Here is a 114,269-nt window from a genome sequence, read left to right on the forward strand (position 1 = left end):
ACGGGCGTGGTCCTGACCAAGCTGGACGGCACCGCCAAGGGCGGCATCGTGTTCCACGTGCAGGAAGAGCTCGGCGTACCGGTGAAGCTCGTCGGCCTCGGCGAGGGCGCCGACGACCTGGCGCCGTTCGAGCCGGAGGCATTTGTCGACGCGCTGCTGTAGAAGATTCACCGCTCTGAAATCGAGCTTCAGAGAACGTGAATTCGCGGTCGGCGATTCTTCGAAGGGCCTGAGAACCCGCTGAGGCACGACCTGCGCTGTTACCCGCAGGAAATATAAACCGGCGAGTGGTTCACATTCTCGAAACGTCTGAGCACCACGGATGAAACCGACTGCCGACAGTCTCTTTGCAGGCGCCGAGCCGTCGGCGCACTCTGAGGAGGTTTCTACAGTGGTTTTGGCACTGCCAGACGACGCTTTCGCAGTTCCAGATGCCGGCAATACAGCGTGGATGCTCGCCAGTGCGTCGATGGTTCTGTTGATGACGCCGGCATTGGCCTTCTTTTACGGGGGGCTGTCGCGGGGCAAGTCGGTTCTGAACATGATGATGATGTCCTTCGGCTCGATCGCGACCGTCAGTGTCGTGTACGTGCTGTGGGGCTTCTCGATGGCTTTCGGTAATGGCATCACAGGCGACGACGACATCTGGGGCGTCTTCTCGAACCCGTTCGCGCTCTTCGGGTCCAATCAGTTGATGGAGACCAAAGAGGTGACCAAGGGTGGCGAGGCGGTCGAGCAGGTCGTCACCGGCGGGCTCACGATCCCGTCGACGGTGTTCCTCGCATTCCAGCTGACCTTCGCGGTCATCACGGTCGCACTCATCTCGGGCTCGCTCGCCGAGCGTGTGAAGTTCTCGACGTGGCTGGTGTTCTCGGTCGTCTGGGCGACGATCGTGTACTTCCCGCTGTCGCACATGGTCTGGGGTGGCGGCATCATGTCCGGCGCCGAGAACGGCTTCGCCTCATGGATGTTCGGCACCACCGACGGCGCAGCGACTGTGGCGCCGATCGACTTCGCCGGCGGCACCGTGGTCCACATCAACGCCGGTATGGCAGGCCTCGTGCTCGCCGTGATCATCGGTTCCCGTGCCGGATTCGGCAAGACCGCGTACCGGCCGCACAACATCCCGTTCGTGATGCTCGGTGCGGCCCTCCTGTGGTTCGGATGGTTCGGATTCAACGCCGGATCGGAACTCGCCGCCGACATGGTCGCAGGCAAGGTGTGGATCAACACGACTGCGGCAACCGCCGCCGCGATGATCGGCTGGCTGGCCGTGGAGTGGATTCGCGATCGGCACCCCACCTCGGTCGGTGCGGCATCGGGAATCGTCGCAGGTCTGGTCGCTATCACGCCGGCCTGTGGGGCGCTGACCCCGGTCGGATCGATGATCCTGGGTGTCGTCGCCGGAATCCTGTCCGCGCTCGCCATCAGCCTGAAGAACAAGTTCGGCTACGACGACTCGCTCGACGTCGTCGGTGTGCACCTCGTCTCGGGTCTCTGGGGCACGATCGGCATCGGTCTGCTGGCCGAGGAGACCGGTCTGTTCTACGGACACGACTACAAGCAGCTCGTCGTGCAGATCGTCATCGCACTCTTCGCCCTGGTGTTCACCGGTGTCCTCACCGCGATCATCGCGCTGGTCCTCAAGCCGCTGGGCTGGAAGGTCAGCCAGGAAGACGAGCACAACGGCATCGACGAGGCGGAACATGCGGAGACGGCATATGAACTCGCATGAATCCCTGCACTTTCGCTACTACGCTGATTCTTGTGGAGAGGGATAACTCATGAAGCTGATCACCGCAATCGTGAAACCGTTCACGCTTGAGGACGTCAAAGCAGGTTTGGAGCAGGCCGGAATCCTGGGTATGACCGTCAGTGAGGTCCAGGGCTACGGACGGCAGAAGGGCCACACCGAGGTGTACCGAGGCGCCGAGTACTCGGTGGACTTCGTACCCAAGGTCCGCGTCGAGGTCGTCGTCGACGACGCGGCGGTGGACAAGGTCGTGGACGTCATCGTGGAGGCGGCACGCACCGGCAAGATCGGTGACGGAAAGGTGTGGGTGTCGCCGGTGGAGTCGGTCGTTCGCGTCCGCACCGGTGAGCGCGGCGCCGACGCGCTGTAAGCCGGGCCGATGCCCTTTCTCAACCCATCTCACGGCCCCGCGTCTGATGATTCAGGCGCGGGGCCGCGTCCTGCACGTCCGATTCCCGAGACACCCGTGGCCGCAACCGATCTCGCTGCCACCCGCCGCCAGCTCCTGGAGTCGGGCAAGAGCGGGAAGCTCGACGCCCCGGGCCTTCGGCAGGTGCTCGTCGACCTTCACGAATTCTGGCTGACGTCCAAGGGCGTCGAACTCGGGATACGACCCGACAGTGGGTACTCGATCATCGCGGTCGGCGGCCTCGGACGCGGCGAACTGTTGCCGTTCTCCGATCTCGATCTCATCCTGTTGCACGACGACATGCCACCGGACGAGGTCGCCGAGGTGGCCGACGGCCTGTGGTACCCGTTGTGGGACGCCAACATTCCGCTCGATCACAGCGTGCGCACGGTCCCGCAGGCACTCCAGGTCGCCACCGAGGACGTCAGTGCCGCACTCGGATTGCTCGAGGCGCGGCACATCGTCGGTGACGAGGATCTGTCCACCTTGCTGATCGGCGGTATCCGCCAGCAGTGGCGCACCGACATCCGTGATCGGTTCCCCGCAGTCGTCGCGCATGCGCAGGATCGCTGGCGTCGCGCCGGTGACATCGCGCATCGCGCCGAGCCGGACCTGAAGAACGGTCGCGGCGGTCTGCGTGACGTCCAGCTGCTCGGTGCGCTGGCCATCGCGCAACTCACCGACGGGATGGCGAGCCTGCGGCCGGACTCGCCGGGTGCAGGCCCACAGGTCGCCTACGGCCGACTGCTGGACATCCGTACCGAATTGCATCGGATCGCCGGTCGTCCCCGGGAGCAGGTCCGCGCACAGGACGCCGACGAGATCGGTGCGGCCCTGCGGATCGGCGACCGTTTCGACCTGGCACGGGTCATCAGCGATTCGGCCCGCACCATCAGCTATTCCATCGATGTCGGCCTGCGGACCGCGGGTAATGCGTTGCCGCGCCGGGGTCTCGCGAAACTGCGCCGATCGCCGATCCGCCGCCCGCTGGATGAGGGCGTGGTGGAGCACAACGGGGAGATCGTGTTGGCGCGCAACGCGATTCCCAGTAAGGACCCGGGGCTCATCCTGCGGGTGGCGTCGGCATCGGCGCGCACAGGTCTGCCGATCAGTGCGTCGACCCTCAGCCGTCTGGCCGACTACGCCCCCGAACTCAGGGAACCGTGGCCCGCCGAGGCCCTCAGCGATCTTCTCGTGCTGTTGGGGTCGGGCCATCACATGGTCGACCCCATCGAGGCCCTCGACCGGACCGGGCTGTGGGGGCGGCTGTTGCCGGAGTGGGGTGCGGTTCGTGACCTGCCGCCACGTGATGCCATCCACACATGGACCGTCGACCGTCACCTGGTGGAGACGGCGGCACATGCCGGGTCGATGACCACGCGGGTGTCGCGTCCGGACCTGTTGGTGCTCGGTGCGTTGATCCATGATCTCGGAAAGGGACGGGGTGCCGATCACAGCATCGTGGGCGCGGACCTGGCCATCCAGGTGGGCAATCGTTTCGGGCTCTGGCCGCAGGATGTGACTCTCCTGTCGGAGATGGTCCGGCATCATCTCCTCCTGCCGAGTGTGGCGACCCGCCGCGACCTCGACGACCCGGCGACCGCGGAATCGGTGGCCACGACCCTCGGCCACAACAGGACGCTGCTCGAGCTGCTCGCGACGCTCGCCGAGGCGGACTCGCTCGCGACGGGACCCGGGGTGTGGGGCGAGTGGAAGGCCTCATTGATCAACGACCTCGTGCGGCGTGCGCTCCGATTGATCGACGGGGGCGAGCCGGCCAGACCGGAGTCGTTGTCGCCGGAGCAGATCGCGTTGGCGGAGGCCGGCGGGTTCGCGGTGGTCATGTCGCCTGCCGACGGCCCGCACACCTTCCGGGTGACGATGGTCGCCCCGGACCAGCCCGGCCTGCTGTCCAAGATGGCCGGCGTGCTGGCGCTCAACGGTCTTCGATCGCACTCGGCGACGGTCCAGGGTCACGGGGGCAGTGCGGTGAACTCGTTCGTCGTGGTCCCGCTCTTCGGCAGCCCGCCCGAGGGCGGGCTGATGCGCCAGCAGCTGATGGCCGCGATCGACGGCAAGATCGACGTGCTGGCCCGGCTCGACGCACGGGAGGCCGAATCGCCGATCCCGACGATCGGGTCGGTGTCGGCGACACCCGGGGTGTCGGCGGGAACGGGCGCCTCGGCGGGCAGCACCGACCCGGCGGTCGATGGTGCGGGCCACCCGAAGACCGCCGTGCCCGCTCTGTTCGCGGTCGCACCGCCCCGCGTCATCTGGATCGATCTCGATGCTGCCGACTCACCCGCCGATCCCGGCGACGTCCTGATGGAGTTGCGGACCGATGACCGCATCGGTCTGTTGAGCCGTGTCAGCGCGGTGATCGAACGGCACGGCGCACAGGTGCGCTGGGCCAAGGTCGCCACCCTGGGCAGCACCGTCGTCGACACGTTCTGCCTACGTCTCGACGACGACACCGCGTCGGGCAGGACACGCCTGGCCGACGACGTCATCGCGGTGTGTCCGCCGCCGCAACCGCGTGCCGAAGGCGATGACGGCGACGGCCCGCAGCATCATGGCGGGACCGCGCGGTCGGGGGTGCCGATCAGCTGAGCGGCACCCGCCGGACGGACACGACGACCACACGACCACGCGCCGGTGAACCATTCCGACACCGGAGGTGATCGGGCCGGGGCACGAGCATGGAAGACTAGAGGCATGTTCGATTCGCTTTCCGATCGGTTGGCCGATGCCCTGAAGGATCTTCGCGGTAAGGGCCGGTTGTCCGATGCCGACATCGACCGCACCTGCCGTGAGATACGGCTGGCGTTGCTCGAGGCCGACGTCTCCCTGCCCGTGGTCCGTGGCTTCATCGCCAAGGTCAAGGAGCGCGCCAAGGGCGCCGAGGTGTCCGGTGCGTTGAACCCTGCCCAGCAGGTCGTCAAGATCGTCAACGACGAGCTCGTCGGGATCCTGGGTGGCGAGACGCGTCGGATCACGTTCGCGAAGAACCCGCCGACGGTGATCATGCTGGCGGGCCTGCAGGGTGCCGGTAAGACCACCCTGGCGGGCAAGCTCGGTCACTGGCTGCAGAAGCAGGGCCACACACCGCTGCTGGTGGCCTGCGACCTGCAGCGTCCCGGCGCGGTCTCGCAGCTGCAGATCGTCGGTGAGCGTGCCGGGGTCAAGGTCTTCGCGCCGCATCCCGGGACCAGCATCGGCGGCGAGGGCCAGCTGGGTGTCACAGCGGGCGATCCGGTGTCGGTGGCGCGCAGTGGCGTGGCCGAGGCGGCCGCCCAGCACCACGACGTCGTGGTGATCGACACCGCGGGTCGCCTGGGTATCGACCAGGAGCTCATGAAGCAGGCATCGGACATCCGTGATGCCACCGAACCGGATGAGGTCCTGTTCGTCGTCGACGCGATGATCGGTCAGGACGCGGTGTCCACCGCCGAGGCCTTCCAGGACGGAGTCGGGTTCACCGGCGTCGTGCTCACCAAACTGGACGGCGATGCCCGTGGTGGTGCGGCGCTCTCGGTGCGTGAGGTCACCGGACGTCCCATCATGTTCGCGTCGTCTGGCGAGAAGCTCGACGATTTCGACGTCTTCCACCCGGACCGGATGGCCAGTCGGATTCTCGGGATGGGCGACGTGCTGTCGCTCATCGAACAGGCCGAACAGCATTGGGACACCCAGCAGGCCGAGGCGGCGGCGGCGAAGATCACCCAGGGGGAATTGACCCTCGAGGACTTCCTCGAGCAGATGCTGATGATCCGCAAGATGGGTCCGATCGGCAACATCCTGGGCATGTTGCCCGGCGCAGGCCAGATGAAGGATGCGTTGTCGCAGGTCGACGACAAGCAGCTCGACCGCGTGCAGGCGATCATCCGCGGGATGACGCCTGCGGAGAGAGACAACCCGAAGATCATCAACGCGTCGCGCAGGCTGCGTATCGCCAACGGCTCGGGTGTCGCGGTCAGCGAGGTCAATCAGCTCGTCGACCGGTTCTACGACGCCCGCAAGATGATGTCGCAGATGTCCGGCCGGATGGGTATGGGCGGCGGGGGACGCAAGACCAACCGTAAGAAGGGCAAGGGCAAGAAGGGCAAGGGCCGCGGGCCCACGCCACCGAAGGCCGCGCGTGCCGGTTTCCCCGGCATGGGCGGTATGCCCGGGATGCCTGCCGGTTTCCCCGACCTGTCCAACATGCCTGCGGGCCTCGACGAGCTGCCACCGGGGCTCGAAGGCCTCGACGTCAGCCAATTCCAGCCCAAGAAGAAGAAGTAGCCGCGGTGGCCGGACCGATGGGAATCGGGTCGGCGCCCGCCGACGACGTGCGGCACTACCGTGGGCGAGACCCGTTCAGTGACGAACAGATCGACCTCTGGGTGGTCGGTGACACCATCACCCGCGAGCCGGTGGCATCCGCGCGCACCGTCCTCGACGGCGGCTGGATCATCCCGGGCCTGGTGGACGCGCACAACCACGTCGGGATCGCGCCGGGGCTCGGCGTCACCATCGACCGGGCGCGCGAGTATGCGAAGGCAGATGCGCGCGCAGGCACATTGCTGATCCGCGAGGTGGGGTCGCCACTGGACACCCACCCGCTCGACGACGACCCGGCCTGCCCGCGCTTCATCCGGTCGGGCAAGCACATCGCGCGCCCGAAACGCTATCTGCGGGATTACGGCGTCGACCTGGAGAATCCGGACGAGCTCGCCGACGAGGTGACCAGGCAGGCGCGCGATGGCGACGGCTGGGTGAAGATCGTGGGCGATTGGATCGACCGTGAGGTGGGGGATCTCGCGCCGCTGTGGACGCGGCGACAACTCGATGCGGCAGTGGCCGCCGCGCACGCGGAGGGAGCGCGGATCACCGCCCACGTCTTCGGCTCCGATGCGCTGCCCGACCTCATCGGCGCCGGAGTCGACTGCATCGAACACGGCACCGGACTGACGGCGGATCTCGTCGACGAGATGGTCGAACGGTCGATCTCGTTGGTGCCCACCCTGATCCAGGTGGAGAACTTCCCGGGTATCGCCGATGGCGCGGATCGGTTCCCGACCTATCAGGCGAACATGCGCAAGCTCTACCAGAATGCGGAGGCCGTGTTCGCGACCGCCCGTGAGGCGGGGATCACGATGTTCGCCGGCACCGATGCGGGTGGGTTCGTGGAGCACGGGCGGATCGTCGACGAGATCGTGGCGATGGCCGCGGTCGGCTTCGGGGCGGAGGGTGCGTTGCGGGCCGCCAGCGTCGCGCCGCGGGAGTGGCTCGGTGCAGGCGTCCTCGGCGAGGGCGATCGTGCCGACTTCATCGTCCTCGACGACGACCCACGTGAAGACCTGACGACCCTGCGCCGACCGCGATCGATTGTTTGCTCCGGGCTAACCGTTTCCTGATCTCATCGAGCACAAAACCCCAGCTCGCGTCCGTGGCTGTGACGCATTCGTGTGAGGTACTCCACGTTCGTCCAACTGGTACCGCTAACTTACTGGCTGGTAATGTAACGTCCGCGTTGCATGGGTTCGCGGGCGCGGAGACATCGCCGACTTCACCCCGAGGCAGGTCAGGGGAGGGCCGCCACGGGAGATATCGGTGAGTCGGGGTCTTCGCGGTCGGCACGCGACATGTGGTTACCTTCAGCGGGGTGGGTAACCACATGTCGAACCCCGTGCGCGACCTCGTGGAGGTCGACGCCGCAGCGTCGATTCGACGCGGTTTTTGCTCCGGCAGTCCGGTCTGGCAGAATGGCACGCTGGTTCGTCGGACCCGGTTACGCACCGACCGACGGTCACACCACAACAGATCGCAAAACCGGGTCCGTCACCGGACGGGCCGCTGAATTGCGCAGTGACCACTCGAGGAAGAAACATGGCTGTCAAGATCAAACTCACGCGTCTCGGCAAGATTCGCAACCCGCAGTACCGCATCGTCGTCGCTGATTCTCGGACCCGCCGCAACGGCCGGGTGATCGAGACCATCGGCAAGTACCACCCGAAGGAAGAGCCGAGCCTGATCGAGGTCGATTCGGACCGCGCGCAGTACTGGCTGGGCGTCGGCGCACAGCCGACCGAGCCCGTCGCGGCCATCCTGAAGGTCACCGGTGACTGGCAGAAGTACAAGGGCCTCCCGGGCGCCGAGGGCACCCTGAAGACCAAGGAGCCGAAGCCGTCGAAGCTCGACCTCTTCAACGCCGCGTTGGCCGCCGCCGACAGCGGACCGGCCGCCGAGGCCACCACCCCGAAGAAGAAGGCTGCCAAGAAGGCCGACGACGAGACCTCCGCCGACGCCGCCGCGACCACCGGTGACGACAAGGCCGACGCGTGACCGCAGTCGTCGCTGACGCGGTCGAGCACCTCGTCCGTGGCATCGTCGCGAACCCGGACGATGTCCGTGTCGAGATGATCACCGGCCGTCGTGGCCGGCTTGTCGAGGTGCACGTCAACCCCGAGGATCTCGGCAAGGTGATCGGTCGCAACGGCCGCACCGCGACCGCACTGCGTACCCTCGTCACCGGCATCGGTGGCCGCGGTATGCGCGTGGACATCGTCGACACCGATCGCTGAGCGAGAACGATTCCGCGATGGATCTCGTGGTCGGCCGTGTGGCCAAATCTCACGGTGTTCGCGGTGAAGTCGTCGTCGATATCCGCACCGACGATCCGGAGTCGCGATTCGCTCCCGGCACCGACCTGCGAGGCCGACTGCCTCGCGGCGGCGGGGAGAAGACATTCACGGTGACAGCCGCCCGGCAGCATGCCGGGCGGCTGTTGCTGTCCCTGGATGAGGTGGCCGACCGGTCGGCGGCAGATGCTCTGCGCGGCACGCTGTTTCTGATCGACAGCACCGATGTCGACTCGGGTGATGACCCCGACGAATTCTACGATCACGAACTCGAGGGTCTGCCGGTCTCGACGATCGACGGCAGGGAGGTCGGCAGGGTCGCATCCGTGCTGCACCTGCCCGGCGGGGAGATCCTCGCCGTCACGACCCCGGAGGGCGCCGAGGTGCTGATCCCGTTCGTCCGCGAGATCGTGCCGACCGTGACCTCCGATCTGATCGAGATAGATCCCCCCGACGGTCTGCTCGACCCCGAGGCGTGACGATGCGCATCGACGTCGTCTCGATCTTTCCCGAGTATCTCGACCCGTTGCGGTTTGCCCTGCTGGGCAAGGCGATCGACGCGGGCCGCATCAGCGTCGACGTGCATGACCTGCGTACGTGGACCCATGACGTGCATCGCAGCGTCGACGACTCGCCGTACGGTGGTGGGCCCGGGATGGTCATGAAGCCCGAGGTGTGGGGACCGTGTCTGGACGAGGTGTGTCCTGACGACGCGCTGCTCGTCGTCCCGACCCCCGCGGGCGTGCCGTTCACCCAGGAGACCGCACAGCGCTGGAGCGCGGAAGATCATCTGGTGTTCGCGTGTGGGCGATACGAGGGAATCGACCAGCGCGTCTTCGACGACGCGGCGCGTCGCGTACGGGTCGAGGAGGTCTCCCTCGGCGACTTCGTGCTCATCGGGGGCGAGGTCGCGACGATGGCGATGATCGAGGCCACTGTCCGGCTGATCGATGGCGTACTCGGCAATCCCCAGTCGCACCAAGAGGATTCGTTCTCCGACGGGCTGCTCGAGGGTCCGAGCTACACGCGGCCGGTGTCGTGGCGCGGCCTCGACGTGCCCCCGGTGCTGCTCAGCGGCGACCATGCGAAGGTGGCGGCGTGGCGGCACGAGCAGTCGCTGGCGCGGACGGCTGCGCGCAGACCGGACCTGCTGCCTCGCGGATCTCATGACGAGAGTGCCGAGTGACCAAGCGGTCGGCCCGACCCGTTGCCTGCCGTCCGGTGTGACGCTCGAATCTCGCGTGAGCGGCCGCTAGGATTGCTCGACCGGGAGGGGGTCGGATGATGGCGGACCGATGGGCGGCGATGCTCGAAGAGCTGTCTCGTCAGCGGTCGGAGTTGACCCGGGTCGGAGAGGCGATGGCCGGGCTGACCGCTCACGCTGTCAGCACCGATCGCCTGGTGTCGGTCACCGTCGACGCCCGTGGGTTGCTGCACGATCTGACGATCGATCCCCGCGCCATGCGTCGTTACCGGGCCGACCAGCTCTCGGCGCAGATCACCGCGCTCGTCGCCGAGGCAGATCAGCGGTTACATGACCAGCGGAACCAGATCTACACCGCGGCCGTCCAACCATCACCGGACTATTCAGATATCCGATTGGGTGAGGGCGCAAGCCCGCGACGGGCGGGGGACACGAATGACTGACACATCGTTTCCCGGCGAGCATGGCCGTCCATCGCCGGGCGCCGGGCGACTCGATGTCGACGTCGACTCGTTGACCCGGCTCACCGCCCGCCTCGCGGCCGTGGACACCCGGTTCGGGTGGCTTGCCGTCGAGGTGACCGACGCGCTCGCCGAGGCCGATGCCGCGATCGGCGTCGATGATGCCGCACGCGCATTTCGCACTGGATTCGCCGGCCTCACCACCGACCTCGCGGGAGCGTCGGCCGGGGTGGCGCGAGCATTGGCAGATCATCAGATGCTGATCGCCCGCGGCGTGCGTGACATCGGCGGCGCAGACGACGAGGCAGGTCTGCGGTTGAAGTCGGGCGACCGATGACCACGGGGCCGACGCCGATGAGCGTGCCGCCCGAGATCCGTGCCCTGGCCGAGCAATTGGCTCCCGGCACGTGGCCGAGTGCCGACGTCCGCGGACTGCGAGCGGCGGCCGCCCGCTGCCGTGATCTGGCGTCGCGCGCGGCCGACCTGGCCGTGGAGGTTGTTGCGGCGCATCGTGACCATGTGATCGGTGCCGGTGCCTTCCACGACGGGGTCGTCGAGGGCGGGCGCGCGCTGACCGGCTCTCCGGACACGGGATTCGGGCGGCTGATCGGGCGGCTCGAGTCGACTGCGAAGACGCTGGACAGTTACGCGGATGCCGCGGCGACCACGCACAACGAGATGGCCGTGATCGCGTCGCTCGCCGACCGGGAGCGACTGCGATCGGACCTGCTCGCGACGCTGGGGGACGACTCCGCGCGCGTTGTCACCGCCGGTGGCGGCCGGATGGCACTGACGGCGGCCGGCGAGGACTACACCGACGCGGCCGGGGGCGCCGGCCACCGACACCACGACGACCAGGCACAGCCCGCCGCGACCAGCGGCATGCTGCCGTTCTCGGCGATGAGTGGACTGGCCGCGGGAGCCGGCGCGCTGGCCGCCTCACACGCCGGGACGGTGAGTCCCGACCCGGCGGAACTCAGCGGTCCCGACACTAACTGGCTGCAACGGCGGGCCGCCCAGCTGCAGTCGGGACTGCCGTCGTCGGTGGCGGGCTGGGTCCGGATGGCCGTGGGTATCGGCGTGTCCGCCGACGGATCCCGTGCGGTGGTGATCGGCACCAGCGACCCGTATCCCTATCTGCGCGAAGGGATCACGCTCAGCGCCGGCGAGATCATCGCCGGCAACGGCCGGGCAGCCGAACTCGCCGTCGTCGACCACATGACCGCATCCGGGATCAGCCTGCAGGCGATCGCATCGGCGACGCCGATGGCACCGGGGACCCTTGCCGCACTCGCCGGAACCGATGCCGAGTTGTTCGCGCCGGACGAGCACGGATCTCACGACGGACTTCCGTCGCTCTCCCACGAGCCGGGGAGTGATCACCCATGAGCGGCCGGGTCACGCGACTACCCGAGGACGTCGCCGAACTGGTGGACCGCGTGCCCGACAGTGATCTCGCCCCGTGCATGTACTTTCTGGCGATCACGGTGTTGTCGGGTGTCGACGTCGCCGACAGCGCGGAACTCGCCACCGCGCTGACGGAGTTGCGGGAACGCGGATCCGTATCGGCGGGACACCGGTTGGAGGTGGGCAGCCGCCTCGCGCAGTTGGAACAACGCGCGTTCATCGCGGGTCGTCGTGGTGACGACGAGGCGCGCGATCGAGCCTTCTTCCAGGCGCGCGCCGTGAACTGTCTGGTCCACGTGGTCGGGGCGGGTTCTGGGGCCGTCATCGCCCGGGAGCCGAGGGACCGGCTGCGAGAGGCCGCCTACGAGGCTGCGATCGCGTTCCGCGGGACGCCGGCGGTGGTGAGCGTCCTCAATCGCTACGCCGGGTGAACTGCGGCATTAACCTTGGCGTGTGCACCACTGGCTCTCGCATCGGGCCGCCGATTGGATGTCACACGACATCATCGAGCGGGGGCGATTGCCCCTGCTGGTGTTCTTCCTGGGATTGATCGTCGGATTCGTGGTGATCCGCATCAGCGTGCGATTGATCAGGGCCGACGTCGGCTGGTGGTTCTCCAACGTCACAGCCGGCGACACGCACGTCCACCACGTGGTGTTCGGGGTGGTCCTGACGCTGTTGTCCGGGCTCGGGTTGATCGCGTTCGCGCTCAGTGGTGATCAGGCCGCGATGTCCGTCCTGGCCGGGCTGTTCGGCGTCGGGGCCGCGCTCATCCTCGACGAGTTCGCGCTGATCTTCTACCTGCGCGACGTCTACTGGTCGCAAGAGGGTCGGACGTCGGTGGATGCGGTCTTCATCGCCCTCGCGGCCACCGGCATGATCCTGCTCGGATTCCGGCCTCTCGACCTCTACTTCGATGCTCTCCACGATCTGCGGATCGGACGGACGTTCGTGGTCGACCTGATCGCCGCGGTGCTGAACCTGGTGTTGGCTGCGATCGTCGTGTTGAAGGGCAAAGTGTGGACGGGCGTGATCGGGGTGTTCGCGTGGCCTCTGCTGATCGTCGGGGTGATCCGGCTGGCACGTCCGACCTCGCCGTGGGCGCGCTGGCGATATCTGTCGCGACCGAGGAAGCTGGAACGGGCGATCGAGCGTGAGCGGAAGCTCCGACGGCCGTTCGTGCGGGTGAAGATCTTCGTCCAGGATCTGGTTGCCGGCCGGCCCGACGTTCTGCCGCACGTCCGGGTCGCCACCGAGGATCGGCTCGATCGCGTGGTGCACCCGGCGCCACCACCACCGGCGATTTCGCCGCAGCGGGGTCTGTCTGGCACAATAGTCGGGTTGCCTGGCGATGATGTCCCACCTGCGGGACGTGGTCCCGGGACGCACCTTGACTCGGAGCACGAACCGGTCGAACCTCACACATGATCACCCGCGGGTCGGGGGGTCGAGTGCGGGCCGCCAGGTTCCTCTGTTCACGCGAACCGCCAGATTGGACCCACCACGATGAACACCCTCGACTTTCTCGACAAGCAGTCGCTGCGCGACGACATCCCCAAGTTCGGACCCGGCGACACCCTCGACGTCCACGTCAAGGTCATCGAGGGCTCGAAGGAGCGCGTCCAGGTGTTCAAGGGCGTCGTGATCCGTCGCCAGGGCGGTGGCGTGCGCGAGACCTTCACCGTGCGCAAGGTGTCCTTCGGCGTCGGCGTGGAGCGCACCTTCCCGGTGCACAGCCCGAACATCGCCAAGATCGACGTGGTCACCCGCGGTGACGTGCGTCGCGCGAAGCTCTACTACCTGCGCGATCTGCGCGGCAAGGCAGCCAAGATCAAGGAAAAGCGCTGACGCGTCTACCCTGACGACGTGGCTGACACACACTCCACGGGTGGGGAATCCGAACACGCTGCCGATCGCTCGTCCTCCGATGCGGGGGACTACGGCTGGGACCGTGACGGCGACCACCCCGACGAGCGCCCATGGCGCACCAAGAGTGACAAACCCGAGAAGCGTGGCTCGCTACTTCGTGAAGCAGTCATCATCATCGGCTGCGTGCTGCTGCTGACGTGGTTGTTGCAGACCTTCATCGGACGTCAGTACGTCATTCCGTCCGAATCGATGGAGCAGACCCTGCACGGTTGTGCCGGCTGCACCAACGACCGCATCGTCATCGACAAGCTGTCGTATCGCTTCGGCGACCCCAGCCCCGGTGACGTGGTGGTGTTCAAGGCTCCCAGCGAGTCATGGGACGGTGCGTGGCTCTCGCCCCGCTCCGAGAACCCGGTCGTGCACGGACTGCAGGATGGTCTGTCATGGTTCGGTTTCGCGCCGCCGGACGAGAACGATCTGGTGAAGCGCGTGATCGCCACCGGCGGGCAGACCGTGGAATGCAAGAACGCCGAGAACGTCGGGGTGAAGGTCAACGGCAAGCCGTTGACAGAGCCGTACGTCGACAAGCAGTTGCAGGCCGACGACGTCGCGGCCGGCAACGAGATGGCAGCGGGCCCCAACGGTCAGCCGAACTCCTGCTACGGACCCGACTTCGGTCCGGTCAAGGTGCCCGACGGCAACGTGTGGGTGATGGGGGACAACCGCGCCAATTCGGCGGATTCCCGGTTCCACATGGAGGACGAGTTCCACGGCACGGTGCCGGAGAGCGACATCCGAGGCAAGGTCCGATTCATCATCTATCCCTTCTCGCGGATCGGTGGTGTGTCCTCGCACAATCCCCAGTCATGACACCGGGGATAGCGCCGGTGTGGGGAGGTGAACTGTGAGCCGTTGGCCGCCGCGATTCCCGATTCGTCGGGCCGCAAGCCTGCGCACCTTCGAGTTCGCCCTGCATCGCAACGGGCTCGGTCCGGTCGCAGGCGTCGACGAAGCAGGTCGGGGAGCGTGCGCAGGACCGCTGGTGGTCGCCGCGTGCGTCCTCAAGCCCACGCAGATCGCCTCGCTCGCCGACCTCGACGACTCCAAGCGTCTGACCGAGGCGGTACGCGAGTCCCTGTACAAGGCGGTGACGAAGTACTCGTTGAGCTGGAGTGCCGTGATCATCGACGCTGATGAGATCGACCGGATCGGCATCCACGTCGCGAACATCGAAGGGATGCGTCGCGCGGTTGCCGGCCTCGACGTCACCCCCGGATACGTGCTGTCGGACGGATTCGTGGTGCCAGGGCTGACAGTGCCGTCGCTACCGGTGATCGGTGGCGATGGTGCCGCCGCCTGCATCGCCGCCGCCAGCATCATCGCCAAGGTGACCCGGGACCGGATCATGGTCGCGATGGACGCCGACCTCCCCGGTTACGATTTCGCCGTTCACAAGGGCTACAGCACGGCCCATCACATGGCTTGCATCGATCGTCACGGACCGTCGGTGCAGCACCGTATGTCCTACCGGAATGTCGCCGCGCGGGTGACGTCCGGCCCCCACCCGACCACGATAGGCTTGTCGAATGAGTGCTGAGGATCTCGAGAAGTACGAAACCGAGATGGAACTCTCCCTGTACCGCGAGTACAAGGACATTGTCGGTCAGTTCACCTACGTGGTGGAGACCGAACGGCGCTTCTACCTCGCCAACGCAGTGGAGATGGTCCCCCGCAACACCGACGGCGAGATCTACTTCGAGCTGCGCATGTCCGACGCCTGGGTCTGGGACATGTACCGACCCGCGCGCTTCGTCAAACAGGTCCGGGTCATCACGTTCAAGGACGTCAACATCGAGGAGCTCGAGAAGCCGGAACTCCGGCTCCCGGACGAGCCCTGATCTACCCCGCCCGCCCGCGTCCGCGATTATTGCTACGGATTCATTTGCGGGCGTGGTTATTTGGGGATTTTGTCGATCGTGGCTGTAACCATATCGATCGCATAGCCGCAGATCTCTGACACGGGGAGGCTTGGGCTCAGAGCGTAGTCGGCAAGGGTGATCACTCCGCTTCCTCCGGACTGAACATAGGTTGTGCAGCTTCCGGAATTGTCACTTGCCACACCGACATCACGTCCTTCGATATTCCTATCAGGTAGCCAGGTTGAGCCCACATGATTTTGCTGCTTGTACCAGGAAAGGCCATCTGAGTCGACGACCGTCTGCGAGATCGCAAGATATTCGGAACGGGGCGGCGAGTAACTCCAAGTGCATCCACGCAATGACTGTCCGTCTACTGTCGCCGCGTCCTTTACGCTGCCGGGATCGATACCTATGCGTGAGAGGCTATTCGGATCTGTCGTGCAAGGTTCATGGGACGTTCCATCATTTGAGCTGTTCCATCGCTGTGCGAAGTGATTGTTAAAGGGCAATGAAACGCCATTGTCGTCAGTCTGCCGTGGGCCAGTCGGCGTGCTGGAGATGGCAGGGCTTGATTGCTGCGTTGGGCTGCCGCTGATTTGTCCGGAGCAACCGGTGGCAAGTGAGGCCGCCAACATCAAAATGAATATGGCCGCATTGCGCAACGTCGGAACAGGGCCGTTAGTTTTCAAAGTCTTGGGTTAATTGAGAATCTGCATTGTGGATTGATTCGGCCGCAGCGAGACGTGTAGCGGCGAGAGTCTCCAATTCGGAAATATGTTCGGCAAGCTGTGTACGCCAGCCGCTTTCGACAATCGATGTGCGGAGCGCGTTATAAAGATTGAGACCTTCCACGCAGTCACGACCGAAATAGTTTGAATCTACGATCGTCATTAGCCTGTGTCGGCAGTCGGCGAGTTCTCGCGCTGCTGCCTTCGCTGCGTCAGCCCGCCGAGTCCAAGCAACGTCATCGGACACCACAGGGGGAGCGCCAATCATTCGCCCCACCTCCCCGCCCATCGACGTCCCATCCCCACCGCTCATACAGTCCTCCCCACAGAACGTTCGACGTCGCATGCGCCGCAGCGGTTCCACCCTGGCGATCCACACCCGCAGGTCTCGCGCCCGCAGACACAGAAGTCACAAGTAGGATAACCAACCGTTGGACATCGATGGTGGCGACCGGTGGAACGCGATTGTGTAGCAATAATCCGCATTTGGCGCGGATTTGCTACGGATTCATTTGAGGGCATGGTTATTTAGGGATTTTGTCGATGGTGGCGCGGGTGAGATCGATGGCGTGGCCGCAGATCTCTTTCTGCGGCAGACTCGGCAAGAGACCGTATCCGGCTCCCGTGACCACGCCTGCTGTTCCTGACTGTACGTAAGTTATGCAGCCGCCCGACTTGTCGCTGGCAATCCCCACTGTTCGGCCGCTAATCGTAATGTCGGGAAGCCAATTTGATCCGACGCGATTTTGCACTTTGTACCACGCAAGACTTTCAGAGTTCCCGACTATCTGATATGCGCTTAGGTATTCGGATGCCGGCGGCGAATAGTGCCAATTGCATCCACGTAGAGTCTGCCCATTTACAGTGGCGGCGTCCTCAATTTTTCGAGGATCGATTCCTACGCGAATCAAGCTTTCTTCGTCGGCGTTGCAAGGCTCATATTCAGTGCCACTATTTGCCGAATTCCACCGATCAGGAAAATTATTGTGAAATGGCAGCGCTTTTCCGGCGTCATCCATCTGCCTTACTTCTTGTGGCGGAGCGGAGGAGTCTGGGTGCGAGGACGGTCTGCCGTCTACCTCACTACTGCAGCCGGTCAGTGAAAGGAGCGAAAAGCCAGCGACCCACGCGACCGCTACCACCGGGTTGCAACGGATCCAGCGACTAGTTTTGGAATTCAAGCCGACCTTCTTGTTCATCCCGGTTTCTGATCGCATCAGAGGCAGCATCGCAGTTCGCGGCCAAGGTGTTTAGCTCGTTGACTTGGTGAACGAGTTGTGTGCTCCATCCACTGTCGACTATGGCGCACCTCAAAGCTTCAAAGAGCGCCAAGCCTTCAACGCAATCGCGGCCAAAGTAGTTCATGCCGATTATGCGGGTAATTGTCATCCTGCAGTCGTCCAGCTCTCGTGCGGCCGCGCGAGCTGCAGAAGCACGCTTGGCCCACGCCGTGTCATCAGACGCAAGTCGGATCGAACTGTCGGCGGGAGCGCCAACCATTCCCCCCACCTCCCCGCCCATCGACGTCCCATCCCCACCGCTCATACAGTCCTCCCCACAGAACGTTCGACGTCGCATGCGCCGCAGCGGTTCCATCCTGGCGATCCACACCCGCAGGTCTCGCGCCCGCAGACACAGAAGTCACAAGTAGGATAACCAACCGTTGGACATCGATGGTGGCGACCGGTGGAAGGCGCAGACCGAGGGGGATCCGTGGCGGACGACGGCAGGAACGCGGGCTCGGCCGCGGCATCTGGCGGTGGATCGACCGACTGGCGGCTCGCGATCCAACAGATGTTGAGCCGAATCGCATCAATGGAGCCGGGCTCGGCCGGGGAGGATGCTCTCGCGCTGGAACAGGCCATCGACGCCGCTATCAAAGCGACAGAGCGTCTGAAAGACTTCGGTCAGGATGGTCTCGAAGGTCACGCCGCACAGGGAAGCGCCGAACGAGCATCTCGACTCGCGACCGACATAACTTCCGGAGCGAAGTCCGTCTCGGGGGGAGTAGGTGCCTTGGCGACGGCGCAGGGAATCATGGCTGCCGCCAAGGTGCAGGTGCCATTCCTTCAGCAGATGCAGAAGGAGATGGAAGAAAAGCCCGAGGACGCCGCGGAGATCATGACGCGCGCGGCATCTCTCATGACGAGTCTCTACAACGGGCCGATGAGCTCCGCAGCGGGTCAAGCTCCTGACCCGATCGTGAATCCGTCAGTGGGTTCTGCCCTGATCGCCGGGTCGACCGTAAGCTCCGTCGGTGGCTCAGGTGATGGCAGTGGAAACAGTGGTGGCGGCAGCACCCATACCACCGCAGGCGGATCATCTGACCTCGGGGAGTACGGCAACAAGAATGCAGTGACCGGCGCAGCGACGCCGACCGATGCGGGTCCGGCTGCAAGTGCACCGTCGTCGAACACCAATTCCTCTGGCGACAAACCCCTGTCACTGGGCGATGACGCCTCGAGCGGCGGCGCTGGTGCCGATGATCCCGATGACCTCAGCCGAGGCGGCCTCGGGAGCGCGAACGGTTCGGGCAGTTCGACCGTCCCGTCAGGAATGATGCCCGCCATGGGCGCCGGGGCAACGGCGGGCTCGGGCGGGAAGGTCGGCGGCGGGGGTACGGGCGCAGGCTCGGGCGGGAGTGGAGGCGCGAACGCGGCATCGGCGATGTCGCGAAGGCTGTCGGGAGCGTTGCCCGCAGCGTCGCCGTCGACTACGCCTGCGAACTCCACGACCCCTGTGGGCGCCGGCCCGGGGCGCACAGGTGGGCCGATGGGCGGTGCACCCCACGGAGGGCGCGCGCGTGGATCCGACGACCGCAGTCACAAACCGGCGCACTACCTCCACACCCAGGAGAACGGGGCACAGATCGTCGGCAGCCTGCCACTGGTCGGGCCGCCGGTGATCGGGGACTGGGCGCCCCCGCAGGCGCCGGCCGCAGCCGAGGCGCGCGCGAAACAATCAGACGAAGCCGATGGGACCGACACGGATCTCAAGCTCTGATCTGTGGGCGGGAACAGAAACGCAACCTGTCCACATTCTCTGAACCATCCACAGAACCGGACGATTTCGCTTGTGACGAACTGAACCGTCGTACGTTCCAGCGATGCTTAAGGCATGAGCGACAACACTTCCCGGCCGCAGCGGGCTGCCGAACCCCGACGTCCACGCAGCGCGGATATCGGCCGTCTCGGTGAAGATCTCGCCGCCGAACACGTGCAGAGTCTCGGGTGGACTGTGATCGAGCGTAACTGGCGCAACCGATTCGGCGAGCTGGACCTGATCGCCGCCGATGGCTCGGCACTGGTCGTCGTGGAGGTGAAGACGCGGGCCTCCCGGATCTTCGACGATCCGGCCGCGGCCGTCACCCCTCTCAAGCTCGCCCGGATGAGGCGGCTGATCCGCCACTGGCTGGCCGACCATCGCGACAGTTGGTGGAGCGAGATCCGGTTCGACGTGCTGTCGGTCCAACTCGACTCGAGGGACCCGACCGCAGTCGACCGAGCCGTGGTGCGTCACCATCGAGGCGTGTTCGCATGAGCGAGCCAGGTCTCGGCACCGGGCTCGGGCGCGTGCATTCGGTGGGACTCAACGCGTTTGTCGCGCGAGAGATCGAGATCCAGGCGAACGTCGGGCACGGACTGCCGGGTTTTGCGGTCACCGGTACGGTCGATGCGTCGCTGCGTGAGGCCCGCGACCGCGTCCGCGCGGCGATCTCGAACAGCACGCTCAAGTTCCCGGACATGAAGGTAACGGTCTCGCTCGCTCCGGCCGATCTCCCCAAGGCGGGCTCCTCGTTCGATCTCGGCATGGCATTGGCGATCCTCGCCGCGACCGAGCAAGTGACCACCACCCGGTTGCATCACACGGTGTTCCTCGGAGAACTCGGCCTCGACGGCGGGCTGCGGCCGGTGCGCGGAGTGCTCCCGGCCCTGAAGAGGGCCCGTGACTGCGGGTTCACCCATGCCGTGGTGCCGATTCCGAATGTCGCGGAGGCCGCTCTTGTTGCCGACCTCGACGTCGGTGGCGCACATACCTTGCGGGAGGTCGTCCGCTGGCTGGCGGGAGACCACGTGCTGGACACCGTCTCCGACTCCGACAGCGTTCCACCGCCACCCGAGGTCGCCGACATGGCTGACGTCGTCGGACAGTCCGAGGCGCGTCATGCCCTCGAGATCGCCGCTGCCGGCGCGCATCACGTCTTGATGACCGGACCGCCCGGCATCGGCAAGACGATGCTCGCGCGACGGCTGCCCGGCATCCTGCCTGCGCTGTGTCCCGAAGAATCTCTCGAGGTCACCGCCATCCACTCCATCGCCGGAACTTTGCGGGCCGGCCATCCACTCATCACCGAAGCGCCGTTCGTGGCCCCGCATCACACGACAACTGCGACGGCGCTGCTGGGCGGAGGTACCGGCTTCGCGCGACCCGGTGCGGTTTCTCGTGCGCACCGAGGAGTCCTGTTCCTCGACGAATGTGCCGAGATGGGGGCAAAGGTTCTTGATTCCTTGCGACAACCCCTGGAAGAAGGTGAGGTCCGTGTCTCTCGGCGAGATGGCGTGGCCACCTACCCCTCCCGTTTTCAGCTGATCATGGCCGCCAATCCCTGCCCGTGCGCACCTGCGCATGACATCGATTGCGTCTGTTCGGCTGTCGCGCGACGTCGATACCTCGGGAAGCTGTCTGGGCCGTTGATGGACCGCGTCGACATCCGGGTTCGTATGGATCCACCTGGGAACACCGCACTGATGAACTCGATCGAGGAGCCCAGCGCGGCAGTGCGCGAGCGTGTCTCGCAGGCTCGGGCCACCGCAATCGAACGATGGTCGGAACATGGCTGGCTGACCAATGCAGAAGTACCGGGCTCCGCGCTGCGGCAGCGATTTCGATTGTCACCCAAAGCTCTACGGCCGATCGAGCTCTTCCTTCGCGACGGACGCGTGACGGCTAGGGGAGCCGATCGCGCGATCCGCCTCGCGTGGACCCTGGCCGACCTGAAGCAGGGTACCGAGCCCGGCGAGACCGAGATCGCCGAGGCCTTGTTGTACCGGGACCGGAGAGGATACCGATGAGCCACCACCTCGACGACACCGAGCGTCGGGCCTGGGCGTATCTCGCCCGTGTCGCCGAACCGCCCTGCGCTGCAATCGAATCTCTGTGTGACGAGCTCGGCCCGGTCGAGGCGGCAGCCGCAGTGCGGTCGCGTTCGGTCCCGGCAGGCCATCCCTTGGTACTCGAGGCCACGGCCGCTCGCGCCGAGATCGACACCGCCGCAGAAGACCTGGAGATCGCCGAGCGCATCGGGGCCCGCCTGGTGACCCGCGACGACGCCGAATGGCCGGGCTGGCCGCTGATGTCGTTGAGTCAGTCGGACACGGCGGCCCGTGGCGGAGTGCCGCTGGCATTGTGGGTCCGTGGGCCCGGCCGCCTCGACGACTTGGCGACGACGGGTATCGCGCTGGTCGGCTCGCGTGCCGCGTCGGGCTATGGCGAGCAGGTCGCGTCGAGCCTGGCGTCCGGACTCGTCGCGGAGAACTGGACAGTGACCTCGGGCGGGGCATACGGGATCGACGGGGTCGCCCACCGCGGTGCCCTGGCTTCCGGTGGTTCGACGATGGCGGTCATGGCTTGTGGGATCGATCGCGACTATCCCGCCGGTCACGCACGATTGCTCGCAGAGATCGCCGACCGGGGCCTGGTCGTCTCCGAGTACCCACCGGGTACCACCGCTGCCAAGCATCGCTTCCTCACCCGGAATCGCCTGGTTGCCGCCATGTCTGCCGCCGTGGTGGTCGTGGAGGCGGGACGGCGGTCGGGCGCGGCGAACACTGCCGCGTGGGCACGGAAACTCGGCCGTCCGCTCGGCGCGGTACCAGGCCCCGTGACGTCGGCGACATCGATCGGATGTCACCAGATGATCGCCGACGACCTGGCAGTGCTCGTGACCGGCATCCGTTCGGTCATCGCGCTCGCCGCTCCCGACGGCGCAGTCGACAACGGCCGGGGCCGAACGCGGTCCACTGATCGCCTCACGGCAGACGAGCAGCGTGTGCACGATGCGTTGCCGGGTCGGGGATCGGTCACAATCGAGGAGATCTCGTTCTCCGCCGGGCTCGACATCCCGGACGTGCGATCCGCGCTCGCCCGGATGGATGTCAGTGGACACGTGGTGAATGACGCCGGAATGTGGCGACTGTCATGAGGAAAGCGACGGCGGCGGAACGACACCACGAACTCCGCGCCCACGGGCCGGACCGTCAGCGGGCGCCGCCCAGCACATGCCCCCCTGCGATGATCACAAGGTCGAGAAAGGTCTCGGTGTCCGCGACTAGTGTCGGTGTATGAGAATCCTGCTGGTCGGCGCAGGCGGTGTGGGCGATGCCATCGCGAAGATCGCCGCTCGACGTGAGTTCTTCGACCACATGGTCATCGCCGACTACGACGAGGGCCGGGCGCGGCGCACGGTGGCCGCGATCGTCGACATGCATGGCGCTGGTGTTGCCGCGAAGTTCAGCGCGGTGGCGATCGACGCAGGTGATGCGTCGGCGATTCGCGATGCGGTTCGGGATCACGGTGCGACGCACGTGATGAACGCGGTGGAACCGAAGTTCGTGCCGACGGTGTTCGGCGGAGCCTTCGCCGGCGGCGCCGACTATCTGGACATGGCCATGAGTCTGTCGACTCCGCACCCGTCCGAACCTCATCGCCACACCGGAGTGAAGCTGGGTGATGAGCAGTTCGCCGCCGCTGCGGACTGGGAGGCTGCCGGGCGCCTCGCGCTGGTCGGGATGGGGGTCGAGCCCGGTCTGTCCGACGTGTTCGCCCGCTACGCCTGCGACAACCTCTTCGACGAGGTCCACGAACTCGGCACCCGGGACGGCGCAAACTTGTTGGTGCGCAACGAGAGTGGCGAGGAGATCTTCGCGCCGTCGTTCAGCATCTGGACCACGATCGAGGAATGTCTGAATCCGCCGGTGATCTGGGAGAGGGACAGGGGATTCTTCACCACGCCGCCCTTTTCCGAGCCGGAGGTGTTCGACTTCCCCGAGGGGATCGGCCGGGTCGAATGTGTGAACGTCGAACACGAAGAGGTCCTGCTGATGCCGCGATGGTGCGACGCGCGGCGCGTCACGTTCAAATACGGTCTGGGGGAGGAGTTCATCGGTGTGCTCCGGGTTCTCAACACGCTCGGTCTCGATTCCACCGAGCCGGTCGGCGTGCGCTCGGCCGCGGGACGCGTACAGGTGGCCCCGCGTGACGTGGTGGCCGCAGTCCTGCCCGACCCTGCCACCATCGGCCCGGTCATGACCGGGAAGACCTGCGCAGGGCTGGCGGTCACCGGCATCAAAGACGGACGACCACGCCGCGTGTACCTCTACCACGTCAGCGACAACGAGTGGACGATGCGTGATTACGGCACGCAATGTGTGGTCTGGCAGACCGCGCTGGGCCCGGTGATCGCGCTCGAACTGCTGGCCGCGGGCACCTGGCGCGGAACGGGTGTCCTGGGTCCTGAGGCCTTCCCGGCAGAACCCTTCCTCGAATTGATGCGAGCCGACGAGGCCCGCGGCGGATACGGGCAGCCATGGGGGCTCCGTGAGGACGACTCGCAGATCTGAGCGCCTTCAGCGCCCGGTGAGCAGGTCGATGAAGATCCGGGTGTCGTCGTCACTTGCGGGGCCGTGGCGCCGGCGCGCGTGCAGATAACCGATCCCCGCGTACAGGAGAGTCGTCGCGCGCGCATGTGCCTCCGGCTCGTCGAAACCGAGTTCCCGCATCGCCTCGTGGGAGATGTCGAAGATCTGGTCGTCGAGTGCGGCCACGATGTCCGCCAGGGATTCGTCGGTTTCGGCCCAGGTGCGAACGGCGGCCTCGACCGTCCATCGCCGAGGGTCGGACACCAGTCGAACCATCGCCTCGATCCGTTCCACCGGGGGCAGGGTCTGCAGATCGGCCAAAGTCTGCCTCGCCGATTCCTCGACCTTCCGGCAGTGATCGGCAAGCGCCGACATGAGTGCGGCGATATCGGTGAAATGCCAGTAGAAGCTGCCTTTGGTGACCCCGAGGTGTGCGCACAGCCGCGAGATCTTGATGGCTCCGACGCCTTCGGTGATCAGTAGTTGCATCGCGGCATCGAGCCAGTCATCCACGGTCAGACGCGATCCGCGTCGAGGGGACGGCTCCGGCATGTTGACCTCGATGGGTTGTGACTGTGTACTGACAATTCGACGACCTGAACTCCCAGGTTAGATCACACGGCGAATCCGATGCGTCGGATCTATTTACTTAGGTTTACCTAATGCGGCGTACTGTGGTGTCCGAGAGGAGGCTTCATGGCCAAACACATGAACATCATGACGGTGCTCCGTCGCGAGCAGCTCAGCCCGCACTTCGTCCGTCTCTACCTCGGTGGCGACGACTTCGACGACTTCACCCCCGACGGTGATCGTGGTACCTGGGATACCGACCTGTACATCAAGATTGCCTTCGGTCCCGATGGTGCGCCATTCCAGGGGGATGTCGACCGCAAGCAGATGCGGCTCATGCCGGCAGCGGAGCAGCCTGTGCTGCGGACCTACACGGTGCGCTCGATCGATGTGGACCGTCGCGAGATCGCCGTCGACTTCGTCGTCCATGGCGACGAGGGCATCGCGGGTCCGTGGGCGGCAACGGTCGAACCCGGTGCCACTGTTCGGTTCCTCGGTCCCGGCGGTGGCTATCGACCGGCGGCAGCGGCTCCCTGGCATCTGTTGGCCAGCGACGAGGCGGGATTGCCTGCGGTCGCCGCCGCACTCGAGGCGCTGCCCGACGACGCCGTCGCGAAGGTGTTCATCGAGGTCGCGGGTCCGGAAGATGAGATCGCGCTCACCGCACCGCCCGGTACGGAGATCGTGTGGGTCCATCGCGGTGGGCCGGCGGGCGAGGTCGGCGACGACCGGGCCGGCGACAATGCTCCCCTGATCGCAGCCGTCCGCGCCGCCGAGTGGCTCGACGGTGAACCACATGTGTTCATCCACGGCGAGGCGCAGGCAGTGATGCACAATCTGCGCGCGTACGTGCGCAAGGAACGCGGTGTCGGGGCGAAGAATGCATCGATCTCCGGCTACTGGCGCCGGGGTCGGACCGAAGAGGGCTTCCGAGAGTGGAAGTCGGAGCTGCGCGCTGCCGAGGAGGCGGCCGGAGCTGCGGTGTAGCCGTGCGGACGGGCACGATCCGGCAACGGACCGCGTGCCCGGTTGCGCTCGACAACGGTGGCTAGTTCTCTCGATGCCATGACCGCCGAGTCCGACACCGCTTCGCCCCACAACGCCGGCGTCCTCGACGACTTCACCACCTATCTCACCTTCGAGAAGGGGCACAGCGAGCACACCGTCCGTGCGTACGTCGCCGACGTCCGTGGACTCGTCACGTTTGCGGGGGCACGGGGTGTGTCGGTGGCCGACATCGACCTGTCGCTGCTGCGGAGTTGGCTTGCCGACCACACGCGCCGTGGCGCGGCACGGACCTCGATCGCACGCCGGGTGTCGTCGGCCAAGGCATTCTGCGCGTGGGCCACCCGGGAGGGGGTACTCGGCGCAGATCCGTCGACGCGTCTGCAGGCGCCCAAGGCGCATCGGACGTTGCCTGCCGTGCTGGCGCCGGACCAGGCCGCCGCGACGATGCGGTCGGCGGCCGCTGGCGGGACGGATGAGGAAGCGCTCGCGTTGCGTGATCGGTTGATCGTGGAACTGTTGTACGCCACCGGGATTCGTGTCGGAGAGCTCTGTGGGCTCGATGTCGGCGACGTCGACGAGACGCGACGCGTTGTGCGGGTGACCGGTAAGGGGAACAAGGAACGGACGGTGCCATACGGGGATCCGGCCGCAGCGGCGATCGAGCGTTGGTTGGCGCAGGGGCGGCCGGCATTGTCCGGGCCGTCGTCGGCGGGCGCCCTCTTGCTCGGCGCACAGGGTGGCCGACTCAACCAACGGATGGCCCGACGCGTGGTGCACCGGGCGGTGGCGGCCGCCGGCGGGCCGGACATGGGGCCGCACGGACTCCGGCACAGTGCGGCCACCCATCTTCTCGAAGGTGGTGCCGACCTCCGGGTGGTGCAGGAGTTACTCGGGCACTCGTCGTTGGCGACCACACAGCTCTACACCCATGTCAGTGTGGAACGCCTGCGTGCGGTCCATCGGCAGGCGCATCCCCGGGCCTGATCCCATCGACGGGTTTCAGTCGGACGCGGAGTGCGCCGATCAGGGCGAGGGGGTTGAGGTAAGTGGCCGCCCTGCCCTGGCCGCGGCGAGCGCCCCAGTGTAGGCAGGCAGGCGCCGGGCATCCCTCGTGTCCGGCGATCACGGTGCCGATCTCCTCGCCGCGACGTACCGTCGTGCCCTGCCGGACCGAGGCGCGGACCGGCTCGTAGGTGGTGATCAGTGCATCGGCGTGACGGATCGACACGACGGGGCGCCCGGCGACCACGCCGGCGAACTGCACCGTCCCGGCGCCGGCCGCGTGGATGACGGTGCCCGGCGACGTCGAGAGGTCGACTCCGCGATGACCCGGTTGCCACCGGTGCTCGGGAGGGTCGAATCCACGGATCACCGCGGGCGGCGGTGGCAGGGGCAGTCGGAATCGTGGATGGGCGGCGCCGGCCACGCCCGGCAGCGCACACAGCAGCACGGCAACCAGCACGAGCTCGGACACCGCGTACACAATGACCCGGAACAGACGTTTCCGGCGGTGCCGTCGGGCCCGGCGGTCGTGGTCGGCCATGAACATCTGACGCACGGGTGGCGTGATCGGCTCCCGCAGAAATCGTCGCCGGGCAGCCGAGACCGCGCGGACCGGCAGAACGCCGGGTGTGGATTTTGGTTTTCGGCAGATGACCGGCGTAAACTGGCCGACGCACCTCATCGACTTCGGTGAGGTGACTTCGCGCGCCTGCGTTGCGAACCGCACTCACCTCGTGAAAAGCGGTTCATCACGCCGGGTGGGCGGTCCCGGGATGCGGTCGAGAACTGCGACCCGGGTCCACCACGGCGGCAGGCGCCAGGATCGGCACCGACCGGTGTCGATGTCAACTGCACACAAAGGAAATGACGACATGGCTGTCGTGACCATGAAGCAGCTGCTGGACAGCGGCGCACATTTCGGGCATCAGACCCGCCGTTGGAATCCGAAGATGAAGCGGTTCATCTTCACCGACCGCAACGGCATCTACATCATCGACCTGCAGCAGACGCTGACCTACATCGACAAGGCCTACGAGTTCGTCAAGGAGACCGTTGCCCACGGTGGCACGATCCTCTTCGTCGGTACCAAGAAGCAGGCACAGGAGTCGATCGCCGCAGAGGCCACTCGCGTCGGCATGCCGTATGTGAACCAGCGCTGGCTCGGCGGCATGCTCACCAACTTCTCGACCGTCCACAAGCGCCTGCAGCGCCTGAAGGAACTCGAGACCATGGAGCAGACCGGTGGCTTCGAGGGTCGCACCAAGAAGGAAATCCTCATGCTGACGCGTGAGAAGAACAAGCTCGAGCGGACACTCGGTGGTATCCGCGATATGGCCAAGGTGCCGTCCGCCGTTTGGGTGGTGGACACCAACAAGGAGCACATTGCTGTCGGTGAGGCACGCAAGCTCAACATCCCGGTCATCGCGATTCTCGACACCAACTGCGACCCGGACCTCGTCGACTACCCGATCCCGGGCAACGACGACGCGATCCGCAGCGCCGCTCTGCTCACCCGCGTGGTCGCCTCGGCGGTCGCCGAGGGAGTTCAGGCCCGTGCCGGCCAGTCCTCCGACGATTCCAAGCCGGAAGCAGGCGGCGGCGAGCCCCTGGCCGAGTGGGAGCAGGAACTGCTCACGCAGGCCACCGCGCCCGCCGGTGGCGAGGCCGGAACCACCCCGGCCCAGTAGGAACCCGTCCTGACGTCTCCCCGGGCCACGACCGGGCCCGGGGAGGCATCCGACACTCTCTCGAAGGAGGCTCGCCAACGATGGCGAACTACACCGCAGCCGATGTGAAGCGTCTCCGTGAGCTCACCGGCTCAGGAATGCTTGACTGCAAGAACGCGCTCGCGAACAACGACGGCGACTTCGACAAGGCCGTCGAGGAATTGCGCATCAAGGGTGCGAAGGACGTCGGCAAGCGCGCCGAGCGCTCCACTGCCGAGGGCCTCGTCGCAGCCAAGGACGGCGTGCTGATCGAGCTGAACTCGGAGACCGACTTCGTCGCGAAGAACGCCGAGTTCCAGGAACTCGCCGACCAGATCCTCGACGCCGCGGCGGTCGCCAAGACCAGTGACGTCGACGCGCTGAAGGCGGCGGCTCTGGGTGGCGGCACCGTGGACGAGGCCGTCGCCGCGCTGTCGGCCAAGATCGGCGAGAAGCTCGAACTGCGTCGGGTCGCCTACTACGACGGTCCCGTCGCCGTGTACCTGCACAAGCGTGCATCGGATCTGCCGCCTGCTGTCGGCGTGCTCGTCTCCTACACCGGTGAGGGTGACGCCGCTGCGGAGGCCGCGCGTGGCGCTGCCATGCAGGTTGCCGCGCTGCGCGCGAAGTACGCGACCCGCGACGAGGTGCCCGCCGACGTGGTGGAGAACGAACGTCGCATCGCCGAGCAGACCGCGAAGGAAGAGGGCAAGCCCGAGCAGGCACTGCCGAAGATCGTCGAAGGCCGCGTCAACGGCTTCTACAAGGACGTCGTGCTGCTCGACCAGCCGTCGGTGCAGGACTCCAAGAAGACCGTCAAGGCTCTTCTCGACGAAGCAGGCGTGACCATCAACGGTTTCACCCGCTTCGAGGTCGGCCAGTCCTGACCTGTTGACCAACAGACAAAACCCCGCGTCACCGCTGAGGTGACGCGGGGTTTTGCCTGTTATTCGGGCTTGTTCGGGCCTGGCCGTGAACCGAGAGCCAGCGTCAGCACCGCGATCGCCGCGCACATCGCGGCGAGTGCCCACAGCGTCGTCTGAAACGCCCCCACGAAACTTCGTGCCGCCACGGCTCGGCCTGCCTCCTGCAACTGGCCGTTGGCCTTGCCGATGAGATCGGCGGCCATACCGGACTGTGCCGAGGGATCGCCGTCGCAGCCGGGCGCCGGTCGATCGGGATGGGCCGAGGTCAGTTGGTTACGGGCGCAGTCGGCGAATCTATCTGCCATCGGGGCACGGAACAGTGGCTCGACGGCGGTGTTCTGCAGATCGGCCACGAGCTCCGCGCGTGTCGCGGGTACCGCCGAATGTGCCTGAGTGGCAACCTGACCGAAGAAGAACAGGGAAACCACGGCCAGCCCTATCGACGCGCCGATCTGCTGAACCGTCGGCACGCATCCCGATGCCGAGCCGATGTTCGCCTCGGAGGTGTCCGACAGGATCGCCGTTTGCAGCGGTGCGACGAACAGTCCGGTACCGATACCACCGACCACGAGTGGCGCGATGACCGCCGGTATCGACATCGTCCCGCTGATCGGCTGCAGCGTCAGCCCGACCCACGCGAGCCCGGCGCCGAGGACGAGGGCACCGGCACACAGTGTCCGCGCCGAGCCGATCCGATCGACGACGCCAGGGGACAGAACCGATCCCAGGACACCGCCGACCGCGAACGGCAGTGCCAGCAGCCCGGTGCGCAACGGGGAGTAGCCGAGTCCGAACTGGGCCGAGATGGAGACGGTGAAGAAGAAGGCGGCGAACACGCTGAAGAAGAGCAGCGAGAGCGACAAACCGACGGTGAAGCGTCGAGAGCCGAACAGGTCCATCCTGAGCAAGGGGGCGCCGCCCCGAGCGAGCAGTCGTCGTTCGAGGACCACGAACAGCACGAGCAGCACCGCCGACGCACCCATCATGACCCAGAGCCGCGGCGGCCAGCCCTGCTCACGTCCCACGGCGAGCGGATACAGCAGAAAGAACAGACCCGCGGTCGACAAGGCCATCCCGCGCAGATCAAGTCGAGGTGGCGGCTGCTCACGCAGTTGAGGAAGCCTGCGCCACGCCAACCCGCACGCGATGACGCCGAGCGGGAAGTTGACGAAGAAGATCGTCCGCCACCCCCACCCGAGGACGTCCGAGGTGACCAGTACGCCGCCGACGACGGGCCCGAGCATCGCGGCCAGACCGGCGACGGCGCCGTAGATGCCGAACACCAGACCATGACGGGCCTTGGGGAAGAGTGCGGCGATGAGCGCCAGCGTCTGCGCCGACATCAGCGCTGCGCTGACACCCTGGGCGCCCCGGAACACGATCAGTTCCACCGGACCCTGCGACACACCACAGAGCAGCGACGAGACGGTGAACGCCAGGATCGCGGTGACGAACACGCGCCGACGACCCAGGCGGCCGCCCAGGGTTGCGGCGGTCAGCAGGGTGCACGCGAATGCCAGCGTGTACACGCTGAGGACCAGCAGTTGCTCGGAGGTGGACGCGCGGAGGTCGGTGGTCAGGTCCGGCAGCGCGATGTTGACGATCGTGGTGTCGAGCATCTGCATGAACAGACCGAGCAGGCAGCCGGCGAGGGCCACCCACGCTGCGCGGTCGACCGGCCCGGTCGTGGCCGAATCCGCAGGCGCGGCATCGGTACCCGCCATCGTGTCCCGGTCGTTCGCGGTCGGGGTCACCGCGTCAGCGCGGGGGCAACCTGATCGTAGTCACCTTGGTTCGCAACGGTTTCCATGATCTCGATGAACTTGTCCGTGTAGTCGTGCACGGATTCCCGGGCGATCTCGGTGTCGGGATACAAGAAGGTCATCGAGGTCTCTTCCTGGAATCGGTTGATCCACATGAACACCTCTTCGCTGCTGCCCCGGTTGCCGTACAGGCATCCGTTGATGGCGTCGAACATCTTGACGCCGGGCAGCTTTCGCACGTCGATGTAGGAGATCATCGGAACCGACCAGCCGGGTTGCACGTCGATGCCGTCCTCCGGTCGCACGAGCTCGAGGACCCGGTGGAAGGACACATCGGTCAGGTCCTTTCCGGCGTCGTAGCTCCGGGCGGCCTGAGCGACTGCCGAACTGAACGTGCTGTCGGGATCGATCGTCACCGGCACCGGGATGAGGCTGGTGAACCACCCGACCGAGTTCAGTTCGCTCCCGGCCTGGCGCGTGCTCTTGGGCGTCATGCCCAGATAGCCGGACTCGCCGGTGAACTCGGCATAGGCCAGCGCGGCGATGGCCATGAGGCCGGCGGTGACGTTTCCGCCGTTCGCCCGACATGCGTCCTCAAAACGCTGTGCAGCAGCGTCGTCGTCGAAGACCTTTGTGGTGAGATGCGCACTGCGGGTGTGGGTGTCGGCATCCTTTCCGAGCGGTAGCGGAAAGTGGGGCAGGCGGCCGCCATGATCCGAGACGACGTCGATCCACCTCTGGACCCGGGGAGAATCCCGGGACAGTTCGCGCGAGATGGACCGCTCGCGGTCGCAGTAGTCGACATAGCTGCCGACCGGCGCCAGGGCGGTGTCCATGCCGAACGCCGCATTCATGTACAAGGTCATCAGATCCACGCAGGTCATCGCCTGCGACATGCCATCGGTGTTCAGGTGATCCACGGCGCAGTAGATGGTGAATCCGCCATCCCATTCGATGGCGCCGAAGGAGAAGCAGTCCCAGGCGAAGGGCCCGGGGGTCTCGTGCTGTACGTGCTCACGGATGCGGGCCGGCGTCGTGAAGTCGCCGTGATCGTTGCAGAGCAGTTCGATCGTCTCCGGTTCGGTCACATGCCTGGCGACGGAACCGTCGGCCTCGACCGAGAACCATGACCTGAACGTGTCGTGTCGGCGCAGAAAGGTGGTCAGCGCGGTGGTCAATGCCGCAGGTTCCAGCTGCGCGTTGATGTCGAACGCGATCAGGCACAGACGTGAGAACCGGAAGCCGGCGGATCGGTTGCGGTCCGCGGCGCGGAGGTACTCCTCCTGCTGATGCGACGGGGGTACCGGATGACTTGCAGCACGTGCTGATTCGGCGATCGATGACGGCGACGCGACCCAGCTGGTCAATTGTCCAGGACGGGGGTTCCACTCGTCGATGAGCCCGAAACTTACCATCTCTGACCTCTATTCGCTGATTGCGGATGGAGCGACGACTCGCCTGTGGGCTGCCGCGCTTGAACACGGGACCTCGAAAACGAGACCCGATCAGACCGGGACCTCGATCCCCACCTACAGCATCAACCCATGAAATATGTTGTGTGTCAACCAGTTTTATTGGACAAAGGTCCCAGTCGCACGTACTTCTGAGGGAGTGGACAGCAAGGGAGTCGTGGGGCACACTCCAAGCGTCGACACCGGGTGGGTGTTTCTGCGATGGGGGTGACGAGGGTGGGTAATTACGAGGCAGGGGCAGCGGCCTCGCATACCGTCGCTGCACGAGGATTCGCGGCAGTGGCCGCGACTGCTTGTATCGCTCTGGCGGGGCTGTTGGTGCCGGTGATCTCGTCGGCCGCTCCGTTGAGCGCGAGGATTGTCGCCGAGCATGTCCGGCCGGGCCACGAGATCGACCTCACGGTGCGTTCACCTGCGATGCATAAGTCGTTGTCCGTCAAGGTCATTCCCGCTTCCGGTGGCGGACCTGCTCCGACGCTCTACCTGTTGAACGGAGCCGCCGGGGGCGAGGGCGGTAGCAGTTGGTTCGACCAGACCGACATCCGGTCCTTCTTCGCCGATGAACATGTCAATGTGGTCGTCCCGATGGGCGGTGCGGCGAGTTATTTCACCGACTGGAAGCGTCCGGATCCCACACTGGGATACCAGAAGTGGTCCACCTTTCTGACCGACGAGCTTCCGCGGGCCATCGATGCGCGTTTTGATGGCAACGGGCGCAACGCAATTGCCGGTATCTCGATGGCGGGGACATCGGTCTTCCAGCTGTCGCTACACGCCCCGAAGCTCTACCGGGCGATCGGTTCGTTCAGTGGATGCGCGCAGACCAGCGACCCGGTCGGACAAGCCGTTGTCCGGATGGTGGTGGAGGGACGCGGCGGTGGGAACACTCTCAACATGTGGGGTCCATCGACCGACCCGTCATGGCGGGACAACGACCCGTACCTGCACGTCGACAGGTTCCGCGGCAAGTCCGTCTACATCTCCAACGGTTCCGGGACGCCCGGACGCTACGACACCATCAACGGGCCCGGCATCGACGGAAACGGCGGCAAGCTGTTCGACCAGATCGCGGTCGGTGCGGTCATCGAGACCGCAACAGGCGAATGTACGCGCAACCTCCAGCGACGGATGCGGGAGATGGGGGTCGATGCGACGTTCCACCTGTACGACGGTGGCACGCACGCCTGGCCGTACTGGCAGGACGAATTGCACCGGGCCTGGCCGCAGTTCCGACGGGCTCTCGCCGCGTGACGGCCCGTCGTCACGACCGTGTCGGGACCGCCGCGGACGGTGGGACCGCGATGGACTGCGATTCGATGACGATTGCGGCCATGGCGGGCTCGGCGACCTGGCTGGAATCGAACACGTGGGACCGGCCGGAGTGGACGATCGACGAACTGATCGCCCACAAGGAGGGCCGGTCGATCTCGGTGGTCTTGCCGGCCCTCGACGAGGAGCGGACCGTGGGGTCCGTGGTCGCGAGCATCATGCCCCTCGTGGGTGGGCTCGTCGACGAGGTCGTCGTGGTCGACTCCGGGTCGTCGGATGCCACCATGGCCCGCGCGGCGGCCGCGGGGGCACGGGTGGAGAGCAGGGAGTCGGCGTTGCCGGGGGTGACGCCGTTGCCGGGCAAGGGTGAGGTGCTGTGGCGCTCGCTGGCGACCACGGTCGGCGACATCGTGGTGTACATCGACAGTGACCTGGTGGATCCCGATCCGATGTATGTGCCGAGGCTCGTGGGTCCGCTGCTGCTGACGCCGGAGTTGCAGCTGGTCAAGGGCTACTACCGTCGCCCACTCGTGGGCTCCGGCGGTGTCGATCCGACGGGCGGTGGGCGAGTCACCGAGCTCGTCGTGCGGCCTCTGGTCTCCGCGCTGAGACCGGAGCTGTCAGCCCTGATCCAGCCGTTGGCGGGCGAGTACGCCGGAACCCGCGAGTTGCTGACTTCGATCCCGTTCGCCCCTGGATACGGCGTGGAGATCGGCATCGTCCTCGACACACTGAGTCGATACGGGATGGACGCGATCGGACAGGTCGATCTCGGGACCAGAACCCATCGGAATCGGCCTCTCCGTGACTTGGGGCCGATGTCCCGCCAGATCGTTGCGACGTTGATGAGCCGGCTCGGGATCGAGGACTCGGGGAGTCCGCTCATCCAGTTCCTGATGGAGGACGACGGGCACAGCGTCCGTCGTGCCTATCCGGTGCTCGACGATCGCCCTCCGATGCGGACGGTGCCGGGTCGCACCATGGTCGGCGTCGGCGCTGTCTGACCGTGCTCGCCACCCCGTCCGGAATGGTGCGCTGCGTGGGCCGACTCTGCCTGCGGACGGGCGCGCCGACCGCTCTTCGCCGGACCTCTCGTCGAGGGACGTACGATGTTCACCGAACCGACGAGTGAGGATGTTGATGAGCGAAACCCCCGACATGCAGCAGTCCGAACGTCACGGCTACCGTCGCGTGCTCCTCAAACTCGGGGGTGAGATGTTCGGCGGCGGCGAGGTCGGTCTCGATCCCGACGTCGTGGCGACCGTGGCCGACCAGATCGCAGATGTGGTCGGATCGGGGGTGCAGGTGGCGGTCGTCATCGGCGGCGGCAATTTCTTCCGAGGCGCCGAACTCCAGCAGCGTGGACTCGACCGATCCCGGTCGGATTACATGGGCATGCTCGGTACGGTGATGAATTGTCTCGCTTTGCAGGACTTTCTGGAGAAGCGCGGCGTGAGCACGCGGGTCCAGACCGCCATCACGATGGGCCAGGTGGCCGAGCCCTATCTGCCACTGAGGGCGCAACGTCACCTGGAAAAGGGACGGGTGGTGATCTTCGGCGCAGGCATGGGGATGCCCTATTTCTCCACCGACACCACGGCAGCCCAACGGGCCCTGGAGATCAAGGCCGAGGTCGTGTTGATGGCCAAGGGGGTCGACGGTGTGTACGACGCCGATCCTCGTCTCGTCCCGGATGCCAAGATGTACACCGAGGTCACCCATCGCGAGGTGCTCGACAAGGAACTCAAGGTCGCCGACGCGACCGCCTTCAGTCTGTGTATGGACAACAAGATGCCGATGCTGGTGTTCAATCTGCTGGAGGAGGGCAACATCGCCCGGGCAGTCGCAGGCAAGCGAATCGGCACCCTGGTGGCAACGTAGTCATGGATGCTTGTGCTCTCATGACCTGCACCAATCCGAACCCGTACCGAGTAGAAGTGGGACGACGATGATCGACGACGCGCTGCTGGACGCCGAAGAGAAGATGGAGAAGGCGGTCGGCGTCGCCAAGGACGACATGGGCTCGATTCGCACCGGCCGTGCCAATCCTGCGATGTTCAACAAGGTCAACATCGAGTACTACGGTGCGCTCACCCCGGTCACGCAGGTGGCGAGCATCAACACGCCGGAAGCCAGAATGGTCGTGATCAAGCCCTACGAGGCCTCCACACTGCGCGACATCGAGACGGCGATCCGCAACTCCGACCTGGGCGTGAACCCGACCAACGACGGCACGATCATCCGTGTCGCGATCCCTCAGCTCACCGAGGAACGGCGACGCGAACTGGTCAAGCAGGCCAAGGGCAAGGGTGAGGATGCGAAGGTGGCCATCCGCAACGTCCGCCGGAAGGCCGTCGACGAACTCAAGCGCATCCAGAAGGACGGCGAGGCCGGCGAGGACGAGGTGAACCGCGCCGAGAAGGAACTCGACAAGACAACCGCCGGCTACGTCACACAGGTCGACGACCTGGTGAAGCACAAAGAGAACGAATTGCTCGAAGTGTGAGCACTGACCCAACCCACGCGTCTATACCGGAAGTGATGGCCACCGAATCCTCCGCGAACACGCCGCCTGCCGAAGGCGGCGAGGGTTCGGGGACCCCCGCCGAGCCGGTGTCCGCGGCGGCACCTGCGCCCACGAAGTCGCGCGCGGGCCGGAATCTGCCCGCGGCGATCGCGGTCGGCGGGTCCCTCGGTGTCTCGATCATCCTCATCCTGCTGTTCGCGCCGAAGATCTGGTACGGCGTGGTGGCCGTTGCGTTCGCGATCGCGACGTGGGAGGTGACCAAGCGGTTGCGCGACGGCGGCTTCCAGGTGGCGCTGTGGCCGTTGCTGATCGGCGGGCAGGCGATCATCTGGTCGAGCTGGCCCTGGGCGCAGACCGGAGTGCTCACCGCGTTCGCGGCGACGGTGCTGATCCTGATGGTCTGGATGCTGCTGGCCCAGGGGATCGGTCGCGCACCCGAGAACTACCTCCGGAATCTGGCCGCGAGTGTGTTCGTGCTGGCATGGTTGCCGCTGCTCGCGTCGTTCGGCGCTTTCATGGTGGTCCAGGACCACGGCGCCGCCCGCGTGGCGACGTTGATGGTGGTGGTGGTGTGCTCCGACGTCGGCGGCTACGCCGCGGGCGTCTTGTTCGGCAAGCATGCGATGGCGCCGGCCATCAGTCCGAAGAAATCCTGGGAGGGACTCGTCGGATCACTGATCGTCGGTACGGCGGGCGCGATCTGCTGCGTGGTCTTCCTCCTCGACACCCACTGGTGGGTCGGCGCGATCCTCGGACCGGTGCTGGTCGTCTGCGCAACGCTCGGTGATCTGGTCGAATCCCAGGTCAAGCGGGACCTCGGTATCAAGGACATGGGCACGTTGCTCCCTGGGCACGGTGGCATCATGGATCGACTCGACTCGCTGCTGCCGTCGGCGTTCATCGTGTGGGCCGTCCTGACGGCGCTCCTCTGACGCCTGTCGGCCGCGCTACTTCTTGGCCTTGCGCATCGCCCGGCTCATCTGCAACATGCGCAGGCCACCGGCCAGGGCGACGATCAGTGCTCCCGCGATCGCGGCGATGAGAAGGCTCACACCCAGCGGTAGGTTGACCTCCCAGAAGATCAGCGTGATCCGCTGCGAGTCGAGGTTCTGCAGGATGAAGACGAGCAGCAGCACGGTGATGACCGCACCGATCACCAAGCCGATGAAAGTCGCACGGGTGCGCGTGTGTTCGACGTTCTTGACCCTCGTGCGGAGCTCGTCACGTTCGTCGAGCAAGGCCTGGTGATCTCGATCCAATTCGGCATCGGCCGGGGGCAGGTCACCCGGTGTCGCCTCGGGGCGCTGCGGATCAGGTGTCGTCATCTACCCATCATGACATGCGACAATGTCAACATGTCGTCATTGCCGCTCGTGTTCGACGCGCCCAAACGGGGGCGTCCGCCGACTCATTTCGCCGACCTCGACCCCGAGGGCCGCGTCGCCGCCCTCGGCGCCCTTGGGCTCCCGAAGTTCCGGGCGAATCAGCTGGCGAGACAGTACTACGGCCGCCTCAACGGCGACGTCGAGGAGATGAGCGACCTACCCGCGTCGTCGCGCGATGCGGTCGGCGAGAAACTCTTTCCGCCGTTGCTGAGCCCGGTGCGGCACATCTCCTGCGACGACGGCGATACGCGGAAGACATTGTGGCGGCTGCACGACGGCACGCTCCTCGAGAGCGTTCTCATGCGCTACACCGAGCGCAACACACTGTGTATCTCCAGTCAGGCCGGTTGCGGGATGGCATGTCCGTTCTGCGCGACCGGGCAGGGCGGCCTCGACCGCAATCTGTCGGCGGCCGAGATCGTCGACCAGGTCCGCGCAGCGGCGCGGGCGTTGCGCGACGGTGAGTTCGGAGCGCCCGGCCGGTTGTCGAACGTGGTCTTCATGGGGATGGGTGAGCCGCTGGCGAACTACAAGCGTGTGGTCAGCGCGGTCCGGCAGATCACGTCGCCGGTACCGGACGGACTCGGGATCTCGGCGCGGTCGGTGACCGTGTCGACGGTCGGCCTCGCACCGTCGATCCGGCGTCTTGCCGACGAGGGACTGGCGGTGACGCTGGCGGTGTCGCTACACACGCCCGACGACGAACTGCGCGACACCTTGGTGCCGGTGAACAACAGATGGTCGGTGTCGGAGGTCCTCGATGCGGCGCGCTACTACGCCGACACCACCGGTCGGCGCGTGTCGATCGAGTACGCGTTGATCCGGGACGTCAACGACCAGCCGTGGCGCGCGGATCTGTTGGGGGAGAAGCTGCACAAGGCACTCGGCTCGCGAGTGCACGTCAACCTGATCCCGCTCAATCCGACGCCGGGATCAGAATGGGACGCCAGTCCCAAACCGGTCGAACGCGAGTTCGTCCGGCGGGTACGGGAACAAGGTGTGTCCTGCACGGTTCGCGACACCCGTGGGCAGGAGATCGCCGCCGCCTGTGGGCAGCTGGCGGCCGAAGAACGCTGAGACCGGCTAGGCGGTCAGTTCTTCCAGCGGCCCCGATTGCGGATCGACGGCCGGATCAGGAAATAGGCGAGGACAACGGCAATCCCGACGAGGTAGATGTCCTCGATGTGGCCCCGCTGATTGCCGATGAGCATGCAGAGCAGTGCGACGACGCAGAACCATCCGGCGATCATGAAGGACTTGGTCGCCTGACCGTGCCAGCCGAACCGGGCCGACGGCGCATCCGCGGGTTCACGGACCCAGCCGGTGTCGACGGGCTCAACCTCGGTGCTTGCCACGGTGGCTCCTCACTGCACGGTCAGCGATCTGACGGACGTGGCCAGAAGTCTGACGGTCGGTAGTAGTTCATCGAACAGCATAGCGGTAGCGCCGGGTGCGCGACGTACCTGCCACCACGCATCGTCGCGGGTTCGGTGACAGAATGCCGCCATGTCCGACACCGCGCATCGAAATCTGGCCGACTACCGCACGGAGAACTATCCGCGCGACATGATCGGATACGGTGCGACACCCCCGGATCCGCAATGGCCGGGCGGCGCCAGGATCGCCGTGCAGTTCGTGCTCAACTACGAGGAGGGTTCGGAGAACAACGTCCTCGAGAGCGACAGTGGCAGTGAGACCTTCCTGTCCGAGATGGTCGGTGCGCAGTCGTTCCCGAACCGGCACATGAGCATGGAATCGCTCTACGAGTACGGGTCGCGCGCCGGGGTCTGGCGGATCCTGCGCACGTTCTCGCGACGGCAACTGCCCCTCACCATCTTCGCTGTCGCGCAGGCGATGGCGCGTAACCCGGAGGCGGCCGCGGCCTTCGTCGAACGCGGCGACGAGATCGCGTGTCACGGCTATCGATGGCTCAGTTACCAGCTCGTCGGCCCGGCGGTGGAGCGTGAACACATGCAGGCGGGCATCGACCTGCTCACCGAGATCACCGGCCAACGACCTCGCGGCTGGTACACCGGCCGTGATTCGCCCAACACCCGCCGACTCGTGGTGGAGCAGGGTGGGTTCGTCTACGACTCCGACAGCTACGCCGACGACCTGCCGTACTGGGTGAAGGTGCCGCGAGCCGACTCCGTCGTCGATCACCTCGTGGTGCCGTACACGCTCGACACGAACGACATGCGGTTCGCCTCGCCCGGCGGATTTCCGTCGGGCGACCAGTTCTTCGCCCACCTCCGTGACGCCTTCGACGTGCTGTATGCCGAAGGCGTGGCCGGCGCACCCAAGATGCTCTCCATCGGGCTGCACTGCCGGATCGCGGGCAGGCCGGCACGACTGGCGGCACTCGAGCGGTTCCTCGACCACGTGCAGGCCCACGACGATGTCTGGATCACCCGTCGCATCGACATCGCCGAACACTGGCGGAAGGTGCACCCGGTCGGCTGAACCGGGAAGTTTGGGCTCACCCCTCCGAGGCAGGACAATGAGTTCGTGACGACGCGCGTACTCATTCTCGGCTCGACGGGGTCGATCGGTGTCCAGGCCCTCGAGGTCATCGCCGAGCATCCCGAACGTTTCCAGGTGGTCGGCCTCGGGGCGGGCGGCGCGAACCTCGATCTGTTGCGTGCGCAGGCACAGGTGTTCCGGATTCCGGCCGACGCCCTGGCGGTCGCCGATCCGGTCGCCGCGCGAACGCTCTCCGACGGTCTCGGCAACCGTGTTCTCGGCGGCCCGGACGCGATGTGCGACCTGATCGACGCCGTCGAGGCCGATGTGGTCCTCAACGCCGTGGTCGGGTCCATCGGCCTCCGGCCGAGTCTCGCCGCGCTGCGATCCGGGGCGCGGCTGGCGCTGGCGAACAAGGAGTCCCTGGTCGCAGGCGGCTCGCTGGTTCTCGACGCTGCGGCCCCCGGTCAGATCGTGCCCGTGGACTCCGAGCACTCGGCCATCGCCCAGTGCCTGCGGGCCGGTACCGCCGACGAGGTGGACCGGCTCGTCCTCACCGCATCGGGCGGACCCTTCCGGGGATGGACCCGGGCGGAACTCGAGGACGTGACGCCGGAGCAGGCAGGCCACCATCCGACCTGGTCGATGGGTCCGATGATCACGCTGAACTCGGCAACGCTGGTGAACAAGGCACTCGAGGTCATCGAGGCGCACCTGCTGTTCGGGGTGGATTACGACCGCATCGACGTCACCGTTCATGCGCAGTCGATCGTCCATTCGATGGTGACCTTCGTCGACGGGGCGACCGTCGCCAAGGCATCCCCGCCGTCGATGAAACTCCCGATCGCGCTGGCGCTCGGGTGGCCGGCGCGCGTGCCCGGCTCCTCGGCCGCCTGTGACTTCTCGACCGCGTCGTCGTGGACATTCGAGCCGGTCGACAACGCGGTTTTCCCGGCGATCGATCTCGCTCGCGAGGCGGGCCGTGGGGGCGGCTCGCTCACCGCCGTCTACAACGCTGCCAACGAGGCCGCGGCCGAGGGCTTCTTCGCCGGTGCCATCCGGTTCCCGCGGATCGTCGAGATCATCCGTGAGGTGCTCGCCGAGGCCGATCAGTGGCGTGCACGGCCAGGTACTGTGGATGAGGTCTTGGCCGCTGATCAGTGGGCACGCGAACATGCTGCGCGTCTGGTCAAGTCATATGCGGATGGAGTGAGTCAGTGAGTTTTGCGCTCGGCGTGGTGCTGTTCGCCGCAGCGCTGGTGCTGTCGGTTGCGTGGCACGAATGCGGTCACATGTGGGCAGCGCAGGCGACCGGTATGAAGGTCCGCCGATACTTCGTCGGCTTCGGGCCGACGCTGTGGTCGACCCGTCGCGGGGAGACCGAATACGGCGTCAAGGCACTGCCGCTCGGCGGCTTCTGCGACATCGCGGGCATGACGCCCTACGACGAGATCGCCGAGGAAGACCGCCCCCGGGCCATGTACCTGCAGAAGCCGTGGAAACGGCTGGTGGTGCTGTTGGCCGGGCCCGCGCAGAACTTCGTGCTCGGGTTCGTGCTGGTCGTCATCGTCGGCGCGATCTTCGGCCTGCCGAACATCAGCCAGGACCCGGTGCCCGCGACGGTGTCGAAGACCAGCTGTGTGTCGGCCACCACCACGTATTCCGAGACGGCGGAGCCGGTGCGGACCCCGTGTGTCGGCAACGGTCCGGCCGCCGACGCGGGCCTGCGCGCAGGCGACACGATCGTCGCCGTCAACGGCCAGTCGGTCTCCGACTACTCCGAGGTGTCCAAACAGATCGGCACGGGCTCCGACCCGGTTGCGATGACCGTGCAGCGAGGCGGCGAGAAGGTCGACCTCACGATCGTCCCGCAACCCGCGACCATCGTCGTCCAGCGGTCGGACGGGACCAAGGAGACCGAACAGGCCCGCCAGGTCGGCATCACGTTCACGCCGCCGCCGAACATCAACCACTACGACGGACTCGAGGTGATCCCCGCATCGTTCGCGTTCACCGGTGACCTGTTCGTGGCCACGTGGGACGCCCTGCTGTCGATGCCGTCGAAGGTCAGCGCCCTGTGGACGGCGGTCACCGGCGGTGAGCGCTCGGCAGACACCCCGGTCAGCGTCTACGGTGCGTCGGTGCTGGGTGGTCAGGCCGTCGAGCGGGGTGCGTGGAGCACCTTTCTGCTGTTGCTGATCAGCATCAACTTCTTCCTCGGGTTGTTCAATCTCGTGCCGCTACTACCGTTGGATGGTGGGCACATGGCCATCGTCGGCTACGAGAAGGCCCGCAACACGGTCCGCGGATGGTTCGGGCGTGCCGCAGGCGGGCCCGTCGACTACCTGAAGCTCATGCCGATCACCTACGCGGTGGTGATCATCATGGGTGGATTCATGGTCCTGACGGTCACCGCCGACATCGTCAACCCGATCGAACTGTTCAAATGACCCAGCCCTGCCGTCACACAGCTCAGCCGTTGAACCACACAGCCATTCGTCATTCGAGGTGAACGAGATGAACGCCCCAGCAACTCCCGGAGACGCGGTCTCGGTCGGGCTCGGCATGCCCGCAGGCCCGCCGCCCGTGTTGGCGCCCCGACGCCCGACACGCCAGATCCAGGTCGGCCAGGTCGGTGTGGGCAGCGACCATCCGATCTCGGTGCAGTCGATGACCACCACCAAGACACACGACATCAACGCGACGCTGCAGCAGATCGCCGAGCTCACCGCATCGGGCTGCGACATCGTGCGGGTGGCCTGCCCGCGTCCCGAAGACGCCGAGGCGTTGCCCGTGATCGCCAAGAAGAGCAAGATCCCGGTGATCGCCGACATCCACTTCCAGCCGAAATACATCTTCGCCGCCATCGACGCGGGATGTGCGGCCGTTCGTGTCAACCCGGGCAACATCAAGGAGTTCGACGGGCGCGTCAAAGAGGTCGCATATGCCGCCAAGGACGCCGGGATCCCGATCCGGATCGGCGTCAACGCCGGCTCCCTCGATCCCCGGCTGCTCAAGAAGTATGGCAAGGCGACCCCGGAGGCCCTCGTCGAATCGGCGCTCTGGGAGGCAGGCCTGTTCGAGGAGCACGGCTTCGGCGACATCAAGATCTCCGTCAAGCACAACGACCCGGTGGTCATGGTCGAGGCTTATCGGCAGCTCGCGGCGCAGTGCGACTACCCGCTGCACCTCGGGGTCACCGAGGCCGGACCGGCATTCCAGGGCACGATCAAGTCGGCGGTCGCGTTCGGTGCACTGCTCTCCGAGGGCATCGGCGACACCATCCGGGTCTCCCTGTCGGCACCGCCCGCCGAGGAGGTCAAGGTCGGTGATCAGATCCTGCAGTCACTCAACCTGCGGCCCCGCAAACTCGAGATCGTGTCCTGCCCGTCGTGCGGTCGCGCACAGGTGGACGTCTACAAGCTGGCCGACGCGGTGACCGCTGGGCTCGAGGGCATGGAGGTGCCGCTGCGTGTTGCCGTGATGGGTTGTGTCGTCAACGGTCCGGGTGAGGCACGCGAAGCGGATCTCGGTGTGGCATCGGGTAACGGCAAGGGCCAGATCTTCGTCAAGGGAGAGGTCATCAAGACCGTGCCCGAGGCCGAGATCGTGGAGACCTTGATCGAAGAAGCGCTGCGAATCGCAGGTGAGTCGGGTGACACTGGTGGGGACAGGGAAGTGGGCCCACCAGTCGTCACGATCAGCTGACGACAGCGGAGGCGACCACCGCCGAAGGTGCAGGAGCCGGAGGTCGTGCCCTGCCCGACTACTGCAGAGGAGCGGTGGTGCTGAAGCTACTGGGTGACCGCCCCCTCGGCGCACGTGATGCGCCGGTGGTCGAGCGCGTCATGGCCGCCGACCCGGTGGCGATGTGCATGGTGGCGGCACGTTTCGAGACCCACGGCATCAACCCGCGGCTGCTCGGCGGCGAGCTGTGGACCATCGACGACCCGACGACGTCGCTGTGCTTCTCGGGGGCGAACCTGATCCCGCTCGCCGGTTCGGCCGACGACATGGAGGGTTTCGCCGACCGAGCCGCCTCCGCGCCACGGGTCTGCTCATCGATCGTCGGTCGCGCCGAGCTGGTGCTGCCGTTCTGGGACCGCGTACAGCCGTGTTGGGGTCCTGCACGTGAGGTGCGCGACAACCAGCCACTGATGGCACTGACCGGAGCGCCTGCCATCACGCCGGACCCACTGGTACGTCTTGTCACCCTCGACGATCTCGACGCATATCTGCCGGCCGCGGTCGACATGTTCATCGGTGAGGTCGGAGTGGACCCGTGTGCCGGCGACGGCGGGCGTTCATACCGCCGGAGGCTGGCGTCGCTGGTCACTGCGCAGCGTGTGTTCGCCCGGTTCGACCGTGGTGAGGTCGTGTTCAAGGCCGAGATCGGTTCGCTCTCAAGGAGAGTCGGACAGATCCAGGGAGTCTGGGTGGCCCCGCACCGACGCGGTGAGGGGCTCGGCGCCGCCGGCACCGCAGCCGTTGCGGCAGCGATCATCTCGCACGGCCGGACGCCGAGTCTCTACGTCAACAGCTTCAACCTTCCCGCGCGAGCGGTCTACCGGCAGGTCGGGTTCAGCGAGGTCGGGACGTTCGCGACGGTCCTGGTCGACTGACGAGTCGCGTTTTCGCAGCGCGTAGCGCGTGGCGCAACGGATTCCGGTCATGGACGCCATATGATCGCAACCGATGTGGCAGATGAGACGGCGTGTGATCAGCGGGACCTGTGTGTCGGTGAGTGCTCTCGTCGTGCTCGGGGTGGCCGGTTGTTCCACGGCTGACGACGGTCCCCGTCAGGCCGTCGAGAGGTTCCTGACCGCCTACGGTGCCCACAACACCGCGGCCGCCGCCCAGCTCACCGACAACGCGTCGCAGGCCCGCACTGATCTCGACGCCGCGTGGAAGGGCATCTCGGCCGAGAAGATGACCTTCAGCACCGGAAAGGCGGAGGTCTCCGGTGATACCGCCGACATCGGCGTCACCTACCACTGGGGCCTGCCAGGTGGACGTGAGTGGAGCTATCCGGCCCGGATCGCGATGATCCGGACCGACGCCGGGTGGGGTGTGCGGTGGATCTCGACCGACATCCATCCGGACCTCGGTGCCAACCAACGGCTTTCGCTGCGCACGATGGGGGCACCACGGGCGACCGTGAACGAATCCGACGGTTCGGAGGTGATGGTCAACGGCACGGTGGTCGGTATCAACTTCGATGCGCAGGCCGCTGCCGCGAGTGGATCGGTGGCCGATTCGGTGACGCAGCTCGTGTCGGTCCTGAAGCCGTTCGATCCGTCCCTGTCGGCGCAGAAGATCGCCGAGGAGTCCACGGCGGGCGGTGGGTCGTATCCCATCACCCGCCTGTCCCAGCGTGATTTCGACCGGCTCCGCGACCAATTGGCCATCCCAGGGGTCGAGCACAACGAACAGGCCGAGCTGGTTCCGAAGGATCCGCACTTCGCGCCTGCCCTGCTGACCGAGGTCAAGAAGGTGGTCGACAGCGAGGTCGACGGTCGGGCGGGGTGGCGGGTGGTCACCGTCAATCCCAACGGCCTCGACGCCGATGTCCTCGCCGACCATGCCGCGCAGCCCGCACCGGCGGTCTCGCTGAGCCTGTCACGGCAAGTGCAGACGGCCGCGCAGCGGGCGGTCGACGCCACCGACCGCTTCCAGGTCGCGATGGTGGTCATCCAGCCGTCAACCGGGCACATCCTCGCGGTCGCGCAGAACAGATCGGCCGATCGCGACGGACCGATCGCGACCGCCGGGCTCTACCCGCCGGGCTCGACATTCAAGATGGTCACCGCGGCCGCGGCCATCAGCCGAAACCTGGCTCATCCGGGGACCATGGTGCCCTGCCCGGGCGAGATCGAGATCGGGCCGCGTCGCATCCCCAACTACGACCGGTTCTCGTTGGGGACCGTGCCGATGCTGCAGGCCTTTGCGAACTCCTGCAACACGACCTTCGCCAAACTCGCCAGCGAGATGGGGCCGTCGGATCTCGCACACACCGCCGCATCGATGGGAATCGGGCAGCACTACGACATCGCGGGTCTCGCGTCCGTCTCCGGGTCGGTGCCGATCGCCCCGGAGTTGGTGGCCCGCACCGAGGACGGCTTCGGCCAGGGCAAGGTCCTGGTCAGCCCGCTCGGTCTCGCGCTGGTCGCGGCCACCGTCGCCCACAACGGCAAAGCTCCGGTACCGCAACTGATCCTGGGCAAGCCGACCAAGGTCGAGGGCCCGCAACCCTCGCTGGATCCGTCGGTGGTGGCCGAACTCCGACCGATGATGCGGGCGGTCGTCCAGCAGGGCACCGGCACCGTCATCGCCGGACAGGGTGACATCCTCGGTAAGACCGGTGAGGCGGAGTTCGCCGGCGGCTCACACGCGTGGTTCGCCGGTTACCGGGGTGATCTCGCCTTCGCGACCCTGGTGGTGCGCGGCGGCGACTCGAACAACGCGGTCGCGGTGACCCGGGACATGTTCGCCTCACTGCCGCCGGGATACGCCGCCGCTGCCCGGTCGTGAGTCGCGGCACCGGTCAGGTGCGGCGCGGTACCACGATCGGCTGTCCCGACGCCGGGTGATCCCAGATCTCGACGGGGTGGTCGTAGGTCTCGGAGAGCAGGTCGGCAGTCATCACCTCGCGGGTCGGGCCGGTGGCGAGCAGGTGACCGTCCTTCATCAGTGCGACCCGGTCGGCATAGGCCGCGGCCAGGGACAGGTCATGCACCACCAGCAGGATGGCGCCGCCGCCGTCGCGGGCTGCTCGGAGGATGTCGAGCACTGATTCCTGGTGGTGGATGTCGAGCGCGGCTGTCGGTTCGTCGAGCAGCATCACCGGTGTCCGTTGGGCGAGAGCTCGGGCAATCGACACGCGCGCCTGCTGACCGCCGGAGAGCTGGGCGAACGGACGGTCGGTGATGTCGGTGAGATCGCAGGCACGCAACGCATCGTCGATGATCTCGGGCGACTCGGTGGCCTGTGGTGTGCGCAGCCACGGAAAGCGACCCATCTCCACCACCTCGGCGACGGTGAACGGGGTGTCGGTGCGGTTGTGTTGGGTCACAAAGGAACGCAGGCGGGCCAGTTCGGTCGACGACGCCTTGGACACGAGGTGATCGCCGATGCGCACCGTGCCGTGGTCGGGGCGGCGCAAACCGGCGAGCACCGACAGCAGCGTGGATTTGCCGCACCCGTTGGGTCCGACGAGGGCCAGCAAGGAACCCGGCTCTACCTGGAGGGACACATCCTCCACCACATGACGGCCGCCGAGGGTCACGGTGATGTTCTCGGCGATCACACCGTCGGTCACTTCGGCCACGATGCTCACCACCCGGCCCCGGCGTGCCTGCTGCGCCGCAGCAGGATGAAGAACACCGGACCGCCGATCAGCGAGGTGAACATGCCGAGTGGCAGGTCGGCGTCTCCGAGCATGGTGCGCGCAGCCAGGTCGGCGGCGGTGATGACGAGTGCGCCACCCACCACGCTGGTGGGTAGCAGGATCGCGTGCCGCGGTCCGACGATCAGTCGCATCACGTGCGGCACCACGAGGCCCACGAACATGATGATCCCGGAGAACGCCACTGCGGCCGCGGTCAGGATGGACACGAGCACGATCACCTGGCGGCGGACCACTTCCACGTTGACGCCGAGGGAAGCCGCCTGGATCTCACCCAGTGCCAGCAGATCGAGCTTGTGGACCAGGACGAGTGCAGCAGCGATCGCGGCGACGATCAACGGCGCCGACACCCAGATCTCGTCCCAGGTCGCCCCGGCCAGGGACCCGAGCTGCCAGAACACGATCTGCTCGCGAGCGGCGGTGGAGGCCACGAAGGTGAGGTAGGCGATGATGCCGAGGGCGAAGGCGTTGACCGCGATGCCCGTGAGTACCAGCATGATCGCGGATGTCGAGCCGTCCCGTAGCGACAGCAGGTACACGGCCGCGGCGGTGAACAGGCCGAACACGAACGCGGCGCCGGCCAATGCCCAGTCGCTGGTCATACCGCCGCCGAGCACGATCATCAGGCATGCGCCGACCGCCGCCCCCGACGACACCCCGATGATGCCGGGCTCGGCGAGGGGATTGGCCAGCACACCCTGGAGCAGGCACCCGCCTGCCCCGAGCGCGGCCCCGACGAGCAGACCCAGGACGATGCGCGGGAAACGTACATTCCACAGGGCGCCCTCGCCGTTGGGGTGCGAGGGGAGCGGTCCGAGGTCCAGATGGAAGTGGTGGGCGAGACTGCCGAGGACCTCGATCGGCGGCACCCACACCTTGCCGACGCCCGCCGACACGACGATGAGTGCCGCGGTCGCGACCACCATCACCGCCATCACGGTGACGTTGCGCGTTCGGTGCCGAGAGCGGTGGCCGGCGCTCGGGGCCGCGGGGACCCGAGGGGTGGTCGGGGCGCTCATGTGTAGATCGCCCGGGCGAGGGAGCCGAGCACCTCGCCGACATCGGGTCCGAAGGCGAGGATCTTCGTCTCGTCCATCTGGACCACGCGTCTGTTGCGGCCGGCGTCGGTCTCCGCGATTCCTGGCAGGCTCAGTACTCCGTCGAGCCCTCCGACGGTGTCGGCGCCCTGGGTCATCACCAGGATGACGTCGGGATCCGCCTTGATCATCGCCTCGGCACTGATCGCGGTGAACGCTCCGGTCAGGTCGGCCTGGGTTCCGGCGTCAGTGCCGCCGAGACTCCTGATGAGGTCGTCGGCGCCGGAGCCGGGGCCCGCCAGCAGGATCAGGTTGCGACCGCGGATGTAGACGAAGGCCATCGTCGGGTCGCCGGACGGCGACGGCACGAGATTCTCGGCGGCGGAGACCTCGGCGTCGGTGCGTGCGACGAGCTGTTCGCCCTGGCGCGGAACACCGAGTGCACCGGCGACCGAGCGCATGAGCGCGTCGTTGGACTGCAGGCTTCGCGTACCGGGAAACGCGACCACGGTGACCCCGGAGTCGCGGATCTGATCGACCGCAGCAGCCGGGACCGTGTTCTCGTCGACGAGCAACACGCTCGGGTTCAACGCGAGCACGGCCTCGGCATCGAGGCTGTGGCCCCGATTGGTGACCACCGGCAGGCGCGCGGCCGCCGGGAACGCCGTCGACGTGTCCCGTCCGACGACGTGAGAGCCCAGACCCAGCGAGAACACGATGCTGCCGAGTGTCCCGTTGATGTCGACCGCGATGATGCGGCTGGCATCGGCCACGGTGACCTTGCCGTAGCGGACCGAGTCCACGGTCGCGGGCAATGATGGAGTCGGATCGTCGGCGACGGGCCGCACGTCGCGCTCCGGCAGCTCGGCGGTCCGAGGACCGTTGCGCAGGTGTGCGGCGGGGTCCACCGACGATCCGGATGTCTGCTCGATCGGCTCGACGAAGCATGCCGTGGTGGAACCCGCCAGCATCAGCACCACCACGACGAGGACCGGCCGCATCAGTCGACGCGCCCTCGTCACCTGCTCACCCGCATCACTCGTCCTCCGCACCCGTCTACTGAGTCTCACCTTAGTTCGCGCCGATGCCCCACCCGTGTGCCGGGACTCGTCGAGCGGCGTTCACCTCGACCGCGGGGTCTGGATAAGCTGGGTGCATGACTGTTCGCGCTGCCCTGCGGCCCGGCACCGTGTCGCCGACCCGCCCGGTTCCCGACTCGATCGAGCGTCCCGAGTACGCGTGGAAACCGACGGCGAACGAGGGAAACGAACCCTGGGTGCAGACCCCGGAGACCATCGAGAAGATGCGACTGGCGAGCACGATCGCCGCCAACGCGCTCGCACAGGCGGGTGCCGCGGTGGCACCCGGCGTCACCACCGACGAGCTGGACCGCATCGCCCACGAGTACATGGTCGACCACGGTGCCTACCCGTCGACCTTGGGGTACAAGGGTTTTCCCAAGTCCTGCTGTACATCGCTGAACGAGATCATCTGCCACGGCATCCCGGACTCGACGGTCATCGAGGACGGCGACATCGTCAACATCGACGTGACCGCCTACATCGACGGCGTGCACGGCGACACCAACGCGACGTTCTTGGCCGGTGATGTCGCGTCCGAGGCCGCCGATCTGGTCGAGCGGACGCGGGTCGCGACCGAGCGTGCCATCAAGGCGGTCAAGCCCGGCCGGGAACTCAACGTCATCGGCCGGGTCATCGAGGCCTACGCGAACCGGTTCGGATACAACGTCGTGCGCGATTTCACCGGGCACGGTATCGGTGAGACCTTTCACAACGGACTCGTGGTCCTGCACTACGACCGGCCCGATGTCGACACGGTCATCGAGCCCGGCATGGTGTTCACCATCGAACCGATGATCAACCTCGGTGGCCTCGGCTACGAGATCTGGGACGACGGCTGGACCGTCGCGACGACGGACAAGAAATGGACCGCGCAGTTCGAGCACACCCTCGTCGTGACCGACAACGGCGCGGAAATCCTCACTCTGCCGGACGCGTGACATCACCGGGGTGAAGGGTGCACTCCTGGTCGGCGGCACCAGTTCCGACGCAGGCAAGAGTCTGATCGTCGCCGGGCTGTGCCGTCACCTGGCCAGGCAGGGGATTCGTGTCGCGCCCTTCAAGGCGCAGAACATGTCGAACAACTCCGTGGTCACCCTCGACGGTGGGGAGATCGGGCGCGCGCAGGCTCTACAGGCCTTCGCCTGCGGGTTGGAACCGTCGACCCGTTTCAATCCGGTCCTGCTCAAACCGGGCAGTGATCGTCGGTCCCATGTGGTGGTGCGCGGACAACCCGCGGGTGACGTCGGTGCCCGCGACTACCACGCGTGGCGCGCTCGGCTGGTGGGGATCGTGACCGACGAACTCGCCTCGCTCCGAGACGATTTCGACGTCGTGATCGGTGAGGGTGCCGGGTCGGTCGCGGAGATCAACCTACGTCCGACCGACATCGCGAACATGGGTCTCGCACGGTCGGCGGATCTGCCGGTGATCCTGGTGAGCGACATCGACCGCGGCGGTTCACTGGCTCACCTGTTCGGCACGACGGCCGTGCTCGACGCCGCGGATCAGCGACTGATCGCCGGATTCGTGATCAACAAGTTCCGCGGAGACCCGGCGATCCTCGCGCCAGGACTCGATCAGTTGCGGGGACTGACCGGCCGGTCCACATTCGGGGTGATCCCGTACCGTTCCGATCTCTGGATCGACGCCGAGGATTCGCTCGCCGCTCCGGTGGGCCGCCGGGTCGGGCCTCCCGACGATGGCGCGGATCCGTCCGCGGTGCACCTGTCGGTGGCGGCCATCCGATTGCCGCGGGTGTCCAACACCACGGACGTTGAGGCCTTGGGCTGTGAGCCCGGGGTGGACGTGACCTGGGTCGATGACCCGGCAAGCGTGGCGTCGGCGGATCTGGTGGTCCTGCCGGGTACGCGCGCGACGGTCTCGGATCTCGCCTGGCTCCGGAGCCGGGGACTCGACGACGCGCTGGTCGGGCGCGTCCGGCGGGGGTGGCCGGTGATCGGGATCTGTGGCGGCTTCCAGATGCTCGCTCGCCACATCGACGATCCGGTGGAGTCGGGCGCCGGTCCGGTCGAGGGTCTCGGGATTCTCGATCTGGAGATCGGCTTCGAATCGGGCAAGGTGCTGCGGCAGGTGACCGGCACCGGCGACGGCCGGCCGATCACCGGTTACGAGATCCACCACGGCCGCGTGCGGTCGTCGGGTGAGCGGCCGTGGATCGTGGATGGACACAACGGTCCAGAGGGCGCGGTGCGCGGGGCCGTACGCGGGACGCACTGGCACGGGCTGCTCGCCTCCGACGACTTTCGCCGTGACCTGCTGCGCAGGGTCGCCGGGGAACGTGGTGTCACCGGCTTCGTCGCCGCCCCGGACACGGTCGTGAACGAGATCCGCAGCGCACAGGTCGACCTGATCGCCGATCTGATCGGCGAGCACCTCGACCTCGCAGCGCTGGAGGCGATCATCGAGCACGGCCCGGACCCGCGATCGCCGGTGATCACTCATCGTCTCGAATGACCTGCGTCGCAGCCCGGGCCGGACTATCTCGCCTATCCTGGGCCCGTGGACACGCAACAGCGCGCGGTGAGGGTCGGGGAAAACACATTCGACGTCCGGATCGGCGGACCCGAGGACGGCAAATGGGTGCTGCTCCTGCACGGATTCCCGGTCAACAGTTCGTGCTTCGACGCGGTGGTCCCGCGGCTGCACGAGAGCGGACTGCGCACCATCGTCTTCGATCAGCGGGGCTACAGCCCCGGCGCCCGTCCTGACGGTACGGATGCTTATCACTTGTCCAACCTCGTCGATGACGCCCTCGGCGTCCTCGACGAACTGGGAGTCCGGTACGCCATGGTGGTCGGACACGATTGGGGAGGCATCGTCGCGTGGCATCTCGCGGCCAAGCATCTGGACCGGTTCACCAGTCTCGTCGCGGCGAGTACGGGTCATCCGTCGGCGATGCGCGACGCGCTGTCGTCAAGCGATCAGCGTGAGAAGTCCTCGTACATCAAGGATTTCATCGCCGACGATGCTGAGGAGAAGCTCCTGGCGCGCAACGGTGTGCTGTTACGCCGCGCAGGGGTCACCGCCGACGAGCTCAAGCCCCTCATGGAGCCGGGCGCGCTGACCGGGCCGTTGAACTGGTACCGCGCGAACTTCACCGGGAACATCGCCGACACCCTGGCCTGTCCGGCCGTCGAGATTCCCACGACGATGGTGTGGGGCGACGGCGACACCGCGCTCGGGCGTGAACAGGCAGAGCTCAGCGGCCGCTACGCGTACTCCGATTACCGGTTCTGTGTACTGCCCGGCGTGGACCACTGGATTCCGCAGCACGCCGCCGCGGCGCTGGCGAGTGAGATCGCACTGCGATCCGCGATGTTCTGACCCCTGTTCTGGCGCCGGCGGTCAGCCGAAGCGTTCGGTGCGGATCCGCCCGGGCTGATGTCCGGCCGCGACCATCGCGGCCGCGCACTGCTCGACGAAACCGTTGGGCCCGCAGATGAACACCGTGGGATCGCGGTCGGGCGACATCGTGATCTCGGCGAGTTCACCGCCGCCGAGCCGCCCCGCCGGTCGCGGATCATCGGCCGGGGCCTCCCGGGTGTGGGCGAGATGGACCGGCATCCGTCCCCGGTGCATCAGTTGCCGCAGCTCGTCGGCGAACAGGACGCGGTCCGGCGATCGCAGCGAGTACACCAGGCCGAACGGCACCATCGGCGCAGAGACCTCTCGACTCCGGATCATCGCCATCAGTGGCGCGAGTCCGGAGCCGCCGGCGATGAGCTGCACGGGGCGCGGGTCCCGCTCGTCCCAGGTGAACCAACCGCCATGTGCACGTGTCACCTCGAGCGGCTCACCCACCTCGACCACGTCGACGAGATAGGGCGACACCTCACCGTCGTCGGCGCGTTCTATCGTGACCTCGATCGTCCGTGTCTCGCGGACATCGGACAGCGAATAGGTGCGCGCGGTCGAATAGCCGTCCTCCGCGGTGAGGCGGATGTCGATGTGCTGGCCGGGCAGACCGTGAAACGGCTCGGCGAGGCCGAGACGCAGCGAACGCGCACTGGTGCTGTGACGGAACTGCGAGAGGACCGTCGTCACCTGCCATTCGTTCATGAGTAACGCTGCTCGGTCCAGGGATCGCCATGCATGTGGTAGCCGCGGCTCTCCCAGAACCCGGGGGTGTCGCCCGGCATGAATCGCAGTCGGCGCACCCATTTGGCGCTCTTCCAGAAATACAGGTGGGGCACCAGCAACCGTGCCGGACCGCCGTGTTCGGCCGGGAGCGGCTCGCCGTCGTAGGAATCGGCGATCCAGCCCCGGCCGGACACGAGATCGGCGAGCGCCAGGTTGGTCGTGTACCCGCCGTGGCAGTGGGCCATCACATGGCTGTCGCCGGGCCAGGGAAGGTTGCTCATGATGGTGTCGAAAGAGACGCCACGCCACCGTGTCTCGAACTTCGACCACCGGGTGACGCAATGGATGTCGGTGACGATCTCCTCATGGGGGAGGTCCTGGAACCGAGCCCAGTCCCAGGTGTGCGCCCGGTGATCCGACGACTGTATGGTCAACGACCAGTCGTCGAGCGCGATGGCCGGTGTCGGCTCGGCGGACAGCACCGGGAAGTCGAAGGTCCGGTACTGGCCCGGCGGCAGGCGGGTGGCGTCGCGATCTCGACGGCCAACGAATCCCCGGTTCACGATCGCCATGCCGAGATCCTACGCGCAGGATCGGATCTCGCAGCGCGAACGAACCGTCTCAGAGTTCGAGGCCGAGCAGCGCGTTCTCCAGCACCTCGGGCATGGCCGGGTGAATCCAGTACTGCCCACGCGCCATGTCGGATGCGTTGAGGCCGAACGACATCGCCTGGATGACCGGCTGGATCACGGTGGGCGCCTGCGGGCCCATGATGTGGCAACCCAGCAAGCGGCCGGTGCCGCGCTCCGCGATCAGCTTGCAGAACCCCGTCGAGTCCTCCATCGCCCAGCCGTAGGCGACATCGCCGTAGGCCTGCACCTTCACGGTGATGTCGAGTCCGAGGTCGCGGGCTCGGGTCTCGGTGAGGCCGACCGACGCGATCTGTGGATGTGTGAACACCGCCGCGGGAACGAAACGATGATCGAAGGCGACCAGATCGTCGGCATCCCAGCCCTTCAGCAGGTTGGCCTGGACCACCCGCTCCTCGTGATTGGCGACATGCTTGAGCTGATAGGGAGAACTCACGTCGCCGAGGGCCCACACACCGGTGGCATCGGTGCGGCCGTGTCGATCGCAGGCCACACGGCCGTGTTCGTTGACGGTGACCCCGACCGATCCCAGGTTCAGTCGGTCACCATTCGGTTTGCGTCCGGTGGCCACCAGCAATGCGTCACCGTCGACGTGGGTGCCGTCCTCGAAGCTCACCCGCACCCCGCCGTCCGGCAGGTCGACAGCCCCGGTCACGTGGGTGTCGAGATGGACGTCCCATTTCTCCGCGGCGATCTCGGTGAACCGTGCGGCGATATCGGCGTCGAGGTGCCGGAGCAATGCCGGACCTCGCGCGATGATCGAGACCTGGGTGCCGAGCGCGCCGAAGACGTGGGCGAACTCGGCTGCCACATAGCCGCTTCCGATGATGATCAGCCGCTCCGGAAGTCTCTCGAGGCGCATCACGTCGTCGCTGGTGTGGTAGCGAACACCGCATTCGGCGATGATCGGCGGCACGGTTGCACGTGAGCCTGCGGCGATGACCACCTCGGTGGCGAGCACGACGGCGTCGGGGGTGACGAGCCGGTATCGGCCGTCGTCGTCACGGCCGTCGAACTCGACGTGCGCGGAGTACACGGTGATGTTCGGGCACCGGTCGACGCGGTACTCCTTGCCGCCGGCCGAGATCGGGTCGATGCGGCCGAAGATCCGATCGACGATCGCAGGCCAGTCCACGGATTCGACACGCGCGTGCACGCCGTACCGGTCGGAATGGCGGGCCATCTCGGCCACCTCGGCGGCGTAGACGAACATCTTGGTGGGGATGCAGCCGACGTTGAGGCAGGTGCCGCCGTAGACACCTTCCTCGAAGATGGCGATCGTCCGGTCGTCGAAGCGCTCGTCGGGGATGGAGTTGCCGCTGCCGGAACCGATGATGGCGAGGTCGACGAGCTGTGTCCCGGTCATGCGCCGCCCACCAGCGATCGGGTGTCGGCGCCGCCGGCGGGCACCGAGAGGGTGGTGCGCATCCACGCGTCGACCGTACGGTAGGCCTGGTCGCGGGCGTTCTCGACCGAGAGGAACACGTCGTGACGCGCGTCCGCGACGGGCGTCACCGACACGCGGTCGCCCAGATAGCCGCTCCAGCGGGCCATGTGCCGGACGTCGAGGACGACATCGGCGTTGTCCACGCCGGCCCCGTGACCGCGGTCGAACAGCGTCTTGTCCGACCGCAACACCAACGTCGGGACACCGACATCGATGCCACGGTGCAGTCGCGCCTGGCCTCTGCGGACCGCGGTGAGGAACCCGAAGGTGACCGGGAATCCGCCCATCGGCTTCAGCGACAGGTCGAACGTCCATTCGCCGCCGGTGGTCTCGTGGATGCTTCGGCCGTAGCCATCGGACAGCTCCTGGGGGATCACCGTTCTCGGTCGCGCGGCCGCGACACCGCGCAGGAGGAGCGAGACCGGGAGCGATCGCAGGACCGGGCTGCCCTGGAGGTCGAACCAGGGGCTGTTGAGGAGCAGACCGCTCACGTGGGCGTGGCGATCGGGTGCCGCGGTGCGAAGCCGATCCAGCCATAGCGGCGTGATGAGGCCCCCCGTGGAATGGGCGGCGACGATCACCCGGGCGGGCGCACCGTCGGCCGACGTCTCGTCGACGATCACATCGAGCGCCCGGCCGAGTTCCTCGTCGTACTGGCGCAGGTCGGTGGTGAAGTGCGCGGTGTGATGCGGCTTCAGGGAACGCCCGCACTTGCGCAGATCGAGGGCGTAGAACGCGTAACCCCGCTCATGGAAGAAGTCGGCGAGGGGCTCGTGGAAGAAGTAGTCGGTGAACCCGTGCACGTACAGGACGGCTCCGTTGGGGAAGCTCGTGTCGGCGTCGCCTGACTTGCGGACCAGAGTGGCGGTGATCGGGTCCTCGCCGTCGGGATCGGGCCCCAACGGCAGGGTGAGGATCTCATAGCGGTCGAGCAGGCGATCGGGTTGCCAGTTCGCGGTGGGCGGTCCATCCTGACGGGCGGCCCCGTGGGTTGCGGTCACGGCATCCACTGTAGAGAAACCCCCGCATGCGGATACCGGCGCCAAGTGTCGCCCAGCCCACATTTTGCCCCAGGCGATTCCGTCGTTCGGCCGATGATGGGGAACAATGGCCGTTGACAGGGACGACCACAGCGGCGAGAGCCGTCGGCCTCGATCGTCCAACCTGTGCGAAGGAGAGCTCCTCGTGTCTCAATCGGTGATCAAGACGGACGTCGCGCTGGTCGGTGCCGGAATCATGAGCGCCACCCTCGGCGCCTTGCTGCGGCGCCTGCAACCCGACTGGTCGATCAGCCTGTTCGAACGGCTCGACGCCGCGGGTGCCGAGAGCAGCGATCCGTGGAACAACGCGGGCACCGGCCACTCGGCACTCTGCGAACTGAACTACACGCCCAGGACCGCCGATGGTGACGTGAACATCGACAAGGCGCTCAACATCAACGAGCAGTTCCAGGTCTCTCGGCAGTTCTGGGCGAACTCGGTGGACAACGGCATCCTGGGCGACCCGAGTGAATTCATCAACCCGATCCCACACGTCAGCTTCACGCACGGTCCCGCAGGCGTCGACTACCTCCGCAAGCGCTACGACCGGCTGGCCGGGCAGGTGCTCTTCGAGGGCATGGAGTTCATCGACGACCCGACCGAGTTCAGCGCGCGGCTCCCGCTGATGTCGGCCGGTCGCGACTTCTCCGACCCGGTCGCGCTGAACTGGTTCACCGACGGCACCGATGTCGACTTCGGCGCCCTCACCCAACAGCTGCTCAACTTCGTCGGTCGCACCGGCGCCGACATCTACTACGGGCACGACGTCACCAATCTGTCCAAGCAGTCGGACGGCAGCTGGGTCATCAAGGTCCGCAACCTGCGGACCAAGGAGAAGCGGACCGTCCACGCCAAGTTCGTCTTCGTCGGGGCCGGTGGCGGCGCACTCCACCTGCTGCAGCGCTCGGGCATCAAGGAGGCGAAGGGGTTCGGCGGATTCCCGGTATCGGGCGAGTTCTTCCGCTGCACGAACCCCGACCTGATCTCCGAACATCAGGCCAAGGTCTATGGGCAGGCCGCCGTGGGCGCGCCGCCGATGTCGGTGCCGCATCTCGACACCCGAGTCATCAATCACCAGCCGGGACTGTTGTTCGGTCCGTACGCCGGCTGGTCGCCGAAGTTCCTCAAGAACGGCAAGATCACCGACCTGCCCTACTCGGTCAAGGCGAACAATCTGCTGCCCATGCTGTCCATCGCTCCACAGGAGTTCGGGCTGCTCAAGTACCTGATCAGCGAACTCGCGGCGAACCGTGCGGATCGCGTCAACACGCTGAGCGAGTTCGTCCCGCGCGCCGACGGCGGTGACTGGGAGATCATCACCGCAGGCCAGCGGGTCCAGGTGATCCGCAAGACCGGCGTCGGCGGCACACTCGAGTTCGGGACCGCGGTGGTCACGGCCGGAGACGGCACGATCGCGGGCCTGCTCGGCGCATCACCGGGCGCCTCGACGGCGGTGCCCGCGATGCTCCAGGTGCTCGAGAAGTGCTTCCCGAACGAATACGCGGGATGGGGACCGGCGCTCACCGAGATGATCCCGTCGTTCGGACAGAAGCTCTCGGACAATCGCGATCTCTTCCGCCAGGTCTGGGACTGGACCACGGCCAGCCTGCAACTCAAGCGCGGCGCCGTGGACACCCGGGTCGAGGCGGATCGCGCACCTGCCGCGGCGTTGTGACATCGATGCCGCCGACGTCGGCGCCGTCCGATCGTCACGGGCACGGCTGGTGCGACCGAACGCCGATGTGATAGTCACGACACCATGACTCCGGTAGGGCAACTGCACCAGAGCCCGGCTGCGGATCTCGATGCGGCGACGCTCTATCAGATCCTGCGGTTGCGGGTGGACGTCTTCGTCGTCGAACAGGCCTGCCCGTACCCGGAACTCGACGGCCGCGACCTCGAGCCGAACACACGTCAGTTCTGGATCTCCGACACCGAAGGATGCGTGATCGCCACCTTGCGGCTCCTGACCGAACCGCCGTCGGCCGACGGCAGGCCCCTGTTGCGTATCGGCCGGGTGTGCACCGAGCGCTCGCATCGTGGTGAGGGGCTGACCGCACGTCTGCTGTCGGCCGCGCTCGCCGAGGTCGGCGACGATCCGTGTCGGATCGAGGCGCAGGCCTATCTGGTCGAGATGTATGCGAAGTTCGGTTTCGTGACCGAGGGTGGGGAGTACCTCGAAGACGGCATCCCACACGTCTCGATGGTCCGGGACCGCGGCATGGCAACTGATCACGTCGGTGCCTCTCCGGACACCGTCCGATGAGCGGTCGACACCGTTCGGTGGGGGAACCGACCCTGACGCGTTACCCGTTCAGCGCCGTCGTCGGGCAGGAGCGGCTGAAGCTCGCGTTGATCCTGTCCGCCATCTCGCCCGGGATCGGGGGAGTCCTGATCCGTGGTGAGAAGGGAACGGCCAAGTCGACGATCGTCCGGGGACTCGGCCCGCTTCTCGCCGGTGATCCCACCCCGACCGACGACGACGCCCGAGGCCGCGTCGTCGAACTCCCGATCGGCGCCACCGAGGACCGCGTCATCGGCTCCCTCGACCTGACCGCGGTACTCAGTGAGGGCCGAGCGGAGTTCACCCCCGGTCTGTTGGCACGGGCCGATGGCGGGGTGCTCTACATCGACGAGGTGAACCTCCTCGCCGATCACCTCGTCGACGTGCTCCTCGACGCCGCCGCCAGCGGCCGGGTCACCATCGAACGAGATGGTGTGTCGCACACCCAATCCGCCGATTTCGTGTTGGTGGGGACGATGAACCCGGAAGAAGGGGAGCTCCGGCCGCAGCTGCTCGACCGGTTCGGCCTCGCGGTGGACGTGGCCGCCGGCCGCGACATCTCGGAACGAGTGGAGATCGTCTCGCGCCGAATGGAATTCGATGCCGACCCGGATCGTTTCGCGGCGCGCCATCAAGACGCGGAGCGGGAACTGGCGCGACGGATCGGCACCGCCCGCGAGCTGATGCCGTCGGTCAGCATCCCGCCAGTGGAATTGCGTCGGATCGCCGGGATCTGCGCACACCTCGACGTCGACGGGTTGCGCGGCGACATCGTGGTCGCGCGGACGGCGGCTGCGCACGCCGCATGGCGCGAGGCCCTCGAGGTCACCGAGGACGATGTCCGGGTGGCCGTCGAGCTGGCGTTGCCACACCGCAGGCGCCGGAATCCGTTCGACGAATCAGGTTTGACCACAGAACAACTCGATGATGCGATGGATGCTGGCGACGAGGCCGCCGGATCGGGGGAGCCCGACGACGATCCCGATCCCACGGACCAGGGACCGGGCGGGAGCGACGCCCCCGGCGAGGATGCCACTGCCGGTGCGGATGAATCCGGCGGGACGACAGCAGATCCGGGAACCGACACCGCTGGCGATTCCGATGCCGACGAGAAGGCGCCTGCCCCGGGAGCGCGATTCGGGACACCGCAGCCCCGCGCGAGCGCACCAACCGTGCGGAGACTGCGGGTGGACGGTGTCGGTGACGGCGATCCCGGACGCCGATCGCGCGCGCGGTCCCGTCGGGGGCACACCACACATGCGACCGCGTTCGAGCACGGCCGGCCGGTCCATCTGTTCGGCACCATCTTGAATGCGGCCGAGCGACACCACGGTTCGTGGGTGGCCACGGGGTCGGGGCAGTCGTCGCCGATGCGGGTCGTCGCCGACGATCTGCGCGCCGCCCAGCGCATCGGTCAGGAGGGCAACCTCGTCGTCTTCCTCGTCGACCTGTCGGGTTCGATGACCGCGCGACGTCGGCTCACCACCGTGAGTGGTGTGTGCGTCGACCTGCTCCGCGATTCGTACACCCGGCGCGACCGGGTGGCGGTGGTCGTCGCGCGGGGGGCGTCGGCATCGGTGGCCGTGCCGCCGACCAAGTCCGTCGAGATCGCCGTGCGCCGGCTGGCCGACATCCGCACCGGCGGGCGCACCCCGTTGGCAGAGGGGATCACCACCGCGGCCGAACTCATCGAGCGGGCCGGACGCCGGGAGCCGCAGCGACGTCCGTTGCTGGTCGTCCTCACCGACGGGCGTGCGACCGCGGGCCCGGATGCCGCAGGCCGTGCACGGTCGGCCGCCGCCGCGATCGGGCGCCGAGACATCGACGCGGTGGTCGTCGACTGCGAGCAGGGCATGATCCGGCTGGGTCTGGCGAACGACCTCGCCGCCGCCATGGGTGCCCGATGCCTGCCGATGGACGAACTCACCGCCGACGTGCTCGCCCGTCCGGGACGGGCCGCCTGACATCTGTTCTGCACCAGCGAGAAACGGCAGGAGGCCGCAGTGCCGCAAGGAGTGCCCGACACCATCCCCGACGACGGGCTCACCACCCGGCAACGCCGGAACCAGCCGGTCCTGGCAGTGCACACCGGGGACGGCAAGGGGAAGTCGACGGCGGCGTTCGGGATGGCGATGCGTGCGTGGAACGCAGGCATGCGGGTGGCCGTGTTCCAGTTCGTCAAGAGCGCCAAGTGGCGCGTCGGCGAGGAGACCGCGCTCACCACGCTGGGCACCGTGCACGAGCAGACCGGTCAGGGCGGTCCGGTCGAATGGCACAAGATGGGGCAGGGCTGGTCGTGGCTGCGTGCCAACGAAGACCATGATGCCGACCATGCCGAGGCCGCTCGTGCCGGATGGGCGGAGATCGCCCGCCGGCTGGCCGCCGAGCAGCACGATTTCTACGTGCTGGACGAGTTCACCTACCCGCTCGACTGGGGCTGGGTCGACACCGACGAGGTTGTCTCCGCGCTCGGCGGTCGACCCGGGCGGCAGCATGTCGTGATCACCGGGCGCCGCGCCCCGTCGGCCCTGGTCGACGCCGCCGACCTCGTCACCGAGATGCGTAAGGTCGCGCACCCGATGGATGCCGGCCGCAAGGGGCAGAAGGGCATCGAGTGGTGACGCCATCCTCGGATGCCCCGGCTCCCGTTCCGGAGGGGCCGGGATGAGTCCGGTCCCCGCCGTCGTGATCGCCGCCCCCGCATCGGGGAGTGGGAAGACGACGGTGTCGACCGGACTGATCGGGGCGCTGCGGACCGCCGGACACCGCGTCGCGCCGTTCAAGGTCGGGCCCGACTACATCGACCCCGGCTATCACGCGGTTGCCGCCGGGGTGGTCGGCCGCAATCTCGACCCCAACCTGGTGGGGACGGACGTCGTCGCACCGCTGTTCGCCGCGGGGACCGCGGGCGCCGACATCGCCGTGGTGGAGGGGGTGATGGGGCTCTTCGACGGCCGCATCCTGCCCGACGACGCCGATGGCGGTCCGAGTGGCTTCGGCTCGACAGCCCATGTCGCCCAACTGATCGGCGCACCGGTTGTCCTGGTGGTGGACGCGGCCGGACACAGCCAGTCGCTCGCCGCCCTACTGCAGGGCTTCGTCGGGTACGACCCGTCGATCCACGTCGCGGGGGTCGTCCTGAACCGGGTGGGTTCGGATCGCCACGAGACCGTTCTGCGTCAGGCGTGTGCACGTGCCGGTCTGCCGGTGTTCGGAGTGCTGCGTCGGGACCCACATCTGCAGGTGCCGTCGCGACACCTCGGGCTGATCCCGGCCGCGGAACGTCGCGACGACGCGGTCCGAGCGGTCGCCGCGATGGCCACCACGGTCGGTGCTGCGCTGGATCTCCCGGCGATCGTGGCCGCGGCCCGCAGTCGTGGACAGGGGCCGGTCGATGCCTGGTCGGCGGCAGACGCGGTCGCCACCGGCGGCTCCGGCTCCGGCTCGGGCGGTTCGGGCGCCCGGCGTCCGATCGTGGCGGTCGCGGGTGGTGCCGCATTCACGTTCGGCTACGCCGAACACAGCGAGTTGCTCACCGCCGCAGGCGCGGACGTCGTCGGGTTCGATCCGCTGAATGATCCGCTGCCGCCCGGCACCGACGCCGTCGTCGTCGGGGGCGGTTTCCCGGAAGAGCACGCCGAGGTGCTGTCGGCGAACGAACCGTTGCGTACCGGGCTGGCCGCACACGCCCGAGCGGGTCGTCCGATCCTCGCCGAATGTGCCGGATTGCTCTATCTGGCAACCGAACTCGACGGCCATCCGATGGCCGGGGTGCTCGACGTGGTCGGGCGGTTCGGCCCGACCCTGACCCTGGGTTACCGCGACGGGGTGGCCGTCGCGGATTCCGTGGCATTTGTCGCCGGTGAGCGTGTCACCGGACACGAGTTCCATCGATCCACCGTCGAGGCCGGGGGCGAGATCACGCCCGCGTGGGCATGGCGCGATCATCAGGGGTCAGCCGGCACACACGGATTCGTGCAGGCTTCGGTGCACGCGTCCTACCTCCATGTCCATCCGGCCGGCCATCCCGCTGCGGTGACGCGATTCGTGTCCGCGGCACGGCGCGCCGCCGAGGTGACCGGCTCGGGACGAGACGAGGCGGCGGAGCGCACGGGATGAGCAATCAGGGGCTCGACGAGGCTCTCGACGCACTGGCCCGACATGGCGTCGATGATCCCGCGGTCCTGCGCGATCTCCTCGAGGCGGTGCTCGTCGTCGGACAGGGACTCGAACTCGACGAGGCCCTGCAGCGGATCGTCGAGGTCGCCTCGGCCGTGGTCGACGCCCGGTACGGGGCGCTCGGCGTGCGCGGACCTGATGGAGGCCTCAGTGCCTTCGTGTACACCGGGATCAGCGAATCGCAGCGTGCGCGGATGGTTCATCTCCCGGTCGGCCGCGGGGTGTTGGGGCTACTCATCGAGCAACCGCAGGTGTTGCGAATCCCGGCGCTGTCGAAACACCCGGCCTCGGTGGGCTTTCCCGCCGGCCATCCACCGATGAACACGTTCCTCGGTGCGCCGATCATCGTGCGGGGCTCGGTGTTCGGCAGCATCTATCTGACGGAGAAACGTCGGCCCGCTCGCTCCGCTTCCGACGGCGGGAAGCAGTCTGCGCTCGAATTCGGGGAGGTCGACGAGACGCTGGTGGCCGTGCTCGCCGTCGCTGCGGGCATCGCGGTGGACAACGCCCGACTGTTCGAGAGTGCCCGCACCCGGCACCGCTGGATGCAGGTCATCGCTCGCCGTGGCTCGGAGCCGCTGGCCGGAATCGCGCTCGACGACACGCTGTCCCGGTTGTGTGAGGACGTTGCCGAGCTCACCGACGGTGTCGACGCCTTCATCCTCACCGGCGACCCCGGTCCCGTCGAGGTGGCCGGGCACACCGGGCGGGCCGTGACGGCGGGGGACATGTCGTTGCCGCCCACCGACATCCACATGGTGCGGCCTGCCGTCGATCTGCCGTCCGAACTCGTCCGAGGCGGGGCGCAGTGGGCCACTGTGCAGCCGCTGCAGCGCGCGGCCGGGGTGTTCGGCTGCATCGTGATCACCCACCATGAGCGACCCCGGTGGGATGGGGAGGACGCGTCGGGGCTCGCAGGCGTCGCCGAGGTGGCCTCGCTGGCGGTGGCCTACGCCGAACAGCAGCAGGTCGCTCGCGATCTGGAGGTTCTCGAGGACCGCCATCGCATCGCCCGGGACCTGCACGACCACGTGATCCAGCGGCTGTTCGCGATCGGGATGTCGGTACAGACGATGCTGGCCACCCAGCCGTCGGGAGACGGGGCGGACACCCCGGCGGTGCAGAGCGCCACCACGGCCCGCCTCGAGCAGGTGATCGCCGACCTCGACCGCACCATCGCGCAGATCCGCACCTCCATCTTCGATCTCCAGACGGTTCCCGGGCATCACGACACCGCCACGCTGCGCCGCCGCGTCCTCGACATCGTGTCCGAGCTGGCCGTGCGCGCACCGATCGCACCCGGCGTCGCATTCGCCGGACCGGTGGACACCGTGGTGCCGGAAGTGTTGGGCCCGCACATCGATGCCGTACTGCGCGAAGGGCTGTCGAACGCATTGCGCCACGCGAAGGCCGAACACATCGACGTGTCGGTGAGCGCCGCCGACGAGGTCCTGACGGTGCAGATCAGCGACGACGGCGCCGGCATCGGTTCCGACGTGGTCTACCGAGGCCTCGACAACCTGACCCGCCGCGCCGAGGAATGCGACGGGGTGTTCAGCGTCGTGACGCGCCCGGGCGCGGGTACCACGCTGACGTGGTCCGTCCCGCTGACCGGCTAGGACGGCGTCCGCGCACGAACAACGGGGAGCTCGGGACGAGCTCGGCGCGTCAGATCTTGCCGTCGCGCAGCTTGGTCGCCATCACCGCGACCTGGGTGCGTCGCTGCATGTCGAGCTTCGCCAGGATGCGGGACACATAGTTCTTGATCGTCTTCTCGGCCAGGAACATCCGCTCCGCGATCTGTCGATTGGTGAGCCCGTCGCCGATGTGGCCGAACACCTCGCGCTCCTGTGCGGTGAGTTCGGCGAGCGGATCGGCGGCCGAACCCTTGCCGTCCCGCAGTTTGGCGAGGAGGGCGGCCGTGCTGCGGTCGTCGAGCAGGGACCCGCCGTGTCCGACGGTCCGGACTGCCGCAACGAGGTTGTGGCCGAGGATCTGCTTGAGCACGAAGCCGGACGCACCGGCCAGCACCGCCGCCAGCAAGGCGTCGTCGTCGGCGTAGCTGGTCAGCATCAGACAGTGCACCGACGGTTCTTCGGCCCGGACGTCGCGGCACAGTTCCACGCCGTTGCCGTCCGGTAGTCGGACGTCGAGCACCGCGACGTCGGGTTTGGTCGCGAGGATGCCGACCTTCGCCTCACCCACAGATGCGGCTTCACCGACCACTTCCAGATCGTCGGCGGTGCCCAAGAGGTCGCGCAGACCGCGTCGGACCAATTCGTGGTCGTCGACGAGGTAGACGCGGACCAGCTTGTCCGGTGTGGCATCGGCAGGCATGTCCTCGACGGTACCGCAGGTCCAGACGGCGGGAGGCACCTGAACTCTGACGACCTGAGACCCAGCCGATCCGGGACTTTGTGCTCACGTGAGGACGTCGCCCGGTGACGCAGTGTTGGTTGTACACCGGCGATGGCGGCCGGCGAGTACGACTTCGAGGGAGAGCGATGACGAGCGTGATCGGTTCACCGACGGTGACGGACACACGGATGACCGGATCGGATCTGCTCCGGGAGTTGCTCCCGGTCTGTGAGACCGAGGTCGAGCGGCATATGAAGATGACCAGGGACTGGCATCCGCACGACTACGTCCCGTGGGACGACGGCCGCAACTTCGCCGCGCTGGGCGGCGACGACTGGGATCCGTCGCAGTCCCACCTGTCGGAGACGGCCAAGGCGGCCATGATCACCAATCTCCTGACCGAGGACAACCTCCCGTCCTATCACCGCGTGATCGCGGACAACTTCGGTCTCGACGACGCGTGGGGCTTCTGGGTGGGCCGGTGGACAGCCGAGGAGATGCGTCACTCGGTGGTGATGCGTGACTACCTCGTGGTCACCCGAGGTGTGGACCCCGTCGAACTGGAGAACACCCGGATGCAACACATGACGCACGGTTTCAACCCGCTGCCCGAGGACGACGGACAGCGCGACCACAGCTTCGACATGCTCTACGCCGTCAGCTACGTGAGCTTCCAGGAACTGGCCACCCGGGTGTCGCACCGCAACACCGGAAAGGCCTGCGGCGACCCGATCGCCGACCGCATGCTGCAACGTGTCGCCGCGGACGAGAACCTGCACATGCTCTTCTATCGCAACATCGTCGACGGTGCGCTCGACCTGGTCCCGGATCAGGCGATGGCCGCGATCTACGGCATCGTCTCGAACTTCCAGATGCCCGGCGCGACGATGCCGAACTTCCGTCGCAATGCGGTCCTGATCGCCAAGGGAGGGATCTACGACCTGCCGCAGCACATGTCCGAGGTGGTGATGCCGGTGCTGCGCAAGTGGCGGATCTTCGAACGCGATGACTTCGGCCCACTCGGCGAGCACTATCGGGAGTTGTTGGGCGACTTCCTCGAACAGATGAACATCAAGGTGGGCAAGTTCGAGGAATCACGTGAGCGCGCCCTGGCCCGTCAGCGAGCCAGGGGACTTGTCGACGTGCCTGCGCGATGACCGGCGTCAGCTCGTCGGCACCTGCGGGAGAACGTCTGTCCTACCGTGTGCGCGGAATTCGTCGGCGAGTCGGGCCGCCCGGATCGCGTCGAACGGGTGATAGTCGCCATCCCGGAACTCGAAGATCGGGTCGTCGGTGAACCAGGCCGCACGTCGTAGCGCGGGTTTGTCGAGCTTGCGGGTGGCGGTGAGGGGCAGCGCATCGGTCAGTCGCACCAGCGATGGCGTCCACTTGGTGCCCAGATCTGGCTGTGCGGAGAGGAATTCGGCGAAGGCCTGCGGATCGAAGTCGGCGGCGGGCAGCTCGAGTGCGACCATCACCCGGTCTCCGGTGCGCGGATCGGGGATGCCGTAGGCGGCCACGCCTCGCGGGCCGGGGAACCGGGCGACGATCCGCTCGAGCGGTGCGGTGGCGAAGTTCTCGGAGTCGACGCGGATCCAGTCGCTGGTGCGACCGGCGAACCAGAAGACGCCGTCGGCGTCCCGGTAGGCGAGGTCGCCGGACCAGTAATCACCGTCGCGGATCTTCGCTTCCGTCGCCTCGGGATTGTTGTAGTAGCCCTCGAAGCGGTCGCCGCCGCCGCGCGCCACGATCTCCCCGATCGCCTCCTCGGCGTTGGTCATGATTCCGTCCCCATCGAAAATCGCAGGAGGACAGGGTGTTCCGTCGTCGTGAAGGATCTCCAGACCCATCTCGGGCCGGGGAATCCCGAGTGCCCCCGGTGGCGTGTCGGCGTCGCGCAGTATCACGCAGACTCCCTCGGAGGAGCCATAGGACTCGATGATCCGGCAGCCGAACCGGCGCGTGAACTCCGCACGGTCGACCGCAGACGCCTCGGTCCCGAAGCCGAGGCGGAGATCGGTGTGGGATTCGGCGGGCGATTCGGGCTGGGCCAGGATGTAGGTCAGGGACCGGCCGACATAGTTGAAGAACGTGGCGCCGAAACGCCGGACGTCCGGGAGGAAACCTGACGCGCTGAATCGGGGACGGATGGCGAACGTCCCGCCGTAGGCGAGGATCGGCGCCCAGGCGCTCATCAACGCATTGCCGTGGAAGAGCGGCATGGCGTTGTATGCGACGTCGTGGCGGCCGAGGCCGCGGACATTGAGTTCGCCGATCGCGGCGAGCCGCGCGGAACTGCAGATCACCGCCTTGGGTGCCCCCGTGGACCCCGAGGTGAACAACAACAGCAGATCGTGATTGACGCCGCGGAAGGCGGGGAAGTCGTCGATGTTGGCGTGCCGATGGCCGTCGATCACGGAGGCGTAGTGCGCTGAGTCGGTCTCGAGGGTCTCGACGTCTCCGCAGTCGGGGATCAACTCGCGGCGCGAGGCCCCGACGAGGACCAGTCCACAGTCGGTCCGTCGGACATCGGCGGCGAGTTCGGCACCGCGCCGGGTCGGATTGACACCGACAACGGTGACGCCGGCGAGCGCGGCACCACCGATGAGGAACAGATACTCGGGATCGTTGTCCATCAGGATGCCGACGTGCCACGGGCCGGGCCGGGAACCGCGCAGTCGCCGGAGAGCTGCGGCCCGTACCGCCGACTCCGCGACGAACTCGCGCCACGTCCATGCGTCGTCACCGGAACGCAGTGCGATGCCCGGATCGTCGCTGCGGGCGGCGAGCAGGTCGGCGATCGTCCTCGTGGACGGGTTGGTCATCCGGGCACCCCTCTGTGACGTCGGTTACGTGGCGGTGATCCGCAACGTATCACCGTGATCACGCCGCCTCGGTGACTCGGCGTCCGGTACCGCAGGCGTCGTCCTGGCGACGGTCGGGTGTGGTTCGGACGGTAGGCTCGTGGCTCATGTCGGCACCAGCATCCGCAGACGGCTCGTCCGGCGGTCACTACCTCGTCGGCCTCGATCTGACGGGCCGCAAGGTCGTCCTCGTGGGCGGGGGATCGGTGGCGCAGCGGCGACTGCCCAATCTGGTCGCGGCAGGCGCACAGGTGCACGTCGTCGCAATCGACCCGACGCCCGCCGTCGAATCCACGCCCGGGGTCACCGTGTACCGCCGCGCCTACCAGGGAGACGATCTCGTCGGGGCCTGGTACGTGATGGCGTGCACCGACGATCCCGAGGTCAACGCGCGGGTCGTCGCCGACGCCGAGGCGCGTCACACCTTCTGCGTCCGTACCGACGACGCCCGATTCGGCACGGCGGTCACGCCGGCCTCCGGCCGCCATCGGGACCTCCAGTTCGGCGTGCTCGCCGGGGGCGACCACCGGCAGTCGGCGGCGTTGCGTGCCGCGATCGGACGTGCCCTCGCCGACGGTTCGCTGACCGTCGACGACGACGCGCCCCATCCGCCGGGCGTCGCGCTGATCGGCGGGGGTCCCGGAGACCCCGATCTGATCACCGTGCGTGGCCAGAAGCTCCTGCAGGCGGCAGATGTGGTGGTCGCCGATCGCCTCGCGCCACCCCAACTGCTCGCCGAGCTGGGGCCGCAGGTGGAGATCGTCGACGCGGCGAAGGTGCCCTACGGGCGCGCCATGAAACAAGAGGCCATCAACGCCGTCCTGGTGGATCGCGCCAAGGCAGGGAAGTTCGTGGTGCGGCTCAAGGGCGGTGACCCGTATGTCTACGGCCGCGGGTTCGAAGAGGTCCAGGCCTGCGTCGAGGCCGGGGTCCCGGTGACCGTCGTCCCCGGGATCAGCAGTCCGATCGCGGTGCCCGCGTCGGCGGGCATCCCGGTCACGCATCGCGGTGTCACACATGAGGTGGTGATCGCCTCGGGGCACGTCCCACCCGGCCACCCGGACTCACTGATCGATTGGGCCGCCGTCGCACGGCTGCGGGGCACCCTGGTGCTGATGATGGCGGTGGAGCGGGTCGACGTGTTCGCCGACGCGCTGCTCGCAGGCGGAAAGCCGCCGCACACGCCCGTCGCGATGATCGAGAACGGCTCCCTCCCGACGCAGCGCGTGCTCCGTACCGATCTCGCCGATGCGGGGGCGACCGCCCGGGAGCACGACCTGCGGCCACCGGCGATCGTGGTGATCGGCGATGTCGCCGGGTTCACCGACGCGCCATCCTGACATCCGGTCCGACCTGGACGTCTGATCAGGACGTCCGACCCTGCGACGATGCCCCTCAACGGGCCAATGGCGATTGGCATATTCCACTCCGGGAGCGGTAGCGTCGGGCTTTATGTCCGCACCGGAAACGTCGAGCCCCGGGCACACCGCCGTGCCGGAATACCGCAACGTCTTCGGTCCCGCGATCATCGTCCTGAGCGGGATGCAGCTGCTGATGGTGCTCGACGGCACCGTCGCGGCTCTGGCGCTGCCCCGGATCCGTGATGGCCTGCAACTCTCCGAATCCGGCGCGAACTGGATCATCAGCAGTTACGTGCTCGCCTTCGGTGGACTGATGCTGCTCGGCGGCCGGCTCGGCGACACCTTCGGCCGCAAGCGCATGTTCATCGTCGGCGTCGTCGCGTTCACCGCGACATCGTTGTTGTGCGGTCTCGCGTGGAACGAGACGAGCCTGATCATCGGTCGCGCGCTGCAGGGCGCGTCGGCCGCCGTCGCCGCACCGACGGCGATGGCGCTGGTCGCGACGACGTTCGCGCCGGGCAAGGCCCGTAGCCAGGCGTTTGCGATCTACGCCGCGATGACCGGCGTCGGGTCGGTCGCCGGTCTCATCCTGGGAGGCGTCCTCACACAGGTGTCGTGGCGGCTGGTGTTCCTGATCAACGTCCCGATCGGGGTGCTCGTCGCCGTCGGCGCGATCGCCGTCCTCCGCGAGTCGCAGGGCGAGCGTCTCTCGCTGGATGTGCCGGGCGCGATTCTCGCCACCCTCGGTTGCTCGTTGCTGGTGCTGGCGGTCAACGAGGGGCCGAGCGGTTGGGCCAGGCCGGTCGTGGTCGGCTCATTCGTCCTGGGGGCGCTCGCGCTGATCGCCTTCGTCTTCGTCGAGCGGCGGGCGAGCAACCCGATCCTGCCGTTCGTCATCTTCGAGAACCGCAACCGTGTCGCCGCGTTGGCGTCGATCTTCCTGGCCAGCATGATCATGATGTGCATGGCGGTGTTCATCTCGCTGTACCTCCAGGGCATCCTCAAGTACTCGCCGATCCAGAGCGGGCTGGCCGTCGTGCCGTTCGCCTTCGGGCTCGGTGTGGCGGCTGCGATCGCCTCGAAGCTGGCCCTGATGATCCAGCCGCGCTGGCTGGTGCTGGTCGGTGGCGCGATCATCCTCGCCGGCTGCCTCTACGCCTCGTCGATCGCCACCGCGACCCCGGGGTATTTCCCGAGCATCGCGCTCCCCGTCGTCGTCATCGGATTCGGCGTCGGCTTCGCCGTCATACCGCTCACGCTGTCGGTGGTCGCCGGGGTCGGGCCGATGGAGATCGGTCCGCTCACCGCACTCGCACAGGTCGCACAGAACCTGGGCGGAGCCATCGGCCTCGTGGCCGTCGGTGCCGCGGTCACCTCGCGGGCATTGTCGGAAGGCGGCACCACGCGCCCGGTCGAGGACATGAACGCGACCGAGCTGGCTGCTCAGGCCAGCGGCTACGGGCTGGCGTTCGCGTGCTGTGCCGGTATCGCGGTGCTGGCGGCCGTCGTCGTGATGTTCATGCGGTTCACACCGGAAGAGGTCGCGGAGGGACAGGCTGCGCAAGAAGCGGCCAACGCGTCACTCGACGTCGACCCCGAACATCCCTGAGCGCATCCGAAGCGATGATTTTCCTCGCCGCGGCGAGTCTGGGTCTGTATGAGGACCAAGAACCTGGCCGACCTGTACCAGCTCGCCACGCTCGACTGGGATCCGATAGTCGCGCGCCTGGACGCCGGCGTGTCACAGGCCCCCGGGACCGGCGGACCTGACCGGCACACCTGGTGGCTGGCGACCATCGACGCCGACGGCCGCCCGCACGTGGCCGGTGTCGGAGCGCTGTGGCACGACGGCGCCCTGTGGTTCGAGACGGGCGCCGAGACCCGCAAGGGGCGCAACGTCGCCAGGGACCCGCGATGCACGTTGTCACTCGCCATGCACGACTACGACCTGGTCGTCGAGGGAGAGGCGCATCGGGTCACCGACCCTGACGTCGTGGCCGAGATGGCCGCACAATGGGCCGTCGAATGGCCATGTCGCGTCGACGACAGCGGGGTCGCGCTCACCGCGGACTTCAGCGCACCGTCGGCGGGCCCGCCGCCCTGGTACGTCTATCGCGTCACGCCACGTGCGGCCACCGCACTGCTGACCGTGGAGCCGGGCGGTGCCACCCGATTCACGTTCGACTGAACGCGGTTCGAATGAACTCGGCGCTCAGTCGGTGACGACGACGATCGCGTCGTCCGAGGTGATCTCGGCTCGCTGACCGGCATCGGCCAGCACCGCGGCCAGCGCGTTGACGTCCCGTACGTTCCGTCGGGTCCGCACCAACTCGCGCGCCATCAGCCCCTTGTAGTGCTTGTTGAAATGGCTGACCACTTTTCGGCTGCCGTCGGCGGCCTCGGTGACCACCGTCGCCGTGACCGCGCCCCGGATCGGGCCGAGCTGCTGATAGATGCCCGACCGGAGATCGACGACGAAATCGTCGATCGTCTCGAGACTGTCGGACAGGTCGGGCTTCCACACCGACGCCAGCGTCGGCAACCCGGGGAGCTTCGAGCCGCCCGACAACCGATACGCCGGAATCATGTCCGAAGCGCGAACCACACCGAACAACGCCGACCCCACGGCCAGACGGTCGGCGGCCTTGGACCTGCCGGCGCGGGTGAGCGACCGATGGTCGAGCGCGTCGTAGAGAACTCCCGTATAGCGCTCGATCGCGGGGCGGGTCGGAGCGAGCCAGAGGTCGGCGTTGCGGTCGATCTCGCCGAGCTGGGTGCGGCCAAGGCCGAGCGCCTCGCGACTGGCGTCGAGATCGCTCGCGAGATCGACGATCGCCTCGGCGATGCGCTTGCGGATCGGATTCAGCTCGGGGAACGAGAGGGTGTCCAGCTCGAGCGGGGCACCGCGCCCGCCGTCGGATTTGGTCTCGGAGGGAGGCAGGATGACGAGCACCGCAACACCATAACGGTGGGGAATGACGGGGTCGGGAACCGTCCCATACCGCAGGGCCGTGGCCGAAGGCTCCCGACTAAGGTGAACCCCGTGATCACACGGATGTCGACCCTGTTCCTGCGTACTCTCCGCGACGATCCGGCCGACGCCGAGGTGCCCAGCCACAAACTGCTGGTGCGCGCCGGCTACGTGCGACGCACCGCCCCCGGCGTCTACAGCTGGCTGCCGCTGGGTCTGCGCGTCCTCAAGGCCGTCGAGAACGTCGTCCGGGAGGAGATGGCCGCGATCGGTGCGCAGGAGATCCTGTTGCCCGCGCTGCTGCCCCGTGACCCCTACGAGTCGACCGGCAGGTGGACCGAGTACGGCGACAGCCTGTTTCGGCTCAAGGATCGCAAGGGTGCGGACATGCTGCTCGGCCCGACGCACGAGGAGCTGTTCACCCAGCTGGTGAAGGGCGAGTACTCCTCCTACAAGGATCTGCCGGTGATCCTCTACCAGATCCAGACCAAGTACCGCGACGAGGAGCGGCCGCGGGCGGGCATCCTGCGCGGCCGCGAGTTCGTCATGAAGGACGCCTACTCTTTCGACCTCGACGACGACGGGCTCAAGTCCTCCTACAACGCCCACCGCGAGGCCTATCAGAAGATCTTCCGGCGCCTGGAGGTCAGCTATGTGATCGTCGCCGCGACGTCGGGGGCGATGGGTGGCAGCGCGTCGGAGGAGTTCCTCGCGGAGAGCGAGGTGGGTGAGGACACGTTCGTCCGTTGCCTCGACTCGGGCTATGCGGCGAACGTCGAAGCGGTGATCACTCCTGCGCCCGCGCCGATCCCGTTCGACGGCCTCCCCGAGGCCACGGCGCACGACACACCGGACACCCCGACCATCGAGACCCTCGTGCAGTGGGCGAACGCGACCTTCGAGCACACCTACGGCGGATACGACACGTTGAAGAACGTGATGGTGAAGATCCGTCAGCCGGGTGGCGACTGGGAGATCACCGGTATCGGCGTCCCCGGCGACCGCGAGGTCGACATGAAGCGGCTCGAGGCCGCTGTCGAGCCGGCCGAGGTGGAGTTGCTGACCGACGAGGACTTCGCGGCCAACCCGTTCCTCGTGAAGGGGTACATCGGCCCGAAGGGGTTGGCGGCCAACGGGATCAAGTATCTGGTGGATCCGCGCGTGGTGGACGGCACGTCGTGGATCACGGGTGCCGACGAATCGGGGAAGCATTACGTCGATCTGGTGGCAGGCCGGGATTTCACGCCCGACGGCACCGTCGAGGCGGCCGAGGTGCGCGACGGCGACCCGTCGCCCGACGGCAAAGGCCCGCTCGTCTCCGCCAAGGGCATCGAGATCGGCCACATCTTCCAGCTGGGTCAGAAGTACACCAACGCCTTCGAGGTCGACGTGCTCGGCGAGAGCGGCAAGCCGGTGCGTCTGACGATGGGCTCCTACGGCGTCGGCGTGTCACGACTGGTCGCGGTGATCGCCGAACAGTGCCATGACGAGAAGGGCCTGCGGTGGCCGCGTTCGGTCGCGCCGTTCGCGGTGCACCTCGTCATCGCGAACAAGGACGACGCCGCGATCACCGGCGCGCACGAGTTGGCCGAGGAGCTCGACGCGGCGGGACTGTCGGTGCTGCTCGACGACCGCAAGGCGTCGCCGGGTGTCAAGTTCAAGGATGCCGAGCTGCTCGGGATGCCTGTCGTCGTGGTGGTGGGTCGCGGATATGCCAACGGCACCATCGAGATCCGTGACCGTTTCACCGGCGAGACCACCGAGGTCGCCGTCGCGGACGCCGTAACGGAGGTCACCGCGGTCGCCCGCGGCTGACGCCGGGCGCGCATCTCCTGATCGGTTGCTGCCGACGCGAGGACGGTTGCTGTCGGCGGTATTCGCGTTGCTGTGGGCGGGACCTGGGTTGCTGTCGGCGAGGGGCGTCAGCCGGGACGGCCGGGGAAGGCGACCGTCGCCGGCGAGATCCGCGCTGCGACCCGCCAGGTGCCCGCGCGTACCGACGAGTCGGTGAGGCCGTCGAGCCCCTGCCGGCGGGCGGTGCTGCTCTCGGCACGTTCCAGCAGCGCCCGATATGCGACCGTGCAGTCCACCTCGGCGGCGAGGAGTGCCTTCACCGCGGAGACCGAATCGTCGACGGTCAGCGGCAGCGTGTAGCCGGCCGCCGACTCCGGAACCGTTGCCTTGGCGGCGTTGAGCGCGGCGACCAGCTCATCGCGTCGGGCGCGGTGTGCCGCGGCGTACTCGGCGACGGTGTCGCGGCGGGCGGCCGACACGAAGGCGGTCGAGACGCCGTAGGTGAAGATCGCCGCATTCTCCGCGTCGACGGCCGCGGCCAGGGCATCGCTGGTCGTGGTCATGCGAGTTGTACCTCCACCATGCTGGTCACCGACGCGCCGACAGCGCCGGCGAGTCCTGCCGAGTATCCGCTCAGATTGACGCTCGCGTCGCCTGCCGTGCGCGCCGACCGTGCGAGTTGTGCACGAAGCGCATCGACGGTGCTCGCGGTCGGTGCCGGTGCCGAGGGACTGTTCGGGGGCGCCGACGACCGAGGCGACGGCGGAGACGCGGACGAGGGCGTCGCGGCGCCCGGTACCGAGATCCGCCCCGCGGTCTGCTCATCGAGGCGCGCGACCTCCTCACGGAGAGCCTGTGCGTGCTCGCCGCGCTGCTCGGCGACCACGCCGAGGGCATTCGCATACTCCGGTGTGCGGGGCGCCAATGACTGCGCAGAGGCCTGATCGGCGAATGCGGCGTCGGCGAGTGGCACGAGCGCGGCCGCCGTGATCTGTTCGGGGGACGGTCCGCTGTCGCAGGCCGCCACCGTTGCCGCAGCGACGGTCCCGACCGTGACGGCGAGGCCACCGCGCAGAACCGCACGGCGCGTCAGGGGTGAGGTCACGCGACACATGATGCCAGTTGATGCGGCCGGGGCCGGGACGGGCGCAGGGGCCATGTCCGCCGGGTCCGGGGTCGGCGCCCGGACCGAATCGGATCCACTAGGATGATTGCGTCTCACCGGTCGAATGGCCGCCCAGCGGCGCCTCCGGGGAGCGCCGTCGGGACAACTGAAGACGAGGAGCGCCCGTGCCGATCATCGCCGAACAGGTGAGCCAACTCGTCGAACCAGTCGTCCGCGCTGCGGGATTCGACCTCGAGGACGTCGTCGTCACCGAGGTGGCCGAGCGCACCGACCTCACCGTCGTGGTCGACCGCGACGGGGGCAGTGATCTCGATGTCCTCGCCGACCTCAGTCGCGAACTCTCCGATCTCCTCGACGACGCCCCGTCGACCGTCGACGCCGTCTACACCCTCGAGGTCACCTCGCCGGGTGTGGACCGTCCGCTGACCGCCGCGCGGCATTGGCAGCGGGCCCGCGGTCGAAAGGTCGCGATCGAGGTGGCCGCCACCGACGACGACGCGTCGCCGCGTCGCCTCACCGGTCGCGCCGGTCCCGTCGACGACGGCGGGGTACTGCTCGTCGTCAACGAGCGCGGGCGGATCCGCACCGAGACGGTCGCGCTCGACTCGGTGACCACCGCCGTCGTGCAGGTCGATTTCGGACAGCCGAGCGTCACCGAACTGGAGCTGTGCGGGCTCGATCCCGACGAGATCCGCCGCAGAAGGTCCGAAGCCTGACCGGACACGCCGGGGAGTTCCGGTTCCACGATCGATCAGGATCTGCGCACAATCGAAACGGACAAATGAATACGACGCGACAAATGAATAGGAGCTCAACCCCATGAACATCGACATCAACGCGCTCCGCATGATCGAGGCGGACAAGGGTATCTCGATCGATACGGTCATCACCGCGATCGAGACCGCGCTGTTGACCGCCTACCGCCACACCGAAGGATTCGCGCCGCACGCCCGCATCGACGTCAACCGCAAGACCGGCGCGGTGCGGGTGATGGCGCAGGAACTCGACGACACCGGCGAGGTCGTGCACGAGTGGGACGACACCCCGGAGGGGTTCGGCCGGATCGCGGCCACCACGGCCCGTCAGGTCATCCTGCAACGACTGCGTGATGCGGAGAACGAGAAGAACTTCGGCGACTTCGTCACCCACGAGGGCGAGATCGTCGGCGGTGTCGTCCAGCAGGACGCACGGGCGAACGCGCGCGGGATGATCGTCGTGGCCATCGGCAGCGACGCCAACACCGCCGAAGGCGTGATCCCGCCCGCCGAGCAGGTGCCCGGCGAGACCTACACCCACGGTGACCGCATCAAGTGCTACGTCGTCGGGGTGTCACGGGGACCCCGCGGTCCGCAGATCACACTCTCGCGCACCCACCCGAATCTCGTCCGCAAGCTGTTCTCGCTCGAGGTGCCCGAGATCGAGGACGGATCCGTCGAGATCGTCGCGGTGGCCCGCGAGGCGGGACACCGCTCCAAGATCGCCGTGCACACCGGGGTCAGCGGCCTCAACGCGAAGGGTGCCTGCATCGGTCCGATGGGTCAGCGCGTCCGGAACGTGATGAGTGAGCTCGCCGGCGAGAAGATCGACATCATCGACTACGACACCGATCCCGGGGCGTTCGTCGGGAATGCCCTGTCGCCCGCGAAGGTTGTCTCGGTCGAGGTGATCGACCTCGCGGCCAAGGCGGCCCGGGTGGTGGTGCCCGATTACCAGCTGTCGTTGGCCATCGGCAAAGAGGGCCAGAACGCCCGGCTTGCCGCACGCCTGACCGGTTGGCGGATCGACATCCGATCGGATGCGGATCCGGCGCCGCCTGCGGTCGACGGTCGTGGCTCCGACGTCGCGCACACCGACTGAGCAGCCGGTTGCCGGAGATGCGTAGGGGCGCGCTAGACTGATCGATGGTGCAGCGAACTCTCTCGACACCAGCCGAGGATGGGGCCGCGCGAGATGGTTCCACCATCCGCGGACCTGTCCGAACATGTGTCGGATGTCGGCAGCGTGCCGAGGCAACGGCCCTGGTCCGGATTGTCGCCCGTCGGGGTGACGGTCCGCCGGTGACGGTGGTCGATCTCGCGAAGACCATGCCGGGACGGGGTGCTTGGTTGCACCCGCGACGGGACTGTCTGTCCGCCGCGGTGCGACGTAAGGCATTTCCCTCGGCACTTCGGGCGCCCGGTCTGACCGTGGCACCCGACGACCTCGCCGAAGCAATCGGTGGGATCACCGAAGTAGATGGCCTCAACGGCCGGAACAGGTAGCAGAAGACATGAGCACACCGTGAAGTACCCACGATGAGCGCGTTTCTAACGTAAACCGAGGTCGCAGCGGGTAGCCCGCTCGACCTCCAAGTGAGGAGAGCAGTGGCAGGCAAGGCCCGCGTGCATGAACTGGCCAAAGAACTCGGCGTGACGAGCAAGCAAGTGCTCGAGCGACTGAAGGAACAGGGCGAGTTCGTCAAATCAGCGTCGTCGACCGTCGAGGCCCCGGTGGCCCGTCGACTTCGCGAATCATTCCCCCAGAACTCAGGATCCAAGGACGCCCGGAGGCCGGCGGCGAAGCCCGGCAGCGCACCGAAGCCCGGTGCGAACGGTGCCGCGGCCAAGCCGGGCCCGGCCCGTCCGGGTCCCAAGCCGGGAGCGCCTGCACCCGGCCCGACGCCCGCTGCGGCCGCCGCTCCGGCGCCGGCCCCCGCGCCGACCCCGGCGCCTGCACCGACCCCGGCGCCCGCGGCACCGGCCGCGCAGGCTCCGGCCGCGCAGGCTCCCCAGGCCGACGCGACGCCGGCACAGGATTCGGGTGCCGCTGCACCGGCTCGCCCTGCACCGCGACCGGGCCCGAAGCCCGGCCCGCGCGCACCGCGCGTCGGCAACAACCCGTACTCATCGGCACCTGCACCCGCTCCGCGCCCGCAGGCTCCGCGCCCCGGTCCCGGACAGGGTGGTCCTCGCCCCGGTGGCGGTCGTCCGGGCACTACCGGCCGACCTGGACCTGCAGGTCAAGGCGGTCCCCGTCCGGCTCCCGGCCAGGGCGGTCCCCGTCCCAGCCCGGGTAGCATGCCCCCGCGTCCGAACCCGGGTGCGATGCCCAGTCGTGCGGCACGGCCCGACGCCGGACGCCCAGGTCGTGGCGGACCGGGCGGCGGCAACCGTGGCGGCGGTGGCGGAGGCTACCGTGGCGGCGGTGGCGGAGCCCCCGGCGGCGCACCAGGTGGAGCTCCCGGTGGTTTCCGCGGTCGTCCCGGTGGCGGTGGCGGACGTGGCCGCGGCGGTGCCGCAGGTGCGTTCGGTCGCCCCGGTGGTGCGCCGCGCAGGGGACGCAAGTCGAAGCGTCAGAAGCGCCAGGAATATGACTCGATGCAGGCGCCCGCCGTCGGCGGTGTGCGGTTGCCACGTGGCAACGGCGAGACCATCCGGCTGGCGCGCGGTGCATCGCTGTCGGACTTCGCCGACAAGATCGACGCGAACCCGGCATCGCTGGTCCAGGCGCTGTTCAACCTCGGCGAGATGGTCACGGCGACCGAGTCGGTGAACGACGAGACGCTCGAGCTGCTCGGTTCCGAGATGAACTACAGCGTCCAGGTCGTCAGCCCGGAGGACGAGGATCGCGAGCTCCTGGAGAGCTTCGACCTCACCTACGGCGAGGACGAGGGCAGCGACGAGGACCTCGAGCAGCGCCCGCCCGTGGTCACCGTCATGGGTCACGTCGATCACGGCAAGACCCGTCTGCTGGACACGATCCGCAAGGCCAACGTCCGCGAGGCGGAGGCCGGTGGCATCACCCAGCACATCGGTGCGTACCAGGTCAACACCCACCTCAACGGTGACGACCGTCTGGTCACCTTCATCGACACCCCGGGTCACGAGGCCTTCACGGCCATGCGTGCCCGCGGCGCGAAGGCCACCGACATCGCGATCCTGGTGGTCGCGGCCGACGACGGCGTGATGCCGCAGACGGTCGAGGCGGTCAACCACGCGCAGGCTGCTGACGTGCCGATCGTGGTGGCGGTCAACAAGATCGACAAGGAAGGCGCCGATCCGCAGAAGATCCGCGGACAGCTCACCGAATACGGGCTGATCCCGGAGGAGTACGGCGGCGAGACCATGTTCGTCGACATCTCGGCGAAGCAGGGCGAGAACATCGACGCACTGCTCGAAGCCGTGCTGCTGACCGCGGACGCCTCGCTCGATCTGCGTGCGAACCCGGACATGGACGCCCAGGGTGTCGCGATCGAGGCACACCTCGACCGCGGCCGCGGTCCGGTGGCGACCGTGCTGGTTCAGCGCGGAACGCTCAAGGTCGGCGACTCGATCGTCGCAGGCGACGCCTACGGACGTGTCCGTCGCATGGTCGACGAGCACGGTGAGGACGTCGCCGAGGCGCTGCCGTCTCGTCCGGTGCAGGTCATCGGCTTCACGTCGGTGCCAGGCGCGGGAGACAACCTGCTCGTCGTCGAAGAGGACCGCACCGCTCGTCAGATCGCCGACCGGCGCAATGCGCGTAAGCGCAACGCGCTGGCTGCGCGCAGTCGCAAGCGGATCAGCCTGGAAGACCTGGACTCCGCGCTCAAGGAGACCAGCCAGCTCAACCTGATCCTCAAGGGCGACAACTCGGGTACCGTCGAGGCGCTCGAGGAGGCGTTGCTGGGGATCGACATGGGCGACGAGGTGTCGTTGCGTGTCATCGACCGTGGTGTCGGTGGCGTCACCGAGACCAACGTCAACCTGGCTGCGGCGTCGGATGCGATCATCATCGGCTTCAACGTCCGTGCGGAGGGCAAGGCCACCGAGCTGGCCAACCGCGAGGGCGTCGACATCCGGTACTACTCGGTGATCTACCAGGCCATCGACGAGATCGAGAGTGCGCTCAAGGGCATGCTCAAGCCGGTCTACGAAGAGGTGGAGCTCGGCCGCGCCGAGATCCGCGCGATCTTCAAGTCGTCGAAGGTCGGCAACATCGCCGGCTGTCTGGTCCAGTCGGGGATCGTCCGTCGCAACGCGAAGGCACGGCTGCTGCGTGACAACGTCGTGGTTGCCGAGAACCTCACCATCGCGTCGCTCAAGCGCGAGAAGGACGATGTCACCGAGGTCCGCGACGGGTACGAGTGTGGTCTCACGCTCACCTACAGCGACATCAAGGTCGACGACGTGATCGAGAGCTACGAACTGCAGGAGAAGCCGCGCGACTGAGGTCCGCGCGCCGTCCGCCGAACTCCCCTTCCCGTCCGCGCCGTCGAGTGTGGACGGGAAGGGGAGTGGTTTTCCCCGATGGAAAGGATCGAAGATGGTTGATACGGCGAGGGCTGCCCGCATGGCAAAGCGCATCTCGTCGATCGTCGCCTCGGCGATCGGCACCGAGATCAAGGATCCGCGGCTCGCCTACGTGACGATCACCGACGCTCGTGTCACCAACGATCTGCATGATGCGACGCTCTTCTACACCGTGATGGGGGAGTCGATCGACGCCGAACCCGACTACGAGGCAGCGGCGGCCGGGCTGGCCAAGGCCACCGGCATCCTGCGCTCCAAGGTCGGCGCAGGCACCGGCGTGCGGTTCACACCGACGCTCACGTTCGTGCTCGACACGGTTCCCGACTCCGCCCGCCACATGGAGGAGCTCGTCGCCCGGGCCCGTGCCAATGACGAGATGGTGGCGCGGCGGGCGCAGGAGGCAACTCCGGCAGGCGATGTCGATCCCTACCGCGCTCGTGAGGACGACATCGAGGACGGCACGGCCAAGGACGGCTCCGTCGAGTGACTGCCTCGACGAGTGCGGCGGTCGCCCGAGAGTTGACCGACGTCCCGGCGGTGACCATCCTCTGCCACGTCCGTCCCGATGCGGACACCATCGGCAGTGGGCTGGCACTCGGATTGGCGCTCGACCGACAGGGCGTCGACGTGGAGGTCGCCTTCCCGGACACGGTCGCGCTGCCGACGACACTGGCCGGTTTGCCCGGCAGCACCCTGCTGGTCGGGGCGCAGGAAGTGGTCGGACATCCGGTGGTGGTCTCGGTGGACGCGGCCAGTCTGGGCCGCCTGGATTCGCTGGCCGCGGTGTTCACCGCCGCCGAGCGGTCGATGACCATCGATCACCATGCGTCCAACGCGGGATTCGGTGACCTCGACCTCATCGACGCGGCCGCGGACTGTACGGCCGTGCTGGTGTTGTCGGTGCTCGACGACCTGGGTGTGGAGATCGACGACGATATCGCGACGTGTCTCTATGCGGGCCTCGTGACCGATACCGGTTCCTTCCGCTGGGCGCGTCCCGAATCGTTCCGGATCGCGGCCCGCCTGCTCGACGCCGGAGTCGACGCGCGGACCTGGAGCCGCAACCTGCTCGACAGCCATCCGTTCCGGTGGTTCGAGATGGTCGCCTCGGTGCTCGGCGGTGCCCGGCTGGTACCGGAGGCCTGTCAGGGTGAGGGACTTGTCTACGCGATCGTCGGCCACGACGTCCTCTCGGGCATGAGCTGGGAGGAGTCGGAGAGCGTCGTCGACATCGTCCGGACAGCGAACGAGGCCGAGGTGGCCGCGGTGTTCAAGGAGACCGGCCCGGCCACCTGGACGGTGTCCCTGCGCTCCAAACGCCGCGTCGACCTGGTGCCGATCGCGGCTGCCCACGGCGGTGGCGGACATCGTCACGCATCCGGATACAGCGATGCAGGAACCGCCGACGAGGTCGTCGCGCATCTGCTGGAGTCGCTCTGAGTTCAGTGAGCGCCGCAGGAACTGCGAGCGGGCGTCGGATTGCGGTCCTGACGGTCTCTGCGCTCGCGGTGCTCATCGCGCCCCCCGTCTACCTGTTGCTCGACCTGGCGGTGGTGGGTCGCCTCGGGGGCCATCAGCTCGCCGCTCTCGGGGTCGCGACACTCGTGCTCTCGGTGATCAGCACCCAGCTCACCTTCCTCTCGTACGGCACCACTGCACGGTCGGCGCGACGCTTCGGTGCCGGTGACCGCGCGGGTGCGGTGTTCGAGGGCGTACAGGCGAGCTGGATTGCGGTCTCGGTCGGCGCAGTCCTGGTCGCCGTCATGTACCCGCTGGCCCCGGTGGTGCTCCGCGTGCTCGTCGGCGGAGGTTCTCCGGAGGCCGAGCAGGTGGTCATCGACGCGACGGGATGGCTGCGGATCGCGATGTTCGGTGTTCCGCTGATCCTGTTGTCGATGGCAGGCAACGGGTGGATGCGCGGTGTCCAGGACACCCGTCGGCCCGTGATCTATGTGATCGCGGGCCTGGCAGTCGCCGCGGTCCTCGTCGTCGGACTCACACATGGCATCGGTCCGTTCCCACGCCTGGGACTGCCGGGCAGTGCGGTCGCGAATCTGATCGGGCAGGGCATCACCGGGCTGCTGTTCGCGGTGCGCGTCGTCCGGGACGCACGCCGGTCGGCGGTGACGAGCCTTGCGCCCCAGTGGTCGGTGATGCGCGCGCAGCTCGCGATGGCGCGCGATCTCGTCCTGCGGAGCCTCTCGTTCCAGGTGTGCTTCCTGTCCGCGGCCGCCGTCGCGGCACGCTTCGGGGTGTCGGCCGTGGCGGCCCATCAGGTTGTGCTGCAACTGTGGGAGTTCATGTCCCTGTTCCTCGACTCCCTGGCGATCGCCGCGCAGGCGCTGGTGGGCGCCGCGCTCGGCGCGGGCGCGGTGGGATCCGCTGTCGGCGTTGCCCGTCGCGTGACCGTGGTGTCGCTGCTCGCCGCGGGTCTGATGGCCGGTGTGTTCGCACTCGGCGCCGGGCTGATCCCCCGTCTGTTTACCTCCGACCCGGAGATCCTCGATGCGATCGCCGTGCCGTGGTGGTTCTTTGTCGCGATGCTGCCGATCGCGGGCATCGTGTTCGCGCTCGACGGAGTCCTCCTCGGCAGCGGTGACGCCGGTTTCCTGCGTACCGCAACACTTGTCGCTGCCCTGGTCGGATTCCTACCGCTGATCTGGATGTCGCTCGCCTTCGACTGGGGACTCGCGGGGATCTGGACCGGGTTGGTGGTCTTCATGCTGCTGCGACTTGCCGCGGTGGTCGTGCGCGTCCGGTCCGGTCGCTGGCACCGTACCGGGGTGGACACCTGAGTCATCCGGTCGGACGGTTCGGGTCGGCACAGGGGGAGATGCCACCGAGTTCGGTTATCCTTACCTGATGTCGTTCCGATCTCTCGTCGTCCTCGCCACCGGCGTCCTCGCCATGATCCTCACCGTCGTCGCCGCGCCCGCGGCCGAGGCCGCGCCCCCGACGACGCGAGTGCTGATCATCCCGGGCCAGTACGTCGGCGCGGTGCCGTTCGTGCCGATGGCCGACAATCTGACCTCGCGCGGGTATCCGACCACGGTGCTCGACCTGCCCGGATTCGACATGAAGACCGATGCGAAGAAGATCGGCGCCGCGGTCGACCGAATCCATCGCGATCATCCCAGAGATCGAATCGCGCTGGTGGGCCACAGCATCGGCGGCGTGAGTGCGCGGTACTACCTGAAGGAGATGGGCGGGCACGCCAAGGTCGCGACCTACGTGGCGGCCGGCTCGCCCCAATACGGCTCGCCCGGGGCCTGTGGTCAGCAGGCGGCGCCCGAGGTCTGCCCGGGTACCCCGTTCATGACGTCGCTGAACAAGGGCGACGACACGCCGGGCACGACCGAGTACTACGGGGTGCGCAGTGCGCGCGAGTGGGTCGACGGTCATCTCGACGGCGGGCAGTGCCAGGTCACCCCCATCCCGGCGAACGAGTCGCTGCCGAAGCTCGGTCTCGAGCACACCTTCGAGCCGCTCGACCCGAAGTTCTGGGACGTCACCGTCGCCGCGATCAACGGGCAGTGCCGCGGTCGGTTCGTCACCGAGCCGGACGGCGTCCTGAACTACCAGAAGTCGGCCCTGCCCGGGGCGCCGGGCTACCGCTGAGTCGCCGCGGTCGTGGGTGCGGCCGCTCGGAGGTGAGCCACCGCACATCGTTAGGCTGGTGGGCATGGCGACGTTGTGGGCAATCAGTGATCTCCATGTCGCACAGCGGGGCAACGAGCACATCGTCGACCAGCTGCGGCCGCAGAGCAGCGACGACTGGCTGATCGTCGCGGGCGACGTGGCCGAGCGCACCGACGACATCATCGACACCCTGCGGCGGCTGCGTACCCGGTTCCACACGGTGGTGTGGGTGCCGGGCAACCACGAGCTCTACACGACCGCCAAGGACCCGCTGCAGATATTCGGAGTGGCGCGCTACGACTATCTGGTCCAGGCGTGCCGCGATATCGGCGTGGTCACCCCCGAGGACATCTATCCGCTGTTCGACCCCGGCAACGGCGCGCAGCCGGTGCGGGTGGTGCCGATGTTCCTGCTGTATGACTACACGTTCCGTCCCGAGGGCACGACGACGACTCTCGCCGCACTCGCGCTCGCCCGCGAACGCAACGTGGTCGCCACCGACGAGTTCCTGCTGTCGCCCGAGCCATATCCGACCCGGGATGCGTGGGGGCGGGCACGCGTGGAGGTGACCCGAGGCCGACTCGAGGCCATCGATCCCTCCGAGCCGACGGTGCTGATCAATCACTGGCCGTTGCGGCGGGAACCCACCGATGCGCTGATGTACCCGGAGTTCGCGTTGTGGTGCGGCAGCGAGCTGACCGCGGACTGGCACACCCGCTATCACGCCGCCTGCTGCGTGTACGGCCACCTCCACATCCCACGGACCACCTGGTACGACGGCGTGCGCTTCGAGGAGGTGTCGGTCGGATATCCGCGGGAGTGGAAGCGTCGCGGGCTACCGGAGCCGTTGCTGCGGGCCATCATCCCCGACCCGGGACTCACCGAGGCCGATCTGCCGGGACATGGCGCCCGGTTCGAGCTGCCGCCGGACTACGAGGAGCGCGCGCAGGAGTTCGCCCGGCGAATCCAGGAGCGCAGGGAACGACGGGCGGCGCGCTCGGGCGGCCGAAGTGATCGCGAGGAGCCCCGTTGATCGAACAGCTGGTGCCCAGCGGTGTGGCGTCGGCAGAGGCCTTCGAGGACCCGCCCGGAATCGAACCCATGCCGGCCGAGCGCACTCTCATCGAACGAGCCGTCGAGAAGCGTCGCCGCGAGTTCACCACCGCACGACACTGCGCCCGACAGGCCATGTCCGAGCTCGGAATCGGGCCGACGCCCATCATGCGGGGCGAGCGCGGGATGCCGCTGTGGCCCGAACGCGTGGTCGGAAGTCTCACGCACTGCGACGGCTATCGCGCCGCGGTGGTCGCCTACTCGTTGCAGGTACGCTCGCTCGGCATCGACGCCGAGCCGCACGAACAGCTTCCCGACGGCGTGCTCGAGCACACGAGCATCGCCGACGAGCGTGACGTCCTGGCCGGCCGGCCGTCCGGAGTGCATTGGGATCGACTTCTGTTCTGCGCCAAGGAAGCAACCTACAAGGCGTGGTTCCCCATCACGCAGCGTTGGCTCGGGTTCGAGGACGCCCACATCGTGTTCGAGCAGACGGCCCCACAGGCGGGGACCTTCACCTCGCGAATCCTCATCGACGGCACGGCCGTCGACGGCGGTGCCCCATTGCGAGAACTGTCCGGCCGCTGGCTCGTCGACCGCGGACTGATCACCACGTCGATCGCGCTCGTCTGACATGGCCGACGCATCCATCGAGAACGCCGGGCTGGTCATCGTCGACAAGGACGCGGGCATGACGAGCCACGATGTCGTGTCCCGATGCCGGAAGCTGTTCGACACCAGGCGAGTCGGACATGCGGGCACGCTCGACCCGATGGCGACCGGGGTCCTGGTGATCGGAGTCGAACGCGCCACCAAGTTGTTGGGGCTCCTGTCCCTGACCACCAAGGCGTACACCGCGACGATCCGCTTGGGTGCCGGCACCGACACCGACGACCGTGAGGGCGAGATCATCTCCCGCGCGGATGCCGGGCACGTGACCGATGCCCAGATCGCGGTCGGGGTGGCCGAGTTGACCGGCGACATCGAGCAGATCCCGGCCAAGGTCAGCGCGATCAAGGTCGACGGTCGGCGGGCGCACAGCCTGGTCCGGACCGGCACCGAGTTCGACCTCGCCGCCCGGCCGGTGACGGTGTCGCGCTTCGGGCTCCTCGAGACCCGGCGTACCGACGACGGTTTTGTCGATCTCGACGTCGAGGTCGAGTGTTCGGCCGGTACCTACATCCGCTCCCTGGCCCGGGATCTGGGAGGTGCGCTCGGTGTCGGGGGACACCTGACGGCGTTGCGGCGCACCGCGGTCGGGCCGTTCACGCTCGAACACGCGCGAACGCTCGCCACCCTCACAGAGGGGCCTCGGTTGTCGCTGACCATCGACGAGGCGGCGAAACTGTCGTTCCCGCATCGCGACATCAGCGACGACGAAGCGGAGTCGATCAGCCAGGGACGGTGGCTGGACCCGGTCGGGCGCAAGGAGATCTACGTGGTCATCGACCCGTCCGGCCAGGCCATCGCACTCGTCCAGGAGAAGGGGCGGCGGGCCAGTTCGGTGATGGTCGTCCGGCCCGCAACCCTGCGCTGAGTGGTGAGGTCAGCGGCTCACGACTGCGGCAGAAGGAAGATCGCCTGGGCGGCGACGTCGCCGAGGTCGATGTGGTCGTTACCGTCCACCGAGATCGAGATGGTGCCCGCGAACGGACGCTTCTCGATCACTGTCACCTCACAGTCCAACGCCACCCCGACCTCGTCGAAGTAGCGGAGCATGTCCGGATCGGTGTCGGAAATCCTTGCCACCGTCCCGGATTCGTCGACGTCGAGTTCGGACAGGAGTTTCACGTCCGGGCTGGGCACCGATCCGTCGATCGCCGGGATCGGATCGCCGTGCGGGTCCCGGTTCGGGTGACCGAGCTTGGCATCCAGCCGCGACATCAGACGATCGGACACCGCGTGTTCGAGGACCTCGGCCTCGTCGTGGACCTCGTCCCAGCCGTAACCGAGCTCGCGTACCAGGAACGTCTCCAGCAACCGGTGTCTGCGAACCATCAGGATCGCCGCGGTCTGCCCCTCTTCGGTGAGCGTCACCGCGCCGTAGCGCTCGTGGGAGACCAGGCCCTGGTCGGCGAGTTTGCGGATCGCTTCGGACGCCGTCGATGCCGAGACGCCAAGGCGTTCGGCCAGCATCTTGGTGGTCACCTTGACCTCTGCCCACTCCTGGATGGTCCAGATGACCTTCAGATAGTCCTGGGTGACCGTGGACAGTTCCGTGACCGGTCGTTCCGGAGTGGGGACTGCGGCGCCACCGTCGGACTCGCCGGACGGCGGTCTGCCGGATCGGGCCGTGGGGGACTGGGGCATTCTTCGAGCTTAGGACGTGCCTTCGCCGAGAGCGAGACAGGTCCCGGTGTGTTGTCCGGGTTGGGGGTCCGTTCAACGTTCGTCGGACCCTGGGAAACTCGCTGTTCAACACCAGCGACCGGAAGTGGTTTGCGGGCCGGGTGGGCCGTAGGCTTGTGCGCGTGTTGCGTTGGCGAGGTCTCGAGGACATCCCCGCGGACTGGGGTCGGTGTGTGGTCACCATCGGTGTGTTCGACGGCGTCCACCGTGGGCATGCCCAGCTGATCCACGCCGCGACCGCCGCTGCCGCCGAGCGCGGCGTACCCGCCGTGCTGATGACCTTCGATCCCCATCCGGCCGAGGTGGTCCGCCCGGGATCGCATCCGCCACAGCTCACCACGCTGACGCGCCGGGCGGAACTCGCCGAACAGCTGGGCATCGACGTGTTCTGCGTGATGCCGTTCACGCCCGAACTCGCGTCACGATCACCCAAGGACTTCGCCCACGACATCCTCGTCGAGACCCTTCATGCCGCCGATGTGGTGGTCGGCGACAACTTCACCTTCGGCAAGAAGGCGGCGGGCGACGTCGAGAAGTTGACCGAACTCGGACAGAAGTTCGGGTTCGAGGTGCAGGGCATCTCGTTGTTCGGTGAACACGCGGTGACCTTCTCGTCGACCTACATCCGTTCCTGTGTGGCCTCGGGTGACGTGGAGCTGGCCGCCGAAGCGCTGGGGCGGCCGCACCGGGTGGAGGGTGTGGTGGTCCGCGGCGACGGCCGCGGCCGCGAACTCGGGTTCCCGACCGCCAATGTGGCACCGCCGATGTACGCGGCCATCCCGGCCGATGGCGTGTACGCCGCCTGGTTCACCGTGCTCGGCGTCGGGCCGGTGGTGGGGCAGGTCGTGCCGGGCGAGCGCTATCAGGCCGCGGTCTCGGTGGGGACCAACCCGACGTTCTCGGGACGGACCCGTACGGTCGAGGCATTTGTGCTCGACACGAGCGCCGACCTCTACGGTCAGCACGTCGCCGTGGACTTCGTCGGCCGGCTGCGTGGCATGGTCAACTATCCCGACGTCGACGAGTTGATCACCGCGATCGCCGGCGACGTCGACGAGACGCGCAAGCTGCTCGCCCAGTCCGAACGGTGACGCGAGCGGTGCCGCGACGATTTGGGTCGACAGGGTCTGCGCTGGTAAATTGATCCGCTGGCGTTGCTGCGGTCCGCGGTGGCGCGCCATCCGTCGGCATCTGGGTAGGTGCCGCCGGCCTCCAGACGAGCGCGGGACTGAGAATCCAGGAGTATCTCCATGGCATTGACTGCCACCCAGAAGAAGGAAATCCTCGCCGAGTACGGGCTGCACGAGACCGACACCGGTTCGCCCGAGGCGCAGGTCGCCATGCTGACCAAGCGCATCACCGACCTGACCGAGCACCTCAAGGAGCACAAGCACGATCACCACAGCCGTCGTGGTCTGCTGCTTCTCGTGGGTCGCCGTCGTCGTCTGCTCAAGTACGTCGCGAAGGTCGACATCAACCGTTACCGCTCGCTGATCGAGCGCCTGGGTCTGCGTCGCTGAGCGACCGGATCACTCGAATACCATCGCCTCGGCCGTCTCCGTCTCACACGGGGACGGCCGAGTCGTTTATGCTGTTCAGCCCTCAATGATAGGCTGAGCACTGATCGTTGCCGTGAAAGTCCTGCTGGACGTGACGAACGAGCAGATCGGTCCTCGGTAGTGGCCGCCGGAACCCAGTTCGACCGGTTCCGGCCGCTTCGATCGAAGGCCGTCTGCCATACAACGCGGCGCGCATCTCGCGATCGCGCCCCCGCACGACCGGCACTTCTCTCACGGCCCCGTTCCGGGTCGACTTCCTGCACTCGCAGTCGTCGCACACCGTGGTGTGCACGGAGACGAGTCGACCCGCATCCACAACCGCAGCCGCCGAAGCGCGGTGGCTGACACGAAGGGATTTCTACATCCACATGACCGATGTGAACACCGACGTCGATTACGACGACGCCATCACCGAAGCCACCGCCGTGATCGACAACGGCAGTTTCGGCACCCGCACCATCCGATTCGAGACCGGCCGCCTCGCGCTGCAGGCCGCCGGCTCGGTCACCGCCTACCTCGACGACGAGAACATGCTGCTGTCGACGACGACGGCTTCCAAGCAGCCGAAGGAGCATTTCGACTTCTTCCCGCTGACCGTGGACGTCGAGGAGCGCATGTATGCCGCGGGCCGCATCCCCGGCTCGTTCTTCCGTCGTGAAGGTCGCCCGTCGACCGATGCGATCCTCACCTGCCGCCTGATCGACCGTCCGCTGCGCCCGACCTTCGTCGACGGTCTGCGTAACGAGATCCAGGTCGTCGTGACGGTGATGTCTCTCGATCCGAAGGATCTCTACGACGTCGTCGCGATCAACGCGGCCTCGGCATCCACCCAGCTCGCCGGACTTCCGTTCTCGGGACCGGTCGGCGGTGTGCGCGTCGCGCTGATCCCGACCGAGGAGAACAAGGCCGGCCAGTGGGTCGCCTTCCCGACCGTTGAGCAGCTCGAAGGTGCCGTTTTCAACATGGTCGTCGCCGGCCGAATCGTGTCCGGCGAGGGTGACTCGGCCGACGTCGCGATCATGATGGTCGAGGCCGAGGCGACCGACAACGTTCTCGAGATCATCGCCGGCGGCGCGCAGGCGCCCACCGAGGCGATCGTCGCCGAGGGCCTCGAGGCCGCGAAGCCGTTCATCGCTCGTCTGTGCGAGGCACAGAAGTCGCTCGCCGCCGCCGCCGCGAAGGCGACCGGCGAGTTCCCGCTGTTCCCGCCGTACGAGAACGACGTCTACGACGCCGTCGCATCGGCCGCGGGCGACCGCCTCGGCGAGATCCTGACCATCGCAGGCAAGCAGGAGCGCGACGACAAGACCGACGAGCTCAAGGCAGACGTCCTCGCCCAGCTCGGCGCGCAATTCGAGGGCCGCGAGAAGGAGATCGGCGGTGCCTACCGCTCGCTCACCAAGAAGCTCGTGCGCCAGCGGATCCTGACCGATCATTTCCGTATCGACGGACGTGGCATCACCGACATCCGATCGTTGTCGGCTGAGGTCGCGGTCATCCCGCGCGCGCACGGCAGCGCACTGTTCGAGCGTGGTGAGACCCAGATCCTGGGGGTCACCACCCTCGACATGGTCAAGATGGCGCAGCAGATCGACTCGCTCGGGCCGGAGACGTCCAAGCGCTACATGCATCACTACAACTTCCCGCCGTATTCGACCGGTGAGACCGGACGTGTCGGCTCGCCGAAGCGACGCGAGATCGGCCACGGAGCGCTCGCCGAGCGCGCCCTGATGCCGGTGCTGCCGAGCGTCGAGGAGTTCCCGTACGCCATTCGCCAGGTCTCGGAAGCGTTGGGCTCCAACGGTTCCACCTCGATGGGTTCGGTCTGTGCGTCGACCATGTCGCTGCTCAACGCCGGTGTGCCGCTGAAGGCCCCGGTTGCGGGTATCGCCATGGGACTCGTCTCCGACACCGTCGACGGCGAGACCCGCTACGTGGCGCTCACCGACATCCTCGGTGCCGAAGATGCGTTCGGCGACATGGACTTCAAGGTCGCCGGCACGAAGGACTTCGTCACGGCACTGCAGCTCGACACCAAGCTCGACGGCATCCCGTCGAAGGTGCTCGCGGGTGCGCTCGGCCAGGCCAAGGACGCCCGGCTGACGATCCTCGACGTGATGGCCGAGGCCATCGACGAGCCGGACGAGATGAGCCCGTACGCACCGCGGATCACCACCATCAAGATCCCGATGGACAAGATCGGTGAACTGATCGGCCCCAAGGGCAAGACGATCAACGGCATCACCGAGGACACCGGCGCCAACATCTCCATCGAGGACGACGGCACCGTGTTCATCGGCGCATCCGACGGTGAGTCGGCGCAGGCCGCGATCGATCGGGTCAACGCGATCGCCAACCCGCAGCTGCCGAAGGTCGGCGAGCGCTTCCTGGGCACCGTGGTCAAGACCACCGCCTTCGGTGCGTTCGTGTCGCTCCTCCCGGGACGGGACGGCCTCGTGCACATCTCGAAGCTCGGCAAGGGCAAGCGGATCAACAAGGTCGAGGACGTCGTGAACGTCGGCTCCAAGCTCCGTGTGGAGATCGCCGACATCGACGAGCGAGGGAAGATCAGCCTCGTGCCGGTCGACGACGAGGCCGCCGCCGAGAGTGCGCCGGAGTCCGTCGAGGCCAACGCCTGAATCGTTCTGGATCGCGCACGGCCCGTCACCCGCTCGTGGGTGACGGGCCGTGTGCGTCCGTCGTGGATAGGCTGACGGCGACGGCCCGTGACGATCGGAGGACGAGGACCCGTGTCGGACACCGAGGGCAGGATTCCCCCCGAGAAGCTCACCGTCGCGCGCCGACGAGATCACGGCGTACCCGAACGCGGAACCGTCGACGATCTGCTGGTGACCGAACCCGTTGTCGGGTCGCCGGCGATGACCGTGCGGGAGGCGGCCGCGTTGATGACCGACCGTCGCCAGGACTATGTGCTGATCCCGTTGGGAAATCAGGAGTATGGGCTGCTCACCGACGCCGACATCCGGTCCCGGGTGGTGGCGACCGGGCGCGGCATCGACACTCCCGTCGGCGATCTGGTCACCGTCCCGGTGCATGGTGTGCACCGGGACACCGCCGCCGTCGACGCGCTGACCGAACTGCTCGACCGGGAGCTGACGGTGATCCCGGTCGTCGATCCGACCGGCGACGTCATCGGTGTGGTGGCGGCGGCGGACTTCATCGCGGCACCGTCGGGCCCGGGAATGTCGCTGCGCGGGCAGGTGTCGCGTGCCGCGACGATCGACGACCTGCAGGCGCGGGCGCGGCGCGTGCCGTATCTGCTCGCCGACCTGCTGCGCCGTGGACAGCCCGTCCACGAGATCACCGCGGTGGCGTCACTGATTCACGACGCTGTCGTCCGACGTGCTCTGGAACTCGTGCTCATGCGACATCCGGACCTGGACTCCGATGCGGTGACCTGGCTCTCACTGGGCAGCAACGCTCGCCGCGAGCCGGTGTTGACCTCCGACATGGATTCCGCCGTGTCACTTGACGACCGGGTACGCGACGACGGGATCGTCGCCTACCGGTCCGCGTTTGCCGAGGTCGACGAGATTCTCCGAGGGGCAGGGATGGCGGTCGACGAGAACGGTGCGATCGCCTCGAAGCCGCTGTTCGCCCGGACACACGCGCAGTGGCGCGCGGCCGCACGGGGCTGGATCGAGGCGCCGTTGGAGAACAAGGGGATGATCTTCACGTCACTGCTGCTCGACGGGCGTCCGATCTGGGGCGACGAGGGGTTGTCGGCGGTCGGGGAGGTCTTCACCGACCTGCGTTCCCATCCGGGCACGATGGGCCTCCTGCTGGCGGAAGCCTTGTCCTACAAGGCGAGATTGCGCTCGATGCGCGACATGCTGGCCCGGCGCGGCGACACCTTCGACATCAAGGCCCACGCCCTCACACCGCTGATCAACATCGCTCGATGGGCAGCACTGAGCGTCGAGAGCACCGAGCTGAACACGCGATCGCGACTACGGGCCGCGGCAGGCAGTCCGATGTTGCCGGAGGATCATGCGACCGCCCTGGTCGAGGTCTTCGATGTGCTGCAACGGGTCCGGCTCACCTATCAGGTGGCGCAGTTCGACCGGGGTGAGCCGGTGAGCGACCTGCTCACCATGAAGCGGCTCTCGCCGCTCGACCGCAGTCTGGTCGCCCAGGCAGTTCGAGAGATCGCGGGTGTCCAGCGCCGGATGGTCAACCTGACCCATTACATGCCGATCACCGATCAGTCGTAGGTGAAAAGCCTTGTGTCTCATTCTGTTCGCCTGGAACGCCGACCCGGATCAACGACTCGTGGTCGCGGCGAACCGGGATGAGTACCACCGCCGGGAGACGTCGCCGCTGTCGCGCTGGCCCGACCTGCCGATCATCGGGGGACGCGATCGGGTCGCGGGCGGGACCTGGATGGGTCTCGACGCCGCGAATCCGTCGCGCGTCGCGATGGTGACCAACGTGCGCGTGGGCAGGCCGGGCGAGCCGGGCCCACGCTCGCGGGGTGTGTTACCGGTGCAATTCCTGGTGGGCGCGGATGGCCCCGGCGCGTTCGCACAGCGGCTGCGCCGGGAGGGACACGAGTATCTCCCGGTGAATCTGCTCGTGGGCGACGAGCACGAACTGTGGTGGACCACCAACTGGCCGGAGCCGCGTGCCGAACGTGTCGATGGCGGCGTGCACGGTCTCTCCAATGGTGCGCTCGACAGCGATTGGCCGAAGGTCACCGACGGACGCACCACGATGGCGGAATTGCTGTCGGGCCCCGGCGGGACGGCGAGCGTCGAGCCCTACCTGGACCTGCTCGCCGACCGTCGCCGTCCCGGCGTCGAGCGGCTGCCCGACACCGGGGTCGCGGATGAACTCGAGGCCGATCTGTCGCCGATCTTCGTCGACATGCGTGGCTACGGAACGCGAGCCTCGACCGTCCTGCGGATCGGCCGGGACGGGCGCGGTGACATCACCGAACGCCGCTTCTCCTACCGCGGTCGTCGTCGAGGCACCAGCGCCATCCGCTTCTGACGGCGATCGATGGATTCGAGGTGGGTTCAGAACGGCGCGGCGGCAACCGGGATGTCAAGGGCCGCACCGACCTCCGGGGTGAACAGCGCGCCACCGTGGGTGCTCAGTCCCGCGGCCAGCGCCGTGTCGTCCCGGCAGGACTGCTCCCATCCCTTGTCGGCCAGCCGCAGGACGTAGGGGAGGGTCGCGCCGGTCAACGCCGACGTCGATGTCCGCGCGACGGTGCCGGGCATGTTGGCGACGCAATAGAAGACCGTGTCGTGGACGGTGAACGTCGGGTCGTCGTGGGTGGTGGGACGAGAGTCCTCGAAGCATCCGCCCTGATCGATCGCGATGTCGACCAGGACTGCGCCCGGCTTCATCTGTGCCACAAGGCTGTTCGGCACCAGGACCGGGGCCTTTGCGCCGGGGACGAGGACCGCGCCGATCACGAGATCGGCATCCCGGACGGCTTCGGACAGCGCCAGGCCCGTGCTGTAGCGGGTGTGGACACGGCCGGCGAACCGGGCGTCGACGGCGCGGAGTTTGGTGATGTCGACATCGAACACGGTCACCTGTGCGCCCATGCCGACGGCGATCGTGGCCGCGTTGACGCCGCTGACACCGCCGCCGATCACGACGACATTCGCCGGTTCGGTACCGGGGACGCCGCCCATCAGCACGCCGCGGCCGCCCTCGGAACGCATGAGGTGGTACGCGCCGACCTGCGGTGCCAGTCGTCCGGCCACCTCACTCATCGGCGCGAGCAGCGGGAGGGAGCCGTCGACCCCGCGGACGGTCTCGTAGGCGATGGAGGTGGTCCTCGAATCGAGCAATGCCTTGGTGCACGGCAGGCTCGCGGCGAGGTGCAGGTAGGTGAAGAGGGTCTGTCCCTCCCGTAGCAGCGGGTATTCGGCCGCGATCGGCTCCTTGACCTTCAGCAGGAGATCGGACTGCTCCCAGACCTGCTCCGCGGTGGAGAGGATCTGCGCGCCGGCCTCTTTGAAATCGTTGTCGTGGATGGCCGACCCCTCGCCTGCGCCGGCCTGGATCACCACGTCGTGACCGCGGTGGTGGAGTTCGGCGACTCCCGCGGGGGTGATCGCGACGCGGTATTCGTTGTTCTTGATCTCGGTGGGGATGCCGACGCGCATGACGGTTCTCCTTGCGAATGGTTGGCGGTGCGTATGTGTTGACCTCAGGGTGAAGGAACTACGGAAGTGGCACAATATATGTGTAGATAATTCTCAAATTAGTCACGAGGGCGAAGATTCGACGAAAGTCAGGAGCGACATGACAGTCCAGCCGAAGGATGTTCGGGGCGCGGACCGCGCTCTCGACGACACCGATCGCACACTGCTGCGTCTCCTGCAGACAGATGCGCGGATGCCGAACAGCGAGCTCGCGGCGCGGGCCGGGATTGCCCCGTCCACCTGCCATGGACGCGTGCGGCGACTGACCGACCTGGGCGTGATCCGAGGATTCTTCGCCGAGGTGGACCCGGCGGCCGTCGGCCGCCCGCTCCGGGCCATGGTGGCGGTGAGCCTGCAGTCGGAGGCCCGGGGCGAGATCCGCCATTTCGTCGGCGAGATCGCCCGCCAGGACGCGGTGATCGACGTCTTCTTCCTCGCCGGCGCCGACGACTACATGCTGCACGTCGCCACCGCCGACACCGAAGCACTCCGACAGTTCGTCGAGATGCTCAACTCGCGTCGGGAGGTGTCGGGGACGACGACCTCGCTCGTCTTCGAGCATCGCCGGGGTGGTGCGCCGATCTTCTGAACGACGACGCGCAATAGAATCGGATCGGTATGTCGCGAAACGAAGGGACTTCTCGATGTCAGGTGATATCCGGGTCGGTGTGCTCGGCAGCGCGGGCAAGGTCGGCCAGGCCATCGTCGCCGCGGTGGAGGCCGCCGATGACCTGACCTACACGGTCGGGGTGGACAAGGGCGACCCGCTCGAGAAGTTCACCGAGTCCGATACGTCTGTCGTCGTGGACTTCACCCATCCCGGCGTCGTCATGGACAACCTGGAGTTCTTGATCCGCAACGGAATCCATGCCGTGGTCGGCACCACGGGCTTCACCGACGAGCGACTCGACCAGGTCCGGTCCTGGCTCGCCGACAGCCCGGGCGTCGGTGTCCTGATCGCGCCGAACTTCGCCATCGGGGCCGTGTTGTCGATGCGTTTCGCCGCGCAGGCCGCGCGGTTCTACGACTCGGTCGAGGTCATCGAGCTGCACCATCCGCACAAGGCGGACGCGCCGTCGGGAACCGCCTACCGCACTGCGGCGCTCATCGCGCAGGCACGGGCGGACGCCGGGGTGGGGCAGAGTCCGGACGCGACGACCGATGAGCTCGACGGTGCGCGAGGCGCCGAGGTCGACGGCGTCCACGTGCACTCGGTCCGCCTGGCGGGTCTCGTCGCCCACCAGGAGGTGATCCTCGGGACGGAGGGGGAGACGCTCACGATCCGCCACGACTCGCTCGACCGCACGTCGTTCGCGCCCGGAGTCCTCCTCGGCGTCCGCGAGATCGGCGGACGACCGGGCCTCACGGTGGGCCTGGAAGAGTTGATGGACCTCTGAGCGCGATGGCCGCCGAACCGAAACAGCGCGACGCCCGCCCGATCGTCTGGATGATCGGGTTCCTCGTGGTGGCGATGATCGTGTATTTCGTCATCCTCGGGGAGCGCGGGATCGACCTCATCTCGTCGGGGACCGTCGCCGGGATCGGCGTGGGCATCGGCGTGCTGATCCTGCCGTTCATCGGTGCATGGCTCATCTACGCGACGCTGCGTGCCGGCATCGAGCACCAGCGACTGGCCCGGATCATGGCCGAGGAGGGGCGTGAGCTCGACGTCTCCTCGTTGCCGCGCAGGGCGTCCGGACGCATCGAGCGAGACGCGGCGGACGAGTTGTTCGCCCAGGTCAAGGCGGAGTGGGAGGCGGAACCATCGGATTGGCGCAACACCTACCGGATCGCGCGTGCCTATGACTACGCCGGTGATCGGGGGCGGGCCCGTCAGATGATGAAACGGGCCGTCGCGCAGTTCAAAGGCGAGGAGACGTGAGCACACTGCTGATCGTCCATCACACCCCGTCGCCGTATTGCCAGGCGATGTTCGAGGCGGTGATCTCCGGCGCGTCGGATCCGGATATCGAGGGAGTGGACGTGGTGCGACGTGCCGCGCTCGCCGTCTCCGCCACCGACATGCTGGAGGCGGACGGATACGTGCTCGGCAGCCCGGCGAACCTCGGGTACATCAGCGGCGCGCTCAAACACGCCTTCGACAGCACCTACTACCAGATCCTCGACTCGACGAGGGGGCGGCCGTTCGGCCTGTACCTGCACGGCAACGAGGGGACCGAGGGTGCGGAGAAAGCGGTCGACTCGATCACCACCGGACTGGGGTGGGCCAAGGCGGCCGAGTACGTCGCCGTCGCCGGCAAGCCGTCCAAGGACGACCTCGAGAAGTGCTGGGAACTCGGCGCCACGGTCGCGGCCGGGCTGATGGGCTGATGATCTCCCGTGCCGGTTGGCGACCACGTCCGCACACGGCGTCGGCGTACACCCGACCGCGCCGGTCCACCAGCAGGGTTCCGGCTGGTCCTACACTGGCACCGTGAGCACGGCCATCCACTCAGCGACCTCGTCGGACGCCGCGACGATCCCTACCCCGTACGAGGACCTGCTCCGGCTCGTCCTCGAGACCGGTACCCCCAAGGCCGATCGCACCGGAACCGGCACGCGCAGCCTGTTCGGACACCAGCTGCGCTACGACCTGGCTGCCGGCTTCCCGCTGGTCACCACCAAGAAAGTGCATCTCAAGTCGATCGTGTACGAGCTGCTGTGGTTCCTGCGCGGCGACTCGAATGTCCGGTGGTTGCAGGACCGTGGGGTGAGTATCTGGGACGAGTGGGCCGACGCCGACGGCGACCTCGGGCCGGTCTACGGCGTGCAATGGCGCAGCTGGCCGACACCGTCCGGTGAACACATCGACCAGATCTCGGCCGCCCTCGACCTGCTCCGGACGAACCCCGACTCCCGTCGCAACATCGTCTCGGCGTGGAACGTCGGCGAGATCCCGCAGATGGCGCTGCCGCCGTGTCACGCCTTCTTCCAGTTCTACGTCGCCGACGGCAAACTCTCGTGCCAGCTCTACCAGCGCAGTGCCGACCTCTTTCTGGGCGTGCCCTTCAACATCGCTTCCTACGCTCTGCTCACGCACATGATGGCGCAACAGGCCGACCTGGAGGTCGGCGAGTTCGTCTGGACCGGCGGTGATTGCCACATCTACGACAACCACCTGGACCAGGTGCGCAAGCAGTTGTCGCGCGATCCGTTCGCTTATCCGAAACTCGAACTGCGCAAACGTGATTCGATCTTCGATTACGAGTTCGACGACATCGCGGTGGTGGGGTACGAGTCGCATCCGGGGATCAAGGCGCCGGTGGCGATCTGATGGCGACCACGGTCACCCTGCTGTGGGCCCAGGATCGGGTCGGTGCGATCGGTCGTGACAACACCATCCCGTGGCGGGTGCCCGAGGACATGCGTCGGTTCCGTGAGTTGACCGGTAGCGACGCGGTGGTGATGGGGCGCAAGACCTGGGATTCACTGCCCGACCGTGTCCGCCCGTTGCCCGGCAGGCGCAACATCGTGATCACGCGGTCGGCCACGTGGTCGGCCGAGGGGGCCGAGATCGTCCACACGATCGACGATGCCATCGGGCTGGTCGACGGGCCGGTGACGGTGATCGGTGGCGGACAGATCTACGAGGCGTCGATGGATGTGGCAACGCATCTGCGCATCACCGAGATCGACATGCTGGTCGACGGCGCCGATGCCTTTGCGCCCGAGGTGGACCCGTACAGGTGGGAGGCGCAGGGCGCCGGTGACTGGCAGCCGTCGTCGACCGGCGTTCACTACCGATTCGTCGACTATCTCCGGCACACGAGTGTGCGGTCGGGGTCGGAGGCGTAGCGGGCGGATGACCCGTACCAGCCTCTCCGCCGCACAGGCGCGGCGAATCGCGCTTGCTGCACAGGGTTTCACCGATCGCCCACCGTCCGGTGCGCCGACGTCGGCGCACCTGCGGAGGGTTGTCGGCCGGACCAGACTGCTGCAGATGGATTCGGTGAACATCGCCGCGCGTGCCCACTACATGCCGATGTTCAGCAGACTCGGCCCATACGATCGCGACATCCTCGACCGCGCGGCCTGGCGCCCCCGGCGCGGTTCACGACTGCTCGTCGAGTACTGGGCGCACGAGGCCGCGCTCATCCCAGTCGGCGACTGGCCTCTGTTCGGTTGGCGCAGAGACGAATTCCGCGATGGACGATACCGGTTCACCCGCGAGTTGATGAGCCGCAACCGGGAACTCGCGCGTGATGTGCACGCGGTGATCGTCGAGGGTGGTCCGAGCACGCCGAAGGAGATCGAAGCTCACCTCGGCATCGTGCGGCAGGCGGGGGTCCCGGGTGGCTGGTGGCATCGCGGGGAGGTCAAGCACCTCTGCGAGGCCATGTTCGCCGCGGGTGACCTCTCGGCCGTACGCAACGAGAACTTCGTACGGCATTACGATCTGACCGAACGCGTCATCGGCACCGACGTCATCGACGTGCACCTCGACCGCGCCGACGCGCATCGGGAGCTGACTGCGCGGGCGGCGTGTGCACTGGGGGTCGCGACAGCCGCCGATCTCGCCGACTACTACCGCACCAAGAGCGTCGACATGCGTTCGGCCATCGGCGATCTGGTCGATGCGGGGGAGCTGACGCCGGTGACCGTCGAGGGATGGCGGGATCCGGCCTACCTGCACACGCGCGCGGTGATCCCGCGCCGGACCGATCGCACCGCCATCCTCTCGCCGTTCGACCCACTGGTGTTCTTCCGACCACGGGCCGAGCGCCTCTTCGACTTCCACTACCGCATCGAGATCTACGTGCCGGAACACAAACGGGTGCACGGCTATTACGTGCTGCCGTACCTGATGGGCGACGACATCGTCGCCCGCATCGATCTGAAGGCCGACCGCAAGGCCGGCTCGCTGCTGGTGCTCGGCGCCTTTCTCGAGGAGGGGCGGGCCGAGAAGGTCGTCGCCGATCGGCTCGCCGCCGACCTCGCGGCGATGTCAGGGTGGCTCGGACTGGACCGGGTCGACGTCGGGGAGCGGGGCGATCTCTCCCGCGCGCTCTCCGCCGCCGTCCGGTGAGCTGATCACGACGGGATGCGTACGACCATCTTGCCGGTGTTCTGGCCTTGCATCAGACCCAGGAAGGCATCGACCGCGTTGTCGATCCCGTCGACGACGGTCTCGTCGTGGACGACCTCACCTGCTGCGAACCACTGGCCCATCGTGGCGGTGAACTCCGACAGCTGATCGAAATGGTGGCCGACCGTGAACCCGGTGAGCGTGAGACCGCGCGTGATGATGTTGGCCATGTTGCTCGGTCCGGGGGTGCGAGTTGTGCTGTTGTACTGGGCGATCGCCCCACACAACGCCGCTCGTCCGCCGTCGTTGAACACATCGAGGGCCGCCTCGAGGTGATCGCCACCGACATTGTCGAAGTAGACGTCGATGCCGTCCGGCGCGGCCTCGCGAAGCTGCTTGCGGACCGACGGTTCGTCTTTGTAGTTGAACGCGGCGTCGTAGCCGTAGCGCTCGGTGAGCAGCGCGACCTTCTCGGCCGAACCCGCGGACCCGATGACCCGCCCGGCGCCCTTGAGCCGGGCGATCTGTCCGGCGGCGGTTCCGACGGCGCCTGCGGCCCCCGAGATGAACACCGTGTCGCCGGGACGCAACTGCGCGATCGTGAGGAGTCCGACGTACGCGGTGAGTCCGGTCATCCCGAGCATGCCGAGGTAGACCGACGACTCGACGCCCTCGGGCGGTTCGGGAAGCGCGCGGAAACCCGTGGCGTCCTCCTGGACGATGTCTCGCCATCCGTACTGATGGGAGACCAGCGTGCCGACCGGCAGGCCTTCGGTCGTCGACTCGACCACGCGGCCGACGGCACCGCCGGTCATCGTCTCGTCGAGAGCGAACGGCGGGATGTAACTGCGGGTGTCGATCATCCGGCCGCGCATGTACGGATCCACCGAGACGAACTCGTTGGCGACGCGCACCTGCCCCGGGCCCAGGTCGCCGTACTCGACCGTGACCGTGCGGAAGTCGGCGTCTGTGGGCCAGCCGGTCGGCCGGTTCGCGAGCTGGATCTGTGTGCTGGTCTGAGTCATCGATGACTCCCTTCCGGATTGTGTACCGATCGTTCCACAATAGCGTACACTCGACAGCACGACAATCGACGTAGTCAGGGGTGGCCATGGGCAGAACGCAGGCATACGACACCGCCACCGTTGTCGCCTCGGCGCGGAACCTGTTCTGGAAGAGGGGCTTCGACGGGGTCTCGGTGTCCGACATGGAAAAGGCGACGGGATTGTCTCGGTCGAGCATCTACCACGCGTTCGGGAGCATGCGCGGCCTGTTCGACGCGGCCGTGCAGGACTATCTCGACACCATCGTGCGGCCCCGCATCCGCGCGCTCCGGGAACCGGACGTCGCGCCTGGCGCGCTGGCCGGGTACCTCGCCGGCCTGACGGAAGCGATCGGGCGACTCGGGGACGCCGACCAACCGACCGGCTGTCTGCTCGTCGGCGCCGCGGGGACCACCCTCGCCGACGACGAGGCCGTGCGGCAGGTCGTCGGCGCCTATCACGCCGAACTCCTCGCGGCCGTCAGCAGGGGAGTGGCCGCGCGATTCCCCGACGACGACGCTGAATCCGTCGCGGCACGTGCCACATCCATCACCGGGGCGACGATCGCGGCGATGACCCTCGCGCGCGTCAACCGGGCCGAGGCGGTTCGGCTCCTCGACGTGACGTCGGCCATGGTTCGCTGACCCGGCACCCCGACTGGTGCAATCGCGACGCCGGGATGCCATGCTTCTGCTCGACCACTGTGCACACAGACGTGCTCGATCGGGAAGGCTGATGATGGCGGTTTCGTACCAGGGCAAGGACTACCGGCTGGTCATGTTCGACCTCGACGACACCCTGGCACCGTCGAAGAGCCCGATGGCCGACGACATGGTCGCCCTGATGCACCGCATGCTCGACCAGAGCCTCGGCTGCATCATCTCCGGCGGGCGGTTCGAGCAGTTCGCCGCACAGGTCCTGGCGCGCCTCGGGACCTTCGACTCGATCGGGAACCTCCATCTGATGCCGACGTGTGGCACGCAGTACGTGCGCTGGTCGGGGACCGATTGGGAGACCGTCTACGCCGAGTACCTCAGCGACGACGAGAAGTCGCGCACGCTCGACGTCCTCGAGGCGGGGTCCAAGGAGCTCGGACTGTGGGAGTCGGAGACCTGGGGCCCGATACTCGAGGACCGTGGCAGCCAGATCACCTTCAGTGCCTTGGGACAGTCGGCTCCGGTCGATGCCAAGGCCGCCTGGGATCCCGACGGTGCCAAGAAGGAGTCGTTGCGCGCCTATGCCGCCGAGCGGCTGACCGACCTCGAGGTGCGCAGTGGCGGCTCCACGTCGGTGGACGTCACGAAGAAGGGGATCGACAAGGCGTATGGCGCGCGGAAGCTGATGGACATCCTCGACCTCGGCACCGGCGACATCCTGTTCTTCGGTGACCGCCTCGACGAGGGGGGCAACGACCGGCCCGTCCTCGATCTCGGGATCGAGTCCATCGCCGTCGACGGCTGGCAGGACACCTTCGCGAAGCTCTCGGCGATCGTCGACGGATAGTCGTCGACGATCGCCGAGAAGCGTTCACGAATGCCGTGACTACGCGTGCTTGACCAGCAGGCCCTTCTTGAGCCCGGCGATGTCTCCGGCCGTCAGACCGAGGCCCTTGGACACGTAGTTGTCGAAGCTGCCGTACGTCTTGTCCGCTGCCGCGAACGCGGCACGTAGCGACGAGATGTTCACGCCGTTCAGCGAGTCGCCGGCGTCGGCATGGCGGAAGGTGTTGCTGGCCAGGTAATCCTGCTCGACCGTGCTGCGGTCGACGCCGAGGATGCTCAGCAGGACCGCGGACGCCCAGCCGGTGCGGTCCTTGCCCGCGGTGCAGTGGTAGAGGACGGTGTCCCCCTTGCCCGCGGTGCTCTTGATGTCGAGCAACGTCTTCCGGAAGGCGTCGCGCGCCGATGCGCTGGTCACGAACTCGCGATACTGACTCTCCGTGTCGGTCAGACCGGCCGAACCCGAGTCCACGCTGATCGGGACGGGTGAGCCGAAGACGTTGTAGTTCACCGCAGTCGCACCCGGGACCGCGCGGTCGGGCTGCACAGCGCGCTCGACATCACTGCGGAAGTCGATGATCGAGGTGACGCGGTGTCCGGCCAGCTTCTTCTGATCGGCCGCGGTGAGTTTGTCGAGGCTGTCGCTTCGGATGACCCGGCCGTTGATCGACTGACCGTCGGCGGTGTGATAGTTCGTGAACGTGCGCGTGTTCACCGTGCCGGCGAGGTCGAACGCGGCGGGGGCGGACGTGGCCGCCATCTGTGACGGGGCTGCGGTCGCGGTTCCGATCGCGGTCGGTGCGATCGCGGGTGCGCCGATCACGGCGAGTGCCGCGGCGGTGTACACGAGCCGGCGTCGCAGCGCGCGGCGGTGCGAAGGTGTGGTCATCTCGGGCCTTTCGTTTCCTGGATGGACGTGACGATCACGGTGCCGTCTCGTGACGCTAGTCGGCGGGGCCTGCGACGGATCCGACGCGTGGCGTTCCGGAGGGCACCCGGAACGATCTGGCGTGATAGCTGCTGGTCCGCGGGTCGGCCTTGTCGACGAGGAAATACCAGTCCATCTGCGCCGCTGCCGGTGTGACGGTCAACACCCCGTAACCGTGTGCGTCGAAATCGTTCCATCGGACGTGTCGGTTCGCGGCCATGATCGCCGTGGGCACCGCGGCCCCGACGCTGTGCTCGGGCACTCCGAGGATGTCGTCGATGTTCGCCGAGGTCACCGACGGGACCACCAGCTCGGTCGCGACCGAACCGGCGGCGGGATAACGGGCCGCATCGACCGGGATGTCGCACGCCCAGGACGAATGGATGTCGCCGGTGATGAACACGACGTTGTCGACGCGATGATCGCGGATCGCGTCCAGCAGTCGGCGGCGGTCGGCGGTGTAGCCATCCCATTGATCGGCGTTGTAGGGCACACCGCCTCCGGGCAGGCCGAGCAACTCGGTGACGGCCGCGGTGTTGCGGGCGTCGAGGGGCGGGATCAGGACGGGCGCGATCATCACCGGATTCCCGATGATCTGCCATCGCGTCGGAGACGAGGTCAATCCGTTGGTGAGCCAACGCATCTGGGCCTGACCGGTGATGGTCCGGCGCGGGTCGTCGACGTCGGACGAGGTGGCCGACACCTGTTGGTCGCGGTACGTCCGGAGGTCCAGCATCGACAGTTCGAGCAACCGCCCGAAACGGAGCCTGCGGTAGAGATGCCTGCCGGTACCGGTCGCTTCGGGACGCACCGGCATCCATTCGTAGTAGGCGCGCTCGGACGCGGCTTTTCTTGCTGCCCAGGGGCCTTCGCCTGCACTGTGGTTCTCCGCGCCGCCCTTCCAGGCGTCGTTGGACGACTCATGATCGTCCCACGTGCAGATCCACGGCAGGAGGCGGTGTAGTTCGGCGAGGTCGACGTCGGTCTTGTAGTGGGCGTGTCGAATCCGGTAGTCGCGCAGGGTCACGGTCTCGTTGGCCGGTTCCGTTCGCCGCACCACGCCGGATTTCCCGCCGTAGCCGCCGGTCTCGTACTCGTAGAAGTAGTCGCCGAGGTGCACGATGGCGGTGAGATCACGGTGCGCGCGCAGATGGCGGTATGCCCCGAAGTACCCGGCTTCCCAGTTGGCACATGAGACCACACCGAATCGCACGCGACGGACATCGGCGCCTGCTGCCGGTGCCGTGCGCGTGTGACCGGTCGGCGACGTCGCGCCCGTCGTGGGTCCCGACGCGACCCGGAACCGATAGACGTAGGACGTGTCGGGCTCCAGCCCGGCGACATCGACCTTCACCGTGTGGTCCGCATCGACGGACGCGTGGACGGAGCCGGATGCGACCGTGCGTGCGAAGGTCCCGTCACGGGCGATCTCCCAGGTGACGACGACGTCGGGTCCGCGACCCGAGCCCGGCGTCGACGCGGCCGTCGGCGTGACGCGTGTCCACAGGATCACCCCGTCGGGGAGCGGATCGCCCGAGGCGACGCCGTGGGCGAACACCGCGGCCGACCGGGGCGCCGGCGTGGCGGAGGCGGGTGAGATGGCGATCCCGGCGGAGGTGACGCCTGCGGCCACCGCGCCCGTGCGCAACACGGCGCGACGGTTGATCCCGGACCTTTCCGACGGTTCTGCAGAGGACGCGCCGGGCTGATCGGCGTCACCGGGGACACTGGGTGGTGCGGACACGACGCTCATCATGCGGCACCCGATGCCACGGTGGCGAGCGGGACGCGCTCGGCAGATCTGCAGTGCCCTGGGGGTTCTGGCGGGTGTCGTCGAACGTTCATCCGGTGTCTGCCCGACCGATATCCGACCGCGCTGAGGTCTGGTGCGGGCCGGGCCGGAAGAGCAGGATCGTCACCATGGCGATCGACATGGATCGGTTCACGCTCTCCGGACTCGGCGAACTCCGCTGGTGCGCGATGCGACGACGAGTGCGAGCTGCGGTCGCGGGGGAGACCACCGTCGACTCACGTGATGCGTTGCAGGTGTGGGAGCCGTACCGGGTGGTTGGCTTCTATGCCGTGCCGATCGGGGACGTCTCGCCTGGACTGGTCGATCCGGTGGCCGTGGCGCCTGCCGAGCACCGACCGCCGATCCTGACCCCGGACGATGCGTTCCTGTTGCACACCTGCCCGGGCACGGCGTGGACGATCCCCATCACGGATCGCCCCCTGGTCGCGGCAGCCTTCACCCCCGACGATCCGGATCTGCGAGGCCACGCCGTCCTCGACTGGTCCGCCTTCGACGAGTGGCGGGACGAGGAGAAGGCCGTGCTCGCGCATCCACACGATCCGTTCAAGCGCATCGACTGTCTGGACACGAGTCGCCACGTCGTGGTCCGCATCGACGATGTGGTGCTGGCCGAGAGCAACCGGCCGACGCTCCTGCTCGAGACCCACCTGCCGGAACGTCATTACCTGCCTCGGGAGGACATCCGGATGGATCTGCTGGTTGCCGGAGACACGCACACCACATGCGCCTACAAGGGTCACGCCTCGTACTGGTCGGCCGTCGTGCACGGGCGGACCGTGGCCGATGTCGCCTGGTGCTATCCCGATCCGCTCATCGACGGCGAGCCGGTCCGTGACCTGATCTGCTTCGACGGCGATCGGGTCGAGATCACCGTGGACGGTATCGCGGGGTGAGGGGGAGCGGTCTGCGCAACTGGTGGACAATCGACGGAACCGACCCCGCGGAAACGGGTGGCAGGTCGAACAGAATGCGGTGAGGAGGCAACGTGTCCGAGTTGGTGCCGTTGACGGTGCAGATGGTCGCCGCGACGCAGTTCACCCCACCGCCGGACGTCGACTGGAGCACCGATGCCGCCGGTGGTGAGGCGCTCGTCGAATTCTCCGGCCGGGCCTGCTATCAGAGCTGGGACAAGCCGAATCCCCGCACGGCGACCAACGCGGGCTACCTGCGACACATCCTCGAGGTGGGTCACCTGTCGCTGCTCGAGCATGCGTCGGTGACCTTCTACATCACCGGTATCTCCCGTTCCTGTACCCACGAGCTGATCCGGCACCGTCACTTCTCCTACTCGCAGCTGTCCCAGCGTTTTGTCCCGGAGCACGACTCGAATGTGGTGGCACCACCGGCGATCCGCGGCGACGCCGAGCTCGAGGCCTTGTTCACCCAGGCGACGGATTCGGCGCGAAAGGCCTACAGCGAATTGCTCGACGCCCTCGAGGCCAAGTTCGCCGACGTGCCGAACGCGATCCTGCGGCGCAAGCAGGCACGTCAGGCGGCGAGGTCGGTGCTACCGAATGCCACCGAGACCAAGATCGTGGTGACCGGCAATTATCGGGCGTGGCGGCACTTCGTGGGGATGCGCGCGACCGAACATGCCGACGTCGAGATCCGGCAACTCGCCGTCGAGTGTCTACGTCAGCTGATGGAGGTGGCGCCGACGGTGTTCGGTGACTTCGAGATCGGCACGCTGGCCGACGGAACCGAGGTCGCCACCTCCCCGTTCGTCCTCGAAGGCTGAGCGGCGCCGCGCCGGGCGCCCGCACGCGTATCCGCGGTAGGGAGAAGGTAGCCTTGAGCACCATGAACGCAGGCGTAGACCAGCCGCAGACGCACCCCTTCGGGACCATCGGCGTCGCCATGGTGACCCCCTTCACCCCCGACGGTGCGCTGGATCTGGACAAGGCCGCCGAGCTGGCCGAACACCTGGTGTCCAAGGGATGCGACGGACTCGTGGTGTCGGGTACGACCGGCGAGTCACCCACGACCACCGTCCCGGAGAAACTCGAGTTGCTGCGTGTGGTTCTCGATGCCGTCGGGGACCGCGCTCGCATCACCCAGGGCGCGGGCAGTTACGACACCGCAGAGAGCGTCCGCTTCGCCATCGAGGCGGAGAAGGTCGGTGCCCACGGACTGCTCGTGGTCACCCCGTACTACTCGAAGCCGCCGCAGGCGGGCCTGTACGCCCACTTCCGCTCGATCGCGGACGCGACCGATCTCCCTGTGTTGTTGTACGACATCCCGCCCCGTTCGGTGGTCCCGATCCTCAATGACACGATGCTCGCGCTCGCCGAACATCCGCGCATCAAGGGTGTGAAGGACGCCAAGGGCGACCTGCATTCGGCAGCGGGCATCATCGCGTCGACTGATCTTGAGTACCTGTCCGGCGAGGACGCACTGAACCTGCCGTGGCTGTCGGTCGGCGCGACCGGATTCGTGAGCGTGATCGGTCATCTGGTCGCCGATCGGCTGCGCGACATGCAGATGGCATTCGAGAAGGGCGACATCGCGACCGCCCGGGAACTCAACATCTCGATGCTCCCACTGGTGAACGCGATGGGCCGATTGGGCGGTGTGACGATGGTGAAGGAATCGTTGCGAATCCTCGGGTTCGACGTCGGCCGACCGCGTCTGCCGCAGGTCCCGGCAGATGGACCACAGATCGAGGCGCTCGTCGCCGATCTCCGCACGGCCGGCGTGCTGAACTGATGACCGGGCCAGCGCGGCGTCGTCGTACCGCAAGCCGAAAGGCGGGACCGCCGGCACCTCCCACCGAGGGGGCACCCCCCACCGAGGCTGCGTCGCCGGATGTCGCACCTCCGGAACCGCAGGCCAAGGCGGCGAAGGCGACCGGCGCCACCGCGAAAAAGGCAGCCAAGAAGGGGGATTCGTCGGCAGCCAAGGGCGGTCGGGACGCCGAGCCGAAGCAGTCTGCGCGGGCGCAGTCGGGGCAGTCACGCTCCGGCGGACGCCACGAGCGACGGGATCGGCGTGGCGACAACCGCGGATCGCAGGCTGCGACGGTGCCTGCTGTCGATCGACTCGGTACCCCCCGCAGGGCACCCCGCGACGGTCTTCGCATCGTGGCCCTCGGCGGCATCGGCGAGATCGGGCGGAACATGACAGTCTTCGAGTACGGCGGCCGCCTGTTGATCGTCGACTGCGGCGTGCTCTTCCCCGAGGACGCCCAACCCGGCGTCGACCTGATCCTGCCCGACTTCACCTACATCGAAGACCGGATGGACGACGTCGACGCGATCGTCCTGACGCATGGTCACGAGGATCACATCGGCGCGGTCCCGTTCCTGCTCCGGTTGCGCAGCGACATCCCCGTGATCGGGTCGAAGTTCACGCTCGCCCTGGTCGACGCGAAGTGTCGTGAGCACCGGTTGCGTCCCAAGCTCGTGCAGGTGGTCGAGGGTGAGCGAACCACACATGGCCCGTTCGACTGCGAGTACTTCGCGGTCAACCACTCGATTCCGGACGCCATCGCGGTGGCCATCCGGACCCCGGCCGGCGTGGTCCTGCACACCGGCGACATCAAACTCGACCAGCTACCTCTCGACAATCGGCTCACCGATCTCGCAGGCTTCAGCCGGCTCGGCGACGAAGGGGTCGATCTCTTCCTGGTCGACTCGACCAACGCCGAGGTACCCGGGTTCGTGACGCCCGAACGTGAGATCGGCGGCGTCCTCGACCAGGTCATCGGTCGCGCCCGCCAGCGCGTGATCGTCGCGTCGTTCGCCAGTCACGTCCACCGGATTCAGCAGGTCGTCGACGTGGCCCTCGCGCACAATCGGCGGATCGCCTTCGTCGGGCGGTCGATGGTCCGCAACATGCAGATCGCCCAGGATCTCGGATACCTGTCGGTGCCCGACGGGGTCCTGGTGGATCTCGACACCGCCGCCACGTTGCCCGACGACCGGTTGGTGCTGATCTCGACCGGCTCGCAGGGCGAGCCGCTCTCGGCGCTGTCGCGGATGGCGCGTGGCGAACACCGCCAGATCAACATCCGCGCGAACGACCTCGTCGTGCTCGCGTCATCCCTGATCCCAGGTAACGAGAACTCCGTCTTCGCGGTGGTCAACGGTCTGGCGAAGCGCGGTGCCACGGTCATCACCCAGCAGAGCGCCAAGGTGCACGTCTCCGGGCACGCGTCGGCCGGTGAGCTGCTCTACCTCTACAACGCGGTGCGGCCGTCGAATGTCATGCCGGTCCACGGCGAATGGCGCCACCTGCGGGCCAATGCCGCGCTCGCGGTCGCGACCGGCGTCCCCGAGGACCGGGTGGTGCTTGCCGAGGACGGCGTGGTGGTCGATCTCGTCGACGGCCGTGCGGAGATCTCCGGCCGCGTCCCCGTCGGCCACGTCTACGTCGACGGGCTGTCGGTCGGCGACGTCAACGAGTCCACGCTGTCGGAACGACTGGTGCTGGGTGAGGGTGGTTTCATCTCCATCACGGTCGCCATCGATGCCACCACCGGACGCGCGGTGAGCGTGCCCGAGGTGTCCGGGCGCGGCTTCTCCGACGATCCGGATGCCCTCAAGGCTGCGGCCGATGTGGTGCACCAGGCGCTCGATTCCCTGGCGGCCGAAGGCGTCACCGATGCGCATCGAATCGCGCAGACCATCCGCCGGGCCGTTGGCCGCTGGGTCGCCGAGACCTACCGCCGCCGGCCGATGATCGTACCGACGGTGCTGGCCGTCGGATCCTGATCGACGCAGCGCCGGGGGCGGTGCCGGCCACTAGGGTGTGACGCGTGACCCTCGCACAAGATGAACGCGCTGCCCTCGTCGACACCCTCCGCTCCGTCGGGCCGGACGCACCGACCCTGTGTGAGGGGTGGACAACCAGAGATCTCGTCGCCCATCTGGTGGTGCGCGAACGGCGGCCGGACACCGGTCCCGGATTCATGATCAAGCAGTTCGCCGGGCACACCGAGCGGGTGCGTGCCGACGCCGCCGCCGGGTCGTGGCAGGTCCTGCTGGACCAGTTGGCGTCGGGTCCGCCCACGTTCTCGCCCTTCAAACTCGTGGATCGCTGGGCCAATCTCGCCGAGATGTTCGTCCATCACGAGGACGTTCTGCGCGGCGGAACGCCCAGAGACGCGCCGTGGACGCCGCGGCCGCTGTCGGCCGAGATGCAGGAAGCACTCGTCACCCCGGCGAAGTCGATGGCCAAGCTCACCCTCAAGGGCTCGCCCGCGTCGGTCACGCTGACCACCACCGACGGCCGTGAGCTGGTCACCTCGGGTTCCGGGAAGCCGGTCGTGGTGACCGGCACCGCGGGCGAGCTCGTGCTGTTCGCCTTCGGGCGGGCCCCGCTCGACGTCACGTACGAAGGGGACGGCGACAGCGTGTCGGCCGTGATGAGCGCCAAACGGGGCTTCTGAGACACGTCGAATCGTGTCGGTTACGAATTCGACACACAAATGCGTTGCCAGTGTTGCCCATGTGACTGAGGTGACGGTAGGCGACTAGTCTGTCTCGCATGGCTTCGAAAGCAACCGCTGGTGCCCATAAACGGGGTACGTCGCAGAGGAGTGCGCCGAAATCGGCATCGCGTGCGACCGCGGGGACGACGAAGTCGGGTGCCCGGGGGACGCGCGGTACGAGCACGCGGACGTCGACGCCGCGCTCGACGTCGGCAGGCACCCGCTCCACCACAGCCCGCAAGAGCAGCGGCACCGCCACGCGGGCCCGGAGCGGGAGCCGTAGCGGGAGCCGGAGCGCGGTGGCGTCCGAGGACATCCACCGCCGGTCGGTCGCGGCGACCGGGGCATCCGCGGTCGGTCGCGGACTCGGCGCCGGATGGTCGCTGATGGCGCGTGGCGTCGGCGGTCTGGCACGTGCCGGGGGAGTGCGCCCGGCGGGCGACGATCGTTTCGAGGACCTCGACGTCGAGGATGCGATCGACGACGGGTTCGAGGTCGACGGGCCGATCGTCGACGATCCACTCGACGAGGAGCGACCCGTCGATCGGCGTGGGCGATCGGCGCCGCGCCGCGATCTGAGCGGGCACTCACACCGCCGCGACGGCGTCGCGCTGGCGATCCTCGCCTTCGCGCTCCTGGTGGGTGCGAGCGTGTGGTTCGGGGCGGCCGGCCCCGTCGGGGCCTTCATCGAGGCCCTCATCCGAGCGATTGTCGGTGCTGCATCGGTGGTGGTACCGGTGGCCCTGGTCGCGCTGGCGGTGGTGCTCATGCGGCGGCCGCCGAACCCGCATCGACGAGCGCGCTATCTCGGCGCCGGCCTGCTGGTGGTGCTGCCGGCCCTCGGTCTCGTCCATCTCGTCGCCGGGGCACCGGAAGACCTGCCCGGCCGGTCGTCGGCAGGCGGTTTCCTCGGATTCGCCGTCGGCACCCCGCTCACCGACGGCGTGACGGCCTGGATCTCGGTCCCGATCCTGTTGTTGTGCATCGCGTTCGGCGCATTGATCCTCAGCGGCAAGACAGTTCGTGAGGTGATCGACGGAGCCGCGGGTTATCTGGGTCTCGGGGTCGGCCATGCCGCATACGCCGACGACGCCGCACCGTGGGACGACGTCGACGACGAGTTCGACGACGAAGATGAACCACGCCCGGCTCCTCGTGGTCGTGCTCGAGGTCGAGGCGCCGACGATCAGGCGACCGAGGTACTCGATTCGCCCACCGGCTACTCGCCGGACCCGTACGACAACTACCCGCCCGACGTCGAGCCGGTACGCCGTCGGCGCTCCCGCCGTCCTGTCGACCCCGATGTGGACGCCGCCGACTTCGCCGCCGCGACGACGATCCCGCTCGATGACGAGGTCACCGAGCAGATCGGTGTCGAACCCGAGGAACCGGCGCCGCCGCGCAAGGCCAAGGCAAAGCGGTCGACACCACGCGCACAGACGCCCGCCGCGGCGCCCGAGTCCTCGACGGCCGCTCTCGTCGATCGCCCGGTCGAGGGCGCCTACCAGTTGCCGCCGTCGGACCTGCTGATCGACGGAGACCCGCCGAAGCAGGGCGGACGTTCCAACGACGACATGATCGACCGGATCACCGGGGTGATGGAGCAGTTCAAGATCGACGCCGCCGTGACCGGCTACACCCGCGGCCCGACGGTGACCCGCTACGAGGTCGAACTCGGTCCCGGCGTGAAGGTCGAGAAGATCACGGCGTTGCAGCGCAACATCGCATACGCGGTGGCCACCGACAACGTCCGCCTGCTCGCGCCCATCCCGGGCAAGTCCGCGGTGGGTATCGAGGTGCCCAACTCCGATCGGGAGATGGTGCGACTCGCCGACGTGCTGAAGTCGCCGAAGACGCGCAAAGACGGTCACCCCCTGGTGATCGGGCTCGGCAAGGACATCGAGGGCGACTTCGTCAGTGCGAATCTGGCCAAGATGCCCCACCTGCTGGTGGCCGGGTCGACCGGTTCCGGTAAGTCGAGCTTCGTCAACTCGATGCTGGTCTCGTTGCTCAGTCGGGCGACACCCGACGATGTCCGGATGATCCTCATCGACCCCAAGATGGTGGAACTCACCCCGTACGAGGGCATTCCGCACCTGATCACGCCGATCATCACCCAGCCGAAGAAGGCCGCGGCGGCATTGGCGTGGCTCGTCGAGGAGATGGAACAGCGCTATCAGGACATGAAGGCGTCGCGGGTGCGTCATATCGACGACTTCAACGCCAAGGTGCGTTCCGGAGAGATCACCACGCCGCTGGGCAGCGAGCGCGTATACACCCCGTATCCGTACATCCTGGCGATCGTCGACGAGCTCGCGGACCTGATGATGACCGCGCCGCGTGACGTGGAGGACGCGATCGTGCGCATCACGCAGAAGGCGCGTGCGGCGGGCATCCACCTGGTGCTGGCCACCCAGCGTCCGTCCGTCGACGTGGTGACCGGCCTGATCAAGACCAATGTGCCGTCGCGTCTGGCGTTCGCGACGTCGTCGCTGACCGATTCGCGGGTCATCCTCGATCAGCCCGGCGCCGAGAAGCTGATCGGTATGGGTGACGGCCTCTTCCTGCCCATGGGTGCCAACAAGCCGATCCGTATGCAGGGTGCCTTCATCACCGACGAGGAGATCCAGGCCGTCGTCGACTTCACGCGCGAGCAGAGTGAGCCCGAGTACAC

110 protein-coding genes (2 of these 110 only partly in view) are annotated in these 114,269 nt (G+C 67.3%); 85 read left to right on the forward strand and 25 right to left on the reverse strand.

Annotated features, from left to right (window positions below):
• The 19 genes from ftsY to IDF66_RS19030 form a co-directional block, all read left to right on the forward strand.
• On the forward strand, positions 1–162 hold the final stretch of the coding sequence (gene ftsY / locus IDF66_RS18940; RefSeq protein WP_190268178.1) for a signal recognition particle-docking protein FtsY. 1,389 nt of this gene lie to the left of the window's left edge; 162 of the gene's 1,551 nt are visible here — the last part of the coding sequence; its start codon lies beyond the left edge, outside the window; the stop codon is at positions 160–162.
• 229 nt (positions 163–391) lie between these two features.
• Positions 392–1,735 (forward strand): ammonium transporter, encoded by a 1,344-nt coding sequence (locus IDF66_RS18945; protein WP_190268179.1) that lies wholly within the window; start codon positions 392–394, stop codon positions 1,733–1,735.
• Positions 1,736–1,784: 49 nt separating this feature from the next.
• Positions 1,785–2,123: a P-II family nitrogen regulator gene (locus IDF66_RS18950; protein ID WP_005176661.1), complete on the forward strand. Its 339-nt coding sequence runs from the start codon at positions 1,785–1,787 to the stop codon at positions 2,121–2,123.
• A 9-nt stretch (positions 2,124–2,132) separates the two neighbouring features.
• Positions 2,133–4,772 carry a [protein-PII] uridylyltransferase gene (locus IDF66_RS18955; RefSeq protein ID WP_190268180.1) on the forward strand — a complete coding sequence of 880 codons (2,640 nt, stop codon included), beginning with the start codon at positions 2,133–2,135 and terminating at the stop codon, positions 4,770–4,772.
• Between the two features lie 105 nt (positions 4,773–4,877).
• Complete coding sequence (ffh, locus tag IDF66_RS18960) at positions 4,878–6,446, forward strand: signal recognition particle protein (RefSeq protein ID WP_164306664.1); 1,569 nt, start codon at positions 4,878–4,880, stop codon at positions 6,444–6,446.
• 17 nt (positions 6,447–6,463) lie between these two features.
• Complete coding sequence (locus tag IDF66_RS18965; RefSeq protein ID WP_190268375.1) at positions 6,464–7,561, forward strand: amidohydrolase family protein; 1,098 nt, start codon at positions 6,464–6,466, stop codon at positions 7,559–7,561.
• Between the two features lie 472 nt (positions 7,562–8,033).
• Positions 8,034–8,489, forward strand: a complete 456-nt coding sequence (gene rpsP / locus IDF66_RS18970) for a 30S ribosomal protein S16 (RefSeq protein WP_190268181.1) — start codon at positions 8,034–8,036, stop codon at positions 8,487–8,489.
• On the forward strand, positions 8,486–8,728 hold the full coding sequence (locus IDF66_RS18975) for an RNA-binding protein (protein WP_124706967.1): 243 nt from the start codon (positions 8,486–8,488) through the stop codon (positions 8,726–8,728). The genes rpsP and IDF66_RS18975 overlap by 4 nt, the downstream gene beginning before the upstream one ends.
• A gap of 17 nt (positions 8,729–8,745) precedes the next feature.
• Positions 8,746–9,264: a ribosome maturation factor RimM gene (rimM, locus tag IDF66_RS18980; RefSeq protein WP_190268182.1), complete on the forward strand. Its 519-nt coding sequence runs from the start codon at positions 8,746–8,748 to the stop codon at positions 9,262–9,264.
• A gap of 2 nt (positions 9,265–9,266) precedes the next feature.
• Entirely contained in the window at positions 9,267–9,971 is a 705-nt protein-coding gene (trmD, locus tag IDF66_RS18985; RefSeq protein WP_190268183.1) for a tRNA (guanosine(37)-N1)-methyltransferase TrmD, read from the forward strand.
• Between the two features lie 95 nt (positions 9,972–10,066).
• Positions 10,067–10,432 (forward strand): YbaB/EbfC family nucleoid-associated protein, encoded by a 366-nt coding sequence (locus IDF66_RS18990; RefSeq protein ID WP_203588449.1) that lies wholly within the window; start codon positions 10,067–10,069, stop codon positions 10,430–10,432.
• Complete coding sequence (locus IDF66_RS18995; protein WP_190268184.1) at positions 10,425–10,787, forward strand: hypothetical protein; 363 nt, start codon at positions 10,425–10,427, stop codon at positions 10,785–10,787. The genes IDF66_RS18990 and IDF66_RS18995 overlap by 8 nt, the downstream gene beginning before the upstream one ends.
• A complete protein-coding gene (locus IDF66_RS19000; RefSeq protein ID WP_190268185.1) occupies positions 10,784–11,839 on the forward strand; it encodes a hypothetical protein in 1,056 nt (351 codons plus the stop codon). Before IDF66_RS18995 ends, IDF66_RS19000 begins: the two co-directional genes overlap by 4 nt.
• Positions 11,836–12,288, forward strand: coding sequence for a hypothetical protein (locus IDF66_RS19005; protein WP_190268186.1), 453 nt, complete (start codon positions 11,836–11,838; stop codon positions 12,286–12,288). Before IDF66_RS19000 ends, IDF66_RS19005 begins: the two co-directional genes overlap by 4 nt.
• Before the next feature lie 22 nt (positions 12,289–12,310).
• Positions 12,311–13,285, forward strand: coding sequence for a hypothetical protein (locus IDF66_RS19010; RefSeq protein ID WP_164306671.1), 975 nt, complete (start codon positions 12,311–12,313; stop codon positions 13,283–13,285).
• Between the two features lie 78 nt (positions 13,286–13,363).
• Positions 13,364–13,705: a 50S ribosomal protein L19 gene (rplS, locus tag IDF66_RS19015; protein WP_164306672.1), complete on the forward strand. Its 342-nt coding sequence runs from the start codon at positions 13,364–13,366 to the stop codon at positions 13,703–13,705.
• 18 nt (positions 13,706–13,723) lie between these two features.
• On the forward strand, positions 13,724–14,596 hold the full coding sequence (gene lepB / locus IDF66_RS19020; protein WP_164306673.1) for a signal peptidase I: 873 nt from the start codon (positions 13,724–13,726) through the stop codon (positions 14,594–14,596).
• Positions 14,597–14,630: 34 nt separating this feature from the next.
• The gene (locus IDF66_RS19025; protein WP_164306674.1) at positions 14,631–15,323 is read left to right on the forward strand and encodes a ribonuclease HII; all 693 of its coding nucleotides are present in this window, start codon (positions 14,631–14,633) and stop codon (positions 15,321–15,323) included.
• Positions 15,313–15,624 carry a DUF2469 domain-containing protein gene (locus tag IDF66_RS19030; protein ID WP_124706974.1) on the forward strand — a complete coding sequence of 104 codons (312 nt, stop codon included), beginning with the start codon at positions 15,313–15,315 and terminating at the stop codon, positions 15,622–15,624. The genes IDF66_RS19025 and IDF66_RS19030 overlap by 11 nt, the downstream gene beginning before the upstream one ends.
• Before the next feature lie 56 nt (positions 15,625–15,680).
• On the opposite strand, the gene IDF66_RS24155 is transcribed toward IDF66_RS19030, so the two are convergent.
• The gene (locus tag IDF66_RS24155) at positions 15,681–16,280 is read right to left on the reverse strand and encodes a DUF3558 family protein (protein WP_190268187.1); all 600 of its coding nucleotides are present in this window, start codon (positions 16,278–16,280) and stop codon (positions 15,681–15,683) included.
• Positions 16,281–16,897: 617 nt separating this feature from the next.
• The gene (locus IDF66_RS19040) at positions 16,898–17,590 is read right to left on the reverse strand and encodes a DUF3558 family protein (RefSeq protein WP_190268188.1); all 693 of its coding nucleotides are present in this window, start codon (positions 17,588–17,590) and stop codon (positions 16,898–16,900) included.
• 820 nt (positions 17,591–18,410) lie between these two features.
• Between IDF66_RS19040 and IDF66_RS19045 the strand changes: the two genes are divergently transcribed.
• The 5 genes from IDF66_RS19045 to IDF66_RS19065 all read left to right on the forward strand — a co-directional run bounded on the left by IDF66_RS19045 (position 18,411) and on the right by IDF66_RS19065 (position 23,992).
• Entirely contained in the window at positions 18,411–19,376 is a 966-nt protein-coding gene (locus IDF66_RS19045; protein WP_190268189.1) for a hypothetical protein, read from the forward strand.
• 114 nt (positions 19,377–19,490) lie between these two features.
• Positions 19,491–19,913, forward strand: coding sequence for a YraN family protein (locus tag IDF66_RS19050; protein ID WP_190268190.1), 423 nt, complete (start codon positions 19,491–19,493; stop codon positions 19,911–19,913).
• On the forward strand, positions 19,910–21,445 hold the full coding sequence (locus IDF66_RS19055; protein WP_190268191.1) for a YifB family Mg chelatase-like AAA ATPase: 1,536 nt from the start codon (positions 19,910–19,912) through the stop codon (positions 21,443–21,445). Before IDF66_RS19050 ends, IDF66_RS19055 begins: the two co-directional genes overlap by 4 nt.
• Positions 21,442–22,575 (forward strand): DNA-processing protein DprA, encoded by a 1,134-nt coding sequence (gene dprA, locus IDF66_RS19060; protein ID WP_190268192.1) that lies wholly within the window; start codon positions 21,442–21,444, stop codon positions 22,573–22,575. Before IDF66_RS19055 ends, dprA begins: the two co-directional genes overlap by 4 nt.
• Positions 22,576–22,714: 139 nt before the next feature.
• Complete coding sequence (locus tag IDF66_RS19065; protein ID WP_190268193.1) at positions 22,715–23,992, forward strand: saccharopine dehydrogenase family protein; 1,278 nt, start codon at positions 22,715–22,717, stop codon at positions 23,990–23,992.
• Positions 23,993–23,998: 6 nt separating this feature from the next.
• Here IDF66_RS19065 and IDF66_RS19070 read toward each other — a convergent pair whose 3' ends face one another.
• Positions 23,999–24,562, reverse strand: coding sequence for a TetR/AcrR family transcriptional regulator (locus IDF66_RS19070; protein WP_164306759.1), 564 nt, complete (start codon positions 24,560–24,562; stop codon positions 23,999–24,001).
• 144 nt (positions 24,563–24,706) lie between these two features.
• Here IDF66_RS19070 and IDF66_RS19075 point away from each other — a divergent pair, with 144 nt between their 5' ends.
• The gene (locus IDF66_RS19075; protein WP_164306760.1) at positions 24,707–25,567 is read left to right on the forward strand and encodes a siderophore-interacting protein; all 861 of its coding nucleotides are present in this window, start codon (positions 24,707–24,709) and stop codon (positions 25,565–25,567) included.
• 78 nt (positions 25,568–25,645) lie between these two features.
• Entirely contained in the window at positions 25,646–26,572 is a 927-nt protein-coding gene (locus IDF66_RS19080; protein ID WP_190268194.1) for a tyrosine recombinase XerC, read from the forward strand.
• Here IDF66_RS19080 and IDF66_RS19085 read toward each other — a convergent pair.
• Positions 26,520–27,137, reverse strand: coding sequence for a M23 family metallopeptidase (locus IDF66_RS19085; protein ID WP_223309901.1), 618 nt, complete (start codon positions 27,135–27,137; stop codon positions 26,520–26,522). The two genes, IDF66_RS19080 and IDF66_RS19085, sit on opposite strands and share 53 nt — an antisense overlap.
• Before the next feature lie 325 nt (positions 27,138–27,462).
• Between IDF66_RS19085 and rpsB the strand changes: the two genes are divergently transcribed.
• Both rpsB and tsf read left to right on the forward strand, forming a co-directional pair.
• Entirely contained in the window at positions 27,463–28,278 is an 816-nt protein-coding gene (gene rpsB, locus IDF66_RS19090; protein ID WP_164306762.1) for a 30S ribosomal protein S2, read from the forward strand.
• Positions 28,279–28,358: 80 nt separating this feature from the next.
• Positions 28,359–29,183, forward strand: a complete 825-nt coding sequence (gene tsf / locus IDF66_RS19095; protein WP_164306763.1) for a translation elongation factor Ts — start codon at positions 28,359–28,361, stop codon at positions 29,181–29,183.
• A 59-nt stretch (positions 29,184–29,242) separates the two neighbouring features.
• Here tsf and IDF66_RS19100 read toward each other — a convergent pair whose 3' ends face one another.
• Together IDF66_RS19100 and IDF66_RS19105 are read right to left on the reverse strand one after the other, a co-directional pair.
• Positions 29,243–30,946, reverse strand: a complete 1,704-nt coding sequence (locus IDF66_RS19100; protein WP_190268377.1) for an MFS transporter — start codon at positions 30,944–30,946, stop codon at positions 29,243–29,245.
• A 26-nt stretch (positions 30,947–30,972) separates the two neighbouring features.
• Positions 30,973–32,400, reverse strand: coding sequence for a condensation domain-containing protein (locus IDF66_RS19105; RefSeq protein WP_190268195.1), 1,428 nt, complete (start codon positions 32,398–32,400; stop codon positions 30,973–30,975).
• Between the two features lie 258 nt (positions 32,401–32,658).
• Here IDF66_RS19105 and IDF66_RS19110 point away from each other — a divergent pair, with 258 nt between their 5' ends.
• The 5 genes from IDF66_RS19110 to IDF66_RS19130 all read left to right on the forward strand — a co-directional run bounded on the left by IDF66_RS19110 (position 32,659) and on the right by IDF66_RS19130 (position 37,185).
• Positions 32,659–33,708 (forward strand): alpha/beta hydrolase, encoded by a 1,050-nt coding sequence (locus IDF66_RS19110; RefSeq protein ID WP_190268196.1) that lies wholly within the window; start codon positions 32,659–32,661, stop codon positions 33,706–33,708.
• A gap of 65 nt (positions 33,709–33,773) precedes the next feature.
• Positions 33,774–34,730 carry a glucosyl-3-phosphoglycerate synthase gene (locus tag IDF66_RS19115; RefSeq protein WP_190268197.1) on the forward strand — a complete coding sequence of 319 codons (957 nt, stop codon included), beginning with the start codon at positions 33,774–33,776 and terminating at the stop codon, positions 34,728–34,730.
• 136 nt (positions 34,731–34,866) lie between these two features.
• Positions 34,867–35,607, forward strand: coding sequence for a UMP kinase (pyrH, locus tag IDF66_RS19120; RefSeq protein ID WP_190268198.1), 741 nt, complete (start codon positions 34,867–34,869; stop codon positions 35,605–35,607).
• A 67-nt stretch (positions 35,608–35,674) separates the two neighbouring features.
• Positions 35,675–36,232, forward strand: coding sequence for a ribosome recycling factor (gene frr / locus IDF66_RS19125; protein ID WP_164306767.1), 558 nt, complete (start codon positions 35,675–35,677; stop codon positions 36,230–36,232).
• A gap of 35 nt (positions 36,233–36,267) precedes the next feature.
• Positions 36,268–37,185 (forward strand): phosphatidate cytidylyltransferase, encoded by a 918-nt coding sequence (locus tag IDF66_RS19130; protein ID WP_190268199.1) that lies wholly within the window; start codon positions 36,268–36,270, stop codon positions 37,183–37,185.
• A 15-nt stretch (positions 37,186–37,200) separates the two neighbouring features.
• Here the strand turns inward: IDF66_RS19130 and IDF66_RS19135 are convergent, their stop codons facing one another.
• Positions 37,201–37,578 (reverse strand): LapA family protein, encoded by a 378-nt coding sequence (locus IDF66_RS19135; RefSeq protein WP_164306769.1) that lies wholly within the window; start codon positions 37,576–37,578, stop codon positions 37,201–37,203.
• 30 nt (positions 37,579–37,608) lie between these two features.
• Here IDF66_RS19135 and rlmN point away from each other — a divergent pair, with 30 nt between their 5' ends.
• Positions 37,609–38,715, forward strand: coding sequence for a 23S rRNA (adenine(2503)-C(2))-methyltransferase RlmN (rlmN, locus tag IDF66_RS19140; RefSeq protein WP_190268200.1), 1,107 nt, complete (start codon positions 37,609–37,611; stop codon positions 38,713–38,715).
• 14 nt (positions 38,716–38,729) lie between these two features.
• On the opposite strand, the gene IDF66_RS19145 is transcribed toward rlmN, so the two are convergent.
• Complete coding sequence (locus tag IDF66_RS19145) at positions 38,730–38,993, reverse strand: DUF2631 domain-containing protein (protein WP_190268201.1); 264 nt, start codon at positions 38,991–38,993, stop codon at positions 38,730–38,732.
• Positions 38,994–39,144: 151 nt separating this feature from the next.
• On the opposite strand from IDF66_RS19145, the gene puuE reads away from it, so the two are divergent.
• The 6 genes from puuE (at position 39,145) to IDF66_RS19175 (ending at position 46,632) form a co-directional block, all read left to right on the forward strand.
• On the forward strand, positions 39,145–40,101 hold the full coding sequence (gene puuE / locus IDF66_RS19150; RefSeq protein WP_190268202.1) for an allantoinase PuuE: 957 nt from the start codon (positions 39,145–39,147) through the stop codon (positions 40,099–40,101).
• Between the two features lie 45 nt (positions 40,102–40,146).
• Positions 40,147–41,322 (forward strand): 1-deoxy-D-xylulose-5-phosphate reductoisomerase, encoded by a 1,176-nt coding sequence (gene dxr / locus IDF66_RS19155; RefSeq protein ID WP_190268203.1) that lies wholly within the window; start codon positions 40,147–40,149, stop codon positions 41,320–41,322.
• Positions 41,319–42,551, forward strand: a complete 1,233-nt coding sequence (locus IDF66_RS19160) for a M50 family metallopeptidase (protein ID WP_190268204.1) — start codon at positions 41,319–41,321, stop codon at positions 42,549–42,551. Before dxr ends, IDF66_RS19160 begins: the two co-directional genes overlap by 4 nt.
• A gap of 67 nt (positions 42,552–42,618) precedes the next feature.
• Positions 42,619–43,809, forward strand: a complete 1,191-nt coding sequence (gene ispG, locus IDF66_RS19165; protein WP_164306775.1) for a flavodoxin-dependent (E)-4-hydroxy-3-methylbut-2-enyl-diphosphate synthase — start codon at positions 42,619–42,621, stop codon at positions 43,807–43,809.
• Positions 43,810–43,886: 77 nt separating this feature from the next.
• A complete protein-coding gene (locus tag IDF66_RS19170; RefSeq protein WP_190268205.1) occupies positions 43,887–44,723 on the forward strand; it encodes a GNAT family N-acetyltransferase in 837 nt (278 codons plus the stop codon).
• Between the two features lie 73 nt (positions 44,724–44,796).
• Positions 44,797–46,632 carry a penicillin-binding transpeptidase domain-containing protein gene (locus IDF66_RS19175; protein ID WP_164306777.1) on the forward strand — a complete coding sequence of 612 codons (1,836 nt, stop codon included), beginning with the start codon at positions 44,797–44,799 and terminating at the stop codon, positions 46,630–46,632.
• A gap of 13 nt (positions 46,633–46,645) precedes the next feature.
• On the opposite strand, the gene IDF66_RS19180 is transcribed toward IDF66_RS19175, so the two are convergent.
• From IDF66_RS19180 to IDF66_RS19190, 3 genes are read right to left on the reverse strand one after another with little or no spacing between them, the layout of a single operon-like run.
• Entirely contained in the window at positions 46,646–47,428 is a 783-nt protein-coding gene (locus IDF66_RS19180) for a heme ABC transporter ATP-binding protein (RefSeq protein ID WP_317628767.1), read from the reverse strand.
• Between the two features lie 5 nt (positions 47,429–47,433).
• Entirely contained in the window at positions 47,434–48,525 is a 1,092-nt protein-coding gene (locus tag IDF66_RS19185; protein ID WP_190268207.1) for a FecCD family ABC transporter permease, read from the reverse strand.
• The gene (locus tag IDF66_RS19190; protein WP_190268378.1) at positions 48,522–49,544 is read right to left on the reverse strand and encodes a heme/hemin ABC transporter substrate-binding protein; all 1,023 of its coding nucleotides are present in this window, start codon (positions 49,542–49,544) and stop codon (positions 48,522–48,524) included. Before IDF66_RS19190 ends, IDF66_RS19185 begins: the two co-directional genes overlap by 4 nt.
• Before the next feature lie 155 nt (positions 49,545–49,699).
• Here IDF66_RS19190 and map point away from each other — a divergent pair, with 155 nt between their 5' ends.
• From map to IDF66_RS19205, 3 genes are read left to right on the forward strand one after another with little or no spacing between them, the layout of a single operon-like run.
• Positions 49,700–50,563 (forward strand): type I methionyl aminopeptidase, encoded by an 864-nt coding sequence (map, locus tag IDF66_RS19195; RefSeq protein WP_190268208.1) that lies wholly within the window; start codon positions 49,700–49,702, stop codon positions 50,561–50,563.
• Position 50,564: 1 nt separating this feature from the next.
• Complete coding sequence (locus IDF66_RS19200) at positions 50,565–52,100, forward strand: cobyric acid synthase (protein WP_190268379.1); 1,536 nt, start codon at positions 50,565–50,567, stop codon at positions 52,098–52,100.
• Positions 52,101–52,145: 45 nt separating this feature from the next.
• Positions 52,146–52,970 carry an alpha/beta fold hydrolase gene (locus IDF66_RS19205; protein WP_164306781.1) on the forward strand — a complete coding sequence of 275 codons (825 nt, stop codon included), beginning with the start codon at positions 52,146–52,148 and terminating at the stop codon, positions 52,968–52,970.
• Between the two features lie 21 nt (positions 52,971–52,991).
• Here IDF66_RS19205 and IDF66_RS19210 read toward each other — a convergent pair whose 3' ends face one another.
• The 4 genes from IDF66_RS19210 to IDF66_RS19225 are packed head-to-tail and all read right to left on the reverse strand — an operon-like array spanning position 52,992 to position 56,824.
• On the reverse strand, positions 52,992–53,705 hold the full coding sequence (locus tag IDF66_RS19210; RefSeq protein ID WP_190268209.1) for an FAD-binding oxidoreductase: 714 nt from the start codon (positions 53,703–53,705) through the stop codon (positions 52,992–52,994).
• Complete coding sequence (locus IDF66_RS19215; RefSeq protein WP_190268210.1) at positions 53,702–54,298, reverse strand: molybdopterin-dependent oxidoreductase; 597 nt, start codon at positions 54,296–54,298, stop codon at positions 53,702–53,704. Before IDF66_RS19215 ends, IDF66_RS19210 begins: the two co-directional genes overlap by 4 nt.
• A gap of 49 nt (positions 54,299–54,347) precedes the next feature.
• Positions 54,348–55,742, reverse strand: a complete 1,395-nt coding sequence (gene mtr / locus IDF66_RS19220) for a mycothione reductase (RefSeq protein WP_190268211.1) — start codon at positions 55,740–55,742, stop codon at positions 54,348–54,350.
• Positions 55,739–56,824: an alpha/beta hydrolase gene (locus tag IDF66_RS19225; RefSeq protein WP_317628768.1), complete on the reverse strand. Its 1,086-nt coding sequence runs from the start codon at positions 56,822–56,824 to the stop codon at positions 55,739–55,741. Before IDF66_RS19225 ends, mtr begins: the two co-directional genes overlap by 4 nt.
• 184 nt (positions 56,825–57,008) lie before the next feature.
• Here IDF66_RS19225 and mqo point away from each other — a divergent pair, with 184 nt between their 5' ends.
• The 6 genes from mqo (at position 57,009) to IDF66_RS19255 (ending at position 64,945) form a co-directional block, all read left to right on the forward strand.
• Positions 57,009–58,538, forward strand: a complete 1,530-nt coding sequence (mqo, locus tag IDF66_RS19230; RefSeq protein ID WP_190268213.1) for a malate dehydrogenase (quinone) — start codon at positions 57,009–57,011, stop codon at positions 58,536–58,538.
• A gap of 84 nt (positions 58,539–58,622) precedes the next feature.
• Positions 58,623–59,129: a GNAT family N-acetyltransferase gene (locus tag IDF66_RS19235; protein ID WP_190268214.1), complete on the forward strand. Its 507-nt coding sequence runs from the start codon at positions 58,623–58,625 to the stop codon at positions 59,127–59,129.
• Positions 59,126–61,111 (forward strand): VWA domain-containing protein, encoded by a 1,986-nt coding sequence (locus IDF66_RS19240; protein ID WP_190268215.1) that lies wholly within the window; start codon positions 59,126–59,128, stop codon positions 61,109–61,111. The genes IDF66_RS19235 and IDF66_RS19240 overlap by 4 nt, the downstream gene beginning before the upstream one ends.
• 39 nt (positions 61,112–61,150) lie before the next feature.
• Entirely contained in the window at positions 61,151–61,768 is a 618-nt protein-coding gene (gene cobO, locus IDF66_RS19245; protein WP_164306789.1) for a cob(I)yrinic acid a,c-diamide adenosyltransferase, read from the forward strand.
• Positions 61,769–61,811: 43 nt separating this feature from the next.
• Positions 61,812–63,266, forward strand: coding sequence for a cobyrinate a,c-diamide synthase (locus tag IDF66_RS19250; protein ID WP_190268216.1), 1,455 nt, complete (start codon positions 61,812–61,814; stop codon positions 63,264–63,266).
• Positions 63,263–64,945: a GAF domain-containing sensor histidine kinase gene (locus IDF66_RS19255; RefSeq protein WP_190268217.1), complete on the forward strand. Its 1,683-nt coding sequence runs from the start codon at positions 63,263–63,265 to the stop codon at positions 64,943–64,945. Before IDF66_RS19250 ends, IDF66_RS19255 begins: the two co-directional genes overlap by 4 nt.
• Positions 64,946–64,994: 49 nt before the next feature.
• On the opposite strand, the gene IDF66_RS19260 is transcribed toward IDF66_RS19255, so the two are convergent.
• Positions 64,995–65,663: a response regulator transcription factor gene (locus IDF66_RS19260; protein WP_317628769.1), complete on the reverse strand. Its 669-nt coding sequence runs from the start codon at positions 65,661–65,663 to the stop codon at positions 64,995–64,997.
• Between the two features lie 167 nt (positions 65,664–65,830).
• Here IDF66_RS19260 and IDF66_RS19265 point away from each other — a divergent pair, with 167 nt between their 5' ends.
• A complete protein-coding gene (locus tag IDF66_RS19265) occupies positions 65,831–66,841 on the forward strand; it encodes an acyl-ACP desaturase (protein WP_190268218.1) in 1,011 nt (336 codons plus the stop codon).
• A gap of 6 nt (positions 66,842–66,847) precedes the next feature.
• Here IDF66_RS19265 and IDF66_RS19270 read toward each other — a convergent pair whose 3' ends face one another.
• Positions 66,848–68,509 (reverse strand): AMP-binding protein, encoded by a 1,662-nt coding sequence (locus IDF66_RS19270; RefSeq protein WP_190268219.1) that lies wholly within the window; start codon positions 68,507–68,509, stop codon positions 66,848–66,850.
• Between the two features lie 146 nt (positions 68,510–68,655).
• Here IDF66_RS19270 and cobA point away from each other — a divergent pair, with 146 nt between their 5' ends.
• The 3 genes from cobA (at position 68,656) to IDF66_RS19285 (ending at position 72,097) form a co-directional block, all read left to right on the forward strand.
• Positions 68,656–69,888, forward strand: coding sequence for a uroporphyrinogen-III C-methyltransferase (gene cobA / locus IDF66_RS19275; RefSeq protein WP_164306795.1), 1,233 nt, complete (start codon positions 68,656–68,658; stop codon positions 69,886–69,888).
• Between the two features lie 112 nt (positions 69,889–70,000).
• Positions 70,001–71,518, forward strand: coding sequence for a DHA2 family efflux MFS transporter permease subunit (locus tag IDF66_RS19280; protein ID WP_190268220.1), 1,518 nt, complete (start codon positions 70,001–70,003; stop codon positions 71,516–71,518).
• A gap of 48 nt (positions 71,519–71,566) precedes the next feature.
• Positions 71,567–72,097, forward strand: a complete 531-nt coding sequence (locus IDF66_RS19285; RefSeq protein WP_190268221.1) for a pyridoxamine 5'-phosphate oxidase family protein — start codon at positions 71,567–71,569, stop codon at positions 72,095–72,097.
• A 24-nt stretch (positions 72,098–72,121) separates the two neighbouring features.
• Here IDF66_RS19285 and yaaA read toward each other — a convergent pair whose 3' ends face one another.
• Positions 72,122–72,862: a peroxide stress protein YaaA gene (yaaA, locus tag IDF66_RS19290; protein ID WP_190268222.1), complete on the reverse strand. Its 741-nt coding sequence runs from the start codon at positions 72,860–72,862 to the stop codon at positions 72,122–72,124.
• A 102-nt stretch (positions 72,863–72,964) separates the two neighbouring features.
• Here yaaA and IDF66_RS19295 point away from each other — a divergent pair, with 102 nt between their 5' ends.
• The gene (locus IDF66_RS19295) at positions 72,965–74,695 is read left to right on the forward strand and encodes a proline--tRNA ligase (protein ID WP_190268381.1); all 1,731 of its coding nucleotides are present in this window, start codon (positions 72,965–72,967) and stop codon (positions 74,693–74,695) included.
• A gap of 107 nt (positions 74,696–74,802) precedes the next feature.
• Here IDF66_RS19295 and IDF66_RS19300 read toward each other — a convergent pair whose 3' ends face one another.
• Together IDF66_RS19300 and IDF66_RS19305 are read right to left on the reverse strand one after the other, a co-directional pair.
• Positions 74,803–75,237, reverse strand: a complete 435-nt coding sequence (locus IDF66_RS19300; protein ID WP_190268223.1) for a ferritin-like domain-containing protein — start codon at positions 75,235–75,237, stop codon at positions 74,803–74,805.
• A complete protein-coding gene (locus IDF66_RS19305; protein ID WP_190268224.1) occupies positions 75,234–75,788 on the reverse strand; it encodes a hypothetical protein in 555 nt (184 codons plus the stop codon). The genes IDF66_RS19300 and IDF66_RS19305 overlap by 4 nt, the downstream gene beginning before the upstream one ends.
• Before the next feature lie 176 nt (positions 75,789–75,964).
• On the opposite strand from IDF66_RS19305, the gene rimP reads away from it, so the two are divergent.
• The 11 genes from rimP to truB all read left to right on the forward strand — a co-directional run bounded on the left by rimP (position 75,965) and on the right by truB (position 87,299).
• Complete coding sequence (gene rimP, locus IDF66_RS19310) at positions 75,965–76,516, forward strand: ribosome maturation factor RimP (protein ID WP_190268225.1); 552 nt, start codon at positions 75,965–75,967, stop codon at positions 76,514–76,516.
• Positions 76,517–76,619: 103 nt separating this feature from the next.
• Positions 76,620–77,657, forward strand: a complete 1,038-nt coding sequence (nusA, locus tag IDF66_RS19315) for a transcription termination factor NusA (protein WP_164306802.1) — start codon at positions 76,620–76,622, stop codon at positions 77,655–77,657.
• Between the two features lie 44 nt (positions 77,658–77,701).
• A complete protein-coding gene (locus IDF66_RS19320; RefSeq protein WP_164306803.1) occupies positions 77,702–78,061 on the forward strand; it encodes a YlxR family protein in 360 nt (119 codons plus the stop codon).
• Between the two features lie 102 nt (positions 78,062–78,163).
• A complete protein-coding gene (infB, locus tag IDF66_RS19325; protein WP_190268226.1) occupies positions 78,164–80,989 on the forward strand; it encodes a translation initiation factor IF-2 in 2,826 nt (941 codons plus the stop codon).
• Positions 80,990–81,083: 94 nt separating this feature from the next.
• Positions 81,084–81,557: a 30S ribosome-binding factor RbfA gene (gene rbfA / locus IDF66_RS19330; protein WP_190268227.1), complete on the forward strand. Its 474-nt coding sequence runs from the start codon at positions 81,084–81,086 to the stop codon at positions 81,555–81,557.
• Positions 81,554–82,510: a DHH family phosphoesterase gene (locus tag IDF66_RS23880; RefSeq protein ID WP_317628770.1), complete on the forward strand. Its 957-nt coding sequence runs from the start codon at positions 81,554–81,556 to the stop codon at positions 82,508–82,510. The genes rbfA and IDF66_RS23880 overlap by 4 nt, the downstream gene beginning before the upstream one ends.
• Positions 82,507–83,865 carry an MATE family efflux transporter gene (locus IDF66_RS19335; RefSeq protein WP_223309910.1) on the forward strand — a complete coding sequence of 453 codons (1,359 nt, stop codon included), beginning with the start codon at positions 82,507–82,509 and terminating at the stop codon, positions 83,863–83,865. Before IDF66_RS23880 ends, IDF66_RS19335 begins: the two co-directional genes overlap by 4 nt.
• 67 nt (positions 83,866–83,932) lie before the next feature.
• Positions 83,933–84,688 carry an esterase/lipase family protein gene (locus IDF66_RS19340; protein WP_190268228.1) on the forward strand — a complete coding sequence of 252 codons (756 nt, stop codon included), beginning with the start codon at positions 83,933–83,935 and terminating at the stop codon, positions 84,686–84,688.
• 64 nt (positions 84,689–84,752) lie between these two features.
• Positions 84,753–85,742, forward strand: a complete 990-nt coding sequence (locus IDF66_RS19345) for a metallophosphoesterase family protein (protein ID WP_190268229.1) — start codon at positions 84,753–84,755, stop codon at positions 85,740–85,742.
• Positions 85,739–86,395, forward strand: coding sequence for a 4'-phosphopantetheinyl transferase family protein (locus tag IDF66_RS19350; RefSeq protein ID WP_190268230.1), 657 nt, complete (start codon positions 85,739–85,741; stop codon positions 86,393–86,395). Before IDF66_RS19345 ends, IDF66_RS19350 begins: the two co-directional genes overlap by 4 nt.
• 1 nt (position 86,396) lies before the next feature.
• Positions 86,397–87,299, forward strand: coding sequence for a tRNA pseudouridine(55) synthase TruB (gene truB / locus IDF66_RS19355; RefSeq protein WP_190268231.1), 903 nt, complete (start codon positions 86,397–86,399; stop codon positions 87,297–87,299).
• A gap of 17 nt (positions 87,300–87,316) precedes the next feature.
• On the opposite strand, the gene IDF66_RS19360 is transcribed toward truB, so the two are convergent.
• Positions 87,317–88,072 carry a metal-dependent transcriptional regulator gene (locus tag IDF66_RS19360; RefSeq protein WP_190268232.1) on the reverse strand — a complete coding sequence of 252 codons (756 nt, stop codon included), beginning with the start codon at positions 88,070–88,072 and terminating at the stop codon, positions 87,317–87,319.
• A gap of 161 nt (positions 88,073–88,233) precedes the next feature.
• Between IDF66_RS19360 and IDF66_RS19365 the strand changes: the two genes are divergently transcribed.
• From IDF66_RS19365 to IDF66_RS19385, 5 genes are all read left to right on the forward strand, one after another.
• Positions 88,234–89,202 (forward strand): bifunctional riboflavin kinase/FAD synthetase, encoded by a 969-nt coding sequence (locus IDF66_RS19365; protein WP_164308298.1) that lies wholly within the window; start codon positions 88,234–88,236, stop codon positions 89,200–89,202.
• 159 nt (positions 89,203–89,361) lie between these two features.
• Positions 89,362–89,631: a 30S ribosomal protein S15 gene (rpsO, locus tag IDF66_RS19370; RefSeq protein ID WP_164308299.1), complete on the forward strand. Its 270-nt coding sequence runs from the start codon at positions 89,362–89,364 to the stop codon at positions 89,629–89,631.
• 407 nt (positions 89,632–90,038) lie between these two features.
• The gene (locus tag IDF66_RS19375) at positions 90,039–92,309 is read left to right on the forward strand and encodes a polyribonucleotide nucleotidyltransferase (RefSeq protein WP_190268233.1); all 2,271 of its coding nucleotides are present in this window, start codon (positions 90,039–90,041) and stop codon (positions 92,307–92,309) included.
• 111 nt (positions 92,310–92,420) lie between these two features.
• Entirely contained in the window at positions 92,421–93,905 is a 1,485-nt protein-coding gene (locus IDF66_RS19380; protein WP_317628772.1) for a putative nucleotidyltransferase substrate binding domain-containing protein, read from the forward strand.
• Between the two features lie 10 nt (positions 93,906–93,915).
• Positions 93,916–94,683 carry an NRDE family protein gene (locus tag IDF66_RS19385; protein ID WP_190268234.1) on the forward strand — a complete coding sequence of 256 codons (768 nt, stop codon included), beginning with the start codon at positions 93,916–93,918 and terminating at the stop codon, positions 94,681–94,683.
• Between the two features lie 26 nt (positions 94,684–94,709).
• On the opposite strand, the gene ald is transcribed toward IDF66_RS19385, so the two are convergent.
• Positions 94,710–95,816, reverse strand: a complete 1,107-nt coding sequence (gene ald, locus IDF66_RS19390) for an alanine dehydrogenase (protein ID WP_190268235.1) — start codon at positions 95,814–95,816, stop codon at positions 94,710–94,712.
• A 139-nt stretch (positions 95,817–95,955) separates the two neighbouring features.
• Here ald and IDF66_RS19395 point away from each other — a divergent pair, with 139 nt between their 5' ends.
• From IDF66_RS19395 to IDF66_RS19425, 7 genes are all read left to right on the forward strand, one after another.
• Complete coding sequence (locus tag IDF66_RS19395) at positions 95,956–96,444, forward strand: Lrp/AsnC family transcriptional regulator (RefSeq protein WP_164308303.1); 489 nt, start codon at positions 95,956–95,958, stop codon at positions 96,442–96,444.
• A 55-nt stretch (positions 96,445–96,499) separates the two neighbouring features.
• Complete coding sequence (gene dapB / locus IDF66_RS19400; protein WP_190268236.1) at positions 96,500–97,252, forward strand: 4-hydroxy-tetrahydrodipicolinate reductase; 753 nt, start codon at positions 96,500–96,502, stop codon at positions 97,250–97,252.
• A 5-nt stretch (positions 97,253–97,257) separates the two neighbouring features.
• Entirely contained in the window at positions 97,258–97,737 is a 480-nt protein-coding gene (locus tag IDF66_RS19405) for a hypothetical protein (protein WP_190268237.1), read from the forward strand.
• The gene (locus IDF66_RS19410) at positions 97,734–98,186 is read left to right on the forward strand and encodes a flavodoxin family protein (protein ID WP_317628773.1); all 453 of its coding nucleotides are present in this window, start codon (positions 97,734–97,736) and stop codon (positions 98,184–98,186) included. The genes IDF66_RS19405 and IDF66_RS19410 overlap by 4 nt, the downstream gene beginning before the upstream one ends.
• A gap of 103 nt (positions 98,187–98,289) precedes the next feature.
• Positions 98,290–99,129, forward strand: coding sequence for a thymidylate synthase (locus tag IDF66_RS19415; protein WP_190268238.1), 840 nt, complete (start codon positions 98,290–98,292; stop codon positions 99,127–99,129).
• Positions 99,129–99,650, forward strand: coding sequence for a dihydrofolate reductase (locus IDF66_RS19420; RefSeq protein WP_190268239.1), 522 nt, complete (start codon positions 99,129–99,131; stop codon positions 99,648–99,650). Before IDF66_RS19415 ends, IDF66_RS19420 begins: the two co-directional genes overlap by 1 nt.
• Positions 99,651–99,657: 7 nt before the next feature.
• Positions 99,658–100,881, forward strand: coding sequence for a winged helix-turn-helix domain-containing protein (locus IDF66_RS19425; protein ID WP_190268240.1), 1,224 nt, complete (start codon positions 99,658–99,660; stop codon positions 100,879–100,881).
• Positions 100,882–100,886: 5 nt separating this feature from the next.
• Here the strand turns inward: IDF66_RS19425 and IDF66_RS19430 are convergent, their stop codons facing one another.
• Complete coding sequence (locus IDF66_RS19430) at positions 100,887–101,906, reverse strand: NADP-dependent oxidoreductase (RefSeq protein ID WP_190268241.1); 1,020 nt, start codon at positions 101,904–101,906, stop codon at positions 100,887–100,889.
• 86 nt (positions 101,907–101,992) lie between these two features.
• On the opposite strand from IDF66_RS19430, the gene IDF66_RS19435 reads away from it, so the two are divergent.
• Positions 101,993–102,568, forward strand: a complete 576-nt coding sequence (locus IDF66_RS19435; RefSeq protein WP_190268242.1) for a TetR/AcrR family transcriptional regulator — start codon at positions 101,993–101,995, stop codon at positions 102,566–102,568.
• 94 nt (positions 102,569–102,662) lie between these two features.
• Positions 102,663–103,427 carry an HAD-IIB family hydrolase gene (locus IDF66_RS19440; protein WP_190268385.1) on the forward strand — a complete coding sequence of 255 codons (765 nt, stop codon included), beginning with the start codon at positions 102,663–102,665 and terminating at the stop codon, positions 103,425–103,427.
• Between the two features lie 39 nt (positions 103,428–103,466).
• Here the strand turns inward: IDF66_RS19440 and IDF66_RS19445 are convergent, their stop codons facing one another.
• Both IDF66_RS19445 and IDF66_RS19450 read right to left on the reverse strand, forming a co-directional pair.
• On the reverse strand, positions 103,467–104,312 hold the full coding sequence (locus IDF66_RS19445; RefSeq protein ID WP_190268243.1) for a tyrosine-protein phosphatase: 846 nt from the start codon (positions 104,310–104,312) through the stop codon (positions 103,467–103,469).
• A 55-nt stretch (positions 104,313–104,367) separates the two neighbouring features.
• Positions 104,368–106,104, reverse strand: coding sequence for an alkaline phosphatase D family protein (locus tag IDF66_RS19450; protein WP_190268244.1), 1,737 nt, complete (start codon positions 106,102–106,104; stop codon positions 104,368–104,370).
• Positions 106,105–106,271: 167 nt separating this feature from the next.
• Between IDF66_RS19450 and IDF66_RS19455 the strand changes: the two genes are divergently transcribed.
• From IDF66_RS19455 to IDF66_RS19480, 6 genes are all read left to right on the forward strand, one after another.
• Positions 106,272–107,057, forward strand: a complete 786-nt coding sequence (locus IDF66_RS19455) for a DUF427 domain-containing protein (protein ID WP_190268245.1) — start codon at positions 106,272–106,274, stop codon at positions 107,055–107,057.
• A gap of 92 nt (positions 107,058–107,149) precedes the next feature.
• Complete coding sequence (gene thyX, locus IDF66_RS19460; protein ID WP_164308313.1) at positions 107,150–107,902, forward strand: FAD-dependent thymidylate synthase; 753 nt, start codon at positions 107,150–107,152, stop codon at positions 107,900–107,902.
• Between the two features lie 62 nt (positions 107,903–107,964).
• The gene (gene dapA / locus IDF66_RS19465) at positions 107,965–108,870 is read left to right on the forward strand and encodes a 4-hydroxy-tetrahydrodipicolinate synthase (RefSeq protein ID WP_164308314.1); all 906 of its coding nucleotides are present in this window, start codon (positions 107,965–107,967) and stop codon (positions 108,868–108,870) included.
• On the forward strand, positions 108,870–110,876 hold the full coding sequence (locus IDF66_RS19470) for a ribonuclease J (RefSeq protein ID WP_223309861.1): 2,007 nt from the start codon (positions 108,870–108,872) through the stop codon (positions 110,874–110,876). Before dapA ends, IDF66_RS19470 begins: the two co-directional genes overlap by 1 nt.
• Before the next feature lie 44 nt (positions 110,877–110,920).
• Positions 110,921–111,553, forward strand: coding sequence for a TIGR03085 family metal-binding protein (locus IDF66_RS19475; protein WP_190268246.1), 633 nt, complete (start codon positions 110,921–110,923; stop codon positions 111,551–111,553).
• A gap of 98 nt (positions 111,554–111,651) precedes the next feature.
• A protein-coding gene (locus tag IDF66_RS19480) for a DNA translocase FtsK (RefSeq protein ID WP_190268247.1) crosses the window boundary here: on the forward strand, positions 111,652–114,269 show its 5' portion. It continues 313 nt past the right edge of the window; only the first 2,618 of its 2,931 coding nucleotides appear in the window; its start codon is at positions 111,652–111,654; its stop codon lies off the right edge, out of view.

This window comes from Gordonia hankookensis (genome assembly GCF_014673215.1).
GTDB classification, from domain to species: domain Bacteria; phylum Actinomycetota; class Actinomycetes; order Mycobacteriales; family Mycobacteriaceae; genus Gordonia; species Gordonia hankookensis.

Excerpts from the sequence above, each read along its gene's own strand:
- IDF66_RS19115 (WP_190268197.1), top strand. The coding sequence starts at position 33,774 with ATGACGATTGCGGCCATGGCGGGCTCGGCGACCTGGCTGGAATCGAAC.
- rpsB (WP_164306762.1), top strand. The coding sequence starts at position 27,463 with ATGGCTGTCGTGACCATGAAGCAGCTGCTGGACAGCGGCGCACATTTC.
- IDF66_RS19005 (WP_190268186.1), top strand. The coding sequence starts at position 11,836 with ATGAGCGGCCGGGTCACGCGACTACCCGAGGACGTCGCCGAACTGGTG.
- rimM (WP_190268182.1), top strand. The coding sequence starts at position 8,746 with ATGGATCTCGTGGTCGGCCGTGTGGCCAAATCTCACGGTGTTCGCGGT.
- IDF66_RS19050 (WP_190268190.1), top strand. The coding sequence starts at position 19,491 with ATGAGCGACAACACTTCCCGGCCGCAGCGGGCTGCCGAACCCCGACGT.
- mtr (WP_190268211.1), bottom strand. The coding sequence starts at position 55,742 with ATGACCGGGACACAGCTCGTCGACCTCGCCATCATCGGTTCCGGCAGC.
- nusA (WP_164306802.1), top strand. The coding sequence starts at position 76,620 with ATGAACATCGACATCAACGCGCTCCGCATGATCGAGGCGGACAAGGGT.
- IDF66_RS19215 (WP_190268210.1), bottom strand. The coding sequence starts at position 54,298 with ATGGCGATCGTGAACCGGGGATTCGTTGGCCGTCGAGATCGCGACGCC.
- ffh (WP_164306664.1), top strand. The coding sequence starts at position 4,878 with ATGTTCGATTCGCTTTCCGATCGGTTGGCCGATGCCCTGAAGGATCTT.
- IDF66_RS18995 (WP_190268184.1), top strand. The coding sequence starts at position 10,425 with ATGACTGACACATCGTTTCCCGGCGAGCATGGCCGTCCATCGCCGGGC.
- IDF66_RS19360 (WP_190268232.1), bottom strand. The coding sequence starts at position 88,072 with ATGCCCCAGTCCCCCACGGCCCGATCCGGCAGACCGCCGTCCGGCGAG.
- IDF66_RS19080 (WP_190268194.1), top strand. The coding sequence starts at position 25,646 with ATGACCGCCGAGTCCGACACCGCTTCGCCCCACAACGCCGGCGTCCTC.
- IDF66_RS19345 (WP_190268229.1), top strand. The coding sequence starts at position 84,753 with ATGGCGACGTTGTGGGCAATCAGTGATCTCCATGTCGCACAGCGGGGC.
- IDF66_RS19305 (WP_190268224.1), bottom strand. The coding sequence starts at position 75,788 with ATGTGTCGCGTGACCTCACCCCTGACGCGCCGTGCGGTTCTGCGCGGT.
- IDF66_RS18990 (WP_203588449.1), top strand. The coding sequence starts at position 10,067 with ATGATGGCGGACCGATGGGCGGCGATGCTCGAAGAGCTGTCTCGTCAG.
- IDF66_RS19470 (WP_223309861.1), top strand. The coding sequence starts at position 108,870 with ATGACCGGGCCAGCGCGGCGTCGTCGTACCGCAAGCCGAAAGGCGGGA.
- IDF66_RS19250 (WP_190268216.1), top strand. The coding sequence starts at position 61,812 with ATGAGTCCGGTCCCCGCCGTCGTGATCGCCGCCCCCGCATCGGGGAGT.
- IDF66_RS19440 (WP_190268385.1), top strand. The coding sequence starts at position 102,663 with ATGGCGGTTTCGTACCAGGGCAAGGACTACCGGCTGGTCATGTTCGAC.
- IDF66_RS19270 (WP_190268219.1), bottom strand. The coding sequence starts at position 68,509 with ATGACCAACCCGTCCACGAGGACGATCGCCGACCTGCTCGCCGCCCGC.
- IDF66_RS19255 (WP_190268217.1), top strand. The coding sequence starts at position 63,263 with ATGAGCAATCAGGGGCTCGACGAGGCTCTCGACGCACTGGCCCGACAT.
- pyrH (WP_190268198.1), top strand. The coding sequence starts at position 34,867 with ATGAGCGAAACCCCCGACATGCAGCAGTCCGAACGTCACGGCTACCGT.
- IDF66_RS19285 (WP_190268221.1), top strand. The coding sequence starts at position 71,567 with ATGAGGACCAAGAACCTGGCCGACCTGTACCAGCTCGCCACGCTCGAC.
- IDF66_RS19100 (WP_190268377.1), bottom strand. The coding sequence starts at position 30,946 with ATGGCGGGTACCGATGCCGCGCCTGCGGATTCGGCCACGACCGGGCCG.
- cobA (WP_164306795.1), top strand. The coding sequence starts at position 68,656 with ATGTCGGCACCAGCATCCGCAGACGGCTCGTCCGGCGGTCACTACCTC.
- puuE (WP_190268202.1), top strand. The coding sequence starts at position 39,145 with ATGTCCGACACCGCGCATCGAAATCTGGCCGACTACCGCACGGAGAAC.
- IDF66_RS19110 (WP_190268196.1), top strand. The coding sequence starts at position 32,659 with ATGGGGGTGACGAGGGTGGGTAATTACGAGGCAGGGGCAGCGGCCTCG.
- IDF66_RS19340 (WP_190268228.1), top strand. The coding sequence starts at position 83,933 with ATGTCGTTCCGATCTCTCGTCGTCCTCGCCACCGGCGTCCTCGCCATG.
- IDF66_RS19265 (WP_190268218.1), top strand. The coding sequence starts at position 65,831 with ATGACGAGCGTGATCGGTTCACCGACGGTGACGGACACACGGATGACC.
- IDF66_RS19435 (WP_190268242.1), top strand. The coding sequence starts at position 101,993 with ATGGGCAGAACGCAGGCATACGACACCGCCACCGTTGTCGCCTCGGCG.
- truB (WP_190268231.1), top strand. The coding sequence starts at position 86,397 with ATGGCCGACGCATCCATCGAGAACGCCGGGCTGGTCATCGTCGACAAG.
- IDF66_RS19455 (WP_190268245.1), top strand. The coding sequence starts at position 106,272 with ATGGCGATCGACATGGATCGGTTCACGCTCTCCGGACTCGGCGAACTC.
- IDF66_RS19190 (WP_190268378.1), bottom strand. The coding sequence starts at position 49,544 with ATGCGGCCGGTCCTCGTCGTGGTGGTGCTGATGCTGGCGGGTTCCACC.
- IDF66_RS19425 (WP_190268240.1), top strand. The coding sequence starts at position 99,658 with ATGACCCGTACCAGCCTCTCCGCCGCACAGGCGCGGCGAATCGCGCTT.
- IDF66_RS19055 (WP_190268191.1), top strand. The coding sequence starts at position 19,910 with ATGAGCGAGCCAGGTCTCGGCACCGGGCTCGGGCGCGTGCATTCGGTG.
- IDF66_RS19040 (WP_190268188.1), bottom strand. The coding sequence starts at position 17,590 with ATGCGATCAGAAACCGGGATGAACAAGAAGGTCGGCTTGAATTCCAAA.
- IDF66_RS19395 (WP_164308303.1), top strand. The coding sequence starts at position 95,956 with ATGACAGTCCAGCCGAAGGATGTTCGGGGCGCGGACCGCGCTCTCGAC.
- IDF66_RS19320 (WP_164306803.1), top strand. The coding sequence starts at position 77,702 with ATGGTGCAGCGAACTCTCTCGACACCAGCCGAGGATGGGGCCGCGCGA.
- dapB (WP_190268236.1), top strand. The coding sequence starts at position 96,500 with ATGTCAGGTGATATCCGGGTCGGTGTGCTCGGCAGCGCGGGCAAGGTC.
- IDF66_RS18955 (WP_190268180.1), top strand. The coding sequence starts at position 2,133 with ATGCCCTTTCTCAACCCATCTCACGGCCCCGCGTCTGATGATTCAGGC.
- IDF66_RS19085 (WP_223309901.1), bottom strand. The coding sequence starts at position 27,137 with ATGTTCATGGCCGACCACGACCGCCGGGCCCGACGGCACCGCCGGAAA.
- IDF66_RS19450 (WP_190268244.1), bottom strand. The coding sequence starts at position 106,104 with ATGAGCGTCGTGTCCGCACCACCCAGTGTCCCCGGTGACGCCGATCAG.
- rpsP (WP_190268181.1), top strand. The coding sequence starts at position 8,034 with ATGGCTGTCAAGATCAAACTCACGCGTCTCGGCAAGATTCGCAACCCG.
- IDF66_RS24155 (WP_190268187.1), bottom strand. The coding sequence starts at position 16,280 with ATGTTGGCGGCCTCACTTGCCACCGGTTGCTCCGGACAAATCAGCGGC.
- IDF66_RS19430 (WP_190268241.1), bottom strand. The coding sequence starts at position 101,906 with ATGACTCAGACCAGCACACAGATCCAGCTCGCGAACCGGCCGACCGGC.
- tsf (WP_164306763.1), top strand. The coding sequence starts at position 28,359 with ATGGCGAACTACACCGCAGCCGATGTGAAGCGTCTCCGTGAGCTCACC.
- rbfA (WP_190268227.1), top strand. The coding sequence starts at position 81,084 with ATGGTTGATACGGCGAGGGCTGCCCGCATGGCAAAGCGCATCTCGTCG.
- rpsO (WP_164308299.1), top strand. The coding sequence starts at position 89,362 with ATGGCATTGACTGCCACCCAGAAGAAGGAAATCCTCGCCGAGTACGGG.
- IDF66_RS19375 (WP_190268233.1), top strand. The coding sequence starts at position 90,039 with ATGACCGATGTGAACACCGACGTCGATTACGACGACGCCATCACCGAA.
- IDF66_RS19175 (WP_164306777.1), top strand. The coding sequence starts at position 44,797 with ATGTGGCAGATGAGACGGCGTGTGATCAGCGGGACCTGTGTGTCGGTG.
- IDF66_RS18950 (WP_005176661.1), top strand. The coding sequence starts at position 1,785 with ATGAAGCTGATCACCGCAATCGTGAAACCGTTCACGCTTGAGGACGTC.
- dprA (WP_190268192.1), top strand. The coding sequence starts at position 21,442 with ATGAGCCACCACCTCGACGACACCGAGCGTCGGGCCTGGGCGTATCTC.
- IDF66_RS19065 (WP_190268193.1), top strand. The coding sequence starts at position 22,715 with ATGAGAATCCTGCTGGTCGGCGCAGGCGGTGTGGGCGATGCCATCGCG.
- ald (WP_190268235.1), bottom strand. The coding sequence starts at position 95,816 with ATGCGCGTCGGCATCCCCACCGAGATCAAGAACAACGAATACCGCGTC.
- IDF66_RS19105 (WP_190268195.1), bottom strand. The coding sequence starts at position 32,400 with ATGGTAAGTTTCGGGCTCATCGACGAGTGGAACCCCCGTCCTGGACAA.
- IDF66_RS19130 (WP_190268199.1), top strand. The coding sequence starts at position 36,268 with ATGGCCACCGAATCCTCCGCGAACACGCCGCCTGCCGAAGGCGGCGAG.
- dapA (WP_164308314.1), top strand. The coding sequence starts at position 107,965 with ATGAACGCAGGCGTAGACCAGCCGCAGACGCACCCCTTCGGGACCATC.
- IDF66_RS19300 (WP_190268223.1), bottom strand. The coding sequence starts at position 75,237 with ATGACCACGACCAGCGATGCCCTGGCCGCGGCCGTCGACGCGGAGAAT.
- IDF66_RS19240 (WP_190268215.1), top strand. The coding sequence starts at position 59,126 with ATGAGCGGTCGACACCGTTCGGTGGGGGAACCGACCCTGACGCGTTAC.
- IDF66_RS19185 (WP_190268207.1), bottom strand. The coding sequence starts at position 48,525 with ATGAGCGCCCCGACCACCCCTCGGGTCCCCGCGGCCCCGAGCGCCGGC.
- trmD (WP_190268183.1), top strand. The coding sequence starts at position 9,267 with ATGCGCATCGACGTCGTCTCGATCTTTCCCGAGTATCTCGACCCGTTG.
- IDF66_RS19000 (WP_190268185.1), top strand. The coding sequence starts at position 10,784 with ATGACCACGGGGCCGACGCCGATGAGCGTGCCGCCCGAGATCCGTGCC.
- rlmN (WP_190268200.1), top strand. The coding sequence starts at position 37,609 with ATGTCGTCATTGCCGCTCGTGTTCGACGCGCCCAAACGGGGGCGTCCG.
- IDF66_RS19420 (WP_190268239.1), top strand. The coding sequence starts at position 99,129 with ATGGCGACCACGGTCACCCTGCTGTGGGCCCAGGATCGGGTCGGTGCG.
- map (WP_190268208.1), top strand. The coding sequence starts at position 49,700 with ATGACTGTTCGCGCTGCCCTGCGGCCCGGCACCGTGTCGCCGACCCGC.
- rplS (WP_164306672.1), top strand. The coding sequence starts at position 13,364 with ATGAACACCCTCGACTTTCTCGACAAGCAGTCGCTGCGCGACGACATC.
- IDF66_RS18965 (WP_190268375.1), top strand. The coding sequence starts at position 6,464 with ATGGGAATCGGGTCGGCGCCCGCCGACGACGTGCGGCACTACCGTGGG.
- IDF66_RS19235 (WP_190268214.1), top strand. The coding sequence starts at position 58,623 with ATGACTCCGGTAGGGCAACTGCACCAGAGCCCGGCTGCGGATCTCGAT.
- IDF66_RS19280 (WP_190268220.1), top strand. The coding sequence starts at position 70,001 with ATGTCCGCACCGGAAACGTCGAGCCCCGGGCACACCGCCGTGCCGGAA.
- IDF66_RS19260 (WP_317628769.1), bottom strand. The coding sequence starts at position 65,663 with ATGCCTGCCGATGCCACACCGGACAAGCTGGTCCGCGTCTACCTCGTC.
- IDF66_RS19030 (WP_124706974.1), top strand. The coding sequence starts at position 15,313 with ATGAGTGCTGAGGATCTCGAGAAGTACGAAACCGAGATGGAACTCTCC.
- IDF66_RS19045 (WP_190268189.1), top strand. The coding sequence starts at position 18,411 with ATGGCTGCCGCCAAGGTGCAGGTGCCATTCCTTCAGCAGATGCAGAAG.
- IDF66_RS19210 (WP_190268209.1), bottom strand. The coding sequence starts at position 53,705 with ATGAACGAATGGCAGGTGACGACGGTCCTCTCGCAGTTCCGTCACAGC.
- IDF66_RS19070 (WP_164306759.1), bottom strand. The coding sequence starts at position 24,562 with ATGCCGGAGCCGTCCCCTCGACGCGGATCGCGTCTGACCGTGGATGAC.
- frr (WP_164306767.1), top strand. The coding sequence starts at position 35,675 with ATGATCGACGACGCGCTGCTGGACGCCGAAGAGAAGATGGAGAAGGCG.
- ispG (WP_164306775.1), top strand. The coding sequence starts at position 42,619 with ATGAACGCCCCAGCAACTCCCGGAGACGCGGTCTCGGTCGGGCTCGGC.
- IDF66_RS19295 (WP_190268381.1), top strand. The coding sequence starts at position 72,965 with ATGTCGACCCTGTTCCTGCGTACTCTCCGCGACGATCCGGCCGACGCC.
- IDF66_RS19445 (WP_190268243.1), bottom strand. The coding sequence starts at position 104,312 with ATGACCACACCTTCGCACCGCCGCGCGCTGCGACGCCGGCTCGTGTAC.
- IDF66_RS19075 (WP_164306760.1), top strand. The coding sequence starts at position 24,707 with ATGGCCAAACACATGAACATCATGACGGTGCTCCGTCGCGAGCAGCTC.
- IDF66_RS19405 (WP_190268237.1), top strand. The coding sequence starts at position 97,258 with ATGGCCGCCGAACCGAAACAGCGCGACGCCCGCCCGATCGTCTGGATG.
- IDF66_RS19135 (WP_164306769.1), bottom strand. The coding sequence starts at position 37,578 with ATGACGACACCTGATCCGCAGCGCCCCGAGGCGACACCGGGTGACCTG.